91 protein-coding genes, 1 tRNA gene, 1 rRNA gene and 1 pseudogene are annotated in these 101,127 nt (G+C 65.3%); 69 read left to right on the top strand and 25 right to left on the bottom strand.

All coding sequences use genetic code 11. The features are described 5' to 3' along the window. The first annotated feature begins 9 nt into the window (after window positions 1-9). A 5S ribosomal RNA gene (rrf, locus tag LQ144_RS06390) occupies window positions 10-126 on the top strand. 818 nt (window positions 127-944) lie between these two features. On the opposite strand, the gene LQ144_RS06385 is transcribed toward rrf, so the two are convergent. Beyond that, a complete protein-coding gene (locus tag LQ144_RS06385) occupies window positions 945-1,685 on the bottom strand; it encodes a hypothetical protein (protein WP_230117729.1) in 741 nt (246 codons plus the stop codon). On the opposite strand from LQ144_RS06385, the gene LQ144_RS06380 reads away from it, so the two are divergent. The 12 genes from LQ144_RS06380 (at window position 1,674) to LQ144_RS06325 (ending at window position 13,805) form a co-directional block, all read left to right on the top strand. After that, window positions 1,674-2,618 (top strand): hypothetical protein, encoded by a 945-nt coding sequence (locus tag LQ144_RS06380; protein ID WP_230117728.1) that lies wholly within the window; start codon window positions 1,674-1,676, stop codon window positions 2,616-2,618. The two genes, LQ144_RS06385 and LQ144_RS06380, sit on opposite strands and share 12 nt — an antisense overlap. Window positions 2,619-2,624: 6 nt before the next feature. Then, the gene (locus LQ144_RS06375; protein ID WP_230117727.1) at window positions 2,625-3,614 is read left to right on the top strand and encodes an HAD-IIA family hydrolase; all 990 of its coding nucleotides are present in this window, start codon (window positions 2,625-2,627) and stop codon (window positions 3,612-3,614) included. Between the two features lie 9 nt (window positions 3,615-3,623). Next, complete coding sequence (locus LQ144_RS06370; protein WP_230117726.1) at window positions 3,624-3,881, top strand: hypothetical protein; 258 nt, start codon at window positions 3,624-3,626, stop codon at window positions 3,879-3,881. A 1-nt stretch (window position 3,882) separates the two neighbouring features. Further along, window positions 3,883-4,695, top strand: coding sequence for a TlyA family RNA methyltransferase (locus tag LQ144_RS06365; protein WP_230117725.1), 813 nt, complete (start codon window positions 3,883-3,885; stop codon window positions 4,693-4,695). Between the two features lie 12 nt (window positions 4,696-4,707). Continuing rightward, the gene (locus tag LQ144_RS06360; RefSeq protein ID WP_230117724.1) at window positions 4,708-5,763 is read left to right on the top strand and encodes an NAD kinase; all 1,056 of its coding nucleotides are present in this window, start codon (window positions 4,708-4,710) and stop codon (window positions 5,761-5,763) included. Between the two features lie 3 nt (window positions 5,764-5,766). After that, the gene (gene recN / locus LQ144_RS06355; RefSeq protein WP_230117723.1) at window positions 5,767-7,506 is read left to right on the top strand and encodes a DNA repair protein RecN; all 1,740 of its coding nucleotides are present in this window, start codon (window positions 5,767-5,769) and stop codon (window positions 7,504-7,506) included. 117 nt (window positions 7,507-7,623) lie between these two features. Continuing rightward, on the top strand, window positions 7,624-9,453 hold the full coding sequence (locus LQ144_RS06350) for a CTP synthase (RefSeq protein WP_230117722.1): 1,830 nt from the start codon (window positions 7,624-7,626) through the stop codon (window positions 9,451-9,453). A gap of 30 nt (window positions 9,454-9,483) precedes the next feature. Next, window positions 9,484-10,146 (top strand): NUDIX hydrolase, encoded by a 663-nt coding sequence (locus tag LQ144_RS06345; RefSeq protein ID WP_230117721.1) that lies wholly within the window; start codon window positions 9,484-9,486, stop codon window positions 10,144-10,146. Further along, on the top strand, window positions 10,146-11,147 hold the full coding sequence (gene xerD / locus LQ144_RS06340) for a site-specific tyrosine recombinase XerD (RefSeq protein ID WP_290369724.1): 1,002 nt from the start codon (window positions 10,146-10,148) through the stop codon (window positions 11,145-11,147). The genes LQ144_RS06345 and xerD overlap by 1 nt, the downstream gene beginning before the upstream one ends. Window positions 11,148-11,216: 69 nt before the next feature. Next, window positions 11,217-11,705: an 8-oxo-dGTP diphosphatase gene (locus LQ144_RS06335; protein WP_230117720.1), complete on the top strand. Its 489-nt coding sequence runs from the start codon at window positions 11,217-11,219 to the stop codon at window positions 11,703-11,705. 74 nt (window positions 11,706-11,779) lie between these two features. Next, a complete protein-coding gene (locus LQ144_RS06330) occupies window positions 11,780-12,289 on the top strand; it encodes a sigma-70 family RNA polymerase sigma factor (protein WP_230117719.1) in 510 nt (169 codons plus the stop codon). Window position 12,290: 1 nt separating this feature from the next. Further along, on the top strand, window positions 12,291-13,805 hold the full coding sequence (locus tag LQ144_RS06325) for a hypothetical protein (RefSeq protein WP_230117718.1): 1,515 nt from the start codon (window positions 12,291-12,293) through the stop codon (window positions 13,803-13,805). 79 nt (window positions 13,806-13,884) lie between these two features. Here the strand turns inward: LQ144_RS06325 and LQ144_RS06320 are convergent, their stop codons facing one another. The 4 genes from LQ144_RS06320 to LQ144_RS06305 all read right to left on the bottom strand — a co-directional run bounded on the left by LQ144_RS06320 (window position 13,885) and on the right by LQ144_RS06305 (window position 18,177). Next, on the bottom strand, window positions 13,885-15,024 hold the full coding sequence (locus LQ144_RS06320) for a bifunctional 2-methylcitrate synthase/citrate synthase (RefSeq protein ID WP_230117717.1): 1,140 nt from the start codon (window positions 15,022-15,024) through the stop codon (window positions 13,885-13,887). Between the two features lie 72 nt (window positions 15,025-15,096). Beyond that, the gene (gene prpB, locus LQ144_RS06315) at window positions 15,097-16,002 is read right to left on the bottom strand and encodes a methylisocitrate lyase (RefSeq protein WP_230117716.1); all 906 of its coding nucleotides are present in this window, start codon (window positions 16,000-16,002) and stop codon (window positions 15,097-15,099) included. Beyond that, entirely contained in the window at window positions 16,003-17,523 is a 1,521-nt protein-coding gene (locus tag LQ144_RS06310; protein ID WP_230117715.1) for an MmgE/PrpD family protein, read from the bottom strand. It abuts the gene before it with no gap. 12 nt (window positions 17,524-17,535) lie between these two features. Next, window positions 17,536-18,177, bottom strand: a complete 642-nt coding sequence (locus tag LQ144_RS06305) for a GntR family transcriptional regulator (protein ID WP_230117714.1) — start codon at window positions 18,175-18,177, stop codon at window positions 17,536-17,538. A 171-nt stretch (window positions 18,178-18,348) separates the two neighbouring features. On the opposite strand from LQ144_RS06305, the gene LQ144_RS06300 reads away from it, so the two are divergent. Next, window positions 18,349-20,256, top strand: coding sequence for an AMP-binding protein (locus LQ144_RS06300; protein WP_230117713.1), 1,908 nt, complete (start codon window positions 18,349-18,351; stop codon window positions 20,254-20,256). Between the two features lie 20 nt (window positions 20,257-20,276). Here LQ144_RS06300 and LQ144_RS06295 read toward each other — a convergent pair whose 3' ends face one another. After that, window positions 20,277-20,990 (bottom strand): response regulator, encoded by a 714-nt coding sequence (locus LQ144_RS06295; protein ID WP_230117712.1) that lies wholly within the window; start codon window positions 20,988-20,990, stop codon window positions 20,277-20,279. Further along, window positions 20,987-22,639 (bottom strand): sensor histidine kinase, encoded by a 1,653-nt coding sequence (locus tag LQ144_RS06290; RefSeq protein ID WP_230117711.1) that lies wholly within the window; start codon window positions 22,637-22,639, stop codon window positions 20,987-20,989. Before LQ144_RS06290 ends, LQ144_RS06295 begins: the two co-directional genes overlap by 4 nt. A gap of 139 nt (window positions 22,640-22,778) precedes the next feature. Here LQ144_RS06290 and LQ144_RS06285 point away from each other — a divergent pair, with 139 nt between their 5' ends. The 10 genes from LQ144_RS06285 to LQ144_RS06240 all read left to right on the top strand — a co-directional run bounded on the left by LQ144_RS06285 (window position 22,779) and on the right by LQ144_RS06240 (window position 32,504). Continuing rightward, window positions 22,779-24,119 (top strand): cation:dicarboxylase symporter family transporter, encoded by a 1,341-nt coding sequence (locus LQ144_RS06285; RefSeq protein ID WP_230117710.1) that lies wholly within the window; start codon window positions 22,779-22,781, stop codon window positions 24,117-24,119. Window positions 24,120-24,373: 254 nt separating this feature from the next. Then, window positions 24,374-25,273, top strand: coding sequence for an AAA family ATPase (locus tag LQ144_RS06280; RefSeq protein ID WP_230117709.1), 900 nt, complete (start codon window positions 24,374-24,376; stop codon window positions 25,271-25,273). A 5-nt stretch (window positions 25,274-25,278) separates the two neighbouring features. Further along, window positions 25,279-26,184 carry a ScpA family protein gene (locus tag LQ144_RS06275; protein ID WP_230117708.1) on the top strand — a complete coding sequence of 302 codons (906 nt, stop codon included), beginning with the start codon at window positions 25,279-25,281 and terminating at the stop codon, window positions 26,182-26,184. Beyond that, window positions 26,181-26,843 carry an SMC-Scp complex subunit ScpB gene (locus LQ144_RS06270; protein WP_290369723.1) on the top strand — a complete coding sequence of 221 codons (663 nt, stop codon included), beginning with the start codon at window positions 26,181-26,183 and terminating at the stop codon, window positions 26,841-26,843. Before LQ144_RS06275 ends, LQ144_RS06270 begins: the two co-directional genes overlap by 4 nt. Before the next feature lie 107 nt (window positions 26,844-26,950). Beyond that, a complete protein-coding gene (locus LQ144_RS06265; RefSeq protein WP_230117707.1) occupies window positions 26,951-28,177 on the top strand; it encodes a pseudouridine synthase in 1,227 nt (408 codons plus the stop codon). 3 nt (window positions 28,178-28,180) lie between these two features. Continuing rightward, a complete protein-coding gene (locus LQ144_RS06260) occupies window positions 28,181-29,290 on the top strand; it encodes a prephenate dehydrogenase (RefSeq protein ID WP_230117706.1) in 1,110 nt (369 codons plus the stop codon). After that, complete coding sequence (gene cmk, locus LQ144_RS06255; RefSeq protein WP_230117705.1) at window positions 29,290-30,003, top strand: (d)CMP kinase; 714 nt, start codon at window positions 29,290-29,292, stop codon at window positions 30,001-30,003. Before LQ144_RS06260 ends, cmk begins: the two co-directional genes overlap by 1 nt. Next, entirely contained in the window at window positions 29,996-30,727 is a 732-nt protein-coding gene (locus tag LQ144_RS06250; protein WP_230117704.1) for a lysophospholipid acyltransferase family protein, read from the top strand. Before cmk ends, LQ144_RS06250 begins: the two co-directional genes overlap by 8 nt. A 10-nt stretch (window positions 30,728-30,737) precedes the next feature. Then, window positions 30,738-32,288, top strand: coding sequence for a ribosome biogenesis GTPase Der (gene der, locus LQ144_RS06245; RefSeq protein ID WP_230117703.1), 1,551 nt, complete (start codon window positions 30,738-30,740; stop codon window positions 32,286-32,288). Window positions 32,289-32,427: 139 nt separating this feature from the next. Next, a tRNA-Pro gene (locus LQ144_RS06240) sits at window positions 32,428-32,504 on the top strand. 71 nt (window positions 32,505-32,575) lie between these two features. Here LQ144_RS06240 and LQ144_RS06235 read toward each other — a convergent pair. Continuing rightward, window positions 32,576-33,448 carry a DNA-formamidopyrimidine glycosylase family protein gene (locus LQ144_RS06235; RefSeq protein WP_230117702.1) on the bottom strand — a complete coding sequence of 291 codons (873 nt, stop codon included), beginning with the start codon at window positions 33,446-33,448 and terminating at the stop codon, window positions 32,576-32,578. 141 nt (window positions 33,449-33,589) lie between these two features. Between LQ144_RS06235 and gcvH the strand changes: the two genes are divergently transcribed. From gcvH to LQ144_RS06210, 5 genes are all read left to right on the top strand, one after another. Then, window positions 33,590-33,976: a glycine cleavage system protein GcvH gene (gcvH, locus tag LQ144_RS06230; protein ID WP_230117701.1), complete on the top strand. Its 387-nt coding sequence runs from the start codon at window positions 33,590-33,592 to the stop codon at window positions 33,974-33,976. A 133-nt stretch (window positions 33,977-34,109) separates the two neighbouring features. Next, complete coding sequence (locus LQ144_RS06225) at window positions 34,110-34,586, top strand: FHA domain-containing protein (RefSeq protein WP_230117700.1); 477 nt, start codon at window positions 34,110-34,112, stop codon at window positions 34,584-34,586. A 22-nt stretch (window positions 34,587-34,608) separates the two neighbouring features. Beyond that, window positions 34,609-35,325 (top strand): MerR family transcriptional regulator, encoded by a 717-nt coding sequence (locus LQ144_RS06220; protein WP_230117699.1) that lies wholly within the window; start codon window positions 34,609-34,611, stop codon window positions 35,323-35,325. Further along, window positions 35,325-35,828, top strand: a complete 504-nt coding sequence (locus LQ144_RS06215; RefSeq protein WP_230117698.1) for a bifunctional nuclease family protein — start codon at window positions 35,325-35,327, stop codon at window positions 35,826-35,828. The genes LQ144_RS06220 and LQ144_RS06215 overlap by 1 nt, the downstream gene beginning before the upstream one ends. A gap of 254 nt (window positions 35,829-36,082) precedes the next feature. After that, the gene (locus tag LQ144_RS06210) at window positions 36,083-36,679 is read left to right on the top strand and encodes a MerR family transcriptional regulator (RefSeq protein WP_230117697.1); all 597 of its coding nucleotides are present in this window, start codon (window positions 36,083-36,085) and stop codon (window positions 36,677-36,679) included. A 105-nt stretch (window positions 36,680-36,784) separates the two neighbouring features. Here LQ144_RS06210 and LQ144_RS06205 read toward each other — a convergent pair whose 3' ends face one another. Further along, window positions 36,785-37,606, bottom strand: a complete 822-nt coding sequence (locus LQ144_RS06205; RefSeq protein ID WP_230117696.1) for a ParA family protein — start codon at window positions 37,604-37,606, stop codon at window positions 36,785-36,787. 305 nt (window positions 37,607-37,911) lie between these two features. On the opposite strand from LQ144_RS06205, the gene LQ144_RS06200 reads away from it, so the two are divergent. After that, the gene (locus tag LQ144_RS06200; protein WP_230117695.1) at window positions 37,912-41,307 is read left to right on the top strand and encodes a pyruvate carboxylase; all 3,396 of its coding nucleotides are present in this window, start codon (window positions 37,912-37,914) and stop codon (window positions 41,305-41,307) included. A 158-nt stretch (window positions 41,308-41,465) separates the two neighbouring features. Beyond that, window positions 41,466-42,950 carry a MinD/ParA family protein gene (locus LQ144_RS06195; protein WP_230117694.1) on the top strand — a complete coding sequence of 495 codons (1,485 nt, stop codon included), beginning with the start codon at window positions 41,466-41,468 and terminating at the stop codon, window positions 42,948-42,950. A gap of 123 nt (window positions 42,951-43,073) precedes the next feature. Here the strand turns inward: LQ144_RS06195 and LQ144_RS06190 are convergent, their stop codons facing one another. Beyond that, entirely contained in the window at window positions 43,074-44,894 is a 1,821-nt protein-coding gene (locus LQ144_RS06190) for an AMP-dependent synthetase/ligase (protein ID WP_230117693.1), read from the bottom strand. A gap of 289 nt (window positions 44,895-45,183) precedes the next feature. Between LQ144_RS06190 and LQ144_RS06185 the strand changes: the two genes are divergently transcribed. Then, window positions 45,184-46,173: an ROK family glucokinase gene (locus LQ144_RS06185; protein WP_230117732.1), complete on the top strand. Its 990-nt coding sequence runs from the start codon at window positions 45,184-45,186 to the stop codon at window positions 46,171-46,173. Window positions 46,174-46,206: 33 nt separating this feature from the next. Here LQ144_RS06185 and LQ144_RS06180 read toward each other — a convergent pair whose 3' ends face one another. The 3 genes from LQ144_RS06180 to LQ144_RS06170 are packed head-to-tail and all read right to left on the bottom strand — an operon-like array spanning window position 46,207 to window position 48,426. Beyond that, window positions 46,207-46,836, bottom strand: a complete 630-nt coding sequence (locus LQ144_RS06180) for a hypothetical protein (RefSeq protein WP_230117692.1) — start codon at window positions 46,834-46,836, stop codon at window positions 46,207-46,209. After that, on the bottom strand, window positions 46,823-47,641 hold the full coding sequence (locus LQ144_RS06175) for an alpha/beta fold hydrolase (protein ID WP_230117691.1): 819 nt from the start codon (window positions 47,639-47,641) through the stop codon (window positions 46,823-46,825). The genes LQ144_RS06180 and LQ144_RS06175 overlap by 14 nt, the downstream gene beginning before the upstream one ends. Next, window positions 47,638-48,426 (bottom strand): alpha/beta fold hydrolase, encoded by a 789-nt coding sequence (locus LQ144_RS06170; RefSeq protein WP_230117690.1) that lies wholly within the window; start codon window positions 48,424-48,426, stop codon window positions 47,638-47,640. Before LQ144_RS06170 ends, LQ144_RS06175 begins: the two co-directional genes overlap by 4 nt. 112 nt (window positions 48,427-48,538) lie before the next feature. Between LQ144_RS06170 and LQ144_RS06165 the strand changes: the two genes are divergently transcribed. Continuing rightward, entirely contained in the window at window positions 48,539-49,510 is a 972-nt protein-coding gene (locus tag LQ144_RS06165) for a 1-acyl-sn-glycerol-3-phosphate acyltransferase (RefSeq protein ID WP_230117689.1), read from the top strand. Between the two features lie 97 nt (window positions 49,511-49,607). Beyond that, window positions 49,608-50,999 (top strand): class II 3-deoxy-7-phosphoheptulonate synthase, encoded by a 1,392-nt coding sequence (locus LQ144_RS06160; protein WP_230117688.1) that lies wholly within the window; start codon window positions 49,608-49,610, stop codon window positions 50,997-50,999. A 133-nt stretch (window positions 51,000-51,132) separates the two neighbouring features. Here LQ144_RS06160 and LQ144_RS06155 read toward each other — a convergent pair whose 3' ends face one another. Then, window positions 51,133-53,283: a PASTA domain-containing protein gene (locus LQ144_RS06155; RefSeq protein ID WP_230117687.1), complete on the bottom strand. Its 2,151-nt coding sequence runs from the start codon at window positions 53,281-53,283 to the stop codon at window positions 51,133-51,135. Between the two features lie 110 nt (window positions 53,284-53,393). Continuing rightward, window positions 53,394-54,716 (bottom strand): lytic transglycosylase domain-containing protein, encoded by a 1,323-nt coding sequence (locus LQ144_RS06150; protein ID WP_230117686.1) that lies wholly within the window; start codon window positions 54,714-54,716, stop codon window positions 53,394-53,396. Between LQ144_RS06150 and LQ144_RS06145 the strand changes: the two genes are divergently transcribed. Both LQ144_RS06145 and LQ144_RS06140 read left to right on the top strand, forming a co-directional pair. Further along, a complete protein-coding gene (locus LQ144_RS06145; RefSeq protein ID WP_230117735.1) occupies window positions 54,631-54,843 on the top strand; it encodes a hypothetical protein in 213 nt (70 codons plus the stop codon). The two genes, LQ144_RS06150 and LQ144_RS06145, sit on opposite strands and share 86 nt — an antisense overlap. Before the next feature lie 125 nt (window positions 54,844-54,968). After that, complete coding sequence (locus LQ144_RS06140) at window positions 54,969-55,322, top strand: Rv2175c family DNA-binding protein (RefSeq protein WP_230117685.1); 354 nt, start codon at window positions 54,969-54,971, stop codon at window positions 55,320-55,322. Window positions 55,323-55,432: 110 nt separating this feature from the next. On the opposite strand, the gene LQ144_RS06135 is transcribed toward LQ144_RS06140, so the two are convergent. Beyond that, window positions 55,433-56,524 (bottom strand): polyprenyl synthetase family protein, encoded by a 1,092-nt coding sequence (locus tag LQ144_RS06135; protein ID WP_230117731.1) that lies wholly within the window; start codon window positions 56,522-56,524, stop codon window positions 55,433-55,435. After that, a complete protein-coding gene (locus LQ144_RS06130) occupies window positions 56,524-57,057 on the bottom strand; it encodes a hypothetical protein (RefSeq protein ID WP_230117684.1) in 534 nt (177 codons plus the stop codon). The genes LQ144_RS06135 and LQ144_RS06130 overlap by 1 nt, the downstream gene beginning before the upstream one ends. 75 nt (window positions 57,058-57,132) lie before the next feature. Between LQ144_RS06130 and dinB the strand changes: the two genes are divergently transcribed. From dinB to dnaE, 23 genes are all read left to right on the top strand, one after another. Further along, on the top strand, window positions 57,133-58,380 hold the full coding sequence (gene dinB, locus LQ144_RS06125; protein WP_230117683.1) for a DNA polymerase IV: 1,248 nt from the start codon (window positions 57,133-57,135) through the stop codon (window positions 58,378-58,380). Between the two features lie 301 nt (window positions 58,381-58,681). Continuing rightward, a complete protein-coding gene (locus LQ144_RS06120) occupies window positions 58,682-59,053 on the top strand; it encodes a DUF3040 domain-containing protein (RefSeq protein WP_230117682.1) in 372 nt (123 codons plus the stop codon). Between the two features lie 461 nt (window positions 59,054-59,514). Continuing rightward, entirely contained in the window at window positions 59,515-59,943 is a 429-nt protein-coding gene (gene mraZ / locus LQ144_RS06115; protein ID WP_230117681.1) for a division/cell wall cluster transcriptional repressor MraZ, read from the top strand. Window positions 59,944-60,106: 163 nt separating this feature from the next. After that, the gene (gene rsmH, locus LQ144_RS06110) at window positions 60,107-61,102 is read left to right on the top strand and encodes a 16S rRNA (cytosine(1402)-N(4))-methyltransferase RsmH (protein ID WP_230117680.1); all 996 of its coding nucleotides are present in this window, start codon (window positions 60,107-60,109) and stop codon (window positions 61,100-61,102) included. Then, entirely contained in the window at window positions 61,099-61,743 is a 645-nt protein-coding gene (locus LQ144_RS06105; RefSeq protein ID WP_230117679.1) for a hypothetical protein, read from the top strand. The genes rsmH and LQ144_RS06105 overlap by 4 nt, the downstream gene beginning before the upstream one ends. Window positions 61,744-61,790: 47 nt before the next feature. Beyond that, window positions 61,791-63,593: a penicillin-binding protein 2 gene (locus LQ144_RS06100; RefSeq protein WP_230117678.1), complete on the top strand. Its 1,803-nt coding sequence runs from the start codon at window positions 61,791-61,793 to the stop codon at window positions 63,591-63,593. A gap of 84 nt (window positions 63,594-63,677) precedes the next feature. Then, window positions 63,678-65,345, top strand: a complete 1,668-nt coding sequence (locus tag LQ144_RS06095) for a UDP-N-acetylmuramoyl-L-alanyl-D-glutamate--2,6-diaminopimelate ligase (protein WP_230117677.1) — start codon at window positions 63,678-63,680, stop codon at window positions 65,343-65,345. A 6-nt stretch (window positions 65,346-65,351) separates the two neighbouring features. Beyond that, window positions 65,352-66,821: a UDP-N-acetylmuramoyl-tripeptide--D-alanyl-D-alanine ligase gene (gene murF, locus LQ144_RS06090; RefSeq protein ID WP_230117676.1), complete on the top strand. Its 1,470-nt coding sequence runs from the start codon at window positions 65,352-65,354 to the stop codon at window positions 66,819-66,821. Then, window positions 66,818-67,927, top strand: a complete 1,110-nt coding sequence (gene mraY, locus LQ144_RS06085) for a phospho-N-acetylmuramoyl-pentapeptide-transferase (protein ID WP_230117675.1) — start codon at window positions 66,818-66,820, stop codon at window positions 67,925-67,927. The genes murF and mraY overlap by 4 nt, the downstream gene beginning before the upstream one ends. Beyond that, complete coding sequence (murD, locus tag LQ144_RS06080) at window positions 67,909-69,498, top strand: UDP-N-acetylmuramoyl-L-alanine--D-glutamate ligase (RefSeq protein WP_230117674.1); 1,590 nt, start codon at window positions 67,909-67,911, stop codon at window positions 69,496-69,498. The genes mraY and murD overlap by 19 nt, the downstream gene beginning before the upstream one ends. A gap of 2 nt (window positions 69,499-69,500) precedes the next feature. Beyond that, window positions 69,501-70,928, top strand: a complete 1,428-nt coding sequence (ftsW, locus tag LQ144_RS06075) for a putative lipid II flippase FtsW (protein WP_230117673.1) — start codon at window positions 69,501-69,503, stop codon at window positions 70,926-70,928. A gap of 10 nt (window positions 70,929-70,938) precedes the next feature. After that, window positions 70,939-72,039, top strand: coding sequence for an undecaprenyldiphospho-muramoylpentapeptide beta-N-acetylglucosaminyltransferase (gene murG / locus LQ144_RS06070; protein ID WP_230117672.1), 1,101 nt, complete (start codon window positions 70,939-70,941; stop codon window positions 72,037-72,039). Next, window positions 72,036-73,415: a UDP-N-acetylmuramate--L-alanine ligase gene (gene murC, locus LQ144_RS06065; protein WP_230117671.1), complete on the top strand. Its 1,380-nt coding sequence runs from the start codon at window positions 72,036-72,038 to the stop codon at window positions 73,413-73,415. The genes murG and murC overlap by 4 nt, the downstream gene beginning before the upstream one ends. Continuing rightward, the gene (locus LQ144_RS06060; RefSeq protein ID WP_354962129.1) at window positions 73,408-74,484 is read left to right on the top strand and encodes an FtsQ-type POTRA domain-containing protein; all 1,077 of its coding nucleotides are present in this window, start codon (window positions 73,408-73,410) and stop codon (window positions 74,482-74,484) included. Before murC ends, LQ144_RS06060 begins: the two co-directional genes overlap by 8 nt. Before the next feature lie 189 nt (window positions 74,485-74,673). Beyond that, window positions 74,674-75,900 (top strand): cell division protein FtsZ, encoded by a 1,227-nt coding sequence (ftsZ, locus tag LQ144_RS06055; RefSeq protein WP_230117670.1) that lies wholly within the window; start codon window positions 74,674-74,676, stop codon window positions 75,898-75,900. An 88-nt stretch (window positions 75,901-75,988) separates the two neighbouring features. Beyond that, a complete protein-coding gene (locus tag LQ144_RS06050) occupies window positions 75,989-76,681 on the top strand; it encodes a polyphenol oxidase family protein (RefSeq protein ID WP_230117669.1) in 693 nt (230 codons plus the stop codon). Beyond that, window positions 76,674-77,411 (top strand): YggS family pyridoxal phosphate-dependent enzyme, encoded by a 738-nt coding sequence (locus tag LQ144_RS06045; protein ID WP_230117668.1) that lies wholly within the window; start codon window positions 76,674-76,676, stop codon window positions 77,409-77,411. Before LQ144_RS06050 ends, LQ144_RS06045 begins: the two co-directional genes overlap by 8 nt. An 89-nt stretch (window positions 77,412-77,500) precedes the next feature. Further along, window positions 77,501-78,031, top strand: a complete 531-nt coding sequence (sepF, locus tag LQ144_RS06040; protein ID WP_230117667.1) for a cell division protein SepF — start codon at window positions 77,501-77,503, stop codon at window positions 78,029-78,031. Window positions 78,032-78,176: 145 nt separating this feature from the next. Next, window positions 78,177-78,464, top strand: coding sequence for a YggT family protein (locus tag LQ144_RS06035; RefSeq protein ID WP_230117666.1), 288 nt, complete (start codon window positions 78,177-78,179; stop codon window positions 78,462-78,464). Window positions 78,465-78,635: 171 nt separating this feature from the next. Beyond that, window positions 78,636-79,325, top strand: coding sequence for a DivIVA domain-containing protein (locus LQ144_RS06030; RefSeq protein ID WP_230117665.1), 690 nt, complete (start codon window positions 78,636-78,638; stop codon window positions 79,323-79,325). A gap of 81 nt (window positions 79,326-79,406) precedes the next feature. Then, a complete protein-coding gene (lspA, locus tag LQ144_RS06025) occupies window positions 79,407-79,979 on the top strand; it encodes a signal peptidase II (RefSeq protein WP_230117664.1) in 573 nt (190 codons plus the stop codon). Further along, window positions 79,972-80,898, top strand: coding sequence for an RluA family pseudouridine synthase (locus LQ144_RS06020; protein ID WP_230117663.1), 927 nt, complete (start codon window positions 79,972-79,974; stop codon window positions 80,896-80,898). Before lspA ends, LQ144_RS06020 begins: the two co-directional genes overlap by 8 nt. A gap of 74 nt (window positions 80,899-80,972) precedes the next feature. Continuing rightward, window positions 80,973-84,530 carry a DNA polymerase III subunit alpha gene (dnaE, locus tag LQ144_RS06015; protein ID WP_230117662.1) on the top strand — a complete coding sequence of 1,186 codons (3,558 nt, stop codon included), beginning with the start codon at window positions 80,973-80,975 and terminating at the stop codon, window positions 84,528-84,530. 36 nt (window positions 84,531-84,566) lie between these two features. Here the strand turns inward: dnaE and LQ144_RS06010 are convergent, their stop codons facing one another. Beyond that, window positions 84,567-85,067: a flavin reductase family protein gene (locus tag LQ144_RS06010; protein ID WP_230117661.1), complete on the bottom strand. Its 501-nt coding sequence runs from the start codon at window positions 85,065-85,067 to the stop codon at window positions 84,567-84,569. A gap of 140 nt (window positions 85,068-85,207) precedes the next feature. Here LQ144_RS06010 and LQ144_RS06005 point away from each other — a divergent pair, with 140 nt between their 5' ends. The 3 genes from LQ144_RS06005 (at window position 85,208) to nrdR (ending at window position 87,748) form a co-directional block, all read left to right on the top strand. Beyond that, window positions 85,208-85,759, top strand: a complete 552-nt coding sequence (locus LQ144_RS06005; protein WP_230117660.1) for a hypothetical protein — start codon at window positions 85,208-85,210, stop codon at window positions 85,757-85,759. Beyond that, a complete protein-coding gene (gene hisD, locus LQ144_RS06000; protein WP_230117659.1) occupies window positions 85,756-87,132 on the top strand; it encodes a histidinol dehydrogenase in 1,377 nt (458 codons plus the stop codon). Before LQ144_RS06005 ends, hisD begins: the two co-directional genes overlap by 4 nt. Before the next feature lie 118 nt (window positions 87,133-87,250). Next, window positions 87,251-87,748 carry a transcriptional regulator NrdR gene (gene nrdR, locus LQ144_RS05995; protein WP_230117658.1) on the top strand — a complete coding sequence of 166 codons (498 nt, stop codon included), beginning with the start codon at window positions 87,251-87,253 and terminating at the stop codon, window positions 87,746-87,748. Window positions 87,749-87,877: 129 nt separating this feature from the next. Here the strand turns inward: nrdR and ppgK are convergent, their stop codons facing one another. After that, complete coding sequence (gene ppgK, locus LQ144_RS05990) at window positions 87,878-88,681, bottom strand: polyphosphate--glucose phosphotransferase (protein WP_230117657.1); 804 nt, start codon at window positions 88,679-88,681, stop codon at window positions 87,878-87,880. An 84-nt stretch (window positions 88,682-88,765) separates the two neighbouring features. Further along, window positions 88,766-89,644: a type I methionyl aminopeptidase gene (gene map, locus LQ144_RS05985; RefSeq protein ID WP_230117656.1), complete on the bottom strand. Its 879-nt coding sequence runs from the start codon at window positions 89,642-89,644 to the stop codon at window positions 88,766-88,768. 126 nt (window positions 89,645-89,770) lie between these two features. On the opposite strand from map, the gene LQ144_RS05980 reads away from it, so the two are divergent. After that, a complete protein-coding gene (locus tag LQ144_RS05980) occupies window positions 89,771-89,935 on the top strand; it encodes an SPOR domain-containing protein (protein WP_230117655.1) in 165 nt (54 codons plus the stop codon). A gap of 37 nt (window positions 89,936-89,972) precedes the next feature. Here the strand turns inward: LQ144_RS05980 and panB are convergent, their stop codons facing one another. Then, complete coding sequence (panB, locus tag LQ144_RS05975; RefSeq protein ID WP_230117654.1) at window positions 89,973-90,878, bottom strand: 3-methyl-2-oxobutanoate hydroxymethyltransferase; 906 nt, start codon at window positions 90,876-90,878, stop codon at window positions 89,973-89,975. Between the two features lie 262 nt (window positions 90,879-91,140). Between panB and glnA (LQ144_RS05970) the strand changes: the two genes are divergently transcribed. The 5 genes from glnA (LQ144_RS05970) to LQ144_RS05950 all read left to right on the top strand — a co-directional run bounded on the left by glnA (LQ144_RS05970) (window position 91,141) and on the right by LQ144_RS05950 (window position 97,359). Next, entirely contained in the window at window positions 91,141-92,481 is a 1,341-nt protein-coding gene (gene glnA / locus LQ144_RS05970; protein WP_230117653.1) for a type I glutamate--ammonia ligase, read from the top strand. A gap of 9 nt (window positions 92,482-92,490) precedes the next feature. Then, on the top strand, window positions 92,491-95,502 hold the full coding sequence (locus LQ144_RS05965; RefSeq protein WP_230117652.1) for a bifunctional [glutamine synthetase] adenylyltransferase/[glutamine synthetase]-adenylyl-L-tyrosine phosphorylase: 3,012 nt from the start codon (window positions 92,491-92,493) through the stop codon (window positions 95,500-95,502). Window positions 95,503-95,575: 73 nt separating this feature from the next. Further along, entirely contained in the window at window positions 95,576-96,007 is a 432-nt protein-coding gene (locus LQ144_RS05960) for a VOC family protein (RefSeq protein ID WP_230117651.1), read from the top strand. A 74-nt stretch (window positions 96,008-96,081) separates the two neighbouring features. Beyond that, on the top strand, window positions 96,082-96,597 hold the full coding sequence (locus LQ144_RS05955) for a GNAT family N-acetyltransferase (RefSeq protein ID WP_230117650.1): 516 nt from the start codon (window positions 96,082-96,084) through the stop codon (window positions 96,595-96,597). A gap of 126 nt (window positions 96,598-96,723) precedes the next feature. Continuing rightward, complete coding sequence (locus LQ144_RS05950) at window positions 96,724-97,359, top strand: hypothetical protein (protein ID WP_230117649.1); 636 nt, start codon at window positions 96,724-96,726, stop codon at window positions 97,357-97,359. A 144-nt stretch (window positions 97,360-97,503) separates the two neighbouring features. Here LQ144_RS05950 and glnA (LQ144_RS05945) read toward each other — a convergent pair whose 3' ends face one another. Next, a complete protein-coding gene (gene glnA / locus LQ144_RS05945; RefSeq protein ID WP_230117648.1) occupies window positions 97,504-98,928 on the bottom strand; it encodes a type I glutamate--ammonia ligase in 1,425 nt (474 codons plus the stop codon). A 290-nt stretch (window positions 98,929-99,218) separates the two neighbouring features. On the opposite strand from glnA (LQ144_RS05945), the gene LQ144_RS05940 reads away from it, so the two are divergent. Then, window positions 99,219-99,656 (top strand): RDD family protein, encoded by a 438-nt coding sequence (locus LQ144_RS05940; protein WP_230117647.1) that lies wholly within the window; start codon window positions 99,219-99,221, stop codon window positions 99,654-99,656. Between the two features lie 15 nt (window positions 99,657-99,671). Here LQ144_RS05940 and LQ144_RS05935 read toward each other — a convergent pair whose 3' ends face one another. From LQ144_RS05935 to LQ144_RS05925, 3 genes and pseudogenes are all read right to left on the bottom strand, one after another. Beyond that, on the bottom strand, window positions 99,672-100,052 hold the full coding sequence (locus tag LQ144_RS05935) for a DUF3817 domain-containing protein (protein WP_230117646.1): 381 nt from the start codon (window positions 100,050-100,052) through the stop codon (window positions 99,672-99,674). A gap of 99 nt (window positions 100,053-100,151) precedes the next feature. Continuing rightward, on the bottom strand, window positions 100,152-100,901 hold the full coding sequence (locus tag LQ144_RS05930) for a DUF4191 domain-containing protein (RefSeq protein ID WP_230117645.1): 750 nt from the start codon (window positions 100,899-100,901) through the stop codon (window positions 100,152-100,154). Window positions 100,902-100,989: 88 nt separating this feature from the next. After that, window positions 100,990-101,127, bottom strand: a pseudogene (locus LQ144_RS05925) (lipoyl synthase); the annotation flags it as partial.

Below are 101,127 nucleotides of genomic sequence, written 5' to 3'. Positions count from 1 at the left end.
TACAAGGGTTACGGCGGTCATAGCGTGGGGGAAACGCCCGGTCCCATTCCGAACCCGGAAGCTAAGACCCACAGCGCCGATGGTACTGCACCCGGGAGGGTGTGGGAGAGTAGGTCACCGCCGGACACTATTTACGGCCAAGGCCCCGACAGCAAATGTCGGGGCCTTCGCTCTTTAACCCGGAAACCAACCACACCACACCCACGCCCCTCACTTCCTGCGCCTTCCTGGGCAACGCCCTCTCACTTTCTGCACCGAAACCCGGCACGCCCTCTCACTTCCTGCAGCTTCCTGGGCAACGCTCTCTCACCCCACCAAGGTCGGCCCGGGCACCCAGGCAAGCACGCCGCCGTCGTACCCGCAGGAAGTGAGGGGAGCGTCGGTGACTTTCCCCCAGGAAGTGAGGGGAGCGTCCGTAATTCTCCCCGCAGGAAGTGAGAGAGCGTCGTTGACTTTACCGTGGGAAGTGAGAGAGCGTCCGTAATTCTCCCCGCAGGAAGTGAGAGAGCGTCGTTGACTTTACCGTGGGAAGTGAGAGAGCGTCGGTGGCTAGACGATGAACCGTCTCTCACTTCCTGCGCCGACGCCGTTGGGGTCCACCAGGAACCTGGTTGTGAGCATTCCCACGAAGCTCCTTCTGGCGGCTTTCCCGTTAGTCGTCCCGCGGGCTCTCGCCTAGAATTGCATGAGGTATGCGAGCTTCGTGGTGCTTTACCTCGGGTTGCGCACGGACAAGAAAACAAGGATAAGAGCGGCTGCGCATTGCGCCAGTGGTCGGCTCACTACAGGAGGAATCCACCATGGCTGAGCACAACGGCGGCAATCGCGGCGGACAAGACCGCCGACACTCCGGAGGTGACCGCGGCTCCAACGGCGGATCATTCCGTGGCACCAACAACTCCGGTGGAGATCCGCGCGGATTCCGCGCCCAGGACGGGCGGGGCTCAGATGGCCCCCGCCGTCCCGACGGCGATCGTGAGCGTAAGCCGTTCGGTGATCGTCCGCGCCGTGAAGGTGAGGGTGAGCGTAAGCCGTTCGGTGATCGTCCGCGCCGTGAGGGCGAGGGTGAGCGTAAGCCGTTTGGTGACCGTGACCGTAAGCCGTTTGGTGACCGTGACCGTAAGCCGTTCGGTGATCGTCCGCGCCGTGAAGGTGAGGGTGAGCGTAAGCCGTTTGGTGACCGTGACCGTAAGCCGTTCGGTGATCGTCCGCGCCGTGAAGGTGAGGGTGAGCGTAAGCCGTTCGGTGACCGTGAGCGTAAGCCGTTTGGTGACCGTGACCGTAAGCCGTTCGGTGACCGTCCGCGCCGTGAAGGCGAAGGCGACCGCCGCAGTTTCGGTGACCGTGACCGTAAGCCGTTCGGTGACCGTCCGCGCCGTGAAGGCGAAGGCGACCGCCGCAGCTTTGGCGGCGGCGACAACCGCAAGCCGTTCGGCGACAGGCAGGACAGGGCACCGCGCAGCTTTGACCGAGGCGACTCCGGCCCGCGCCAGTTCGGCCGCGACAGGGACGAAGATCGCCCGGTCCGTGTCCCCAACGCCCGGGACCTGCGCAGCGCCAACCGCCCGGACCGTGAGCGTTCTCCCGAGATCGACGAGGATGTCACGGGCAAGGAGCTGGACCGCGCCACACAGCACCAGATCAAGACCCTTGAAGCCAAGAGCGCTGAATGGGTGGCCCGCCACCTTGTGATGGCCGGTCGCCTCATCGACGAAGAGCCCGAGCTCGCCTTCCAGCACGCCTTGGCCGCCAGCCGGCGCGGCGGGCGCCTCGCGGCTGTCCGCGAAGCCGTGGGCCTGACGGCCTACGCCGCCGGACACTACGGCGAAGCTCTGCGTGAGTTCCGGACCTACCGCAGGATCAGCGGCTCCAACGTGCACCTGCCAGTCATGGCGGATTGCGAACGTGGCCTCGGGCGGCCCGACCGTGCCTTGGACGTTGTCCGCTCGGAGGAAGCCCAGGACCTGGACGCACCGGGCAAGGTGGAGCTGGCCATAGTCGCCTCCGGTGCCCGCTCGGACCTCGGACAGCTTGATGCTGCCGTCGCCGAGCTGGAGATCCCGCAACTGGACATCAATCGTGCCTTCTCCTACAGCCCGCGGCTGTTCCGGGCCTATGCAGATGCCCTGGGCGCCGCCGGACGTGGAGCCGAGGCCGGGAAGTGGCAACGCCAGGCCACGGTCGCCGAGGATGCCCTGGGCACCGGAATATCCGAGGAACCAGACATCATCGACCTCGGCTGGGACGAGGAAGAGGAGGCACGCGAGGAAGCCGAACGCCGGCGGCTGATAACCCAGGCGGCCGCAGACGCGGCTCCCGAGCAGGCACGCCCTTCTTCCGCGCAGCAGGCTGCCGAGGCCAGCCCGGAGGCCGGTGCCGCCGGCTCCGCGGCCGATCAGTCGTCAGCGATTGACAACGTTGACGACGCCGGCTCCGACTACTTTGAGTCCGATGACGCCGAGTCCGACGCCGACTCCGCTGAGACGGACGACGCCGAGGAAATGGAGTCAGAGAACGCCGGTGACGCCCACGCCGGTGACGCCCAGACCGGTGACATCCAGCCTGAAGAATACGAATCGGACCACGAGGACCGCAGGCCCGAAGGTTCGGAGGACTAGGCACGAATGGATGACACACACCTGATTTCGCGGTTCGACGCACTGCTCTCCGATCTGGACGGTGTGGTCTACGCAGGCCCCCATGCCATCCCGGGAGCGGTGGAATCGCTGCGGCGACTGGATGGCGTCGGCGTCGGCCTTGGTTACGTGACCAACAACGCCTCCCGGACGCCGGCGCAGGTCGCTGCCCACCTGCGTGAACTCGGCGCCCCCGCCGAAGACCACCAGGTGGTGAGTTCCTCGCAGGCTGCAGCCGAGCTGCTGGCATCATTGGTTCCGGCCGGATCCGCCATCCTGATCACCGGCAGCCCGGCCCTTGCCCACGAAATCGCGCTCGTGGGCCTCAAACCCGTGCATAGCGCCGAGGGCAACCCTGTGGCCGTGGTGCAGGGCTTCAACCCGGAAATCGGGTGGAAGGACTTGGCGGAAGCTGCGTACGTCGTGGCCGGCGGGGCATTGTGGGTGGCCACCAACACGGACATGTCCATTCCCCAGGCCCGCGGAATGGCGCCCGGTAACGGCACCCTCGTTGCCGCCGTCACGGCGGCAACGCGCCAGGCGCCGCGTGTCGCAGGCAAGCCCGAAGCTCCGCTGTTCCACGCTGCGGCCAAGCGCCTCGGGGCGGAGCGGCCGCTCGTGGTGGGCGACCGGCTGGATACCGACATCCTGGGCGGCAACAGAGCCGGCTTCGCCACAGTGGCCGTCCTGACCGGCGTCGACACCCGGGAATCGATCCTGGCGGCGCGCACGGACGAACGGCCCGCCTTCGTCATCCAGGACCTGACCGGGCTGTACCAGCCGTATCCCGCGGTGGAGAATGACGGCGGCGCGTTCCGCTGCGGTGATTCGACTGCCTCAGTAGTCGGAGAGAGTGTACGCATCAGCGGCAACAAGGAAAGCCTCGATTCGTGGCGTGCAGCCTGTGCCGCCTGGTGGGAGGCGCACCCGAACGCTGCAGAGGCCACAGCTCCCGTGCTTGAATGGCTCGGTCAATAGACTGGTGCCATGACAGAGCTGAATCCTGACTCGCACGTCGAGGCTGCCTCGTTGGTGTCCTGGCCTGAACCGCCGCCCGCCGATTCTGGCGCGGGTGGATCCGAGGGCATCTCTGTTGTCGACGGCACGGTCCACGAGATCCTGGACCAGGTGCGGGAGATCCCCGGATTGCCCGTTTCCGAGCATCCTGCGGCCTACACAGCGATGCACGACGCCTTGCTCGAAGCGCTGAACGATGACACTCCGTCCGGGGCCGGCGCCGCCTGACATGATCAGACTCGACCAGATGCTCGTCAGCCGCGGCCTTGCGCGGTCGCGCACGCATGCGGCGCGGCTCATCGCCGAGGGCAAGGTGTCTTCTGCCGGCGACGTGCTGGCGAAGGCGTCGCTCCAAGTGCCGGACGACCGTGAGCTCACGGTGGCGGAAGATGCCACCGACACCTACGTCAGCCGGGCCGGCCACAAGCTGGCCGGCGCGCTGGACGCGTTTCCCGCCGTCGTTGTCGGGGGCAAAAGGTGCCTTGACGCCGGTGCCTCCACGGGCGGCTTTACCGACGTCCTGCTGCGGCGGGGCGCCGCCCATGTGGTGGCGGTCGACGTCGGGCACGGCCAGTTGGTGCCTCAGCTCCGCAGCGATCCTCGGGTGAGCGTCTATGAGGGACTGAACGTCCGCTATATGGACCCGGACCACATCGGCGGCACCGTTGAGCTGACGGTGGCGGACCTGTCCTTCATTTCGCTGACACTGGTCCTGGCGCCGCTGGCGGCGTGCACCGGCCCGGGCGGTGACCTGGTGCTCATGGTCAAGCCTCAGTTCGAGATCGGCAAGGACCGGCTGGGACGCACCGGCGTGGTCACCTCAGAGCGCGAACGCCGGATGGCTGTCGGTAAAGTGGCGAGTGCTGCCATCGACGCAGGCCTGGAACTGCGCGGACTGGCCACGAGTCCGCTGCCCGGGCAGGACGGAAATGTCGAATACTTCCTGTGGATAAAACGAAGAATTGCCGAAGACTTGCCTAAGATCGAAGAGCGGGACGCAGCAGTGGCTGCGTTGCTCGGAAATATCTGGCCGAACCACTAGAGAGCGGAACCGATGAGCAGGCGTGTACTGGTACTTGCCCATACCGGCCGCGAAGAATCCCTGAAGGCTGCCTGGGAAGCGTGCGCCCAGCTGCACGCTTCCGGCATTGTCCCGGTGATGCAAAAGTCAGAACTGGGCGACATGGAGGGTTTCTTCGGGCGGCTGGAGCAGCCTGTCGAGGTCCTGCACGACCACGTCCAACTGCCCGACGTCGAGCTCGTCATGGTGCTCGGCGGTGACGGCACCATCCTTCGCGCCGCGGAACTGGTCCGCGAAGTGGACGTTCCCCTGCTCGGCGTGAACCTGGGCCACGTCGGCTTCCTGGCCGAAAGCGAGAGGGCGGACCTCACGCAGACCGTCGAATGGATCGCCAGCCGCGATTACACGGTGGAGGAGCGGATGACCATCGACGTCCAGGTCTGGGTGCGCGGTCAGAAAATCTGGCACACGTGGGCCCTCAACGAGGCGGCCATCGAAAAAGGGAACCGGGAACGGATGCTCGAGGTGGTCACCGAAGTGGACGAGCGTCCGCTGACGTCCTTTGGCTGCGACGGCGTGGTACTCGCCACGCCCACGGGGTCCACGGCCTACGCCTTTTCTGCCGGCGGCCCGGTCGTGTGGCCTGAAGTCGAAGCCCTGGTGATCGTCCCCATCAGCGCCCATGCATTGTTCGCCAAGCCACTGGTGGTCTCGCCCCGGTCACGGCTGGCTGTGGAGGTCCTGAACCGGACGGACGCCCAGGGCGTGCTGTGGTGCGACGGCCGCCGCTCGGTTGACCTTCCGCCCGGCGCCCGTGTTGAGGTCACCAAGTCAGCTACTCCCGTCCGCTTGGCGCGCACCCACCAGACGCCGTTTTCGGGGCGGCTCGTCCGCAAGTTCCAACTGCCGATTCACGGCTGGCGCGGCCCCGTGCCGCAGTCCGAGGAGGTGCACACCGGCCCGGTGCCGATCGTGCGCACGCCCCGGCCCATGGCGCCCCTGTCCGCGCCAAGCCTTGACGGCCTGCCTCGGGCCGCGCAGCCTTTCGCCGGGCCTGATGAAGATTCCGATCCTCCGACGGGGAAGTGATCCATGCTTGAAGAACTGAGAATCCGCGACCTGGGCGTCATCACCGACGCCACGCTGCCGCTGGGCCCCGGACTGAGCGTTGTCACCGGCGAGACCGGCGCCGGCAAGACCATGGTGGTTACCGCCGTCGGGCTGTTGCTCGGTGCCCGGTCCGACGCCGGTGCCGTCCGCAGCGGCGCCAAGAGCGCCTCCGCGGAAGCCGTGGTCAGGCTCGACACCGGGCATTTTGCCTTGGGACGCGCCCGGGACGCCGGCGCCGAGATCGAGGAGTTCGACGGCGGGGCGGAACTGCTGCTGTCACGGCGCCTGGGGGCGGACGGACGCAGCCGTGCGTTCCTTGGCGGTCGGTCTGCCCCCGTGGGCGTGCTCGCCGAAATCGGCGAATCGCTTGTGGTGGTGCACGGACAGTCCGACCAGATCAGGCTGAAGAGCGCGACCGCCCAGCGCGAAGCACTGGACAAGTTCGCGGGGGAGAACCTGGCCGCAACCCTGGGCGGCTTCCAGGAACTCTACGGCTCATGGAAGTCCAGCCAGGCCGAGCTGGAAGCGCTCCGCAGCGCAGCGCGGGACCGGCTCCGCGAGGCCGAGTCGCTCGAGATTTCGCTGGCGGAAATCGACGCCGTTGACCCCCAGCCGGGCGAAGACGACACCCTCAAGGCCGAGGCCGTGAAGCTGGCCAACGTCGAGGAACTCCGCATCGCGGCCACCACCGCACACCAGGCACTCATCGCCGAGGACTTCGGCGACACCGGCGACGCCACGACCCTCGTGGATGCGGCAAAGCGGACGCTGGAGAACGTATCGGAGCATGACGAAGAGCTTGGCGCGGCCGCCGCGCGCCTCGCGGAGGTGGGCTTCCTGCTCAACGACATCGCCACGGAGCTTGCCAGCTATCAGGCCGGCCTGGATTCGGAAGGCCCGGAGCGGCTGGCCGAGATCGAAGACCGCCGTGCCGCACTGGCAAAACTTGTCCGCAAGTACGCGCCGAGCATCGATGAAGTCCTCGTCTGGGCGGAAAACGCCCGCGTCCGCTTCGATGAACTGCAGGACGACTCCACCCGGATCGAGGCCCTTGACGCCGAAGTGGCACGGGCGGAGGCGGAACTCACAAAACGGGCCGCTGCGATCAGCAAAATTCGGGCCAAGGCGGCCAAGGAGCTCTCGGCCAGGGTCAGCGCTGAGCTGAAGGCCCTCGCCATGGCGGATGCCACCCTGGTCATCAACCTCGAGGCCGCTGGCCAGTTGGGCCCCTACGGCGCGGACGAGATTTCCTTCCTGCTGCGGCCGCACTCGGGGGCTCCCGCGCGGCCGCTGGGCAAGGGCGCCTCCGGCGGTGAGCTTTCCCGGGTCATGCTCGCCATCGAGGTGGTGCTGGCAGCCGTTGATCCTGTCCCCACCTTCGTGTTCGACGAAGTGGATGCGGGTGTGGGCGGCCGCGCCGCCGTCGAAATCGGGCGCCGGCTGGCCATGCTGGCCCGCCACGTCCAGGTGCTCGTGGTCACCCACCTGCCGCAGGTGGCCGCCTTCGCGGACCAGCACATCCGGGTCACCAAGACCTCCGTGCGGGGCTCCGACGGCGGCACCGCCACCGGGTTCACCTCCAGTGACGTCCAACTGCTGGACGAGCCCGAGCGGGTCAGGGAACTGGCACGGATGCTCGCCGGCCAGGAGGACTCCGAAACCGCGCAGGCGCATGCGCAGGAGCTGCTGGACGATGCCAAGCTGCTGCCCCAACGGGCCTGAGCCGCAGGTGCCCTTGCCCGGAGGGCCCTTGCCCACACTGCCCTTGCCCCCAGCGCCCGGACACGGAAGACTGAGGCATTTGGGGACGCGTTACCCGATCCGTGGAAGGCTCAATTGATGATAGGCTCGAATTCCGTGGTGCAGCGATCAAATTCCCGTGTAAATTCCCGGTTCCCGGGCTCGTCCAAGACGACCAAACACATCTTCGTCACCGGTGGTGTGGCGTCCTCGCTAGGCAAGGGACTGACGGCTTCGAGCCTCGGCCACCTGCTGCGGGCACGCGGTTTGTCTGTAACTATGCAGAAGCTCGATCCCTATCTGAACGTGGATCCGGGCACGATGAACCCCTTCCAGCACGGCGAGGTCTTCGTCACAGACGATGGCGCCGAAACCGACCTCGACGTCGGCCACTACGAGCGCTTCCTCGATGAAAACCTCGAAGGCTCGGCCAACGTCACCACCGGCCAGGTGTACTCCACGGTCATCGCCAAGGAACGCCGCGGCGAGTACCTGGGTGACACCGTCCAGGTCATCCCTCACATCACCGATGAAATCAAGCGCCGGATGCGCCTGCCGGCCGAGGGCAAGAACGCCCCCGACGTCATCATCACCGAGATCGGCGGCACGGTAGGCGACATCGAGTCGCAGCCTTTCCTTGAGTCCGCCCGCCAGGTCCGCCAGGACATCGGCCGCGGAAATGTCTTTTTCCTGCACGTTTCCCTCGTGCCGTACATCGGCCCGTCGCAGGAACTGAAGACCAAGCCAACGCAGCACTCCGTTGCGGCGCTGCGCTCCATCGGTATTCAGCCGGAGGCGATCGTGATCCGTTCGGACCGCGAAGTCCCGCAGCCGATGCGCGACAAGATCGGCCGCATGTGCGACGTCGACATCGACGCCGTCATCGGCTGCCCGGATGCCCCGAGCATCTACGACATCCCCAAGACGCTGCACTCCCAGGGACTGGACTCCTACATCGTCCGCGCCCTGGACCTGCCCTTCAAGGACGTGGACTGGACCAGCTGGGACAAGCTGCTGGAAGCCGTCCACAACCCCAAGCACGAGGTTGAAATTGCCCTCGTAGGTAAGTACATCGACCTGCCGGATGCCTACCTCTCCGTCACGGAGGCTTTGCGCGCCGGCGGCTTCGCCAATGACGCCAAGGTCAAGATCCGCTGGGTCCCGTCCGACGAATGCGAAACCCACGAAGGCGCCGTCAGGTCGCTGGACGGCGTGGACGCCATCTGCGTTCCCGGCGGCTTCGGCATCCGGGGCCTCGAGGGCAAGCTGGGCGCCCTGAAGTTCGCCCGGGAAACCCGGCTTCCGGTACTGGGCCTGTGCCTCGGCCTGCAGTGCATGGTCATCGAGTACGCCCGCAATGTGGTTGGCCTCGAAGGTGCTTCTTCGAGCGAATTCGAGCCGGACTCCAAGTACCCGGTGATCGCCACGATGGAAGAGCAGCTGGACATCGTCGAAGGCAAGGGAGACCTTGGCGGCACCATGCGCCTGGGCCTGTACGAAGCCAAGCTGGACGAAGGTTCGGTCATCGCGGAGACGTACGGCACCACAACCGTCAGCGAACGCCACCGCCACCGCTACGAGGTCAACAACAAGTACCGCGAGCAGATCGCCGCCCAGGGCCTCGTGTTCTCCGGAACATCCCCGGACGGGAAGCTCGTCGAGTACGTGGAACTGCCCCGCGAAGTACACCCGTACTATGTCGCCACGCAGGCCCACCCCGAACTGAGCTCGCGCCCCACCCGGCCGCACCCGCTCTTCGCCGGACTGGTCAAGGCTGCGCTGGAACACCAGAGCGGCAGCGCCGACAACGGCGCCCTGGCCTCTGCAGCTCGGATCTCCGAGACCCCTGCGGGCGTGACGGGCACGGACGTGACGGGGACGAAAGCAACGGGGACGGCAGCAACAGCCCGCAAAGTAACCGCAAAGTAGACCAGAGCACCAACGACGGAGGACGGCGCGATGCCCGGTAATTCTGAAAACACTCCTGCTGCACGGCAGGTTTCGGATGCGCCGAGCCCGCGCCGTCTGCTGTCCACCGAGAAGGTCTACGAGGGCCGGATCTGGGACGTCGTCAGCGACAGCTTCAAGCTCACCGACGAGGGCGACCCCCTGGTCCGCGATTACATCGACCACCCCGGGGCAGTGGCCGTGCTTCCCATGAATGACGCCGGCGAGGTGCTGCTGATCAAGCAGTACCGGCACCCGGTGGGAATGGACCTCTGGGAGATCCCGGCGGGCCTGCTGGACGTGGAGGGTGAGGACTTCGTGGTGGGAGCCGCCCGGGAGCTCGCCGAAGAGGCGGACCTCGTGGCCAGCACCTGGAACGTCCTGGTGGATTTCTTCAACTCACCCGGATCCTCTAGCGAGGCGATCCGCATCTACCTCGCCCGCGGGCTCACCGAAGTGCCGGACCACGAACTTCACGTGCGCACGGATGAAGAGGCAGAAATCGAACTGCACTGGATTCCGCTCGAGGAAGCGGTGGCAGCGGTGCTGGAAGGGCGCCTGCACAACCCGTCCGCCGTCGTCGGAATCCTTGCCGCCGCAACAGCGAAGGCAGACGGCTTCGGCGATCTGCGGCCGGCCAACGCGCCCTGGCCGGCCCATCCCAGCCAGCGCTGATGACAGCAGTCACGGCAGCAGCTGAGGCTTCGCCGGCCCCGGGCCGCCCGAGCCAGGATCGTCCGCGGACGGCGATCGACCGCGCCGTGACCGACTACCTCCAGCACATGGGTGTGGAGCGCGGCCTCGCTGCCAACACCCTGTCCGCCTACCGCCGCGATCTTGCCCGCTACTCCAACTTCTTGGCCGCAGAAGGCATTAACCGCCCCGGCGACGTCACTCGCCACCATGTGACGGGCTTCGCGCAGGCATTGTCTGACGGTTCCGACGGCGGGACGCCCCTGGGCGTACGCTCGGCGGCCCGCACCGTGGTCGCCGTCCGGGGACTGCACAAGTTCTGGGCGCTGGAAGGAACGACGACGGCGGATCCGGCCAGCGACGTCCACCCGCCAATGCCCGGGAAGAGGCTGCCCAAGGCCATCACCGTGGATGAAGTCACCAGGATTCTTGAAGCCGCCGGGACCGACACCGCCACCGGGCTGCGGGACCGGGCACTGCTTGAATTCCTCTATTCCACCGGTGCCCGCATCAGCGAGGCCGTGGGACTGGATGTGGACGACGTCTCCCTGCAGCCTGCCGAGGCCGGACCGGCGATCGTGCGGCTGTTCGGCAAGGGTTCCAAGGAGCGCCTGGTTCCGCTCGGATCGTATGGGGCCAGGGCACTCGACGCCTACCTTGTCCGGGGCCGCACCCTGCTGGCAGCGAAAGGCAAGGGCACGCCGGCGCTCTTCCTCAACGCCAGGGGTGGGCGCATCAGCAGGCAGAGCGCCTGGACCATCCTGAAGGCTGCCGCGGAGAAGGCGAACATCACCAAGGACGTCTCGCCGCACACCCTTCGCCACTCGTTCGCCACGCATCTGCTCGAAGGCGGAGCGGATGTCAGGGTGGTCCAGGAACTTCTGGGCCACGCGTCCGTGACCACCACACAGGTGTACACCCTCGTGACGGCAGACACGCTCCGCGAAATCTATGCCGCGGCCCACCCGAGGGCTTTGGGCTAGGCGTAGGGCCGCACGCAGCATCCCGACGTGACGCCCAGGACCGGACCGGGCGAGGGCTACTGTTTATCCATGACGTCGACACCCGTAACCCTCTGTTTCATGCTTCGCGACGGTGCGGCGGGCCCGGAGGTCCTGCTGGGTCTTAAGAAGACCGGGTTCGGGATAGGGAAGATCGTGGGCCTGGGCGGCCATGTGGAGGAGGGCGAAACCGACGCGCAGGCGGCCTGCCGTGAGGTCCACGAGGAAGCCGGAATGGTGGTCCTGGAGGAAGACCTTCGCGACGCCGGGCTGATCGAATTCGTCTTTCCCGCCCGGCCGGAATGGAACATGTCCACCCGCTTGTTTACCGCGCGCCGATGGATCGGCGACCCCGTGGAGAGTGAAGAAATTATTCCGGAATGGTTTCTTGTCTCCGCGCTTCCCCTGGAGCGCATGTGGCAGGACGCCGAGCACTGGCTCCCCGCCGCGCTGGGTGGCGAAGCGGTGGCTGCGGTCATCACCCTGAACGATGACAACCAGACTGTGGCCTCCGCTGAATATTCTTCGCGGGGTGTGTAACAGCCGGCCCCGGAGCGGAAACAATACGGTTAGCCTGCCAAGCAGGACACTACTTCATTCGTTTTGGGGGATGCGTGGAATCGGAACGCGAACTGGCGTTCGTCGCCGTTCACAGGGAAAGCTATCCGCGGGTTTACAGATTCGTCCGGCGGCGCGTGGAGTCGGCAGAGCTTGCTGAAGAGCTCGCAGCAGACGTCTTCCGTGTTGTCTGGCAGAAATGGGGTGACGAGCCCCGGACAGACATCGCGTGGCTGTTGACGGTGGCGCGGAATCTGATTGGAAACGCGTACCGCAGCCGTGACAGGCTGCTGGCGCTGCAGGAGAAGCTCCGGGCAGCGGCGGAGCTGCGCTCCGGCGGGGAGTCCGGGGACCTCGTGGTCCAGGACGCGATGGCCGCCCTGCGTGAGAGTGAGCGCGACATCCTCCAACTGGCCTACTGGGACGAGCTGAGCATGGCGGAGATTGCGGGCGTGCTTCAGTGCAGCGAATCCGCCGCGAGGGTACGTCTGCACCGCGCGCGGGCCGCCTTCCGCAAGCAAATGCCGGTGGCAGCCGGATCGATCACGCAGAAGATGGGGGCATGACATGGATCCGATCCAGAATCTGATTTCCGGGACCGACCCGCTCCGTCACGACCCGGCAGAGGTGCCCGACGCTGACGCGGCCCTGCGCAGAGTGCTTGCAGGGGCGCCCATGTTCAGCGACAGCCTGCCGGTCGACGTGGTGAGGTTCGAGGACCGGAAAAGGCGCCGGGCGCGCCTGGCCGGCGTGCTTACATTGACCGCTGCAGCGGTGACGGCCGGCATCCTGGTGGCAACGAACCTCGGGACCCTGACCTCGGCGCCCGCTCCCGCTGGCCCCGTTGCGCCCACCGTGTCTGAAACCACGGCAGCAGCAACAGCGAAGCCGACGGCAACACGGACCACCCCTGCAACTACGACGGCGACCGAGACGCCTCCGCCGAAGCCGGTCCCGGCGCCAGTTGCTTGGACCACCTTTACGGACGCCACCGGCCAGGCAACCTTCGAACACCCCGCCGGCTGGAGCGTGTCAGAGGCCCCGCACACAATCGACGGGGGTTCCTACAACACAGTCGAAGTGAAGAATGCCGCCGGCAAGACCAAGGCCACCCTGCGGTTGCTCTATGACTCAGCGGGTGGTCCAGCGTGCCCGGACCCGAAGCCATACCAGACCCTCGACTCGGTGGTCGTGGACATCCCGCAGAAAGCCGGGAAGCGCCAGGATTCCGCCCAAGGTCCGTCCGCCTTTGTCTTCCGCGTCATAGAGGGAGACAAGGTCTACGGCTCGCTGGCACTTGCCGACGAGGACCTGGCTCCGCAAACGACCACGTGTGGCTTGTACAACGGTATCCTGGGCCCGGAAAACGTTCCGATCCCGCAGTTTGGCGACACCACCTGGCTCATGGCCGACGGAAAAGACGCTCCGCTCACGTTTGATTCCCTTGCCGAGGCCAAGGCCTACATGGGGACGCAGGAGTACCAGGACGTCAAACGCATGCTGATCTCCCTTGCACTGCAGCCAGCCAAAACGGCCATCAGCCCACGCTTTGTCAGCCAGGACGGGAAGGCCAGCTTCGTTCTGCCGCAGGGCTGGACCGCGAAGGATGTCACTGTCGGAACGCCTGACTACCCGGGCTCGGGAATCCGGGTGACCGACGGGGCGGGCAAGACGGTGGCGGATTTCGTGCACGGTGCAGCCGGCGGCCTGGGCGGCGCCTGCACGGAGGGGACGCACAAGATAACTGAGCTTGATACGGCCTCGTCATCTCTGACAGCAGACTGGGCCGCACAGCGGGCAGTCCGGTTCTCCTACCGGGTGATGGACCAGACGTCCGACGGCAAGGGACTCAGCTACCAGGTGGGGCTGGTGGACAAGTCCAGCGGGCCAGTGCAGGACAACTGCCTGATGTACACAGTGGTCACGGGCACACCGCGGGGAATGTTGTCCTTCGCAGACCGGGCCGTCCAAAACGCCTCCGAACCACGGTTTGCCAGCGTGGCAGAGGCCAGGGCCTACATGGAGACACCCGAATACCTGAAACTGAAGGCAATGATCCGGAGCCTGCAGATCACGTCCTGAGGCCTGCTGAAACGACGCCGGGCCGGTCACCCGAAAAGGTGACCGGCCCGGCGTCGTACGCTCGGAAGGCGAATCGAAGCTACGGGACGTGCCGTTCCTCCGGGCCGTTGTAGGCGCTCAGGGGACGGATCAGCGAGTTGGAAGCGGCCTGTTCCATGATGTGGGCAGTCCAGCCGGTGATCCGGCTGGCAACGAACAGCGGCGTGAACATCTCTGTGTCGAAGCCCATCAGGTGGTAGGTGGGGCCGGCCGGGTAGTCCAGGTTCGGCTTGATGCCCTTGGCCTCATCCATCGCGGACTCGAGCCCGTTGTACAGCCCCAGCAGCTCGGGACGGCCGTAGTGCGCGATCATCTTGTCCAGGGCAGCCTTCATGGTGGGCACGCGGGAGTCGCCGTGCTTGTAGACGCGGTGCCCGAAGCCCATCACCTTCTTTTTCTGGGCCAGTGCGTCTTCCATCCAGGCCTTGGCCCTGGCCGCGGCCTCCTCAAGGGATTCCTCGGACCTGATGCCGATCTCGTCGAAGGTGTGCATGACGGCTTCGTTGGCACCGCCGTGCAGCGGACCTTTCAGTGCACCGATCGCGCCGGTCACCGCCGAGTGCAGATCAGCCAGGGTGGATGTAATGACGCGCGCCGTAAACGTGGAGGCGTTGAAGGAATGCTCGGCGTAGAGAATCATCGAGACGTTGAAGGCTTCAACGACCTCCGCCACGGCGTCCTCACCGAAGGCCATCCACAGGAAATTGGCGGAGTAGCCAAGGTCATCGCGGGGTTCCACGAGTTCCTGCCCGCGCCGGCGCCGCTGGTCATAGGCAACGACGGCGGGCATGGCCGCGAACAGGTCCACGGCCTTGGCCATGTTGGCCTCCCGGGAGGAGTCCTCGGCAAGTTCATGGCGCGCGCCCATCACGGAGGCAGCCGTCCGGCAAACATCCATGGGATGCGCCGTGACCGGCAAAGTGTCGACCACCTGCTTCACCACGGGATCCAAGGGGCGGCCGGCGCGCTCCCGGGCCGTGAACGCAGCCAGCTGCCCGGCATCCGGTAGCTCGCCGTTCCAGAGCAGGTACGCGACCTCCTCGAAGCTGCATCTTGCTGCGAGTTCCTGGACCGGATAGCCCCGGTACAGCAGCGAGTTCGTGTCCGAGTTGACCTTGGAGACGGCGGTGTAATCCACCACGACGCCGGCGAGGCCCTTTTTGATCTCTTCTTCAGCCATGCTGAACTCCTTCGTTCCTTGCGTCTGATTTACCGGCCGTCCGGGGCCGGTGGTCCGGGTGTGGGTTGCGCGTCAGTCGGTTCCGGGGATCCGGAAATTGAAGACGCCGGTGTCAAAGCGGTTGTAGGCCTCGTAGTCCACGAGGTCGTACAGCCGCGCGCGGGTCAGCATGCTTCCTACCTGTGCCTCCTGCGTTCCGTCGGCCCTGATCGATTCCAGCGTACGCTCCGCAGCGCCCATGGCACTACGGAGCAGGGTGACCGGATATATCACCATGTTCACGCCCACACCCTGCAGCTCGTCCACGGTGAACAGCGCGCTTTTCCCGAACTCGGTCATGTTGGCCAGGATCGGCACGTCCACGGCGTCGCGGATGGCACGGAATTCGCTCAGGTCCTTCATCGCTTCCGGGAAGATGGCGTCGGCGCCGGCCTCGACCAGGGCGCGGGCACGGTCCTTGGCGGCCTCCAGCCCGTCCACCGCCCGGATGTCCGTGCGGGCCATTATCAGGAAGTTCTCATCGCGCCGGGCGTCCGCAGCGGCCCGGATGCGCTTGGTGGCCGTATCCAGGTCCACCACGTTCTTGCCGTCCAGGTGGCCGCAGCGCTTGGGGTTGAACTGGTCCTCGATGTGGCAGCCGGCCAGGCCGGCGTTCTCCAGTTCCTGGACACTGCGGGCGACGTTCATGGGCTCACCGAACCCGGTGTCCGCGTCGACGATGGAGGGCAGGTCGGTCATGCGGGCGATCTGTCCCGCTCGGGTTGCCACTTCGGTGAGTGTGGTGAGGCCGATGTCGGGAAGTCCGAGGTCGTTGGCCAGGACGGCGCCGGAAATGTAGACGCCGGCGAAGCCTTTCTCCTCGATCAGCCGGGCGGAAAGGGGATTGAAGGCGCCTGGGAACTGCTGGACGGTCCCTGAAGCCAGCAGTTCACGGAAGCGGATCCGCTTCTGCTCCGGTGTGATCTTGGAGTACAGCATTTAGAACAGTCCCTTCGGTGCGGCCGAGAGGTCGATGACGCCGGGTGCGGCGGTAATGTTCAGCTGGTCAAGCTCGCCGGCGGCCAGCTGCGGAAGCCGGGCAGCGGCGTCGAGGAACCGCTCGATCTCCTCGTCCTCCACCAAACCGGCTGCGAGGGTGCGGAACTTGTTCACGTACTGCTTGCGGGCGAACGGCCGGGCGCCCAGTGGGTGCGCGTCCGCCACGGCGATCTCGTCGGTGATGACGGTGCCGTCGGCCAGCGTGATCTCCACGGAACCGCCGAATGCCTTCTCGTTGATGTCCAGGGAGTGGTACCGGCGGGTCCATTCGGGATCCTCCACCGTGGTGACCTTGTGCCACAGCTCCACGGTGTCGGGCCGGGCGGCGCGTTCGGGGGCGTAGGAGTCCACGTGGTGCCAGGCGCCGTCCTGCAGTGCAACGGTGAAGATGTAAGGAATGGAGTGGTCCAGCGTTTCGCGGCTGGCAGTGGGGCTGTACTTCTGCGGATCGTTCGCGCCGGAGCCGATCACGTAGTGCGTGTGGTGGCTGGTCTTGATCAGGACCGACTTCACGTTTGCGGGGTCGGTGACCTCGGGGTGTTCGCCGTGGAGTTTCCGGGCGAGGTCGATCCAGGCCTGGGCCTGGTATTCGGCGGAGTGCTCCTTGGTGTAGGTGTCCAGGATGGCCCGCTTGGCCTCACCGGCTTCGGGCAGCGGGACGCTGTAGGAGGCGTCCGGGCCGTCGAGCATCCAGGCGATGACGCCGTCTTCGCCTTCGTAGATCGGCACGGGGGAGGTCTGGCCACGCATGGCGCGGTCCGCGGATTCGACGGCCATCTTGCCGGCAAACGCGGGGGCGTGGGCCTTCCAGGTGGAGATCTCGCCCTTGCGCGACTGCCGCGTTGCCGTGGTGGTGTGCAGCGCCTGCCCCACTGACTGGAAGATGGTTTCGACGTCGAGCCCCAGCAACGTGCCGATGCCGGCAGCGGCGGACGGGCCGAGATGCGCCACGTGGTCGATCTTGTGCTTGTGCAGGCAGATGGCCTTGACCAGATTGACCTGGACCTCGTAGCCGGTCGCAATCCCGCGGATCAGGTCCGCTCCGTTGGAGCCCACGTGCTGGGCGACGGCGAGGATCGGCGGGATGTTGTCGCCGGGGTGGGAGTAGTCGGCAGCCAGGAAGGTGTCGTGGTAATCCAGCTCCCGGACAGCCACGCCGTTGGCCCACGCGGCCCATTCGGGGGAAACGCGCTCGCCGATGCCAAAGACCTTCGAGCCCTTGCCGTTGGTCGAGGGGCCATGGGTCAGGGCCTGTGCCCGCGCGGCGATGATCGGGGCGCGGTTCAGCGAGGCAATGGCTACAGAGGCGTTGTCGATGATGCGGTTGATCACCATGTCGGTGACGTCGTCCGTGACAGGCACGGGGTCGGCCGCCACCACGGCGATTTTATGGGCGAGCTGGTCTTCCCGGGGGAGGTTTTCCTCGCTTTTGTACACGCGGACGTGGTGTTCCTTGACCATGGGGGCTCCTTGTTATTGAGGTGTATGGGTGGCTTTGACGTGGGAGAGGCTGCGGTGCAGGTGCATGGTGGTGGCGGCCTGGGCAAGCCGCGGGTTGCCGGCTGCTATCGCCTCGGCGATGGCGGCGTGTTCGGCAGCGGCGGCTGTTAGCCGCGCGTAGTCGTCGGCGGCGAGCCGGCGGACCCGGACCAGGTGCACGCGCAGGCTCCGCATGGCCTGCGCCAGGTAGGAGTTGGAAATGGCGGCGTCGATCGCCGAATCGAGACGGGCCACGAGCTCGTAGTACTCGTGGCGGGCCGGATCAATGGCGCTAATGAGCGCGGGCGCTTCGAGAAGCTCGCGCTGCAGCTGCAGGAAAACGGCGGCATCACCTCGCTCTGCCGCCAGAGCGGCGGCCTTTCCTTCGAGCGTTTCGCGGAGTTCGAACAGTTCGTCGATGTCCTCCAGTGAGATGTCGGTGACGACGACGCCGCGGCCGCCGGCCGTCGTCGTGAGCCCTTCCGCGGTGAGGCGGCTCAGCGCTTCCCGCAGCGGTGTCCGCGAGACGCCGAGGCGTTCGGACTGCTCGACTTCAGGGAGGACGGTACCGGGGCGGAGGCGCCATTCGATGATGTCGTCGCGCAGTGCCGCATAGGCTCTGTCGCTGGCGCGCATCCGGCCTCCCTTCGTTGGTAGTCCTGTTGAGTGTATACATAAAACCCCATCCAGCCCAGTAATTTGGTGAAAATGGCAGAAGATCATCCGTTATGTATACACAGCCCTTGTTTGCGGACCTGTGTCGGGGATAGCATGGGCGCAACACAACGTAGTGGACAGGAACTCTTCATGGTCACCAACAGCTACCGCGACGCCTACGACCGCAGCCTCACCACGCCCGACAAATTCTGGCTGGAGGCCGCAGGGCGGGTGTCCTGGTCGCAGGCTCCGCACCAGGCCGTGGACAGCGCCCGTGCTCCGCTCTATAGCTGGTACCCGGACGGCGTCCTTAACACAGCCTTCAATGCGCTGGACCGGCACGTCCAGGCGGGCCGCGGAGACCAGGACGCACTGATCTACGACTCCGCCGTGCTTGGCGCCAAGCAACGGTACAGCTACGCGGAGCTCACCGATCTCGTGGCCAGGTTCGCCGGGGTCCTGAGGGCGCAGGGCGTGGGCAAGGGGGACCGGGTGGTGATCTACATGCCCATGATTCCCGAAGCAGCCATCGCCATGCTGGCAACCGCGCGTCTCGGTGCCATCCATTCCGTGGTGTTCGGCGGGTTCGCGCCCAAGGAACTGGCCGCGCGCATCTGCGACGCCGCCCCCATGGCCGTGGTAACCGCCTCCGGCGGAATCGAGCCGTCCCGCCGCGTGGAGTACCTGCCCGCAGTGGCGGAGGCCCTCGCGCTCGCAGGCGCGGAAGGCACCCGGGTCCTGGTCAAGGAACGGGACGGCTTCGCGGCTCAACGCGCCGACTTCGCTGGCTGGCTGGACTGGGACGAGCAAATGGCCGGGGCAGCAGCCGCTGCGCCGGTGGATGTCAGCGCCACGGATCCGCTCTACATCCTGTACACCTCAGGCACTACGGGAAGCCCCAAGGGAGTGGTCCGGGACAACGGCGGCCACGCAGTGGCCCTCGGCTGGACCATGGAAAACATTTACGACGTCGGGCCCGGTGACGTGATGTGGACGGCGTCCGACGTCGGCTGGGTCGTGGGACATTCCTACATTGTGTACGGCCCGCTCCTGGCCGGCGCCACAACCGTTCTGTACGAGGGCAAACCGGTGGGGACTCCCGATGCCGGCGCGTTCTGGCGGGTTATCGAGGACTACAAGGTCAATGTTCTCTTCACCGCGCCCACCGCCCTGCGTGCCATCCGCAAGGCGGATCCTGAGGCCGCGCTGCTGGCCCGCTACGACACCTCCAGCCTGAAGACCCTGTTCGCCGCCGGCGAGCGCCTGGACACCGACACCTATCACTGGGCTGCGCGTATCCTGGGGGTGCCTGTGGTGGACCACTGGTGGCAGACGGAAACGGGCTGGGCCATTTGCGCAAACCCGCGCGGACTGGACTCCCTCCCCATCAAGCCGGGCTCACCCACGGTGGCGATGCCAGGCTTCAACCTTGGCATCGTGGACAGTTCCGGCGCGGAAGTCGACGCCGGAACCGAAGGAAACATCGTGCTTAGGCTTCCGTTGCCCCCGGGCACCCTGACGACGCTGTGGGGCGACGACGACCGGTACATCTCGTCGTACCTCCAGGCATTCGAGGGCTGCTATGCCACCGGCGACTCGGGTTACCGCGACGGGGACGGGTATCTCTTCGTGATGGGGCGGACCGATGACGTCATCAACGTCGCCGGACACAGGCTGTCCACCGGCTCCATGGAGCAGGCCATCGGACAGCACCCTGCAGTGGCCGAATGCGCCGTCATCGGCGTCGCCGATCCGCTGAAGGGCCAGCGTGCCAGCGGATACGTGGTGCTGAAGTCGGGCGTGGACCTGTCGGTGCCGGTTCTCGAACGGGAGCTCATCGCGCTCGTCCGGCGGGAAATCGGGGCGGTGGCCGATTTCAAGAACGTCGCGGTGGTGGAGGCGCTGCCCAAGACCCGGTCGGGGAAGATCCTGCGCAAGACCATGCGGCAAATCGCCGACGGCGAGGAGTACGTTGTTCCCTCCACCATCGAGGACGCCGGGGTGCTGGACCAGCTGATGGCAGCCCTGCGGCCGGCGGACGCCAACGGCGCCGGTTGAGCTTGTCGGAACCTGCTCCGTCAGGCGCGGGACCAGCGGTACTCGTTTTCCGGGCGGCCAGGCGCCCCGTACCGGGCCGTCCGGGAGACCGCGCCGGCGTCGGCGAGGTACTCCAGGTAGCGCCGGGCGGTGACCCGCGACATGCCGAGCGCCGCCATGACTTCGGTGGCCGAGACCGCCCCCGGCTGCTGCTTCATGAAGTCGCGGACGGCATCAAGGGTGGAGTGGGCCAGGCCCTTCGGAAGCGGCAACTCTGACGGCGCCCTGAGGCTCGCGAAGGCCTGGTCCACGTCGCTCTGGGATGCGCCCACTTTGGCCGAGCCGGATTCGGGCGAGGCCAACTGCTCGCGGAATTGCCGGTAGCTGTCCAGCTTGTCCGCGAAGGTGGCAAACGTGAATGGCTTGATGAGGTACTGCACCACCCCGATTGAGACGGCGCTGCGCACGATCGCGAGCTCCCGGACCGCGGTGATGGCGATGATGTCTGCGAAGTGGCCCGCAGAGCGCATGCGCCGGGCAATATCCAGGCCGTGGAGGTCCGGCAGGTTCATATCCAGCAGGACCAGCTCCACTTGGCTGCCGGCGGCCGCGAATTCCGTGAGCATCCGCAGCGCGGACTGTCCGTCCGGTGCCGTGCCCGCAAGACTGAACCCGGCAAGCCTGCCCACGTAGGCGGCGTGCGCCGCCGCTGCTACGGGTTCGTCCTCGACGACGAGGACTCGGATGTCTGTCACTCTTGCTCCTCCGGGAGACGTGGCGGGACGGCTGCTGGGAGCACGATATGGAAGCATGCGCCGCCGTTGGTGCCGCCGGCGTTGGTGATGGTCATCGTACCTGCAAGGCGCTGGACAGCCTGCTTGACCAGCGCCAGCCCGAGGCCCCGCCCGAAAGGCCCGGCCTTCTTCGTGCTGAATCCGTAGCGGAACACGTCGTCCACGGACTTCGGGTCGATGCCCTTGCCGGAGTCCTGGACGGTGATATCCAGTCCGCCGCTGCCCGAATCGACGGTCAGTGTCACGCGTTTCGGTGCCGGGGCGTCGGCGGCAGCGTCAATGGCGTTGTCCAGCAGGTTGCCCAGGACTGTGACGAGGTCCTGGACCGCCAGTCCGCCGGTGAGGGCCGGACCTGAGGCATCCACCACGAGCTCGACCCCCCGTTCATGGGCTTCCGCAGCCTTGCCCATCACTAAGGCGCTCAGCACCGGCTCCTGGACCGAACTGACCATGTCATCCGTCAACTGCTGGCTCAGCTCCAGGTCCTTCGTCGCGAACTCCAGTGCCTCACCTGTTCTGCCCAGTTCCAGCAGGGAAACCATGGTGTGCAGTCTGTTCGCGTGCTCATGGGTCTGCGCACGGAGCGCACCCGAGAGAGTCCGCATGCTCTCAAGCTCAGTGCCCAGGGACTCGATTTCCGTGCGGTCACGGATCGTGGCCACTGTTCCGAAGACCGCAGGGCGTTGCCGTCCGGCAGGGGAGTCCGGTCCCACAGCCGGACCCTGGTTCACGACGAGAACGCCGGAGTCCGTCAGGTGGATCTCGTCGAGGGCCGTGCGTCCCGAATCGAACAGGTTTTTCAGGCTCGGTGCCAGCGGGAGGTCCGCGAGGAACGGCGCGTCCGCCTGGTCGCCGCCGGATCCCCGCGGCGCCAGTCCCAGCAGCTCAGCAGCCTGGTCGTTGTACATCACCACCCTTCCCCTGGGGTCGATCAGGATGACGCCTTCGCGGACCGAATGGAGTACTGATTCGTAATACGCAAAGAGTTGGGCAAGTTGCTCCGGGCCCCAGCCGCGCGTTACGCGTCGAAGATAACGTCCGAGCAGCCAGGACGTCAGCGATCCGCCCAGCAGGAGGCCGCCGGCGATGACCAGCAAGGCCGGAATTCTGCCCGCCACCGCGACGTCAATGTTCCTTACGGTCACGCCGGCGGCGACCAGCGCCTTCACCGAGCCGCTGGCGTCCTTGACTGGCGCGATGGTTCGCACGGAGGGGCCAAGGGTTCCGGCCGTGATTTCCGTGAACACGCGCCCGTCGAGGGCTTCGGAGATCGAGCCGATATAGGGCTGGCCCAGCTCCTCGTCCAGGGGGTGCGTCCACCGGGTCCGGTCCGGCGCCATGATGGTGATGAAATCGGCGCGCGCGTCACCCATCACCCGGCGTGCATACGGCTGAAGCGTGGCCGAGGGGTCACTGGAGGCAGCGGCCTGGAGCACCAGCGGGTTGTCGGCAATGGAGACAGCCACGGCCGTCATCCGGCGTCCGGCCTCGTCGTAGGTGCGGTCACGGGCGTCCACGAAGGCGGCCGTGCCCACGATTGCCGTAAGCGCCAGCACGAACAACAGATTCGCGACGAACAGCCGCCTTGCAATGCTCCAACGGTGGATCACAACACCTCCTATGACCAATATGAACGCAACGGTGAGCCAGGTCACGCCATGCCCAATGATGGAAATCACAAAGGACCGACGCGAAGAGCCCAGAGGCTGAGCCGAAGCGTCTTCCAGATTATCCATAAGGAGAGACACCATGGCTTCTCAACGAGGAGAGTCGGCTGCGCCGGCCAAAGCCGCGCGCAAGGGACTCGACAAGTCCCACTACCTCTACATCGCCGTCATCGCCGCCGTCATCCTGGGCGCAGTCGTCGGACTGCTGTTCCCGGAGGTCGGCAAATCCCTGAAGCCGCTGGGTGACGGCTTCATCAAGCTCATCAAAATGATGATCGCCCCCATCATCTTCTGCACCATCGTGCTGGGCATCGGCTCCATCGCCAAGGCAGCCACTGTCGGCAAGGTGGGCGGCCTGGCCCTCGGCTACTTCGTGGTGATGTCCACATTCGCCCTGGCGATCGGCCTCGTGGTGGGCAACATCATCCACCCCGGTGAGGGACTGGAACTTGCCCCCTACGATCCCAACAAGAAGGCCGCAACGGACAGCACCGTGGACTTCCTGCTGGGCATCATTCCCAGTGACGTCCCCGTGCTTCCCACGCTGCTCGCCGCGATCCTCGTGGGCTTCGCCCTCCAGAAGATGGGCCCGCAGGGCGCCCCGATCCTCAAGGCAATCGGTCTCGGCCAGGCAGTTGTCTTCCGGATCCTGATAATGATCATGTGGCTCGCCCCGGTCGGCGCGTTCGGTGCCATCGCCGCAGTCGTCGGCGCCACGGGCTTCCAGGCCATCGTGAGCATGTTCACCCTCATGGTCGCCTTCTACATCACCTGCGCACTCTTCATCGTCGTGATCCTCGGCGGCCTGCTGCAGGTGGTGGCCGGGGTGAGCATTTTCAAGCTCATGAAGTACCTTGCACGTGAATATCTGCTGATCTTCTCCACCTCGTCCTCCGAGGCCGCGCTGCCCCGCCTGATCGCCAAGATGGAGCACTTGGGTGTCTCCAAGCCGGTTGTCGGCGTCACCGTGCCCACGGGCTACTCGTTCAACCTGGACGGCACCGCCATTTACCTGACCATGGCGTCACTGTTCGTGGCCAACGCGATGGGAACTCCGCTGGACCTGGGGTCCCAGATCTCGCTGCTGATCTTCATGATCATCGCTTCCAAGGGCGCAGCCGGCGTTACCGGTGCCGGCCTTGCCACGCTGGCCGCTGGTCTCCAGGCTCACAGGCCGGAACTCCTCGGCGGCGTCGGCATGATCGTGGGCATCGACCGGTTCATGTCCGAGGCCCGTGCCCTGACGAACTTCACTGGCAACGCCGTGGCGACCGTCCTGATCGGCACCTGGGTCAAGGAAATTGACGGCGAACAGGTGGACCGCGTGCTCTCCGGCGAGGAGCCGTTCAACGAGCAGACCATGATGGCCGACCACCATGGCATGTTGGAAACCCCGGCACAGGCTGTTCCGGCCAAGGCCTGACACAAACAATCCCGGCGCCGATGCGCCGGACCGCCGCCCGCACAGGCGTAGCCTGTGCGGGCGGTTCTCATTTGCCCGGGAGGCCGGGGGCGGGGCAACCTTCTACCTCAGGTACAAGGTAAAGGCTCAAGCGCCATCAAAAGTCAAGTTCCACGGAATGCCGTGTCGGGCGCTGTAGCCTTGGGTGGAAGAAGCATGGGCGCTCGACAGTCAGGCGCAGAAACATCACCGTCATCGAAAGTGTGGATAGATACGTGAGCAGCGAACAGGGTTCAGCAACTCTGGAAGGCACGGAACTCGACCTGGAAGACGCCGTGATGGGTCCCACAGGACGTCCCTACCGCGAATTTCCGGAGCCCGCGCCGCTGTCCTCCCATGGACCGGCCCGCGTGATTGCCATGGTCAACCAGAAGGGCGGCGTGGGCAAAACCACGTCCACCATCAACCTTGCGGCCGCGCTGGCAGAGTACGGCCGCCGCGTGCTGCTGGTGGACTTCGACCCCCAGGGCGCACTGTCCGCCGGGCTCGGCGTCAACCCGCATGAACTGGACCTCACCGTCTACAACGTCCTGATGGACCGGAAGGTGGACATCCGCGATGCCATCCACCAGACCGGCGTCGAGAACGTTGACCTTCTCCCGGCCAACATCGATCTGTCCGCTGCGGAGGTCCAGCTGGTCAACGAGGTCGCCCGCGAACAGGTCCTGGACCGCGCGCTGAAAAAGGTCGAGGACGACTACGACATCGTCCTGATCGACTGCCAGCCTTCCCTCGGCCTGCTCACGGTCAACGCCCTCACCGCCGCCCACGGCGTCATCATTCCCCTGATCTGCGAATTTTTTGCCCTCAGGGCCGTGGCGCTGCTCGTGGAAACCATCGACAAGGTCCAGGACCGCCTCAACCCGCGGCTGCAGGTGGACGGCGTGCTCGCCACCATGTACGACGCCCGCACCCTGCACAGCCGCGAAGTCATCACCCGCCTCGTGGAGGCCTTCGGGGACAAAGTCTTCGAAACCGTCATCAAGCGTTCCATCAAGTTCGCCGACGCCACGGTGGCCGCCGAACCGATTACAAGCTACGCCGGCAACCACATCGGTGCCGACGCCTACCGCCGCCTCGCCAAGGAACTTATCTCGCGCGGCGGCGCGCCCTAGCCTGGATGACGGCTGAGTCGGCAACGCCGCTCGCGCAGGGCGGCCAGCAGGCGGACGCGGACGACGGCGGGACCCCGCCGGAAGTGCGGAAGTCCGGCTTTGAAGTGCGGAAGTCCGGCTTTGAAGTGCGGCTGGCGAACTTCACCGGCCCCTTCGACCTCCTGCTTGCCCTGATCTCCAAGCATCAGCTCGACATCACCGAGGTGGCGCTTGCCACTGTGACCGATGAGTTCATCAAGTACATCCGGAACCTGCAGCAACTGGAGGAGGAGTGGGCCCTCGACGAGGCCAGCGAGTTCCTCGTCATCGCCGCCACACTCCTGGACCTGAAGGCCGCCCGGCTGCTCCCCGCGGGCGAAGTCGAGGACGATGAGGACATAGCGCTCCTGGAGGCCCGGGACCTGCTTTTTGCCCGGCTGCTGCAATACAAGGCGTTCAAGCAGGTGGCTGCGCTAATGGACACCACACTTGAGCTGGAGTCGCGTCGGTACCCGCGTCAGGTGGCGCTGGAAGAGCACTTTGCCGCCATGCTTCCGGAGCTTGTCTGGAAGTACACGCCGCAGCAGTTCGCCGCGCTTGCCGAAGCAGCCGTGAAACCAAAAACTCCTGAGCCGACCGAAGTGGGGCTGGCGCACCTCCACGGCAGTCCTGTCAGTGTCAGGGAACAGGCGGAGCTGATCGGGCTTCGCCTGCAGCAGGGAAAACCCCTGTCCTTCCGGGCGCTGATCGCGGATGCCGAGTCCACCCTCATGGTGGTTGCGCGGTTCCTGGCCCTGTTGGAACTCTTCCGGGACCAGGTAGTGGCCTTCAACCAGCTTGCCCCGCTCGGTGACCTGACCGTCCGCTGGACTGCGCCGGGCGCCGGGTGGAGCAGCGATCATCTGAGCGAAGAATATGAGGAACAGCCGTGAGGAACACCCACCAGGAACCTTCTCCCGACGACGGCCTTGACGTCTCCGGGCTTCCCGGTGGTGCCCGGTCTGCCCTGGAGGCCGTGCTCATGGTGCTGGACCAGCCCGCCTCAGCCACGGACCTGGCAGCCGGGCTGAACCTGACGGTGGATGCCGTCGAGCTGCTGCTGCTGGAACTGCAGCGCGAGTATGACGGCTATACTGTTAAAGCCCCGGATATGGAAATCGCCAGAGAAGCTGGCTTTACCTCCAGCCCCCGGGGCTTTGAATTGCGGAATGTTGCCGGTGGCTGGCGCATCTACTCACGGGCCGAATTCGCCGACATTGTCGGTGCCTTCGTCCTTGAGGGCCAGACAGCCAGGCTGACCCAGGCCGCGCTTGAAACGCTCGCCGTCATCGCCTACAGGCAACCCGTTTCCAGGGCCAGGGTGTCTGCAATTCGGGGAGTTAACGTTGACTCTGTCGTGCGGACGCTGACCCAGCGCGGACTGATCGAGGATTCCGGAACAGATCCGGAGTCGGGCGCCGTCCTGTACCGCACGACGTCGTATTTCCTTGAACGCATGGGAATCGGCTCGGTGGCTGAGTTGCCTCAGATTTCGCCGCACCTTCCGGGGCTGGAAGGAATCGAAGAGTTCTACGACGCCGGAAGAATGTAGGCCATCGGGCCTGCGCGACAGTATTTATAGGGGCAGATTTAATCTGCACGGCTGGCTAGTGTTGTCCTTGGACAACCGTTGCCGGTCAACACAACGAAGGACGGGTCATGACACAGGCGGGACGCCAGGGTTCACCACGTAACAGTTCAGGACGTAAAGGTCCGGAACGCAATTCAGCGCGCGGCGCAGGGCAGGCCGGCCCTGCAGGCCAGCGCGGCGCAGGCTTCGGCTCAGGGCAGCGCGATTTTTCCAAGGGCGGAGACCGGCCGTTCGGCGACCGTCCGCACAAGGCGCCGAAGCCCCGCGAGGAGCGCTTCGTCGATCCAGACGAGGCACCCGCCGGTCAGGCTGCCCGGCCGGCCACCGGGGACTGGAAGTCCGGCGCCAAGTCATCGGCCCGCAAGCCCGGAGCTCGCAAGCCCGGGGCAGGAAAGACGCCCGGCACTCCCGGCGCGCTCAAGCCCAAGCCGCGGTCCGCTGCAGCCAAGACCTTCGGTACGCGGGCGTTCGGCGGCGAACGGTTCGGCCAGAACCTCGGCGCCGTCCGCAAACCTTCGCGCAAGCGCGGCCCCAGCGGCCCCGTGCCGCAGTCCGAACTGCACGACTCCGACGGCGTCCGCCTGCAGAAGGTCATGGCCCAGGCCGGGGTGGCTTCGCGGCGCGTGTGCGAAGAGATGATCGCCGAGGGCCGTGTCGAAGTCGACGGCCAGGTCGTCACTGAACTCGGTGTCCGCGTCGATCCGACGACCGCCGTGATCCACGTTGACGGCCTCCGCATCCAGCTGGACGAAGACATGGTCTACATGGTGTTCAACAAGCCCAAGGGTGTCGTCTCCACCATGGAGGATCCCGACGGCCGCCCGTGCATCAGCGACTTTGTCCGCAACACCCACGGCGAACGGCTCTTCCACGTTGGACGTCTCGACGTCGCCACCGAAGGGCTGCTGCTGCTGACAAACGACGGCGAACTCGCCAACCGCCTGACGCACCCGTCGTATGAGGTCCCCAAGACATACCTCGTCCAGGTCCGCGGCCCGTTCCCGCAGGGGATCGGCGCACAGCTGAAGGCCGGTGTGGAACTCGAAGACGGATTCGCCTCCGTTGATTCCTTCAAGCTGGTCGACTCCACTCCGGGCCACGTGCTGATCGAAGTGGTGCTGCACTCAGGCAAGAACCGGATTGTGCGCAGGCTTTTCGACGCCGTCGGATTCCCCGTGCTGCGCCTGGTGCGTGTCAAGGTTGGACCGATCGGGCTGGGCGACCAGCGCCAGGGAAGCATCCGCAACCTCGGCAAGCAGGAAGTCGGCCACCTGCTGGCATCCGTAGGGCTCTAGGGCATGTCGGCATTCCGTACTCACGGCCGAGGGCACCTGAACGGCCCGGTCGTTGTCATCGGCACGGGCCTGCTCGGCACGAGTATCGGCCTGGGCCTTCGTGGCCGCGGCGTGGCCGTTTACCTGTCTGACCCATCGCCCACCAACCAGGCCGTCGCCGTGGACATCGGCGCCGGGCTGCCCCTGGCAGCGCTGGGCGGGGAGCAGCCTGAGCTGGTTGTGGTGGCTTCCCCGCCGGACGTGACAGCGGACGTCGTGGAACGTGCGCTGTCCGACTACCCGGATGCCACCGTGCTGGACATTGCCAGCGTCAAGGCCGGCATCCAGGGCGAGTTGCGCCGCCGCGGCGTGGACCTGGGCCGCTATGTCGGCACCCATCCCATGGCCGGACGCGAAAAGTCCGGGCCAGTTGCTGCCCGCGGCGAGCTCTTCACGTCCATGCCGTGGGTGCTCTGCCCGGCTGAGGAAACGTCAGCCCCGGCGCTGCAGGCAGCACGGGCCCTGGCCGTTGACCTCGGCGCCGTCGTGTCCCAGTTCACGGCCGAGGAACACGACGAAGCCGTAGCACTGGTATCGCACCTGCCACAAGTGATGTCATCCCTGCTGGCCAGCAGGCTGCAGGGCACGCCGCTGCATGCGCTGTCGCTGGCCGGTAACGGCCTCCGCGATACGACCCGGATTGCTGCCAGCGACCCCACACTGTGGGTCCAGATTCTTGGGTTCAACGCGGGCAAGGTTGTGGAGATCCTGCACAGCGTCCGGGAAGACCTGAACAGGCTCATCGGCACGCTGGAGGATCCGGAAGCCCCGGGTGCCCGCCTCGACCTTGCCCAGCTGATCAGTGAAGGCAACGCCGGCCAGTCAAGGATCCCGGGCAAGCACGGCGGTCCGGCGCAGGCATACTCGTGGCTGACCGTGCTGGTGGATGACCGGCCCGGGCAGATCGCCCGGCTGCTGACAGAAATCGGAGAGATCGGCGTCAACGTCGAGGACCTCCGCCTGGACCACTCATCCGGACAGAATGTCGGCATGGTGGAGCTGTCCGTGCTGCCCAACAGGCACGACCTCCTCATTGAGGCCCTCAACGACCGTGGATGGCGGGTACTGCAGTGATGACACAGGAACTTATCGACACGTTGCCTGCCCTCCGGCTCGGTCGGCCGCTCGTGGTGGCCATCGACGGTCCTTCGGGCTCCGGGAAGTCCAGCGTCAGCAAGGAAGTGGCCCGCCGCCTCAGCCTCGCCTACCTCGACACTGGCGCCATGTACCGTGCCCTGACCTGGTTCTGCCTCGACCGCGGAACCGACCTTACTGACGCCTCTGCCGTGGAGCTTGCCGCCGAAGAGCTGCCGCTCGACATCAGCACCACACCGCATGAAGAGTATGTGCGGGTGGCCGGCACCGATGTCACCGAAGCAATCCGGGAACCTGCGATCTCGTCGGCTGTCAGCGCCGTGGCCACCACCCTCGGAGCCCGGACGGAACTGATCCGCCGGCAGCGTGCGCTGATCGAAAAGCACCACCGCCGCATGGTGGTGGAAGGCAGGGACATCACCACCGTCGTCGTGCCCGGCGCCCAGGTGCGCATGCTGCTCACCGCCAGTGAAGAGGCGCGCCTGCGGCGGCGGGGAATCCAGCTGGGCGGCACCCAAAGCGCGGAAGAACTGGCAGCACAGGTGACCCAACGGGACGCCAAGGATTCGACAGTGGTGAACTTCACCCAGGCGGCGGATGGCGTGGTCACTCTCGATTCGTCCGAGTTGGACTTCGAGGAGACCGTAACCGCGGCACTGCGGATCGTCACCAAGGTCATCAATCATGAGTAACGCCGCGCAGGGCGCCGTCAGCATTCCGGCCCGCTGGACCACAGGCTGGAGCCGCGCCGTGGGCTGGCTGCTGGACCACGCTGTCTACCGGACCACCGTCACCGGCCGCTCCAACGTTCCGGTCCAGGGCCCGGTGATATTCGCCGGCAACCACATCAGCTTCCTGGACGGCCCCGTCATGTTCGGAGCTTCTCCGCGCGCCATGCACATCCTCGTCAAACAGGAGATGTTCAAGGGATTCCTGGGACGGGTGCTGCGGGCTTCGGGCCAGCTTCCCGTGGACCGCTCCGGTGACCGGGCCGCACTGCAGCTCAGCAAGGCAGTGCTCGACGCCGGCCGTTGCGTCGGGATCCTGCCCGAAGGCACCCGGGGGAGCGGCAAGGCTACCGGCATCAGCAACGGAGTGGCCTGGCTCGCCCTGAACTCGGAGGCAACGGTGGTCCCGGTGGCCATCCTGGGCACGAGGCAGGGCGGCGAGCACCTGGATACCATTCCACGCCCCGGCCGCAGGCTGCACGTCAGCTTTGGTGCGGCCATCGCCGTCAGCCGGAACCCCGGCGAGACGGGCCGTGCTTCAATGGACAGGGCGGGAATGGAAATCCGCGCTGCGCTGGCGAAACACGTCCAAGACACCATACAGACAAGCGGGCAGGCTTTGCCCGACGCGGATTTCCCGCAAGAACGTTCCAACGCAGTAGCCGGGTTGCCGGCAGATCACCACTAAGGAAAGTGCAATGAGCGATACGACTCAAACTTCCGGCCGCTCCGGCGCCGGCGAAGACGAATACACGCCCACCGGCACCGACCAGGTGGCTGAGCATCTTGCCGCCCTGGACGATGATGAGGCAGAGCTCCGCGCGGCCTCGCTCCGTGCCGGGCTGGACGACTACGAACTCGACGAGGAAGACGCCGCCCTCCTGAGCGGACGCTATGACGACGAGGACCTTGAAGGTCCGGTCAAGCTGGATCCCGTTCTGGCGATCATTGGCCGCCCGAACGTGGGAAAGTCCACGCTCGTGAACCGTATCCTGGGCCGCCGCGAGGCCGTCGTGGAGGATACCCCTGGCGTGACCCGCGACCGCGTGATGTACGCCGCCCACTGGAACGGCCGTAACTTCACCGTGGTGGACACCGGCGGCTGGGAGCACGATGCCCGCGGCATCCACGCCCGGGTGGCGGAACAGGCCGAAATGGCCGTGGAGTTGGCCGACGCCGTGCTGTTCGTGGTTGACTCCGCCGTGGGCGCGACTGCCACGGATGAGGGCGTCATGAAGATGCTGCGCAGGAGCAAGAAGCCGGTCATCATGGTGGCCAACAAGGTTGATGACTTTGCCCAGGAGGCAGACTCAGCCACGCTGTGGGGGCTCGGCTTCGGCGAGCCGTACCCTGTCTCGGCCCTCCACGGCCGCGGCGTTGCTGACCTCCTTGACCACGTCATGGACACGCTTCCGGAATTCTCTACCATCGAGGGCCTGGAACGCTCCGGGGGCCCGCGCCGCGTGGCTTTGATCGGCCGGCCCAATGTTGGCAAGTCCTCCCTGCTCAACAAGCTCGCAGGATCCGAGCGCGTGGTGGTGGACAACACCGCCGGCACCACCCGTGACCCGGTGGATGAATTCATCGAACTGGGCGACCGGACGTGGCGTTTCGTCGATACCGCCGGTATCCGGCGGCGCCAGCACATGGCTCAGGGCGCCGACTTCTACGCCTCCCTGCGTACGCAGAGCGCGCTCGAAAAGGCGGAGGTCGCCGTCGTGCTTCTGGCCGTTGACGAGGTGCTGAGCGAGCAGGATGTGCGCATCCTCCAGCTGGCCATCGAATCCGGACGTGCGCTGGTGCTCGCGTTCAACAAGTGGGACCTGCTGGACGACGAACGGCGCCGCTACCTGGAGCGTGAAATCGAGCAGGACCTGGCCCATGTTGAGTGGGCTCCGCGCGTCAACATCTCGGCCAAGACCGGCTGGCACAAGGACCGCCTTGTGCCCGCGCTGGATCTGGCGCTCGAGAACTGGGACAAGCGGATCCCCACCGGGCGGCTCAATGCCTTCCTGGGCGAACTTGTGGCCGCGCACCCGCACCCCGTCCGCGGCGGCAAACAGCCAAGGATCCTCTTCGGCACCCAGGCCTCCAGCCGCCCGCCGAAGTTCGTCCTGTTCACCACAGGCTTCCTGGATCCGGGCTACCGCCGGTTCATCACCCGCCGGCTGCGCGAAACGTTCGGATTCGAGGGCACGCCCATCGAAGTGAACATGCGTGTTCGCGAAAAACGGGGCAAGAAGCGTTAATTAGGACACACCGGGCCCGTGGCGGGTGAAAATGTCACGGGCACCCTCCGGAATCGTGTAAGCTTTTGGAGGTGGTTCGGCCGGACTGCTTAGGTGAAATTCTTCTGAATATCACTGAAGCGGAGAACGGCAGGACTGACGGGCTGTAGCGCAGCTTGGTAGCGCACTTGACTGGGGGTCAAGGGGTCGCAGGTTCAAATCCTGTCAGCCCGACCAAAGCAAAACCCCGCCAACCTTCCGGGTGGCGGGGTTTTTCGTTGTCCGAAGATGGCCTACTTGAAAGCCCCCTATTTCAGCAAGCGGGACAGCCTGCGGTCGGCCAGGATCTTGCCGCTGGTCTGGCAGGTGGGACAGTACTGGAGCGCGGTATCCGCGAAGGAGACTTCACGCACGGTGTCGCCGCAGACGGGGCACGGGAGCCCGGTGCGCCCGTGTACGCGCATGGCGCCGCGCTTGGCATCCTTAAGGTCTGCCGGCGCCTTTCCCAGTGCCTCTTTCACGGCCGCCCCCAGGACGCTGTGGATGGAGTCATAGAGGATCCGGACGCTGTCCTGGTGCAGGGCGTTGGCCATGGCGAAAGGGGAGATCTTTGCAGCGTGGAGGATCTCGTCGCTGTAGGCGTTTCCGATTCCGGCCATCACGCTCTGGCTTCGGAGCACGCCCTTGATCTGGTGCGGACTGGACGCGAGTATCTCCGCGAACTGTCCGAGGCTGAACCCAGGGTCCAGCGGATCGGGTCCGAGTGCGGCGATGCCCGGAACATCGAGGGGATCCGCCACCACATAGACGGCAAGGCTCTTTTTGGTGCCCGCTTCCGTCAGATCGACTCCGATGTGCTGTTGGTCCGCTCCTTCGAAGCCCAGCCTGGCAGCAATGGGCCCCTTACCCGGACGGAGCGGCGCTGATGACGGTGATTCCGTATAGCGGACCCAGCCGGCCCGGGCGAGATGGAAAACGAGGTGCAGGCCCTCGGCGTCCAGGCTGATGAATTTTCCGAAGCGCCGGACTCCCGTCACGGTGCGGCCCTCGAGGGCGGTGTAGGGCGGATCAGCCGTCTTTAACACGGCCACGGAGAGGACTTGGAGCTTCATCAGCACTGTGCCGTGCAAATGTGTGCCGAGGAAACTGCTCAGGCCGGCCACTTCGGGTAGTTCTGGCATGCCCCCACTGTGGCACACCCGTGCGGCGCTGTCAGTGCCCCGGAGCCGTCTGCGGCCGGGCAGGTATGCCTATACTTTCAGCGGTGGCTTGTTCCTTACGCCTCCGTTGACATTGGTGATTGACCCGATGAAAGGCCCCTGATGAGCAACATTCCCTCTGATCTGTCCTACACCGCCGAACATGAGTGGGTGTCCGTGCCGAACGCCGATGGCGTGGTCCGGGTGGGGATCACTGACTTCGCCCAGGACGCGCTCGGGGACGTCGTCTACGCGCAGATGCCGGAGGTCGGAACCACCGTCACCGCGAACGACGTCGTGGGTGAGGTCGAGTCCACCAAGAGCGTCAGCGATATCTACGCCCCGGTGTCCGGTGAAATCGTGGCCCGCAACGAAGCCCTGGACACTGATTCAGCCCTCATTAACTCCGATCCCTACGGCGACGGCTGGCTCATCGAGGTCAAGCTGGCGGAAGCGGATGCAGTGGACTCCCTGCTCAGTGCATCGGAGTACGAACAACAGGTAGGCTAAAGCTAACCGTTCGCGCTGACGGGCCATTGGATTCCAGTGGCCCGGACAGCGGGCGGAAACCGGATCTGCCAGGCATTTCCGGACGGTATGCGTTGATTGCAGGGGGACATCTGCAACGAAGGAGGAGAAATCCATGGTTGGCGGCGAACAGAACCACACCAACGGTGATTACGGCACGGGCGTGGGCAGGGCTTCGGAGACAACCTCGATCAACCTCACTCCAGTTCACGATGAGCCGACCATCGTACCCAAGCTTTCGCCGGAGGAACGGGCTGCTGTTGAAGCGCTGCCCTCCGGTTCCGCACTGCTGGTCGCACACAGCGGGCCCAACTCGGGCGCCCGTTTCCTGCTTGACTCCGACGTCACCACAGCCGGGCGGCACCCGGACGCAGACATCTTCCTCGACGATGTCACTGTCTCCCGCCGCCACGTTGAATTCCGCCGCACGGCACGCAGCTTCGAAGTTGTGGACACCGGCAGCCTTAACGGCACGTACGTCAACCACGACCGCGTGGACAGCGTGGAACTGAAGTCCGGAAACGAAGTCCAGATCGGCAAATTCCGACTCACCTTCTACTTGAGCCCTGCCCGCGCAGCAGGACGCGTCTGATTCGGAGCGGCTGCCTGTGGCAATGGCACAACCGGAGCGCCGCGGACCCCTGGTCCTGAACATCGGGGAGGTCCTCGCTCAGCTGAGCGACGACTTCCCCAGCATGACGGCGTCGAAAATCAGGTTCCTTGAGGAAAAAGGACTCATCAATCCCCGGCGCACGCCGGCAGGCTACCGGCAGTACTCCGACGGCGACGTCGAGCGGCTGCGGTTCGTCCTGTCCCTCCAGCGTGACCAATACCTGCCGCTGAAGGTGATCAAGGACTACCTTGACGCCATTGACCGCGGGGAACGGCCGGAGAACCTCCCGCCAGGAGTGACTGTCTCTCCACGGATCGTCTCCGACGAGCTCGCGGCAGAGCTGCAAAACAGGGCCCGCAAGCTCAGCGAGGAACAACTGCGCGCCGAGTCCGGGGCAAGCGTCCCGCTGCTGCAGTCTCTGCTGAGTTACGGGCTGATCGGCCACACCAACGGCAAGTTTGACGAACACGCATTGCAGGTCGCGCGCGCCTGCGTCCAGCTCGAAGGTCACGGGCTTGAGCCCCGGCACCTGCGTCCCTTCCAGGCTGCGGCCGAGCGCGAATTCGGCCTGGTGGAACGGGCTGTTGCCACGCTGACGTCACGCAAGGACGCCGCCTCGCAGGCGCGGGCCGCAGAGGCGGCCCGTGAAATCAGCGACCTCTGCCTGACCCTGCACCGGGCTCTGGTCCAGGACCGTATTTCACGGATGGAGATCTGATGATCGAAGTCGAGATTGTGGGCGTCCGGATCGAGCTGCCCTCCAACCAGCCCCTTGTGCTTCTCCGGGAGATCCACGGGGAACGCCATGTACCCATCTGGATCGGGACACCGGAAGCCAGCGCGATCGCCCTGGCACAGCAGGGCGTGGTGCCGCCCCGGCCCATGACCCACGACCTCCTAGTGGACGTGGTGGAGACGCTCGGGCACTCCGTGGTCAGCGTCAATATCGTGGCGGTGGAAGACAACATCTTCTACGGGCAGCTCCAGTTTGAGAATGGCGCGACCGTCAGTTCACGGGCCTCGGATGCGCTGGCCATTGCGCTGCGCGCCAAATGCCGGATCTGGTGTGCGGATTCGGTGATGGACGAGGCCGGGGTGAGAATCACCGAACACGACGAAGGTGAGGACACCGAGCCCGGTCCCACCGTGGATGAAGAACGTGAACTGCGCAGGTTCAGGGAGTTCCTGGACGACGTGGAACCGGAAGACTTCGACGGCTAAGGTCACGTTAAGGTTAAAGTTGAGGGTGAAACTTTCGACACGCCCCGTGAATGACCCGAACGTCTTTGACCTTGGGCCGCGGCGGGCCTAACGTCGAAGGTACCAAGTTCCCATTGCATACAACAGCCGCGCAAGTCACACTGGAAAGTGCTACTCCGGCCAAATTACATGCGTGAGTTTTCATTCTGATCCTCATGCCTGTAGGAGCTGTTGCAGCAACTTCCTCAAGGGAGCTCATGACAAGGAGGATCCACGTGAGTCCGAAAGGCGAAGCAGGCGAGCTGAAGCAGCCCTCGACGGCCGGCGTAGCTGTGCCTGCAAGCGGTGCTCAGGGCCTTCTCTTCACTGAGGACCTCCCCGTCCTTGACGAGGACGCCGGCTATCGTGGCCCCACAGCCTGCAAGGCGGCAGGCATAACGTACCGGCAGTTGGACTACTGGGCCCGGACGGGCCTGGTCGAACCCGCTGTACGCGGCGCCGCGGGCTCAGGATCTCAGCGCTTGTACGGCTTCCGCGACATCCTTGTCCTGAAGGTGGTTAAGCGCCTCCTGGATACAGGTGTGTCGCTCCAGCAAATCCGCTCCGCAGTGGAGCACCTGCGGGAGCGCGGCGTCGAGGACCTGGCGCAGATCACCCTCATGAGCGACGGTGCCAGCGTTTATGAATGCACCTCCGCAGACGAGGTGATCGACCTCGTCCAGGGCGGTCAGGGCGTGTTTGGCATTGCCGTGGGGCGGGTCTGGCGTGAGGTTGAAGGCAGCCTGGCCTCCCTGCCCAGTGAGCACGCGAGCGACCAGACCTTTCCGGACGACGAACTGAGCAAGCGCCGCGCAGCCCGCAAGATCGGCTAGGGCCACACGGCGCAGCCGGCGCCCGCCCTTCAAAGCTTCAAATGAGCGAAGGCCGCCTCCCCGACGGGGAGGCGGCCTTCGCCCATTTTGCGTCGCTCGCGCTCCCTAGCGGCTGCTGCGGCTGCGGCTTCCCCTGCCGGCCGACATCAGGTTGCCGAGGAGCGCATCAAAAAGTCCCGCAGTGGATTTGGCGGAGTCGCCGGGCCAATGATGGACGGAATGCGCTGCGCCCTGGATCTGCTGCCAGTTGGCCTGTTCCGGAATGTGGGGTGTCAGCAGGAGGTCGCCGAACATCGACTGCATTTCGGCCAGGCGGAACGCGTGTTCGGACGATCCGGAGCGCACGCGGTTGGCGACGATCCCCGCGGGAGAAAGGTTGGGCGCGAATTCCTGCCGGAACAGCTGAATGGCGCGCATGGTGCGCTCGGTCCCTGCCACGGAGAACAGGCCCGGTTCGGCCACCAGGGCAACCTTGGTGCTCGCGGACCAGGCCATCCGCGTCAGACCGTTCAGGGACGGCGGGCAATCCACCAGAACCAGCTCGTATTTATCTGCGCCCGCCAGGACGGCGGACAGCCTGCGGAGATCCCTTTTGCCAAGGTCCGGACGGTCGTAGATCCCTGTGTAGGCGGACCCCACGGCCACGTCCAGGACGGCAGGGCCGGAACCGTTGCTTCCCGCCCGTCCGGTCCAGCCGCTGGCAACAACGTTGTCAGGAAGCTTGGCCTTCCGCGGATTCCTGAGCATCCTGCCGATGTCCAGCCTGTCGCTCGGCTGCACTCCCAGGGCGGTACTCGCGTCGGCATGGGGATCCAGGTCCACTACTAGTGTCGGAATTCCGGCGGCCAGTGCCGCAGACGCCAATCCGGTCGTGACGGATGTCTTGCCGACACCGCCTTTGAGGCTGCTGATGCTGACTACTTGCACTTGAAAAACCAATACCTAACGCCGGTTGCCGTGTTGGGGTAGTTTCCGCTCCGGCACTGCCGGAACCGGGGACAGGCTTCCGCCGCCCCATTCATCATATGTTGACCCGGCGCCTAAACCCTTCTTATCCGGCCCGGGCATGGCTCCGCGAAAGACGCTTTCGGGGCCATGCAGGGGACGGAGTGATTGTGGCACCGACATGACGGATAATTCTGTGATGGTAGACACAATGATTTGTGTTTCAATGCACGCGTCTTACACACTGTGACCACTTACCGATACACCCGCAATGATGCAGGAGAAGTATGTTTTCCAAGATTCTGGTGGCCAACCGCGGCGAAATCGCTATCCGCGCTTTCCGCGCCGGCTACGAGCTGGGCGCCAAGACCGTTGCCGTGTTCCCCAACGAGGACCGTAACTCGATTCACCGCCAGAAGGCCGATGAGGCATATCTGATCGGTGAAGAGGGCCACCCCGTCCGCGCGTACCTGGACGTTGATGAGGTGGTGCGGGTAGCCAAGGAGTCCGGAGCCGATGCCATCTACCCCGGCTATGGCTTCCTGTCCGAAAACCCCGACCTTGCCCGGGCCGCGAAAGCTGCCGGCATCACCTTCGTCGGCCCGCCGGCAGAGGTCCTGGAACTCGCCGGCAACAAGGTATCCGCGCTGGAAGCGGCCCGCAAGGCCGGTGTTCCGGTTCTCAACTCGAGCGCGCCGTCCAAGGACCTTGACGAACTGATCGCCGCCGCCGACGAAATCGGCTTCCCGATCTTCGCCAAGGCCGTGGCCGGAGGCGGCGGGCGCGGTATGCGCCGGGTGGACACCCGCGAGGCGCTCCCGGAGGCCCTGCAGGCCGCCATGCGCGAGGCCGATGCGGCCTTCGGCGATCCCACCATGTTCCTCGAGCAGGCGGTGCTCCGTCCGCGCCACATCGAAGTGCAGATCCTGGCCGACGCCGAGGGCAACGTCATGCACCTCTTTGAGCGTGACTGTTCCATCCAGCGGCGCCACCAGAAGGTCGTCGAGATCGCACCGGCCCCCAACCTCGATGAAGGCATCCGGCAGGCGCTCTACCGCGACGCGGTCAAGTTCGCCAAGGCGCTCAACTACGTCAACGCAGGAACCGTCGAGTTCCTGGTGGACACCGTCGGTGAGCGCGCCGGACAGCACGTGTTCATTGAAATGAACCCGCGGATCCAGGTGGAGCACACGGTCACCGAAGAGGTCACCGACGTCGACCTGGTCCAGGCCCAGCTCCGCATCGCGTCTGGAGAAACCCTGGCCGACCTGGGCCTGTCCCAGGAAACAGTGTTCCTCAAGGGCGCAGCACTCCAGTGCCGCATTACCACCGAGGACCCTGCCAACGGCTTTCGTCCCGACGTCGGAAAGATCACCGGCTACCGCTCCGCCGGCGGCGCCGGCGTACGGCTCGACGGCGGCACCGTCTACTCCGGTGCCGAAATCAGCCCCCACTTCGATTCGATGCTCGTTAAGCTCACCTGCCGCGGCAGGGACTACCCGGCAGCGGTCGCAAGGGCGCGCCGTGCCCTCGCGGAGTTCCGCATCCGTGGCGTATCCACGAACATCTCTTTCCTGCAGGCCGTGCTGGACGACGCCGACTTCATCGCCGGCAACGTGGCCACCTCATTCATTGACGAGCGTCCGGAGCTTCTAAAAGCCCGGGTCTCCGCCGACCGGGGCACCAAGCTGCTGACATGGCTGGCCGAGGTGACCGTCAACAAGCCCAACGGCGAGCTCAAGGTCCATTCCGATCCCGCCGACAAGCTGCCCGCCGTGGCCGGCCCCGATCTGCAGCCAGGTTCACGCCAGCGGTTGCAGGAGCTCGGCCCGGAAGGGTTCGCCCGGGCACTGCGTGAGCAAGCGGCCGTGGCAGTTACCGACACCACCTTCCGTGATGCCCACCAGTCGCTGTTGGCCACCCGCGTCCGCACGCGAGACCTTGTTGCCGCCGGACCTGCGGTGTCCGGACTGCTTCCCGGGCTGTTGTCCGTCGAAGCGTGGGGCGGCGCAACCTATGACGTGGCCCTGCGCTTCCTGGGTGAGGACCCCTGGGACCGTCTCGCCGCACTCCGGAAAGCCCTGCCGAACATCTGCCTGCAGATGCTGCTCCGCGGCCGGAACACCGTGGGATACACGCCGTACCCCGAAGAGGTCACGGAGGCCTTCGTCAACGAAGCTGCCGCCACCGGCATCGACATTTTCCGGATCTTCGACGCCCTCAACGACGTCAACCAGATGGCGCCGGCCATCCGCGCCGTCCGGGCCACCGGAACAGCGGTCGCCGAAGTCGCGCTTTGCTACACGGGCGACATGCTTGACCCGGAGGAAAAGCTCTACACGCTGGACTACTACCTGGAGCTGGCGCAGAAGATCGTGGACGCCGGCGCCCATATCCTCGCAATCAAGGACATGGCGGGACTGCTGCGTCCTGCTGCTGCAGCCAAGCTGGTCCGCGCCCTGCGTGAAAAGTTCGACCTCCCGGTCCACCTGCACACCCACGACACCGCCGGCGGACAGCTGGCCACCCTCCTCGCCGCCGTTGACGCAGGCGTCGATGCCGTGGACGTTGCGTCGGCTTCGCTCGCTGGGACAACCAGCCAGCCGTCAGCCTCCGCACTGGTCGCGGCACTGGCGCACACCGAGCGGGACACTGGCCTGAGCCTCGCCAATGTCAGTTCGCTGGAGCCCTACTGGGAAGCAGTACGCCGGGTCTACGCTCCCTTCGAGTCCGGACTCCCGGGCCCGACAGGCCGCGTGTACCAACACGAGATCCCGGGCGGGCAGCTCTCCAACCTGCGGCAGCAGGCCATGGCACTGGGCCTGGGCGAACGCTTCGAGGCGATCGAAGACATGTACACCGCTGCGGACCGCATTCTGGGGCGCCTCGTGAAGGTCACGCCGTCCTCCAAGGTGGTTGGCGACCTCGCCCTTCACCTCGTTGGGCTTAACGCCGACCCGGCAGACTTCAACGAGAACCCGCAGAACTACGACATCCCGGACTCGGTCATCGGCTTCCTCTCCGGCGAGCTGGGTGATCCTCCGGGAGGCTGGCCCGAACCGTTCCGCACCAAGGCACTGCAGGGCAGGAGCATCAAGGTCCGTGATGCCGAGCTCAGCGCCGAGGACAGCGCCGCGCTTCGCGGGGACTCGAAGACCCGGCAGCGAACCCTGAACCGGCTTCTCTTTGCCGGCCCCACCAAGGACTACGAGAAGAGCGTGGAAACGTACGGCAACGTTTCGGTCCTGGACACCCGCGACTACCTCTACGGCCTGCAGCGCGGCGCGGAGCACGTCATCGAGCTGGAGAAGGGCGTCCGCCTCATCGCTTCGCTGGAAGCCGTGTCGGAACCCGACGAGAAGGGCATGCGCTCGGTCATGTGCACGCTCAACGGCCAGTCCCGGCCCGTCCTGGTGCGCGACACGTCCGTGGTCAGCAACGTGAAGGCTGCGGAGAAGGCCGATCCTGCCCAGCCGGGGCACGTCGCCGCCCCGTTCGCGGGAGCCGTGACGGTCACCGTCAAGGCCGGCGACACCGTCAATGCCGGCGACACTGTTGCCACCATCGAGGCCATGAAGATGGAGGCGTCAATCACGACGCCGGTGGGCGGCAAAGTCACGCGGCTGGCGATTTCCGCTGTGGAACAGGTCCAGGGCGGAGACCTGCTGCTCGTCGTTGAGTAACTGCGGGCGGTAGCGCCGGGCACAGCCCGGCGCTACCGCTGCGCGGTACTCCCGGATGCTTGCCGGTAGGCTGGGAATCTGAATGAAGGCTGTGGGGACGGCGGACGCCGCCCCCACAGCCTTTGAATGACGACGATGAAAACACTGAGCGGGAGCCCATGACGCAGACGAACACGCCAAAGCCCGCGCCGAGGTCCGCCGGGGCTGCCGGCGCTGAAGATCCGGTTCGGGAGGAGACTGGCGCCGCGTCCACCGAGACCGCAGCCGTCCGTCACGATGAAGCGCCGCAGAGCGCGTCGTCCCAGGACACACCGCCGCGGGACACGGCGCCGGCTGCCCCGCCGTCCGTTCCACCCTCTGGCGACATCAGCGTTGTGACAGTCTCCGACGCCCAGGACAGGACGTCGGTTGGCTCGCTGTCCGCCGTCAACACCATGTCGCAGCCTGCCGCCGCGGCAGCGGCCATGCCCCTCGTGACGGCGGGGCCCGGGAACTTGGCGCCAAGCGGTGCTGCCGCCGGGCCAGGGACGCAGCCGGGCACAGAGTCTGAAGCGCACTCTGGCGCCGTCCGGCCGGACCCGAACCAGCCGGACCTCAACGACCCGGACCCCAACCACCCGGACGCCGGGCAGCACCAGGCGGGGGCTGAGGACACGGGCGAAGCTCCCGGCGAAGCGCCGGACCACATCAGTGAACGCCGGGAACGTGCGGAAGGGCCGGAACCCGCTGCCGCGCTGACGGCGGACCGCCTGCTGAACAAAGCCGCCGCTGCACCTGTGGCGGGCTGGCGGCGGTGGCTGTACCAGGCCACCCTGGGCTTCGTGAATCTGGGGGATCCGGACCGGGTCAGGATCCAGCGCGCCATGGAGCACCGAATCGCCACGCGGCTTGGGGAACGGACGCGCTATGTTCCCGTTCTGTCCCGCAAGGGCGGCGTGGGGAAGACCACCGTCACCACATTGCTGGGCATGGTGCTGGCAGACCTGCGCGAGGACCGGGTCATCGCCATGGACGCCAATCCGGACCGCGGAACGCTGTCAGACCGTTCTCCCGGCCGGGCGGACTTTACGGCACGCCAGCTGGTCAAGGACAGGTTTACCGTCAACTCCTTCGCTCAGCTGTCCAACTACACCGCCAGGGACGGTTCCCGGCTCGACGTCCTGGCCTCCGACACCGACCCCATGGTGGCCCATGCCTTCGACGACGCCGATTACCGGGCTGTGACCGACATCCTTGGCCGCTACTACTCGATCGTTTTGACGGACTCCGGGACCGGCATGGTGCACTCCGTCATGAAGGGCACGCTCGAAAAGGCCGATGCCGTGGTCCTCGTTTCCGGCGGAAGCGTGGACGAGGCCCGGCTGGCTTCTGAAACGCTGTCCTGGCTGGAAGCGCACGGTCGCCAGGATCTGGTAGCCAGAGCCACCGTTGTCATCAACATGGCTGCCGGTGACCGCACGCTGGTCAACATCGACGAAATCGAGCAGCATTTCCTGTCCCGGGTCAAGAACGTTGTCCGGATTCCCCACGACCGGCACCTCGCCGAGGGGTCCCGGATCCAGCTGAGCCAGCTGAAGCCTGCAACACGCAGTGCAGCGGTGGAGCTTGCGTCCCTCGTGATGGAGGAACTGCAACAGGCCTGAGCATGCCCTGACCTGTTCTAGATGCAGCAGTGAGCACAGAGCCCCGCCGGACGCTCCGGCGGGGCTCTGTGCTTTCCTGCGCGTAAGGGCCCTGTGCGTGAGGGCCCTGTGCGTGCGGACTTGTCAGGCGCGTGTCGGCTTAGGGGACTTGTACATCTCATCGATGAATAACTCGAAGTCCTTCATGACCTGCGCGCGCTTGACCTTCATAGATGGGGTCAGGTGGCCCGAGGCTTCGGTGAAGTCAGATGGAACGATCCTGAAGGACTTGATGGCCTCTGCCTGCGAAACGGACTGGTTCGCATGGTTGATCAGCTCCTGCACTGCCGCCTGGACGGCGCTGTGGTCCGCAGCCTCGGTCACGGTGGTTTCCGGCGGCAGGCCGTGGCGCTGCAGCCATCCCGGGAGGGCTTCCTCGTCGAGCGTGACCAGTGCACCGATGAAGGGGCGGTTGTCGCCCACCACGAGTACTTGGGAAACCAGCGCATCGGCCCGGATCTGGTCCTCGAGCAAGGCCGGAACCACGTTCTTGCCTCCGGCGGTCACAATGATTTCCTTTTTCCGGCCGGTGATGGTCAGGAAGCCGTCGGCATCGAGCTGGCCGATATCTCCGGTTCGGAACCAGCCATCCACAAACGCCTCGGCCGTGAGGTCATCGCGCTGGTAGTAGCCCCGCATGACGCAAACGCCTTTGGTGAGGATCTCGCCGTCGTCGGCAATCTTCACCGTGTTGCCGGCCAGCGGCGCACCGACCGTACCGATCTTGATCCTTTCGGGGGTGTTGACGCTGATCGGCGCCGTGGTCTCTGTCAGGCCATAGCCCTCCAGAATCTGCAGTCCGATGCCCTGGAAAAAGTGGCCGAGCCGCTCACCCAGCGGACCGCCGCCGGACACTGCGTGCGCCACCTGGCCCCCCAAGGCGGCACGGAGCTTTCCGTAGACGAGCTTGTCGAAGATTGCGTGCCGGATTTTCAGCCCGAACCCGACGCCGCCGTCCTGCCGGGCGCGGGAATAGGCAATGGCGGTGTCGGCGGCCTTGTGGAAAATCGCGCCCTTTCCGCTGTCCTCGGCCTTGGTGAGCGCCGAGTTGTACACCTTCTCGAACACGCGGGGCACTGCAAGGATGAACGTGGGCTTGTAGCTCTGCAGATCGGGCAGGAGGTGCTTGATGTCCGGCGTGTGGGCCACGGTGACGCCCGCTGCGACCGCGAGGACCGAGATGAAACGTGCGAAGACGTGGGCCAGCGGGAGGAACATGATGGTCCGGGCCTGCTCGTTGACGATCTGGCGCAGTGAGGTGGCCAGCGCGTTCTCCGACAGTTCCACGAAATTCCCGTGCGTCAGTTCGCAGCCCTTGGGCCGGCCCGTGGTTCCGGAGGTGTAGATGATGGTGGCGATGTCGCTGAGGTTGGCGGCCTGCCGGCGTTCCTCGAGTTCGTCGTCGCTGACGTTCGACCCGGCTTCGCGGAGGGCATCCAGGCCTCGTCCTTCAAGCTGCCAGACGTGTGTGAGGGCGGTGAGACCCTCGGAGACGGCAGCCTGCCTGATGATGTTTTCGTGGTGGTCGGACTCGCCGAAGGCGGCCACCGCTCCGGAATCGCCCAGGTTCCAGGCAACCTGGGACGGAGAGGATGTCTCATAGATGGGCACGGACACGCCGCCGGCGAACCAGATGGCAAAGTCGACGAGTGCCCATTCGTAGCGTGTGCGGGACATGATCCCCACGCGGTCTCCGGCGCCCACGCCGCTGGCAATGAGTCCCTTCGCGAGGGCGGAGACGTCTGCCAGGAAGTCCACGGCCGCGATGTCCTGCCATTGACCGGCAGCGTCCAGCCGGGAAAACAGGGCCGGATTTGTTGCCTTGGCCGCCTGGCGCACCACAAGGTCCGTGATATTGGTGTCCGGGGGGACGGTCACCAGGGGCGGAACACTGAATTCGCGCACGATAGCTCCTTTGATATCCGTAGGCCGCTGCGGTTAGTCCTAACCTTAGTACCCCGCCCATGCGGGCCAGGTGCCATTTAGCTACTCGCCAGTAACATTACGTCAATGCGCCGTTTCAGCCAATAAGTCACGGGCGGGCGTGCCCCGGCGCCGACACCTAGAATGGGGGATTATGCAGCAGCCCCCGCCCAGCGAACAGACCGGACCGCACAGCCCGACCCGTGAGACCGGACCGCGGGCATGGCGGCGACGCTCGCTCGGCAGCCAGGGCGGCAGCTCACCCCGCCAGATGTTCCGGCAGCACATGCGCCCAGCCGGCACGGGGCTGGCCATCGGCATCGACATCGGCGGCACCAAGGTTGCGGCCGGGGTAGTCGACGCGGAGGGACGGATCGTCAGCGAAGCCAGGCGGTCCACCCCAGGTAGTGACCCCCGTGCCGTCGAACAGGTAATAGTCGAACTCGTGGAGGAACTGGGCCGCGGAGCCCGGATCAGGTCCGTGGGCATCGGCGCGGCCGGTTGGATGGATCTCGACGGCGGCACCGTCCTCTTCAGCCCGCACCTTGCCTGGCGCAACGAACCGCTGAGGGACAACCTGCAGCGCCTGCTGCGCCGCCCCGTCATGCTGGTCAACGACGCCGACGCCGCCGCGTGGGCAGAATGGCGGTTTGGCGCCGGCCAGGGGCAGGACCGTCTGGTGTGCATCACCCTCGGGACCGGTATCGGCGGGGCCATGGTCATGGACGGCCGTGTCGAGCGGGGCCGATTCGGTGTCGCAGGGGAATTCGGGCACCAGATCATCATGCCCGGCGGCCACCGCTGCGAATGCGGTAACCGCGGCTGCTGGGAACAGTACGCTTCCGGCAATGCCCTCGGCCGGGAGGCCCGGGAGCTCGCCCTCGCTAACTCCCCGGTGGCGCAGGAGCTCCTCAAGGCCGTCGACGGACACGCAGACCGCATCACGGGAGCCACGGTGACCGAACTGGCCATCTCCGGAGACGCGGCGTCGCGGGAGCTGCTGGAAGATGTGGGGGACTGGCTGGGGCTCGGGCTGGCCAACCTGGCCGCGGCACTCGACCCGGGAAAATTCGTGATCGGCGGTGGACTTTGCGCGGCCGGCGAGCTGCTCGTGGCGCCGGCCAGGAAGGCCTTTGCCCGGAACCTCACCGGGCGCGGCTTCCGCCCTGCCGCGGAGATTGCCCTCGCGGCCCTCGGGCCGAACGCCGGACTCATCGGCGCCGCAGACCTGTCCCGCGTCAGCAGCCGAACGCACAACTGACCCGGGCGTCCCGCTTAGGCCCGGGCGCCGTGCTTAGACCCGGGCGCCGTCGTCGTTTTCGTCCTTGTCCTGGGGCAGCTTCATGATCAGGTAGACCACCGCGCCCACAAAGGTGACCACCATGCCGAGGATCGCCAGGAGCGGCGCTGAGCGCCAGAACATCGCCGACAATACCAATGCCACTGGAGCGCCCACTGCGCCGATCCACGCCAGCATGGTCAGGGGGTCGGTGGCCGAGAGGCTGGGCGGTTCCTCGGGCACAAATGCGCCATCGTCGTCTTCCATGCCGTAGTCGCGTGGGCCTTCGGATCCTGCAGATCCCGGCGCCCCGGACCCCGGCGGAGCGTTCTCGGCAGCGCGCTGGCGGGCGGCCGCCTCCTGCCGCTCTGCTGCCGACAACTCGGTGGGCGCGCCGGCACGCGGTGCGAGCCCCAGCGGATCAAAGTCGGTGAAGTGCTTGGCCGGGCTCTCCGCTGCGGAACCTGGCATCGTGCCGCCGGCGGCGCCGGTGCTGTCCGCGGCGGGAGTACTCCCGGCACCGTTTTGGTTGCGGGTTTCGGGATCAAAAGCAGTGTCCGCTTCCAGCCTGGCCACGAGATCCAGCCAGACGGCGTCGTCCTGGTTGGCGCTGGGATCGGACGAATTTGAATCAGGCCTGTTCATCGGGCTCGCCCTTCTGGCTTGCTGTCGCGGACTGCTTCAGACCCGGGCGGGTCTGCGCGAGAACGTCACGGATGAAGTCCACCGAGCCGCTGAAGATCTGCTCGGCGTCGTTATCGAGGGTCGCTACGTGATAGCTGTTCTCAAGTTTGGTCAACTGCAGGGGCGCGCGGGTCAGGCCGCGCCGAAGGGCTACGATGCTCGAGTCGGAAACGACGTGGTCCACCGTGGAGCGGAACACGTGCACCGGGGCTGTAATGCGCGGCAACAGCTTGCGGGTGTCCTTGAACATCTTGTTGAGTTCATGGGCCGCCGCCACGGGGGTTCTGGCGTAGGCGCCCTCGTCAATGCCCGGTTTGAGGATGTCGTTTCCTATGGACGGCGTGCTCTTGAGCACCAGCTTGAGGATTCCGGCCAGCGGGGCGCGGGGATCGTCGATGACAAGTGCGGGATTGACGAGGATGGTGCCGGCAACCGGCCGGGTGGCGGCGATACGAAGGGCCAGGGCGCCGCCCATTGAGATGCCCGCCGAGAAGACCTGGTCGCACTCGGCATCAAGTTCCAGGTACGCCGCATCCATGGCGTCATGCCACTCCGGCCAGCGGCTTCGCGCCAGTTCCTGCCAGGTGGTGCCATGACCGGGAAGCAGCGGCATGCGGACGGCGAAGCCGGCTAAGGCAAACGCCGCTGCCCAGGCCCGCACCGCGTGCGGACTGCCGGTGAACCCGTGCGAGAGTGCGACGCCGACACTCGGGCCCTCGCCGGAAAAGGGGCTGCTGAACGGACTGTGGTCCGGAACTATGCTCATGACTTCTCCGACGATACGTGGCTTCGTGCGTGCACCTGAAAGAACCGCGCGGACGCTTCGAAAATTTCCCGGGCGTCGACATCCAGCGTCGCAACGTGGCCGCTGTGTTGAAGCCAAACGACCTCAAGGCAGGTTGATCCGAGACCCTTCCTGACCATAGCCAGGGACGTGGGCGGCACCACGATGTCGTTCACTGACTTGAAAACCAGCACCGGCGCCTTGATCCTGGGGAGTCCGCGGACAGCGGCCGCGAAGAGCCTTTTCAGCTGATGGACCGCTGCCAGCGGCGTCCGTGAGTAGTCGCCGTCTTCGGTGCGGGACGCCGTCGGATTTTCCTCTTCAATGGGAACCGTGGTCCGCTGGAAGTACTTGAGCAGTCCGATGACCCGGACCCGGCGGTCATAGAAACTCAGTCCCGGGTTGACCACGGCCACGCCTGACACATCCCGGCGGGCGGCAGTCAGCAGTGCGATGGCGCCGCCCATGGACAAGCCGGCCACATAGCAGTCGTCGGTCTTGGCGGCAAGCTCCAGATACGCCTTGTCAAAGGCGCCGAACCAGTCGCCCCAGCCAGTGCGGGCCAGATCCTGCCACCGCGTCCCGTGGCCGGGCAACAGCGGTACAGAGACCGCGAAGCCCCGTTCTGCCAGGTATTCCGCCCAAGGAAGGATGCTCAAGGGGCTGCCGGTGAAGCCATGGCAGATGGCGATTCCGATGCGCGCATTCGGGCCATGGCCCGGGTAGCTGAAAGCGGCGGGCGTGGTCCGGTCGCTGCTTTCTGTCATGAGACCATCGTGTCACTGTTACGCCTAAATCTCACTAGAGTAGGGTTGCATTGCAGTGCTGGCCGGGTCCTTTGGAGCGCCTGCCAGTTGCCTTCCGGAGGGGTTTGGACACGTGTTCTATTGGGTCATGAAAAGGGTCTTCCTGGGTCCGGTGCTCCGCACCCTCTTCCGGCCTTGGGTCAAGGGACTGGACAACGTGCCGGCCGAGGGCGCGGCGATTATTGCCTCCAACCACCTGTCCTTTTCGGATTCCATCTTCATGCCGCTCATGGTGCCCCGGCCCGTGATTTTCCTGGCCAAATCGGAGTACTTCACCGGCACAGGGCTCAAGGGCCGGATGACGGCCCTGTTCTTCCGGCTCACCAACCAGCTCCCCATGGACCGCTCCGGTGGTGCTGCATCCGCGGCCTCGCTGGAGACAGGCATGGACGTGCTGACCAGCGGGGGACTGCTGGGGATCTATCCCGAGGGGACACGAAGCCCTGATGCCCGCCTGTACCGGGGCAAAGTGGGGGTGGCCCGGTTGGCACTCCAGGCCGGGGTGCCCGTGATTCCGGTGGCGATGATCGGTACGGACAAGGTCCAGCCGATCGGAAAACGGCTGCCCAACATCCGCCGCATTGGCATGATCTTCGGCGAACCTTTGGATTTCAGCCGGTATCAGGGCATGGCGGAAGACCGGCTGATCCAGCGATCGGTAACCGATGAAATCATGTATGAGCTCATGCGCCTCTCCGGGCAGGAATACGTGGATGAATATGCCGCCGTGGTCAAGCTGCGGCTGGCGGGGAAGGGCCCCTCCGCCGCGGCCCCGTCCGCTGAGACCCCGTCTGGCGGGATCCCGACCAACGCGACCCCGGCGGGTGACACCCCGCCGGGCGCCTCCGCTGCCCGTGACGCTCGCGGTGACATCCCGCCGGATGGATCCGCGCAGGTTGCCGGGGAGCTTAATGCCGGGGAGCCTAATGCAGGGGAACCGGCCCCTGCCGGCGGACCTGATGCCGCGCCCGGGGAAACTCCCGGACGAGGCTCCCGGCACGAGCCAAGTGGGGAGAACGACGCCGGATCCTCCCGCAGTGCCTAGGCGCCCCTTGCGCTCGGCATAGGTGTATGACGCCCAGCCTCCGGTCAATGACAGGTCGGGTGTCCGGATGCCCGCTCCGGCAACTAGTCTTAGTAGTGTGACTGAGCTATCTGCAAAACCGGCCTCTTCCCTGACCAGCACCGCACAGAGCGGTGCCGCTAATTATCCGGGACTGGACAACTGGCGGGACCTTCCCATCTCGCAGCAGCCCACGTGGCAGGACAGGGACGTCTTCGACGCATCCGTCGGTGAACTGTCGGTGCTCCCGCCCCTCGTTTTCGCCGGTGAAGTCGACGTTCTCCGCGAACGGCTCGCCGCCGCCGCGCAGGGCAAAGCTTTCCTGCTCCAGGGCGGAGACTGCGCCGAGACGTTCGGGGACGCTACGGCGGACAAGATCAGCGCCCGCGTGAAAACGATCCTGCAGATGGCAGTGGTCCTCACGTATGGTGCCGCAATGCCGGTAATCAAGATGGGCCGGATGGCGGGCCAGTTCGCCAAGCCGCGCTCCTCGAACGATGAAACCCGCGATGGCGTGACCCTTCCGGCCTACCGCGGGGACATCGTCAACGGGTACGACTTCACCCCCGAATCCCGGGGCCACGATGCCAGCCGGATGCTCAGGGCCTACCACACCTCCGCTTCCACGCTGAACCTGATCCGTGCCTTCACCCAGGGCGGCTTCGCGGACCTTCGCCTCGTGCACCAGTGGAACAAGGGCTTCACCGAGAACCCCGCCCACGCGCGTTACGAATCGCTGGCACGGGACATCGACCGTGCCATCAAGTTCATGGCGTCCTGTGGCGCAGACTTCGAGGCGCTGAAGCGTGTGGAGTTCTACGCCAGCCACGAGGCGCTGCTGCTCGACTACGAACGTGCCCTGACCCGCATCGATTCGCGCACCGGCTTCCCCTATGACACCTCCGCGCACTTCCTGTGGATCGGTGAGCGCACCCGCGAACTGGACCACGCGCACGTCGATTTCCTCTCGCGTGTGCGCAATCCGATCGGTGTAAAGCTCGGCCCGTCCACCAGCGGTGACGATGCCCTGCGGCTGATCGACAAGCTGGATCCGGACCGCGAACCCGGCCGTCTGACCTTCATCACCCGCATGGGTGCGGGCAACATCCGCGAAAAGCTTCCCGCGATCGTGGAAAGGGTCACGGCGTCCGGCGCGAAGGTCCTGTGGGTCACCGATCCGATGCACGGGAACACCGTCACGTCGCCGAACGGCTACAAGACCCGCAACTTCGACGACGTCATCGATGAGGTCCGCGGCTTCTTCGAAGTGCACCATGCCCTGGGCACGATTCCGGGCGGCCTGCACGTCGAAATGACTGGTGACGATGTTGCCGAATGCCTGGGCGGCGCCGACCCCATCGATCAGGAAGCCTTCCTGGACCGCTACGAGTCGGTGTGCGATCCGCGCCTGAATCACATGCAGTCCCTGGAGATGGCATTCCTCGTGGCCGGGGCCCTGTCCCGGCACTAAAGGGGAGGCCGGGCACCGTAGAAGCGTCCCGGCACTAACTCCAAGCGGTTCCCTGGCGGGCTCCGGGCATGTCCCGGGGCCCGCAGGCATGTCGTGGGCCAGACGCCGGGGACGGGCCAATGCTCTGGAACGGTTAGACGACCGTGAGCGTCACGACTGATCCCTCAGGTACCTCGGTGTCCACCGGATCCTGGTCCCGGACCGTGCCGAAGAACCCGCCCAGGATGTTGTTGACGCGGACTTCGAAGCCGCGCTTCTCCAGTGCTTCGCGGGCATCGCTGGCCTGCTTGCCGATGTAGTTCGGCACCTTCACGAGCTTCGGTCCGTCGGAGATGGTCAGAGTTATGGCCTGGCCCCGCGTCAGATTGCCAGACGCCGGCTCCTGGTTGACGACGGCGCCCTTCGGAACGTTCCGGTCATGCACGGTGTCCTTCGCGACTACCGCCTTCAGCCCGGCCGCCTCGATGGCCTGGACGGCAGATTCCTTCTCCTCGCCGCGCACATCCGGTACGGGTATGGGCTGCGGGCCTTTGGAAACTGTGAGGCTCACGGGCGTTCCGTGCCTGACTTGTGTTCCCGCCGCGGGGGACTGGCCGAGGACTGTGCCTGCCGCCGCTTCTTCATCGAACTTCTCGGTGATCTTTCCCAGGGCCATTTCAGAGCCGTTGAGGGCTGACTTGGCCGTTTCCAAGGACTTGCCTGACAGCACGGGAAGCGGGAAAAGCTGCGGGCCCTTGGAGACGAAGAGTGAGACCTGCTGGAATTTGCGGATCTCCGTTCCGGCATCTGGCTCCGACCCCACGACCAGCCCTGCACGGACGTCGTCGTCGAAAACATCCTGGGTGCTCGACTGAAAGCCGGCCGTGCGGAGGAGTTGCTGCGCCTCGGCCACGGTCCTGTTCGCTACTGAGGGCACGGTGCCGGGGGAACCCGGACCCATGCCGAAGAACCAGCCTGCGCCGGTGGCCAGGAGGGCCGCGATGACCAGAATCACGATCCAGAGAGCGCCACGGCGCCGTGAGTTGCCTTCGCGCAGCGTGCGCAGCGGGGTTGCGGCGGCCCGGGAGCGCGCCCTTTCGCCGACGCGGTCCTGTTTCCGCTGTTCCCTCTTGCTCAGTTCCCTGTCGCCGGCTTCCCTGGAACCCAGGGCAGCGGGCGCGGCGTCGTCGGTTTCGGGCGGCTCCAGCCCGAAGGCCGGGGGCAGCTGCCGGGCATGGGGGAAGACCGCTGTGGGGTTGCTCGTGTGCGAAATGATTTCCGTGGGCCGCTGTACCGGACTCAGCAGTTCGGTATGGTTCACGGCGGCCGGCCGCTGTGGCATCGGCGGCTGTGGCGGGACGGGTCCTGCTGCGCCGGTGCGTCCGCGCGCGCCCATCTCCGGCTCCGCGCCGGCTGCCTCCGCGGCATGGAGGGCTGCCGGGGGTTGCAGGTCAAGCTCCGTGTCGGTGAGGTTGGTGCGGATGTGCCGCAGTTCGGAGAGCAGTGCATTGCCGTCCACGGGACGTTTTTCGGGATCGTTCGCGGTGCACCACTGCACGAGCTCGTCGACTTCTTCAGCGAGCCCGGGGGCGAACCCGGAAGGTGGCCCAACCGTCGAATTCACGTGCTGGTAGGCCACCTGGATCGGGACTTCACCGTCGAAGGGCTGCCGGCCGGTGAGCATCTCGAAAAGCATGATTCCGGTGGAGTAAATGTCACTGCGTGCATCGGCCGGTTTGCCCAGCACCAACTCTGGTGACAGATAGGCCACCGTGCCGATCAGCGTCCCGGTACTCGTGGTGGCGGTGACTGCCCTCGCCAGTCCGAAGTCGCCGATTTTTATCCGGCCGTCTTCGGCTATCAGCACGTTCTCCGGTTTGACGTCCCGGTGAATGAGTCCCGCTGCATGGGCGGCGCCGAGGCCTTCCACGACAGGATCGATGAGGGCGAGGGCGAGCCGGGGCGAGAGGGCGCCCTTTGCGTTGATGACGTCCCGGAGGGTGTGGCCCTTGATGTACTCCATTACCAGGTAGGCCGTCCGGCCGTCGTGCCCCTGGTCGAGGACACCCACCACATGGGGGTGGGACAGCTTGGCGGCAGCCCGTGCTTCGCGGGCCAGGCGGTCAAGGAAATTACCGTCATTGACCAGGTGCGGGTGGAGGACCTTCAGTGCCACTTCGCGGTCGAGCCGTTGGTCCGTTGCCAGGTACACGGTGGACATTCCGCCCCTTGCCAGCCTGGAATTGACCCGGTAGCGATTATCCACCAGGGAACCAACAAGACTGTCCGACACGTTTTCCTGCACCCTACGATCCTAATTGCTGCACGGAAACGGGTCCGAATCAACATGCGATCCGGACCCGTATCGTTATCCGCAGCGGCCCCTGCACCACGCGGATGGGGGCGCCGGGGGGTTTAGCTGAAAGTCTTCCGGTGCGCCTTGATGGCCGCAACGTAGGCCTTGGTATCGGAGTACATGCCGTGCTTGCTGACTGAATACTGACCCTGGTAGTAGCCGGCGATTGCGTAGTCCGTGTTCTTGCTTGTGCGGATGAGCTGCCGGATGATGGCCACGCCGGCGGTCGCGTTATCGTACGGGTCAAGCAGGTTGAGCTTCCGCCCGACAAGATCGGATGCCCACTCGCCCGAGGAGGGTATGACCTGCATGGTGCCGATGGCATTGGCAGGGGACACGGCGCGCTGGTTGAACCCCGACTCCTGGTAGGCGAAGGCTTTGGCGAGGGCAGGGTCCACTCCCATGCGCCGGGCTGTATCGGCCACGATGGACTGCATCTGCGCCAATGTCGGCACCGGCGACGCGTTGAGCAGTGCCTTGTTCTTGTTGGCGGAGCTCACTACTGCCGCGGGGTAGGTGTAGCCAAGGAAGGAACTGGGCACCAACGGAGTGACGCTGGATGCCGGCTGGAGTGCGCCGGTGGACTTCCCCGGGATGACCAGCTTGTGACCGGGGTAGATGATGCTGGTTACCTTGAGCCGGTTCGCCGCCAGGATGTCGGCAAGCCGGACTCCGTGCCGTGCAGCAATTCCGGACAGCGTATCCCCGGACTTGATGGTGTAGGACCGGGATGAGGCCTGGGCAGCGGGAGCCGGGCTGGCCGAAGCGGGCGACACTGCCACCCCGGCGCCGATCTTGATTTTCTGTCCCGGGTAGATGACCGACGACAGGCTCAGGCGGTTCCATCCCAGTACCTGGGACAGCTTGACACCGTGCCGGGCAGCGATGCCGCCCAGGGTGTCGCCGGATTTAACGGTATACGTTCTGCCGCCGGTGCTGGCTGCGGCAACCGGTGCCTTCTTGGCGGCGGGTGCGGCGGCAGTCAACTTGATCCTCTGGCCGGGATAAATCACCGAGTTGAGTTTCAGCTTGTTCAGCTTGAGCACCCCCGATGTGCTCAGGCCGTAGCGGCCGGCGATGCCGCTGACCGTATCGCCTCGGACAACCGTATGGCTGCTAGGCGTTGCACGGGAAGGCTGCAAGCCGGCCGGAATGGTGGCCGGAACGGACGCGGCGGGAATGACGCCGGCTTTGGCCGCAGCTGCCTGGGCTTGCATGGCGGCAGCAAGCATTGCGGGAATCGCGCTGGGCTGTGCGTCCGCAGCGGCGGGCTGGGCGAGCGCCAGGGAGGACAGCATGACGGCAGGCAGCGTTGCTGTCGTCGCTGCAATCATGGGAAGGCTCGGCCTGGGGGGCTGCTTTGGCGAGCGGGTCGTCGTCATGGGAAAGATCCTCTTCTCAGCGGCGAATGCTGTCGGTCAGGCCAGTGTGACTAATGATACTAGTGTTACTCAAGTTATTTTTGTTGCAAATGTGGTCTATGAGAATCTCTCACGATTTTGCATTTAGCACAAGAATTGCCTGGCATGCGGAAAGTTAGGCTTTCTGGTGTGTCGCGCTGTGAAATCAACGAAAAACCGTGGCTGCACCCCGCCGACTAGGCGTGCATGCGCCGGTCATGGCAATCTTGACCCGTGAGTACTGTAGAAAGCCTTGTTGGCGACTGGTTGCCCCTGCCCGATGTAGCCCAGCTGCTGGACGTTTCCATCACCAAAGTCCACGGGCTGCTGGATGAACGCGCGCTGGCCGCGCTCCGCGTGGGCGATCGCCGCATCCGGTGCGTGCCTGCGGCCTTCCTGCAGGACGGACACGTGGTGGAAAGCCTCAAGGGCACGATTATTGTCTTGTCCGATGCCGGCTACTCAGACGAAGAACTCATCACCTGGCTCTTTACGCCCGACGATTCGCTGCGCGGCCGCCCCGTTGACGCGCTGCGGGAAGGGCGCAAAACCGAGATCCGCCGGCGCGCCCAGTCCCTGGCCTGGTAGACGCGTCCCTGGCCTGACAGGCAGGCACGCAGGCAGGCGGGGCGAGGCTCAGACCTCGGTTGTTCGCGCAGCGCAGGGACGGGCCAGGACGGCCCGTCCCTGCGTTCGTCTCAGGCGGTGCGGCTTACTGTGGCTTCAGCCAGCTTCCGCAAGGCGGTCTTCGGCAGGTCGTCCAACGGGAGCAACTCGAGTGCATCAAACGCCGCCGCCCCGAACTCGTCGATGAGGACTTCGGTTGCGTGCAGCGCACCGCAGTCCGCAATGATCCTGCGGATCTCCGCAACGTCTTCGTCGCTCAGATCCGGACTGCCGAGCTTCGCGTCGATATAGGCCGATTCCTCCGGTGTCGACAGATCCAGGGCAAAGGCCACCAATACAGTCCGCTTGCCTTCCCTCAGATCATCCCCCGCGGGCTTCCCGGTGGTGACCGGGTCCCCAAAGACGCCCAGGACGTCGTCGCGGAGCTGGAAGGCCTCGCCCAGCGGCAGTGCGAATGCAGAGTAGCCGCGAAGGAGCTCATCCGAGGCCCCTCCGAGCGCTCCGCCCAAAGCGAGCGGGTGCTCAGTTGAGTACTTGGCCGATTTGAAGCGGATGATCGACTGCGCCCGGCTCACGGCGCCGGCGCGGTCGCGCACAGGTCCGGCGACCTCTTCAAGAATGTCCAGGTATTGGCCGGCCATGACTTCGGCCCGCATGAGGTTAAAGATCAGCCTCGCCCGGCTCCCGGACGCCGCCTGCTCGCCGATCTCGGTGAATGCTTCTTCGCTGAACGACAGGCATAGGTCGCCGGCAAGGATGGCTGCCGCGTGGCCAAACCGTTCACTGTCGAGGGCCCAGCCCTGACTCTCGTGCAGCTGGCTGAACCGGCGGTGGACGCTGGGGCCGCCACGCCGCGTGTCTGAACGGTCGATGATGTCGTCATGGATCAGCGCCGCAGCCTGGAACAGCTCGAGAGCCGCGCCGGCGGTGATGACGTCCGCGGCGGATGCCGGTCCGCCGGCTCCGCGCCATCCCCAGTAACACATGAGTGCACGGAGCCGCTTGCCTCCGGTGACCAGGTTTGAGATGGAGCCCATGATGGGATCGATATCCGGCGAGATTGCGGTCATCACGGATTGTCTCGACGTCAGGAAGTCTGTGAGCTTGCCCGCGACAGCAGCCACGAAGGCTGTCTGTTCGACGCGCAGCTGTTCGGCCACCATCACTTGACGGACTCAGGTGCCACGTTGGCGCCGATGGTGAACGTGGATACGCCTGCATTCTCCGGGACCGCGATGTTGACGGTCTCATTGCCGGCCCGGACGAAGTCCTTGGAGGCAACGGTGCCGACGCTGTTGCCCGGAACGGCCTTGAATCCCTGAGCCTCGAGTGCTTTGGTGTAAAAAGCGACGACGGCGGCAGGCCTGGCGGCAGCGGATCCCACCAGGGCGACGGTGGCGGGGGAAGCCGACTTGTCGAAACTGCTCGCCACGACCTTGGCCCCGGGCATGAGCGGAAGAAGCTTTTGCGGGAACCCGGCGACGAGTGCCCCCACAGTGGCTGAGGTGCCGGGCGAAGCTGACGGGCTGGGCGGAGCCGTGGTGCTCGCCTGCGCCAGGGCCGAGGTCGAAACAGCAGCTTCAGTGGATGCGCCTGGTCCAGGGGCAGGCGCCGCGCAGGCCGACATCACTGCCATCACCGTGCCGGCCGCAAGCAGGACAAGTCCTGCAGGCATGTGCGTTCCAATGACCTTCACAGGTGCGTTCCTCCTGGGGTTTGATGCCGGATGCAGCCTCCAGTTTAGTCAGTCCCAGGGCATAGGATTGCAGGTGTGGGGCCGGACCAGGACAAAGAGCAACTCGAAGCGCGTCTTCGGGACCTCCGGCGCAGCAGCATTCTGCATGTGGATATGGACGCGTTCTTCGTCTCCGTGGAACTGCGCGGACGCCCGGAGCTGCGCGGCAGACCTGTCATCGTGGGGTTTCCCGCTGACCGCTCCGTGGTGCTCTCGGCCTCGTATGAAGCGCGGGCTTTCGGCATCAAGTCCGCAATGCCTATGGTCGTAGCGCACCGCATGTGCCCCCAGGCCATCATCATCGAACCCAGGCATAAGCTCTACTACGAAGTTTCCGGGCAGCTGATGTCCATTTTTGAATCCATCACCGAGCTTGTGGAGCCGCTGAGCGTGGACGAGGCCTTCCTCGACGTCGGGGGAGCGATCCGCCGGCTCGGCCCGCCGCAGGACATCGGAGAGCTGATCAGGCGCAGGGTCTCCAACGAATTAGGCATCACCGCCTCGGTGGGCATCGCCGCCAGCAAATTCGTGGCAAAGATCGCCTCGACGCGCTGCAAGCCCGATGGCCTGCTGCTGATCCGGCCCGAGCAGACGGTGCCGTACCTCCATAGTCTCCCGGTCAACGCTCTGTGGGGCGTCGGTGCCAAGACCGCGGACGTGCTTGCGCGGATGGGAATCCGGACTGTCGCTGACGTTGCCGCCACTCCTGTCGCGTCGCTCAAGAAAGCGCTGGGCGCCACGGGCGAACACGTCCACCGGCTGTCGTGGGGCATTGACCCGAGGGCCGTGACCCCCGTCCGGCTGGAGAAGAGCATTGGGGCAGAGGAAACATTTGCCGTGGACACCGCAGACGCCGCCCTGCTCCATAGGGAACTGCTGCGGCTCTCCCACCGGACCGCCGAACGCTTGCGGGCGTCCGGCATGGTTGCGCGGACAGTTGCGCTTAAGCTGCGGTACGCCGATTTCTCCACGGTGACCCGGAGCCGAACGGTGCATGCTCCGGTTGACAGCGCCCAGCTGATCTACGCCGTGGCAGTCCAGCTGCTGGAGTCCCTGGGAAACCGCCCCATGACGGTCCGGCTGGTGGGTGTGCGTGCCGAGCAACTGGAGGCCGCAGCACAGACGTCGCTGCAGCTGAGCTTCGACCGGCGTGATGACAACTGGCGGGCCGCAGAGCAGGCGCTGGACAGGGTGACGGAGAAATTCGGCAGCAAATCCGTGCTTCCGGCGAGGCTGCTGGACCCCGGGGGAGCCTCCGCCAAGATGCCTCCCGGCCGGCCCTGAACGCCGGCTGTACACAGCCGGACCGGGTCCGGAGATTTCGCCGGGTTTTCAGGGGTTATCAAGGTTGCGGTCCGTGAATAGCGTCTTTCACAACACCGCTCAACAAACTATCCTTAGAGATACAAAGATTTCGAACGTCTGGACATGTGTGGATCACCTGACCCGCCAGCGTCCGTATGCTTGGATCCTAGGACCTGCCAACGAAGGACGGCCGGGAACCTGTAAAGCATGCCGGTCGTTGACGTGGCAGGAACAGCTGGTCCCGACCAGTCCGGACGTTGGCCTACTTAAGGAGGTCGTGATGCCGCTCTCGGAGCACGAACAGAAGCTGCTCGAGCAACTCGAGAGGCAACTGCATGAGGACGATCCCAAGTTCGCCAATTCCATGGGCTCGGATGCTGGCCGCACATGGTCCACCCGGCACATCGTGATTGGCGTACTGGCGACCCTGGCAGGAGTCCTGCTCCTCTTGGTGGGGGTTTCCCTGCAGAACATCTTCGTTGGTGTCCTCGGATTTATCGTCATGGGCGCGGGGGTGTACTTCGCCACGATGCGCAGCGCCTCGGCCGGCAAAGCAAAAACCGGCGGGCGCGGAAAGAAGTCCAAAGGCAAAAGCTCATTCATGAACAGCCTTGAAGAGCGCTGGGACGAAAGGCGCCGCGGCGAGTCCTGACCTCCGCGTCCTCCACTTCGCACCACCCGAACTTCCAGCGACCTCCACTTCGCACCACACGACCTCCTCGGTGCACTTGAAACGATGACCCGCTCCGGCGGGTCATTGTTGTTTAATGCTCCCACCGCCTGGCCGGGAACTGCTGGGTGAGCGTTTTCCCCGGAAGACCGCGGATTGGCAGCCCTTCCGCCCACCTCGCTGGGCCCGGCACCGCGGTGGGGAAGCGACCCTCGGATTGTGCTTCCGCATTTCCCGGTGGGTGGCGTGTACCGCCCCCCGATTTCCCCTCCACTTCCCACCCCGGGCCAGACCCCTGAAAGACGCGGGAAATGTTTATCCAAGCGGCGGAGAATTCCCCGTGTTGCGTTGACTGTGGGGAGAAGTGGAGTAAAGTGGAGGACGTAAGAGGGTAGTGGCAGCGCGGGGTTGTTCGGCTTCTGACGGCAGACGGGCGGTGGGATGTGTTCCTGGGGACACACTCGCCTCGTCTGGACGAAAAGGGGCGGATCATTCTTCCCGCCAAGTTCCGTGAGGAGCTTGCCGGCGGACTTGTTCTCACGCGAGGCCAGGAGCGCTGCATCTATGTCTTTAGCGAGCAGGAATTCGCGAAGGTTCATGAGCAGATCCGGGAGGCTCCCATCTCCAACAAGCAGGCTCGTGACTACATTCGTGTTTTTCTCTCCGGAGCCTCGGACGAGGTACCTGACAAGCAAGGGCGGGTGACTATCCCTCCTGCCCTTCGGGAGTACGCAGGCCTTGGCAGGGAGTTGGCAGTGATTGGTGCCGGCACCCGCGCTGAGATTTGGGACGCCGAGGCCTGGAATGTGTACCTGGCGGAAAAGGAAACCTCCTTCTCCGAAACCGACAACCCCATCGCCGGAATTCTCTGAGTGCCGGCACGAAACATCTGACCTGTTTCTTGGACGAGATCTCCAGCCGCCCATCCAACCGTCCTCCTGGCTCACTTCCCCGGAGCCAGGCGGTCACCAGGATAGGCGCGGATGGGGATCTGGCTTAAGAAACAACCCGAGGCAAGCTAGGAAGGACGAAGGTATGAACGAACACGACCCCAAACCGACGTCCGAACGCCATGTGCCGGTCCTGAAGGACCGGTGCATCAATTTGTTGGCCCCGGGATTCGAGGCGGCACGCCTGCGCGGCGAGACTCCGGTGGCAATCGACGCCACTCTGGGAATGGGCGGCCATTCGGAAGCCATGCTCCAGCGCTTCCCCGACCTCCACCTGGTGGGGATCGACCGCGACGAAGAGGCTCTGGCCCTCGCCGGTGAGCGGCTGAAGCCGTTCGCCCAGCGCACCGACCTTGTCCACGCTGTCTACGACGAAATTGCCGAGGTCCTCGAAGACCTGGGCATTTCCGAGGTCCACGGCATCTTGATGGACCTGGGCGTATCTTCCCTGCAGCTGGACGAGCGGGAACGCGGGTTTGCCTACTCGTTTGATGCTCCGTTGGACATGCGGATGGACACCAGCCGCGGACAGACGGCGGCCGACGTCGTGAACAATTACAGCGAAGAAGACCTGGTGAGGATCATCCGCAAGTGGGGTGAGGAGAAGTTCGCGGGCCGCATCGCCAACCGGATTGTCGCGGCCCGCGCCATGAAGCCGTTTGCCACCACCGGCGAACTCGTGGAGCAGATCCGGGCTGTTGTCCCCTCCTCTGCCGCCAAGTCAGGGGGGCACCCGGCCAAGCGGACGTTCCAGGCCCTGCGGATAGAGGTCAATGAGGAACTGGACGTGCTCGAACGTGCCGTCCCCGCGGCGGTGGACGCCGTTGCCCTGGGCGGACGGATTGTCGTGATGTCCTACCACTCGCTTGAGGACAAGATCGTGAAAAGCGTCTTCCAAGCGGGTTCCAAGTCGTCGGCTCCGCTGGGATTCCCGGTTGAACTCGAAGAACACAAGGCCGAACTCAAGACCCTTACCAAAGGCACCGAGGTGCCTACCGCCGTCGAGATCGCGGAGAATCCGCGCGCAGCTTCTGCCCGGCTGCGCGCAGTGGAACGCATCAGAGCCAGGAGAGCCGCATGAGCGCCGCAGCTGTCAAGAACTTCACCGTCTCCTCCGGCCGGACCGCCGGGGACGTGGACACCGGGCTGTCCGGAGCCCGCAAGGCACGTACGCCGCTGTCGGTGGTCCGGTCCCTTCCCAGGAAACGCCGGGCCCCCTTCGTGGTTCTGTGCTTTGGCATGCTGGCCGTCGCCCTGATGGCCGTGCTCGTCCTCAATATCTCTGTGTCCACTGCCCAGTATCAGCTGGTGAAGCTCCGCAGTGAACAGACTGCGCTCACCAAGCAGAACCAGGATCTGACACAGCAGGTCCAAAACTTCGAAGCTCCGCAGAATCTGGCGGCCAAGGCCACACAATTGGGAATGGTTGCTTCCACCGGCAAGGGCCAGATTGATCTGTCCACGTTGACTGTCAGCGGAACGGCCAAGCCGGCCGTCAAGGGCGACTCCGCGGGAGCAGTCATTGCTGCACCTGCCGTCCCCGGCCAGCTCAACGTCGTGCCGCCGGCCAGCACCAACGAACCATTGGAAAGCCGGCGACCTGCAGCAGACGAGGGCGGCGCGGCACCGGCTGCAGCGGCACCCGTGGCCGCGGCGAAACCGGCGGCGGTCCTCAACGGAGGAACCATCCCGGCACCGGCACAAAAGGCGCCGGGGCAGTAACTGGCAGGGCGGACGTGGCTAGCAGCCAGCAAGGCAAGCAGTAAGGGATGATCGTGGCGCAAGGCAAGGCAAGCAGGCAGAAAGTCCCGAACGCTACCAAGCGGCTGCGCCTCGGACTCAGCATCATGCTGGCATTGCTCGTGGTGGTGGGCGGAAAACTCTTCCTGGTCCAGGGACTCGACGTCGGTGGCATGGCAGAGGCTGCACTGGACAACCGCCTGCGGCCGACGGTGCTGCCCGCGGAACGCGGCAGCATTGTGGACGCAAACGGCACGGTGCTGGCCAACAGCGTGATCCGCTACAACATCACGGTTGACCAAGCCGTCAATACCAAGACGGAATCCTTCAAACGGCTTGAGAATGTCAACGGTGAAGAGGAACTCGTCACGATTTCCCGCGACCAGGGGATCTCTGAGCTTGCCGCCGTCCTGGGCATGAATGCCGATGACGTGCGGAACGCCGTCACAGGCAAGAAGACGTACTACATCGTGGCCAAAGACCTTAAGCCCGACGTTGAAGACCGCGTATCCAAGCTGCAGATTCCGGGCATATTCTCGGAGGGAACCAGCAAACGCGTCTACCCGAACGGCTCGGTGGCCGGCGGCATCGTCGGCTTCCTGGAGAACGGCGATAAAGGGCAGGCCGGACTCGAGCAGACCCAGGACGGGATCCTCAGGGGGACTCCCGGCAAGCGCCTGTTCGAGATCGGCGCGGACGGCCTCCGGATCCCCGTGGGCGTGGACCAGCTGACGCCGGCGCAGGACGGCAAGGACGTCAAGCTCACCCTCAATTCCGACATCCAGTACTTCGCGCAGCAGGCCATCCAGAGCCAGGCTGACAAGCTGAGTGCCGAATGGGGCGTCATCATCGTCTCGGACATCAAGACCGGCAACCTCATTGCCATGGCAGACACCAACGCACCCGACCCCAACGATCCTGGCAAAGTGGCGGCCAAGGACCGCGGCGTCCGGGCCGTGACCGCAGCCTACGAGCCCGGATCCGTGGAGAAACCGCTGGTTGCCTCCGCGCTGATCCAGGAAGGCAAGTCCAGCCCGCTGGACACCTTCACGATCCCGCCCTCCCTGGTGATCGACGGCCAGCAGTTCGATGACGCGTTTTCCCATGGCACGGAGCGAAGGACTCTCGCCGGTATCATCGGCTACTCCATGAACACGGGAACCGTGATGGCGGGCAGCCGCATGACCAAGGATCAGCGGCACGACTGGCTGCAGAAGTTCGGCATCGGGGAGACGCCGGAGATCGGACTTCCAGCCGAAGCGAAAGGCATTTTGACTCCGGCGGCGCAATGGGACGATCGGCAGCAATACACTGTGCTATTCGGCCAGGGCGTGTCTCAGTCGACGCTGCAGACCGTGCGTGCCTACCAGACTATTGCAAATGACGGCGTCATGCTGCAGCCCCGGCTGATAGACAGCTACATCAGTCCCGACGGCAGCGAAGAGAAGGTGCCGGCCAAGCCCTCCCGCCAGGTCGTCTCCAAGAACACTGCCAAGCAGGTCCGGGACATGCTGGAAAGCGCCGTCACCGAGGGCGAAATCAAGGAAGCGGCCCTCGACGGTTACCGCGTCGGAGCCAAGACAGGAACATCCGAATCGCCGTGCGATGACGGAACGGCCGGGTTCTGCGGCTACACCGCTTCTATCCTGGGAATGGCGCCGATGGACGATCCGCGGTTTATTGTTGAGGTGGTCCTGCAGCGGCCCAAGGGTTCCATTTACGGCATCACCAACGGGCCTGTGTTCCGTTCGGTCATGAGCCAGGTATTGCGGACGTACAACGTTCCGCCGTCCAAGGGCGCACCGGTCAGACTGCCGCAGTACGCCAAGTAACACGCCGCTTAATCATGACCGCGGTACACGTGAACGCTTCGTTCTGCCGTGTCCGTTGGTCCACTAAAACCAACGGAGATCCACTTGTCAGAGCACAATGCCCCCGGCGCTGCCGATGCCACGGACGGGCAGACGGCCCGCAGCGGTTTCCGGCCCACGGCCGTCGCCGCAGTCGAGCTGGGTGTCATCGGCCAGTCGGTCGGCGTCACGGTGGCCGGAGCCTCGGCCTCCGTCCAGGTCACCGGGATCTCCCTCAATTCGCGTACGGTGGAGCGCGGCGATCTCTACGTGGCGCTGCCGGGTTCCACCCGGCACGGCGCGGACTTCGCCGCGACCGCCATTGAGTCAGGCGCGGTCGCCGTGCTGACGGACGACGCCGGAGCGCGGCTCCTTGCGCTGTCACCCGACGTTTCCGTACCGGTACTTGTGGTGGACGGGCCGCGCGCCGTGGTGGGCCTCCTGTCCGCGCTGATTTACCGGAGCCAGGCCGGGGACGGCTCTCGGCCGTCGCTTTTAGGCGTCACGGGCACCAACGGCAAGACCACCACTACATACTTCGTCAACTCGCTGCTGCAGGCCCTGGGTAAGAAGACCGGCCTGATCGGCACCATCGAGATCTTGGCCGGCGGCGAACCGATTCCCAGCCTTCTGACGACGCCGGAATCCACCGACGTCCATGCCCTGCTCGCACTGATGCGCGAACGGGGACTCGATGCGGCGTCTATGGAAGTGTCCTCACACGCGGTCGAGTTCCGCCGGGTTGATGGTGTGGTGTTCGACGTCGTCGGCTTCACGAACCTCACCCAGGACCACCTTGACCTGCACGGAACCATGGACGAGTACTTCCGCACAAAAGCGGAGCTTTTTACGCCGGAGCGCGCCCGCGCCGCCGTCGTAACGGTCGACGACGATTGGGGGCGCCGCCTCGCCGCGGAGACCAAGCTCCCGGTCACCACGCTTTCCACGCTGCCGCTAGTCGGAACGAAGGATTCCTCCCCTTCCGCTGAGCGCTCCGACTGGACCGTCACCGACCCGCGGCCCCGCGGCCTCGGGACCGAATTTACCCTTCGGGGCCGCACGGGCGTGGAGCTGAGGGTTCACACCGGGCTGCCCGGAAGCTTCAACGTCTCCAATGCCGCGCTTGCGTTGGCCATGGTCCTGTCGGCCGGAGCGGACGCGGCCGACGTGCAGGCTGCCCTCGACGCCGCCGACCCGTTCACCGTCGCGGTGCCCGGCAGGATGCAACTCGTTTCCGCCAAGCCTGCCGCCGTGGTTGACTTTGCGCACAATCCCGATGCGCTGGCCCGTGCGCTGGAGGCCGTCAGGTCAACCGAACCTTCGTCCCGGGTCATTGTCGTCTTCGGCGCCACCGGGCAGCGGGACCAGGGCAAACGGCCTGCCATGGGGGCCATCGCGGCGCGGCTTGCCGACGTTGTGATAATTAGCGACGACGACCCGCATGACGAGGACGCCGCTTCCATCCGGGCTGATGTGCTGGTCGGAGCCACGGACGCGAAGGAGATCGAACAGCTCGACTGCCGGATCCTGGAGGTCTTCCCCCGCGACGAGGCCATCCGCAAGGCTGTTGAACTGGCAGCCCCGGAGGACACAATCCTCGTTGCCGGGCGGGGACACGAAGTGTGGCAGGAGGTCAAGGGAGTGAACCTTGCCCTTGACGACAGGGTGGAGCTCCGGAAAGCCTTGACGGCACAAGGATTCACCGTTCTTGAAGACGACCGGATAGAGTCCTAGACCGACATGATTGCATTTACTGCGGCGGAAATCGCCGAAATCACCAGCGGCCGACTCCTCGCCGAACCCGGCATAACTCCTGGCTCGGTCGTCACCGACTCCCGCGAAGCCATTAACGGTTCGCTGTACGTGGCAAAGCCGGGCGAAAATGCCGACGGGCACAGTTTCATGGGAGCGGCCTTTGACCGCGGCGCCGTGCTGGCACTTGCCGAACGCGACGTCACCGACGCCGCCGGGCGAAGCTATCCGGCCGTGGTGGTCGAAGACGCCGTGCTGGCCATGGGTGCCCTCGCGGCCGAGAGCGTCCGCCGGATCAGGGCACGCCGCGAGGCTGCAGGCGAACAGCTCACGGTCATCGGCATTACAGGTTCGGCCGGCAAGACCACCACCAAGGACCTCCTGTCCGGCATCCTTTCCACCGAGGGCAACACCGTGGCGCCCCAGGGGTCCTACAACGGGGAAGTGGGCGTGCCCCTCACGGTATTCCAGGCCGGCTTTGACACCCGGTTCCTCGTCATCGAGATGGGTGCTACGAGCATCGGCCACATCACCTACCTGAGCCAGATGGTCCAACCGGAAATCGGCGTGGTCCTGGGTGTGGGAACGGCCCACGCCGGCGAATTCGGTGGGGTGGACAACATCGCGACCGCCAAGGGGGAACTCGTAGAAGCACTGCCTGCAGCCGGCACCGCCGTCCTGAACCTGGACGATCCCCGCGTGGCGCCCATGTCCGGACGCACACGAGCCGCGGTGTTCGGTTTCTCCTCCCGGAACGCCGCTGCAGACGGACCGGTCGCCAGGGCCCTGAACCTGGACACCAACGCCTCCGGCCATCCCGAGTTTGACCTTGAACTGCCGGGGGAGGAGCCCGTCGGCGTCACCAGCAGGCTCATCGGCGAGCACCATGTCGCCAACCTGCTCGCGGCGGCAGCTGCTGCCCACGCCGCCGGCATCCCCGCGGCCCGCATCGCGGCGTCCCTCAGCTCCCAGTCGGCCGCCAGCCGCTGGCGCATGGAACGGACCGAACGCGCCGACGGAGTGACCGTTATCAACGACGCCTACAACGCCAACCCGGAATCCATGCGGGCAGCACTGCGGACGCTGGCCGACCTTGGCCGCGGCCGCCGCACCTGGGCAGTACTCGGAGCCATGCTCGAACTGGGCGACGAGTCCATTCGTGAACACACCGTCGTCGGCACCCAAGTGGTGCGGCTGAACATCTCACGCCTGCTGGTGGTGGGACGGGAGGCACGGTCGCTGTACGTCTCCGCCATCCAGGAAGGCTCGTGGGGAGAGGAATGCATCTTCGCTGAGACCGTGGATGAGGCCTTTGACGTGCTGCAAGCGCAGCTGGAACCCGGCGACCTGGTGCTGTTCAAGTCCTCGAACAGCGTGGGACTCCGCCATTTGGGCGATCGGATAGCATTACCCCCACAAACCCGCGCAACCGCCAACGAAGGGAGCGAGCAGCTGTGATTGCACTATTGATCGGCGCTGGCCTGGCCCTGCTGATGGCATTGGTGGGAACACCGCTGTTCATCCGCCTGTTGGTCCACAAGAGCTATGGCCAGTTCATCCGGGACGACGGTCCAACCTCGCACCATACCAAGCGCGGCACGCCCACCATGGGCGGAACTGTGGTGGTGGCGGCGGTCCTGCTCAGCTACGGACTGACGCACCTCATCATGTGGATGCTGAATCCGCGGTCCGCGGGCCCATCTGCCTCGGCCCTGCTCCTGCTGTTCCTGATGGTGGGCATGGGCCTGGTGGGTTTCCTGGACGACTTCATCAAGATTTCGCGGCAGCGAAGCCTTGGCCTGGACGCCAAGGCCAAGCTGATTCTGCAGGGCGCAGTGGGCATTATCTTCGCCGTGATGGCACTAAACTTTCCCGACCCGGACGGACTTACCCCGGCGTCCACAAAGATTTCACTGGTCCGTGACATCCCGTGGCTTGACCTCGCCTTCGGCGGGACGGTGATCGGGGCGATTCTCTTCGTTCTCTGGTCAAACCTGATCGTCACTGCTGCCACCAACGGCGTCAACCTGACTGACGGGCTGGACGGCCTGGCGGCGGGTGCTGCGGTGATGGTCTTCGGCGCCTATACACTCATGGGCATCTGGCAGAGTAACCAGGCCTGCGGTTCGCCACGGCAAGCCGGAAGCGGCTGCTATTCCGTCAGGGATCCCCTTGACCTTGCTCTCCTGGCCGCCATCATGAGCGCGGCGCTCGTGGGCTTCCTCTGGTGGAACACCTCACCTGCCAAGATCTTCATGGGTGACACCGGATCCCTCGCGATCGGAGGCGCCATCGCCGGCTTTGCCATCCTGTCGCGGACCGAGCTGCTGCTCGCGTTCATCGGTGGTCTGTTCGTACTCATCACCCTTTCAGTCATTATCCAGGTGGGTTACTTCAAGGTGACCAAGGGAAAGCGGTTCTTCAAGATGGCTCCGCTTCAGCACCACTTCGAGCTGAAAGGCTGGGCCGAAGTCACCGTGGTCGTCCGCTTCTGGATCCTGGCCGGCTTGTTTGTCGCCGCGGGTCTGGGCATCTTCTACGCAGAATGGGTGGTCCTGCTGTGAGCGGCACCGCAACCGGAGCGGACAGGCTGAAGGACCTCGTCAGCTGGGACTCCGACTGGGCCGGGCTTCGCGTCGTGGTCACGGGCATCGGCGTTTCAGGCTTCTCGGCCGCCGACACGCTGATCGAATTGGGGGCCCGCGTTGTCGTGGTGGATGCTGCCACGTCCGAAACGGCCAGTGCAAAGGCGGACACCCTCAGGATCGTCGGGGCCGCCGACGTCCTCCTGGGGGATGACGCCGTCACGTCGGTACCGAAAATCGACGGCATGAAGCCGGACCTGATCGTGACGTCGCCAGGCTGGCGGCCGGACCAGGCCCTGCTCGCCGCTGCCGCCCGCGCGCACATTCCAGTGTGGGGCGACGTCGAACTCGCCTGGCGCCTGCGGATCCGCGAAGGGCGCAAGACGCCGGACTGGCTGACCATCACCGGAACAAACGGGAAGACGACGACGGTCGGCCTGACCGAGTCAATGCTGCGGGCAGCGGGACTCAAGGCAGTCGCTGTCGGCAATGTCGGCACACCAATCCTTGACGCCCTCCGGGATCCCGTGGAGTACGACGTTTTCGCGGTGGAGCTGTCCAGTTTCCAGCTGCACTGGTGCGAGTCAGTTTCGGCAGTCGCGAGCGTTTGCCTCAACGTGGCCGAGGACCACGTGGACTGGCACGGTTCCTACACGTCCTACCTTGCGGACAAAGCCAAGATCTACGAGCACACGCAGAAGGCCTGCATCTACAACGCCGAACAAATCGAAACCGAACGCATGGTGGAGGACGCGGACGTCGTGGAGGGCTGCCGGGCCGTCGGCTTCACCACCGTCACACCAGCCATCAGCATGGTGGGCGTCGTGGAGGGCCTGCTCGTGGACCGCGCGTTCATTGCTGAGCGCAGGGACAGCGCGGCCGAGCTTGCCTCGATGGCTGATCTCGGCCCCGTGGCCCCCCGGCACATGGTGGCCAATGCGCTGGCCGCGGCTGCCCTGGTGCGGGCGTACGGGCTCAGCCCCGAAAACGTGCGGCAGGGGCTGAAATCCTACATTCCCGGGAACCACCGCATCCAGCCCGTGGCCAAGCATAACGGTGTGCTCTGGATCAACGACTCCAAAGCCACCAACCCCCATGCTGCCGCCGCATCGCTGTCGGCCTTCGACCCCGTTGTCTGGATCGCCGGCGGCCTCTCCAAGGGCGTCAGCTACGACGAACTGGTCCGCGGCCACTCCCGCCGGCTCAAGGCCGTAGTGCTCATCGGCAGGGACACCGCGGCGCTCGAGGAGTCGCTGCAGCGACACGCTCCGGATGTACCGGTCATCCGGCCGGTCACGGGCGACACTGAAAATGTGCAGTCTGCCGGAACGGGCCATGACGCCGCGCAGCTTTCGTCAGAATCCGGCGAGGCGGTGATGGCACTGGCCGTCGCGTCGGCGGCACAGCTCGCCACCTCAGGCGACACTGTGCTCATGGCCCCGGCGGCTGCCTCCATGGATCAGTTCTCTTCCTACGCTCACCGTGGCGACGCCTTCATTGAAGCAGTCCGCGAGCTCGTGGAAGGGCAGGCTCAGACCGGCAAGGAGTAAGAATGGTCAGCACGCCCACACGTCCCGCGGCAGCCAAGCCGCGGACGGCGGATACAGTCCGCGGGGCTGCCCCCCAGCCCTCCCGCACACCGGCCGCCCGCACCAAACAGCGTTCCGGGCAGACCAAACCTGCCGGACGAAGCAGGCCTGCCGGACAATCGCGGCCCGCCGGCAGCACAGCGCTGCAGCGGCCGCCGGCACTGGCCAGGCTCCTGCGCTGGTACCGCCGCTTCTGGTCCGCCCTGGAGGGAACCGGGAAATCACGGAACGGCTCGACCTACTACCTCATCCTGGGGGCTACCCTCGCACTGACGGCGATCGGCATCATGATGGTGCTCTCCGCGTCCAGCGTGGAGGCCATCGCAGCAGGGGAGTCGCCCTACACGGCGGCCCTGAAGCAGGGGCTGTTCGCGGGGATCGGCATCTTCTTCATGTTCATGCTGTCGCGGATCAACGTGGTCTGGCTGAAGCGGCTGGCGTGGCCGGGCATCATCCTCGCCTACGGCCTCCTGGGGCTGGTGCTGCTAATCGGTACTACTGTTAACGGCAACAAGAACTGGATCGAAGTAGGCTCGTTCTTCACACTGCAGCCGTCCGAGGCGGCCAAGCTAGCCTTGGCCCTGTGGATGGCCACCGTGCTGGCCAAGAAATCCAAACTAATCCACCGCTGGCAGCATGCCGTGGTTCCGGTAGTGCCGCTGGCACTCGGCATCATCGGACTCGTCCTCGCCGGAAACGACCTCGGTACGGGCATGATCATCATGATGATCATGGCCGCAGCGCTGTTTTTCGCGGGGGTGCGCCTCTACCTCTTCGGCTTTGCAGCGGTCGCCGGCATACTGGCCACGGCCGTCATGGCCATGACGAGCTCAAACCGCATGTGCCGCATCACTTCGTGGTGGACGGGACAGTCCTGCGGAGACGGCACGGACGCCAACTACCAGTCAACCAACGGCCTGTACGGGCTGGCCTCCGGCGGCTGGTTCGGTGTCGGACTGGGCCAGAGCCGGCAAAAGTACAGCTGGATACCAGAAGCGCACAACGACTTCATTTTCGCCATCATCGGTGAGGAACTCGGGCTGGTGGGGACCGTCGTCGTACTGATCCTCTTTGCCATCCTCGGTGCCGCGATCTACCGTGTGGTGGTGGCCCAGGAGGACCTGTTCCACCGGGTCCTCGCGGGCACCATCATGGTCTGGCTTCTGGGCCAGGCCACGGTGAACATGGCAGTGGTCACCGGCCTCGTCCCGGTGATCGGCGTTCCGTTGCCTTTCATTTCCTACGGCGGGTCGGCCCTGCTCATGTCGCTCTGCGCAATCGGCGTAGTGTTGTCCCTGGCCCGGGTCCAGATGGCGCCCAACCTCCGGCCCAGGAAACTGCTGGGCCCGCTCCGCAAGCCCGGACGCAAGAAATCCCGTACGAAAGCGTAAACAGCATCTGATGAAAACCGAGTCTTTGTCCGTGGTCCTCGCCGGCGGTGGAACGGCGGGGCATGTCAATCCGCTGCTCGCCATCGCGTCCGCCATCCGTGAGGCGCGTCCGGACGCCCGGCTGCTCGCTGTCGGAACATCCGCGGGCATGGAGACCAGACTGGTTCCTGCCGCGGGGATCGAGCTTGCCACCATTGACCGCGTTCCGTTCCCGCGCCGCCCCTCTCCGGATTTGCTGCGTCTGCCTGCCCGCCTGGCCGGTGCCGTGAAGCAGGCCGGCCGCATCCTTGATGACGCCCGGGCTGATGTCCTGGTGGGGGTGGGCGGCTACGTCTGCACGCCCATGTACCTCGCGGCCTGGCGGCGCAGCATTCCGATTGTCATCCACGAAGCCAACGCCCGTCCCGGACTGGCAAACAGGGTGGGTGCGCGGCTGAGCAGGCACGTGGCCGTGGCCTTCGCCGGCACGCCGCTGCGGAATGCCCGTCATGTCGGCATGCCCATGCGCCGGGAAGTTTCTGCCCTGGTCAGGGAATCGGCCCGCGGTGCAGCCCTTGCCGCCCTTGGACTGCAGCCCGAAAAGCCCGTGCTCATCGTGACGGGCGGCTCGTCCGGCGCCCAGAGCATCAACCGGACGGTAGCCGCGTCGCTCGGTGCCCTGGCAGAGGCCGGGATCCAGACGCTCCACATCACCGGCCGGGGCAAGTCAATCGAGGACAGCGAAGGCAACGCCCTCCAGGCCGACGGCTACCGGCAGCTCGAATACGTTGACGGCATGGAGTCGGTCTACGCCGCAGCGGACCTTCTGCTGGCCCGTGCGGGTGCAGCCACGGTGAGCGAAGTCGCCGCCGTGGGGGTTCCCGCTGTGTTCGTTCCGCTGCCCATCGGCAACGGCGAGCAAGCCCTCAATGCTGACGGGCTGGTGCAGGCCGGGGGCGCACTGCTGGTGGCGGACCGTGACTTCACGCCGGAATGGGTCCGGAGCCGGCTCATTCCCCTCCTGACCGACCGGGCGAGGCTCGATTCCATGGCAGCGAACTCCGAAAACCTAGGCATCAGGGATGCCGACCGGCTCATGGCCGGTCTTGTACTGGAAGCGGTATCCAAATGACCAGCAACGGCACACTGAGCCAGGACTCGCTTGGCCGCGTGCACTTCATCGGCATCGGCGGCGTCGGCATGTCCGCCGTGGCCCGGATCATGGTGGCCAGAGGCGTGCCGGTGAGCGGTTCGGACGCGAAAGACCTGCCGGTCATGGCAGACCTTGCCGCGGCCGGAGCCAGGATTTCCGTGGGATACGCCGCCGCCAACCTCGGCGACGCCGAGACCGTGGTGGCGGGGTCGGCCATCCGGGCTGACAATCCCGAGCTGGCCGCCGCCCAAGCTGCCGGGTTGCCGGTCCTCCACCGTTCGGAGGCCCTGGCGGCCACGATGGCCGACGACCTCGTGGTCGCCGTGGCCGGCACGCACGGGAAGTCCACCACCACGTCCATGATCGCCGTTCTTCTCCAGGGTGCGGGCCTGGATCCGTCCTTCGCCATCGGGGCCAACGTCCCGTCGCTCGGAGTTAACGCGGCCCACGGCAGCACCAGTGTGTTCGTGGCCGAAGCGGACGAATCCGACGGGTCCTTTCTCAACTACCGCCCGCAGATCGCCGTGGTCACGAACGTCGAACCGGACCACCTGGACCATTACGGCACCGCCGAGGCGGTCTATGAATCGTTCGACCGTTTCACGGAGCTGCTGCCCGCTGACGGCGTGCTCGTGGCATGCGCGGACGACGCCGGGGCGCTGGCTCTGGCGCGGCGCACGAGACAGCGGGGCAACACCCGGGTGGTGCTGTACGGCACTTCCGACGACGCCGACTTGCGCCTCTTCGACGGTGGCCCCGGCAATGTCAGCATCGCGACGGCGGCAGGACAGGTTCCGCTTGCGCTCCAGGTCCCCGGACGCCACAACGCGCTCAATGCCGCCGCGGCAATGGCGGTGGCGCTCGAGCTGGGGGTAGGGGCGGCGAAGGCGGCCTCCGCCCTGGCAGGGTTCTCCGGCGCGTCACGCCGGTTCGAGTTCAAGGGTGAAGGCAGGGGAGTGCGGGTCTACGATGACTACGCCCACCATCCCACCGAGGTCCGCGCGGCCCTGGCCGCGGCGCGCTCCGTCGCCGGGGGCCACAAGGTGCACGTCCTCTTCCAGCCGCACCTGTTCTCCAGGACGAGGGAATTTGCCGAGGAGTTCGCCGATGCCCTCAACGCGGCTGACACCGCCCTGGTGCTGGACATCTATCCCGCGCGGGAGGATCCCATCCCCGGCGTGACCAGCGAACTCATCGCCACACACCTTGGGGCCGGAGGACGCCGGGTCGCAGGCGGTGCAGCAGCAGTCGAAGCCATGGACGCAGCCGCGCAGCCGGGCGACATCATCCTGACAGCGGGCGCCGGAGACGTGACCGCGTACGGGCCCCTCATCGTGGAGTCACTCAGTGGCTAGCACGCGCCGGCCCACCTACCGGCCCGTCAGCTCCGGAAACCGGGACAAAACGCCGGAAGCCAGTGGGGAGCAGCGGCCGGGCGTCATCTCCGCGTCCAAGAGCGCACCCGCTGACCCGTCGCATGACCACGGCCAGGAACGCCGCCCGGAGCCAGCGAAGCGGCAGCAGGGCACCAAAAAGCAGGGCACTAAACGGCAGGGCACCAAGCCCGGGCATGAGGCGTCCGGGAAGGGCACGGCAGCACCGCTGGCGGCTGCAAAGCGGCCGTGGGGAATGCGCACGCTTAGGCAGGCGGCTCCGGACGGCGCGGCGTCCGCGACAACCGGATCCGCCAGCGCCGAGGCTGACAACGTGCTTGCGTTCCCCGAGCCCAAGGGCAAACGGATCAGGCGGAACATCATTGTGGCCGCCTGCGTGGCGGCTGCACTTGTGGCGGGCCTGCTCCTGGCGGCCGTCTACTCCCCGGTGCTCGCGGTCAAGTCAGTGACGGTGAGCGGCACCAAGCTGCTCAAGGCCAAGCAGGTCCAGGCCGCCCTCAAGCCGCTTGAAGGCAAACCCCTGCCGCAAGTGAGCGATGAGGAAGTCAGCAGACTGCTGAAACCACTCGTCCAGATCAAGTCGGTAACCACGCAGGCGCACCCTCCTTCAGTCCTCGTGGTCCAGGTGCAGGAGCGCGTCCCCGTAGCGCTGGTGAAGCGGGGCCAGGAATACCTCCTGGTGGATGTGGACGGCGTGCGCCTCAGCACCACGGCCGATCCCGAAGCGGTGCAGCTGCCGGTGATTGACGGCGGAGCAGGCACCATCGGCAAGGACCTCTTCCAGGCCACCACAGCGGTCCTCGGTGCCCTGCCGCCAAGCGTGCTGGGCAGGCTGTCCAACGCTTCTGCAAAGTCCGTGGACGCGGTGGAGCTGAAGCTGGTAGACGGCCAGACGATCATCTGGGGCAACGCGGGGGAGCGGGAACTGAAGGCGCGGGTGCTGGAAGCCCTTCTCAAGGTTCCTGCAGACCCGGCCAATCCGGTCAATACTTACGACATCAGTGTGCCGCGGCACCCGGTGACGCGCTGATCCGCTCTATTTCGCGGTGATTAGTACGACACGCGGTGGTGGTCATTGAATGTACGAAGCATAGGAAATAGCGTCACAGACATGAGTTACTTGACATAACTATAACCTTCAACTCGAAGGTTAAGGTTCAAAGCTTCAAGCTCGACTCCATCAGTTTTCGCAATAGGACACGAACAAGGGACACGTAACGTGGCAGCTCCGCAGAATTACTTGGCCGTCATCAAGGTCGTCGGCATCGGCGGCGGTGGCGTGAACGCAGTCAACCGCATGATTGATGTGGGTCTCCGCGGTGTTGAATTCATCGCAATAAACACCGATGCCCAGGCCCTGCTGATGAGCGATGCCGACGTCAAACTCGACGTCGGACGCGAACTGACGCGCGGGCTTGGCGCAGGCGCCAACCCGGAGGTCGGCAAGCAGGCTGCCGAGGACCACGCCGACGAGATCGAGGAAGTGCTCCGTGGGGCCGACATGGTCTTCGTTACTGCGGGCGAAGGCGGCGGCACCGGAACGGGTGGCGCGCCCGTCGTGGCCCGTATCGCCCGCTCCCTCGGTGCACTGACCATCGGCGTCGTGACCCGTCCGTTCACATTTGAAGGCCGGCGCCGCGCGGGTTCCGCCGAGGCCGGCATTGACGCCCTGCGCGACGAAGTCGACACCTTGATCGTCATCCCGAACGACCGCCTGCTGTCCATCAGTGACCGCAACGTCTCGGTGCTGGATGCGTTCCGCTCCGCCGACCAGGTCCTGCTGTCCGGTGTCCAGGGCATCACCGACCTGATCACCACCCCCGGCCTGATCAACCTTGACTTCGCCGACGTGAAGTCTGTCATGCAGGGTGCCGGATCCGCCCTCATGGGTATCGGCTCGGCGCGCGGCGAGGACAGGGCCGTCAAGGCCGCCGAACTGGCCATTGCGTCGCCACTCCTTGAGGCCTCCATTGACGGCGCCCACGGCGTTCTGCTCTCGATCCAGGGCGGTTCGGACCTCGGCCTGTTCGAGATCAACGAGGCTGCCCGCCTGGTCCAGGAAGTGGCGCACCCCGAAGCCAACATCATCTTCGGCGCGGTGATCGACGACGCCCTCGGCGACGAAGCCCGCGTCACGGTGATTGCCGCCGGCTTCGACGACGTCAAGGCCACCTCTCCTTCCATGGACCAGCCGCAGTCCGCGCCCCAGCGCCCGGCGGTTCCGGCCACCGCGCCGTCGAACCAGGCGCCGTCGAACAACCATCAGGTCCACGTCCAGCCGGTGCACGCCGGAGTCGGAGCAGCAGGTCTGAGCAACTGGGGCCAGCAGCGTCCCTCTGCCGTTCCCGCTGACTCGGGGTTCGACGTCGACCTTCCGTCGGTTGTTGAGCCGGACCTCTCGGGCAGCCGCTCAGACGACCTGGATGTTCCGGACTTCCTGAAGTAGGCGCTGCCCGGACCGCAGTGCCGTCCGGGAGGTTCCTTGCTGTCGCTCTCCTGATTGTCGGTGTTTTTGATTGTTGTCGGTGTTCTGATTGTTTCTGTGGCGTGCTGAAGTCTTCCCCGGTGTGTCGGTGGCATTCACTGACACAGGTGCGGGCAACCTCGCACTGCATGTTGGCGATCATGGACCGTCGGTGATGCGGCGCCGGGAGGAACTGGATAAGGCGGCGGGCATCGCGCCCCGCCGGTTCCAGTACATGAACCAGGTTCATGGAAACGACGTGGCCGTCCTGGAGTCCGCCACCGCGGCACCCACGGCGGATGCCATGGTTTCCCGCAGGCTGCCGATGGCGGTCATGGTAGCCGACTGCATTCCCTTGGTGCTGGTTGGCGACTCCGGCGGCGCCGGCCCTGTGCTTGGCGTGGTTCACGCCGGGCGCCCGGGGCTGGCCTCGGGGGTCATTCCCGCTGCCGTGGACCAGCTTCGCGCCGCGGGGGCCAGGAACATCCGCGCCTGGCTCGGACCGTCAATCTGCGGGCGGTGCTACGAAGTGCCGGCCGAACTGCGCGAGGAGGTCGCCGCCGTCGCGCCTTCCGCCTGGTCGGCCACCACGTGGGGAACTCCCGCTCTGGATTTGCCCGCCGGCGCGGTGAGCCAACTCGAATCAGAGGGTGTGCTGGTTGAACACCGGGGACCCTGCACCTTGGAAACCGAAACGCTTTACTCCTATCGGAGGGACAGGAACTCGGGACGGTTCGCCGGCCTGGTGTGGACCCATGAGTGAGATGACGCCGGAAACGGACCCTCGGACAGCCCAGCTGGGGCAACGACTGACAGCCGTCAGGCAGCGGATCGCGGCGGCGGTGGCCGCCGCAGAGCGCACCGACGACCCGCCACGCCTCATTGTGGTCTCCAAATTCCACCCCGCCGAGGACATCGCCCGGCTGGCCGGGCTTGGCGTGGCGGACTTCGGGGAGAACCGCGACCAGGAAGCGTCGGAAAAGGCGGCGTTGCTGAGCGGACTCGATGTCAGGTGGCATTTCGTGGGCCAGCTCCAAAGCAAAAAAGCCAAAACCGTGGTCCGGTACGCGCACGCCGTGCATTCCGTGGACCGTTCCCAGCTGGTGGAAGCGCTTGGCCGTGCGATGGCCGTGGAACAGGAGCGTTCAGGCCGGGGCAGCCTTGACTGCTTCATCCAGGTCAGCCTCGACGACGACGCCGAGGCGCACAGGGGCGGCGCCGCCCCCGCCGACGTGCCCCTCCTGGCCGATCAGCTGGAGGGAGCCGCCGGACTCCGGCTGGCAGGTGTGATGGCCGTGGCGCCGCTGGGGGCCGACCCGGACCGGGCCTTCGCGAAACTGTCCGGGATTTCAGCCCGGCTGAGGGCCGACCACCCGCATGCCACCGGGGTTTCTGCAGGCATGAGCCAGGACCTCGAAGCCGCCATCAGGTGCGGAGCGACACACCTCAGAATTGGTTCGGATATTCTCGGTTCGCGCCCGGCGGTGCGGTAGCGTCTGAGTATTGGAAGTGAATGGCGGGGATTCCAATGCTGTCGAGACTTTTTGGGCGGCCCGCTTACGGACACGATTAGGAGTCGACCATGGCCGGCGCTCTGCGCAAGACAATGATCTATCTTGGGCTCGCCGATGGCGAAGAACACTACGAGTCTGAGCTTTCCACCCAGCAAAAGGATGAGGACCACTCAATGGAGCCTGACCGCGAGGAACGCCGTGCTCCGGCACCCGTCCGCGAGGTCGTCCGTGAGGCGCCACCCGCCGCCGAAGAGGAATACCGCGCACCCGTGACACCTATTAAACGTGCGGCGTCGAGCCGCGAAGAGACCACCGGACTGCGGCAGATCACCACGATCCACCCGCGGTCCTACAATGACGCCAAGCTGATTGGTGAAAGCTTCCGGGACGGCATCCCCGTCATCATGAATGTCACCGACATGGGTGAGGCCGACGCGAAGCGCCTGGTGGATTTCTCTGCAGGACTCGTGTTTGGCCTGCGCGGAAGCATTGAGCGGGTCACCAACAAGGTCTTCCTGCTCTCGCCGTCATACATTGAGGTCATCGGCGATGACAAGAAGGCCAGCGAGACCACCGCCAGCTTCTTCAACCAAAGCTAAGCAGGCTATCCGGATGCCAGGCAGGGACACCTGCCTGGCATCCGTGCTGAAGTAGTATTTGTGCTGGAATAGCGGACAGCATCAACAGCCAAGACCTACAGGACGCCACGGCATCCGGAACGAACATGGAGATATGGGTTAGCTCATGGGATTAGTTTTCGGGCTTGTCTATATTGTCCTGCTGTTCGTCTTCGTCGCCCTGATCGTGCGGCTGGTGTTTGACTGGGTCCAGATGTTCGCGCGGGACTGGCGCCCGCGGGGCATGGCCCTCGTGGCGGCCCACGCCGTGTACTCGGTCACGGACCCTCCGCTGAAAGTCCTCCGCCGCGTCATCCCGCCTCTGAGGCTCGGCGGAGTCTCGCTTGACCTTGGCTTTCTGGTTTTGTTCATTGCCCTCAGCGTGGCAATGGCGATCACCAGGGGCCTCGCATAATTTCACAATAGCTTGCAGCGCAGCGGCGGTTCCTGACCCGATCGCCGTCCGCGCGGAAGAATCTCCGGTTTGACATCACAGTGTTGAATTAGAGGAACCAGACCATATTTAGGTACCGTAGTTTTGACGGCCGGAAGGCCTACTGACTAACTAGACCAACGAGGTGACCAGATGGCTTTGACGCCAGAAGACGTTGTCAACAAGCGCTTTCAGCCGACCAAGTTCCGCGAAGGCTACGACCAGGATGAAGTTGATGACTTCCTGGACGAAATCGTCGTTGAACTGCGCCGCCTGAACCAGGAAAACGACGAACTTCGCAAGAAGCTGTCCGAGGGCGGCACTGGAACTCCTGCCGCTTCCGCAGCTGTGGCACCTGTCGTCGAAAAGGTTCCCGCCCCCGCGAAGTCCGACAAGGACGAATCGCGTGCGAAGGCCGAGGCGGAAGCCAAGGCTGCCGAAGCTGCCAAGAAGAAGGAAGCCGAGCAGCCTGCAACCGTTGCGGCACAGGCTCCGGCCGCTGGTGGCAACGTCTCCGAATCGGCCGCAGGCCTGCTCGCCATGGCGCAGCAGATGCACGACCGCCACATTGCTGACGGCCAGGACCAGCGCGACAAGATCATTGCCGAAGCGCAGATCGAGGCCAGCAGCCTCGTCAACGATGCCCAGGAGAAGTCCCGCAAGATTCTCGGTGCCCTGGAGCAGCAGCGGTCGGTCCTCGAGCGCAAGGTGGAGCAGCTCCGCGGCTTCGAGCGCGACTACCGCTCACGCCTGAAGTCCTACATCGAAGGCCAGCTTCGTGACCTGGATGCCCGCGGCTCGGTCGCTGCGCCTGAGGTCGGCGAAAGCAGCGCTGCCGTTTAGCACGTATTCTGAAAGCCGGTGGCTGAGGATTCCTCGGCCACCGGCTTTTGTGATTAACAACGGTTCCCGAATGAAAGCACCATGACTGACGAACTTGCCGCTGACGCAGCGCACCCAGCCTCATTGCCACCGCGGCCCCGGCGCGCCGTGCTGCTCGCCCTGTTCGCCGGGCTTGCCCTCTTCGCGTACTTCTTCGATCAGCTCACCAAGCTGTGGGTCACCAGCACCATGGTCGAAGGCGAACGGATCCCGGTGCTGCCTCCGTTGCTGCACTGGTACTACATCCGGAATTCCGGTGCCGCCTTCTCCATCGGGGAGAACGTGACGTGGGTCTTCACCATCGTCATGGTGAGCGTCGCCGTCGCCATTTTGGTCCAGCTGCGCAGGCTCGGTTCGGCGTGGTGGGCCGTGGCACTTGGCCTCCTGTTCGGCGGGGCCCTGGGCAACCTGACGGACCGTCTGTTCCGCGAGCCGTCCTTCGCCATGGGCCACGTGGTCGACTTCATCCAGCTGCCTAATTTCGCGATCTTCAACATTGCCGACTCGGCCGTTGTGTCGTCGGTGGTCATCATCTGCCTGCTCACGCTGCGGGGCATCGCCCTGGACGGATCGCGCCACACTGCCGCTAAGCGGGACGGGGGCGCGGATGTCTGAACGCGTGGTGGTGCCCGAAGAGCTTGACGGCAGCCGGGTGGACGCCGGACTGGCCAAGCTGATCGGTGTATCACGGTCGCTCGCGGCCACATTGATCGCCGAGGGCAACGTCCTCAGCGGCGGCAAACCGGTGGGAAAGTCCGCCAAACTCGCGTCCGGCACCGTGCTGCACGTGACGGTCCCGGAGCGGCGGGATCCCCTGGAAGTCGTGGAGGAAGTTGTGGAAGGCCTGAAGATTCTGCTGGACGACGACGACTTTGTGGTCGTCGACAAGCCGGTAGGGGTCGCGGCCCACCCGTCTCCCGGCTGGGTGGGACCGACCGTCGTCGGTGGCCTGGCCGGTGCCGGCTACCGCATCTCCACCTCCGGTTCCGCCGAACGGGCCGGCATCGTCCACCGTCTCGACGTCGGAACGTCCGGCGTGATGGTGGTGGCCAAGACGGAGCCCGCCTACACCGCCCTCAAACGGGCTTTTAAGGAACGCACGGTGGACAAGGTCTACCATGCCGTGGTCCAGGGCCTTCCGGACCCGCTGCAGGGCACCATCGACGCGCCGATCGGCCGCCACCCCGGCCATGACTGGCGGTTCGCCGTCATCGAGGACGGCAGGCCGTCTGTCACGCACTACGAGGTCCTTGAGGCCTACGGGAAAGCCACCCTCGTGGAGGTGCACCTGGAAACGGGCAGGACGCACCAGATCCGGGTCCATTTCGCCGCGCTTCGGCACCCGTGCGCGGGCGACCTCACCTACGGCGCAGACCCGCGGCTTGCCGCGACGCTTGGGCTGACCCGGCAGTGGCTCCACGCCCGGCAGCTTGGCTTCGACCACCCCCGGACCGGGGAGCGCGTGACCGTGACCAGCGAATACCCCGAAGACCTGACCTATGCACTGCAGGTGCTGGAGTCCGGCGACGCCTGAGCCTTACCTCACAGCCACCGGCCGGCGCGGCCGGTCCGCGCGATTGTGTCGCTGCTCGGCACTAGAATGGTCCGGTGACTTCCAGCAACGACTCGTTTGTCCATCTCCACAACCACACCGAGTACTCGATGCTGGACGGTGCCGCCCGGCTCGGAGAGCTCTTTGATGAAACCGAGCGGCTTGGCATGCCCGCCCTGGCCACCACTGACCATGGCTATCTCTTCGGCGCCTTCGATTTCTGGAAGAGGGCCACGGACAAGGGCATTAGGCCCATTATCGGTGTCGAAGCTTATGTGACGCCCGGGACCGCCCGCGGTGACAAGAGCCGGGTCCGCTGGGGCGAGGAAAGCCAGCGCAAGGACGACGTCTCCGGCGGTGGTTCCTACACCCACATGACCCTGCTGAGCTACAACAACGTGGGCATGCGGAACCTGTTCCGTGCCTCGTCGATCGCCTCATTGGACTCGGTCTTCGGCAAATGGCCCCGGCTCGACCGTGAGTTGCTGAACACCTACTCGGAAGGGCTCATCGCCACCACCGGCTGCCCGTCCGGTGAGGTCCAGACAAGGCTCCGGCTGGGCCAGTACCGTGAAGCGCTTGAGGCTGCTGCAGAGTTCCGCGACATCTTCGGCGCGGAGAATTACTTCTGCGAGCTCATGGACCACGGCCTGGACATCGAACGGCGCGTCACCGGAGACCTCCTGCGCCTGGCCAAGGACCTGAACCTTCCGCTGGTGGCCACCAACGATCTGCACTACACGCACGAACATGATGCCAAAGCGCACGAGGCCCTGCTGGCCATCCAGTCAGGTTCCACCCTCCTGGAGCCGACCTACGACAACGGTGGCTCGCGCTTCGCCTTCTCGGGCAGCGGCTACTACCTGAAGTCACCGCAGGAAATGCGCGAACTGTTCCGCGACCACCCCGACGCGTGCGACAACACGCTCCTGATCGCCGAGCGCTGCGAAGTCTCGTTCAACACCGGCGCCAACTACATGCCCCGGTTCCCCTGCCCGGAGGGTGAGGACGAAACGTCCTGGCTGGTCAAGGAAGTCGACAAGGGACTCCAATACCGTTACCCCCAGGGCATCCCGGACAAGGTCCGCAAGCAGGCCGACTATGAACTGGAGGTCATCACCTCCATGGGCTTCCCGGGCTACTTCCTGGTGGTGGCCGACTTCATCAACTGGGCCAAGAACAACGGCATCCGGGTCGGTCCGGGACGTGGTTCGGGTGCCGGCTCCATGGTGGCGTACGCCATGCGAATCACCGACCTTGATCCGCTGCACCACGGCCTGATCTTCGAGCGCTTCCTCAACCCGGACCGCGTCTCCATGCCTGACTTCGACGTCGACTTCGATGATCGGCGCCGCTCCGAGGTGATCGACTACGTCACGCGGAAATACGGCGACGAACGTGTGGCGATGATCGTCACCTACGGCACCATCAAGACCAAACAGGCCCTCAAGGACTCCTCGCGCGTGCTGGGCTACCCGTTCAGCATGGGCGAGCAGCTGACCAAGGCGCTGCCGCCGGCCGTGATGGCCAAGGATATTCCGCTGGCCGACATCCAAAACAAGGACGCCAAGCGCTACAGCGAAGCCGGTGACTTCCGCCAACTGATCAGCACCGACCCCGAGGCCGCCAAGGTCTTTGAGACGGCACTGGGCATCGAGGGCCTGAAACGGCAATGGGGCGTGCACGCCGCCGGCGTCATCATGTCCTCGGACCCCATCATCGACGTGATTCCGGTCATGCGCCGCTTCCAGGACGGCCAGGTCATCACACAGTTCGACTATCCGACGTCCGAGGGCCTGGGCCTGATCAAGATGGACTTCCTCGGGCTGCGAAACCTGACGATCATTTCGGATGCCCTAGAAAACATCAAGATGAACCGCGGCATCGATCTGGACCTCGAGACCCTGGAGCTTGACGACACCGAGTCCTACGAGCTGCTCGCCCGGGGTGACACGCTGGGCGTGTTCCAGCTCGATGGCGGCCCCATGCGGTCGCTGCTCAAGCTCATGAAGCCTGACAACTTCGAAGACATCTCCGCCGTGCTGGCCCTCTACCGGCCAGGCCCCATGGGCGCCAACGCGCACACCGACTACGCCCTGCGCAAGAACAAAATCCAGGAGGTCATCCCGATCCACCCGGAGCTCGAGGAACCGCTCTCCGAAATCCTCGGTGGCACGTACGGCCTGATCGTGTACCAGGAGCAGGTCATGGCCGTGGCGCAGAAGCTCGCGGGCTACACCCTGGGCCAGGCCGACATCCTGCGCCGCGCCATGGGCAAGAAGAAGAAATCGGAACTGGACAAGCAGTTCGCCGGCTTCTCGCAGGGCATGCAGGACAACGGCTACTCCATGGCCGCAGTAAAGACGCTTTGGGACATCCTGCTGCCGTTCTCCGATTACGCCTTCAACAAGGCCCACTCGGCCGCCTATGGCGTGATCTCCTACTGGACGGCGTACCTGAAGGCGCACTATGCGCCGGAGTACATGGCAGCCCTGCTGACCAGCGTCGGCGACGACAAGGACAAGTCGGCGATCTACCTCAACGAATGCCGGCGCATGGGCATCACCGTGCTGCCGCCCGACGTCAATGAGTCAGCGCTGAACTTCACCCCTGTGGGCAATGACATCCGCTTCGGCATGGGCGCCATCCGCAACGTCGGCGTGAACGCCGTCGAAGCCATGGTGGCGGCGCGCGAAAAGGAAGGCGCCTACACGTCCTTCAAGGACTACCTCATGAAGGTCCCCGCGGTGGTCTGCAACAAGCGCACCATTGAATCCCTGATCAAAGCAGGCGCGTTCGACTCGCTGAACCACCACCGGCGTGCCCTGGCCATGATCCATGAGGAGGCCATCGACTCCGTCATCACGCTCAAGCGCAACGAGGCGATCGGTCAGTTCGACCTCTTCGCTGGTTTTGACGAAGCCGAGTCCGAGGCGTCTCTGAGCATTGAGATCCCCGACCTTCCCGAGTGGGAAAAGAAGGACAAGCTCTCCTTCGAACGCGACATGCTCGGCCTGTACGTCTCCGACCACCCGCTGCAGGGCCTCGAAGGGCTCCTGAGCCAGCACGCCGACCAGTCCATCACCTCGATCATCGCCGAAGACGGGCCGCATGACGGCGCGATCGTCACCATTTCGGGCATGATCACCTCGCTCAGCCGCAGGATCGCCAAGGCCAGCGGCAACGCCTACGCCAGGGCGGAGATTGAGGACCTCGGCGGTTCCATCGAAGTGATGTTCTTCGGCCAGGTGTACGGGCCCATCGCGTCGGTCCTCGCCGAGGACCTGATCGTGGTGGTCAAGGGCCGACTTCAACGGCGCGACGACGGCGCCGTCACCTTGAACTGCATGGAACTTTCCGTGCCGGACCTCAGCGAGGGCACTAACGGGCCCGTCGTGATCACGATGCCCACGCACAAGGCCACGGAAGCCGTGGTCACCGAACTGGGGGACGTGCTGCGCAACCACCGGGGAAACTCCGAGGTGCGGATCAACCTGCAGGGCGACGCCCGCGTAGAAGTCATGGGCTTGCCCGTGCACCTGCGGGTCAACCCCAACCCGTCCCTCTTCGGAGACCTCAAAGTGCTGCTCGGTCCTGCCTGCCTGGACGCCTAGGAGCTGCGTCCGGTCTCCCGGGCCCGGCGGCCGGGGCTAGATCTCGTAGTCCAGCGGCACGGGCTGCCCGTACGTTCCGGAATGGTAGAGCAGGGGTGAGCCGTCTTCGCCCACCTGGCCTTCCACCACTTCCACCACGACCACCGCGTTGTTCTCGAAGGAGAGCCGCATCTGGATCTTCCCGATCAGCCAGCCGGCGACGTCCTTGAGGATGGGCACCTCGTGGGAGCCCAGTGCCCAGTGATCGCCGGCGAAGCGCTCTTTGGTGCGGGCAAAACGGTCAGCCAGTTCCTGGTTTTCCAAGCCAAGCATGTGCACGCCGATGTACGTGGTGTTGGCGACCGCCGGCCATGAACTCGAACTGCGTGCCATGTTGAACGTGAAGCGCGGCGGCTTGGCCGACAGCGACGCCACGGAGGTGGCGGTGAAGCCGTACGGTACGCCGTTGAAGTTCACCGTGATGATGGCCACGCCAGCTGCATGACGGCGGAACATTTCCTTGAACGTGCCCTCGAAGGCGGCGTCATCTGAGGCCACTGTTATCGATCTCCCTGCTGCTGATCTGTTGGTTGTTGGGTTCCCACTACAAGAGTATTGGGCTTCCGGCGGGTTGCGTGATCCGCGTGCAATGAGGGCCTCTTTCCGCAATGCGGGCGAACATTTGTTAACGTTTGTTCATGACCCAGCCAGCAGCCGCACCTCCGGCCCGCCACCAGGAACAGGCGGACCACGCCCAGGAAAGCAGCTTCAGGGGCCGGAAACGCAACCGACGCAGTTGGCCGTGGGCGGCGGGAATCGCAGCGTCGGGAATACCTGCCGGCATCCTGTGGTGGCTGCTGGCGCCCGGCGGCCTGAACCTCGTTTCCGGGAATGCCGCGCTGGCATCCGGAACCAACACCGAGGTTTGGCTCCCGCGGGACCTTGTGCTGGCTGGACTCTTTCTCTTCGCCGGCTGCCTCGTCGCCGTGCTGCTGACCGGCCGGAAGGATGCAGGATCGCGCCGCATGCTGGCGGCGTCGGTGGCTGCCAGCGGCGCGGCTGCCCTCCTCGCCTGGCAGAGCGGGGTGCTTGCCGGTCTCTGGTTCGGAGGACCACAGGACACGTCAGCCAGCGCAAGCGTTGCATTTTCCTTGAGGTCCTACCCGGTTCTGCTCCTTTGGCCGGCGGCCGTTGCCGCCGGCTACTTCGCCATCGGCCTGCTCGGTTTCCTGCGTAAAATGGACCGGTGACCACTTCTCCGGACAGCTCCGTACGCCCGAATTACCCCGCCGTCGATTTCCGCACCGTTGACCTGCGGGGCCGCCAGCTCAGCCTCGCGGAGCTGAGGGAGGCTGTGCCGCGTGCCCGGCACCAGACGGTGGCAGATGCCGAGCAGAAGGTAACGGACATCATTTCAGCGGTCCGGCAGCGCGGCTTCGCTGCCCTGGCAGACTTTGCCCGGCGCTTTGACGGCGTGGAGCAGGCGCACCCGCGTGTTCCGGCAGAGGCGCTGAAATCCGCGCTGGACGGCCTGGAGCCGGCTGTTCGCTCGGCGCTGGAGGAATCCATCAGCCGTGCCCGGCGCTTTGCCGACGGACAGCGACCTGCCGACGTCGACGTTGCCCTCGGGGATGGTGCCGTCGTGAGCCAGAAATGGGTGCCGGTAGCACGGGTGGGACTGTACGTTCCGGGCGGCCTGGCCGTTTATCCGTCATCGGTCATCATGAACGTGGTTCCCGCGCAGGCAGCTGGTGTGGAATCCATCGCACTGGCTTCCCCGCCCCAGAAGGACTTCGGCGGTCTTCCACACCCCACGATCCTGGCGGCCGCGGCGCTGCTGGGCATCAGCGAGGTGTACGCGATTGGCGGGGCCCAGGCCATCGCCGCTTTTGCCTACGGAGTCCCGGGCGCCGAGGGTGAAGCAGCCTTGGAACCGGTGGACGTCGTCACCGGACCGGGAAACATTTTCGTTGCCACGGCCAAGCGTCTGGTCAAGGGGGTCGTGGGGATCGATTCCGAGGCGGGCACCACGGAGATCGCCATCCTGGCCGATGCGACGGCCCGGCCGGCGTTCGTTGCCGCGGACCTGATCAGCCAGGCTGAACACGATCCGAAGGCGGCCTCGGTCCTAATTACGGACTCCGAGCAGCTCGCCGCCGACGTGCGGGAGGAGCTTGAGCTCCAGGCCGCCACCACCAAGCACGGCGAGCGGGTACGTGAAGCACTGTCCGGCCCGCAGTCCGGCGTCGTCCTGGTGGACGACCTCGACCAGGGGATCGCCGCGTGCGATGCATACGCGGCCGAGCACCTCGAAATCATGACGGCGGACGCTCCCGCCGTTGCCGCCCGGATCAGGAACGCCGGTGCCATTTTCGTTGGCGACTACAGTCCCGTGAGCCTCGGTGATTACTGCGCGGGGTCAAACCACGTCCTGCCCACCAGTGGAACGGCCGCTTTCTCATCGGGCCTGAACGTCACAACTTTCCTGCGCGCAATACAGGTCATCAATTACACCGAAGCCGCGCTGGAGCAGGTCAGCGGGCACATCGTCAGCCTGTCCGGGGCGGAGGACCTGCCTGCCCACGGCGACGCGGTCACCGCCCGGTTCAAATCAGGCAGCTGACCACTACATGTAGTAATTACAGGCTTGTTATTCAGCTGCATCTAGCCGTAAACTGGTTCGGGAGAAGCGTGGGGTGTCAGGCCCGGACCGCCACCGCGCGCCAGGGGAAGGAACGAACATGTACTGTCCGTTTTGCCGCAACCCCGATTCCCGCGTGGTGGACAGCCGCATGGCTGATGACGGTTCCGCGATCAGACGGCGGCGGCAATGCCCTGAGTGCGGCCGCCGGTTCACCACGGTCGAAACCACCAGCCTTTCCGTGATCAAGCGTTCCGGCGTCGGCGAACCCTTCAGCCGCAGCAAGGTTATTAACGGTGTCCGCAAAGCCTGCCAGGGCCGCCCCGTCAGCGAGGACGACCTCGCCTTGCTGGCGCAGGAGGTCGAGGAGAACATCAGGGCTTCCGGGGCCGCGGAAATCGATGCCCACGAGGTCGGCCTGATAATTCTTGGTCCGCTGCAGAAGCTGGACAAGGTGGCGTACCTTCGCTTCGCCAGCGTGTACCAGGCCTTTGAATCGCTGGAGGACTTCGAATCCGCCATCGCGCTGCTGCGCCACGAGGGCGAAGTCGAAGCCAAGCGCTCCGAAGGCAAGAGCTCCGAAAAGAGCCCGCTCTAGACTCCGGTGGCGGCAGCGGAGGGGAAGCCGCAGCCGCCACCGGCTCCAGTGAAACGCATAAGGCGGCAGACATTGTGTCTGCCGCCTTCTGCGTGCCTTGGCCGGAGTGGGTCCCTCCGCCACAGCTAATTATTTTGCCAGCTCGTGCTTCACTGCAATTTCAAGGGCCGCGCCCACAATGCCGGCCTCGTTCTTCAGCTCGGCGGGAACGATCGGGGTGCGCAGCCGCATGTGCGGCAGGTACTCGTCCGCGCGCTTGGAGATGCCGCCGCCGACGATAAACAGTTCGGGGGAGAAAAGGAACTCCACGTGCGAGAAATATCGCTGCAGGAGGACGCTGTACTCCTCCCAGCTGAGGCCGTCACGCTCACGCGCCACGGCTGACGCCTTGCTTTCGGCGTCATAGCCATCGATCTCCAGGTGGCCCAGTTCGGCGTTGGGAACCAGGTGTCCGTTGAAGATGAAGGCGGATCCGATGCCCGTACCGAGCGTGATCACGAGGACCGTGCCGCCGATTCCCGCACCGGCACCATAGCGGGCCTCCGCCAGGCCGGCGGCGTCGGCGTCGTTAATAACCTCCACCGGACGGCCAAGCCGCGCGGTGAGCAGCGCATCGATGTCGGTATTGATCCAGCTCTTGTCCACGTTGGCGGCGGAATGAACCACCCCGTGCTGGATGATGCCGGGGAAGGTCACTCCTACTGGGCTGTCTGCCTCCGGTGCGTCAGGGCGCGCGGACAATTCCTCGACCACCTGCGCCACCACCTCCACTACCGCTGCGGGCGTCGCCGGCTGGGGCGTTGCCAGGCGGAAGCGGTCGCCGATCAGCTTGCCCTTCTTCAGGTCGACGATGCCGCCCTTGATTCCGGTGCCGCCGATGTCGATGCCGATCAGCGGGGCGTGCTTGCGGGTCTTTTCGTCCTTCTTGGCCAATGGGATTCCGTTCGTGGCTGGGTTTGGGCTCGGGCAGGGCAAGGGTCGCTTGCCGGGAGAGTCAGGGGGACGCTACAGGCGGCGTCAGGGAAGGGTGAGGATTTCGGCGCCGGTTTCGGTGACAAGGAGCGTATGTTCGAATTGTGCGGTGCGCTTGTGGTCCCGCGTCACTACTGTCCAATCGTCGGGCCACATGTCCCATTCAATGGTGCCCAGCGTGAGCATGGGCTCAATGGTGAAGACCATGCCTGTTTCAATGACCGTGTTGTAGGCGGGCGCGGCGTCGTAGTGCGGAATGATCAGGCCGGTGTGGAAGGCCTCGCCCACGCCGTGGCCGGTGAAGTCACGGACCACACCATAGCCGAAGCGCTTGGCGTAAGACTCGATGGCGCGGCCGATCACATTGATCTGGCGCCCGGGAGCGACTGCCTTGATGGCGCGGTTCAGCGATTCCCTGGTCCGCTCCACGAGCAGGCGGGATTCCTCGTCCACGTCCCCGACGAGGAAGGTGTGGTTCGTGTCGCCGTGCACGCCGCCAATAAAGGCCGTGATGTCGATGTTGAGGATGTCGCCGTCCTGGACCACGGTGCTGTCCGGAATGCCGTGGCAGATCACTTCGTTCAGTGACGAGCAGAGGGATTTCGGGAAGCCGCGGTACCCGAGCGTGGACGGGTAGGCGTCATGGTCGAGCAGGAATTCGTGGCCGATGCGGTCCAGTTCATCCGTGGTGACGCCAGGCACGATGTGCTTTCCCACCTCCACGATGGCCTGCGCTGCTATCCTGCCCGCAACGCGGATCTTCTCGATGGTTTCAGCGGACTTCACTTCGGAGCCGGTGAATTTGGCCGGAGCGGGCTTGCCGACATACTCGGGCCGCGGGATGGACGCGGGGACTGGCCGCTGCGGGCTGATCGATCCCGGGGTGAGCGTGCCGGTGGGTGCGGTCGAGGCTAAGGAAGGCATAGATTGATCATATAAGGCAGCGCAGATTGCCATGTAAATTTTGTGCGGCCACCGGCCCCGGTTGCGGTTTACGTTACGTGGATCACGCCGGCGGGGCCGGCTGTCAACCGGAAGCGAGGAACGTCGATGCCCGAGTACTGGTACAACGTGAAGACCCATGAGGTGGAAGAGGACGCGATGTCGGACTGGACCCAGCTCATCGGCCCCTACAAGACCAGGGAAGAGGCCGAACACGCGATGGAGAAGGTCCACGCCCGCAACGAGGCCTGGGAAAAAGGCGACGAGGACTGATGCCCGCGAGGACTGAACCTCCGGAGGGACAGATCCTTTAGAACGAGTGCTCCGGGCCCGGGAAATGGCCTGACCGGACGTCGTCGCCGTAAGCCTTGGCCGCATCGCCGAGGGTGGTGCGCAGGTCGGCATACTGCTTGACGAACTTGGCCATTTTGCCGCCGCGGAGCCCTGCCATGTCCTGCCAGACGAGGACCTGGCCGGTGGTGACGTTCCCGGCGCCGATTCCGATTGTTGGCACCTGGACCGCCGCGTCCACTGCTGCCGCTGTCTCCGCCGGGACCATTTCCATGAGCACGCAGAACGCCCCGGCGTCGGCCAAGGCCACGGCATCGTCGATCAGCCGCTGCGCATCGTCGCCGCGGCCCTGCACGCGGTAGCCGCCCAGGGAGTGCTCACTCTGCGGCGTGAAGCCGATGTGGGCCATCACCGGGATGCCGGCCTGGACCATGGCCCGGACAGTTTCGGCGTAGAACTTGCCGCCTTCGATCTTGACGGCGTGCGCCAGGCCCTCCTTCAGAAACCGGACGCCGGTGGCCACTCCCTGCTGGGGGGAAACCTCATAACTGCCGAAAGGCAGGTCCGCCACCACCAGGGCCCGCTTTGCCGAACGCGCGACGGCGCGGCACAGCGGCAGCAGCTCATCAACGGTCACCGGGAGGCTGGTCTCGTTGCCGAAAACGTTGTTCGACGCTGAATCGCCCACGAGCAGGACCTCGATACCTGCCTGGTCGAAGATCTCCGCCGTGTACTGCTCGTAAGCCGTGAGCATTGCGAAGCGCTCCCCTTTAACCTTCGCCTGCTGAAGGTGGTGCGTGCGGATTCTTGGCACAGCCTTTTTGGTGGATTCCGACGACGGCGCTGCGGCCGCCGCGGGACCGTTGCCGTACGGGGCGGGTACTTCAGCGGACATGCTTGCGTCGGGACTGCTGCTTGGGGCCATATGCTAGAGCGTAAACCGAGACCCAACGTCCTAGCTACCGGGCAGCGACGGCCTCCGGGTGATTCCCGTCACAAGCTGTCGCTTGGCGGTGCCCGGCCGGCCCCTTTCAGGCGCTTCAGGCCACCCCTTGTGTTAACGCTGTGTTACGCGGAGCACCTGCGCCAACATCAGGCGTGAATGCTTAGTAAAGTGATTCGTGAGCTGCCGGCGGCTTGGTTAGTGATGGGCCGCGGCGTGAACGTTGACCCGGAGAAGAGGCCTCATGGACCGCCAGCAAGAGTTTGTCCTGCGCACGATCGAAGAGCGTGACGTGCGGTTCGTACGTCTCTGGTTCACCGACGTCGTGGGTTCACTCAAATCGGTGGCACTGGCGCCGGCCGAAGTTGAGGGTGCTTTCGAAGAGGGCCTGGGCTTCGACGGTTCGTCGATCGAAGGCCTGGCCCGGGTATTCGAATCCGACATGCTGGCCCAGCCGGACCCCGCCACCTTCCAGATCCTGCCGTGGCGCGGCGAAACCGAGCAGACGTCCAGGATGTTCTGCGACATCCTGACCCCTGACGGCGAACCCTCCGCTGCGGACCCCCGCAACGTCCTCAAGCGCACCCTGGCCAAGGCCGCCGATATGGGGTTCACGTGCTACACGCACCCGGAAATTGAGTTCTACCTCCTGAAGTCCCAGGAGCCGGGTCCGGACGGCTCCCCGGTGCCTGTGGATGAAGGCGGATACTTCGACCACGTGCCCGGGGGCGTGGCACAGGACTTCCGGCGCACGGCCGTGACCATGCTCGAATCGGTGGGCATCTCCGTGGAGTTCAGCCATCACGAGGCCGGACCGGGACAGAACGAAATCGATCTCCGTTACGCGGATGCCCTCCAGACGGCGGACAACATCATGACGTTCCGCACCGTCATCAAGGAAGTGGCGCTCCAGCAGGGCACCTACGCCACGTTCATGCCCAAGCCGTTCACGGCGCACCCGGGCTCGGGCATGCACACTCACTTTTCGCTGTTTGAGGGTGACGCGAACGCCTTCTACGAGGCGGGCTCCGAGTTCCAGCTCTCCGAAACGGCCCGCCAGTTCATCGCCGGCATCCTCAAGCACGCCCCGGAACTCACGGCGGTAACCAATCAGTTCGTGAACTCCTACAAGCGTCTTTGGGGCGGGGGAGAGGCGCCCAGCTACTTGAGCTGGGGCCACAACAACCGCTCCGCCCTGGTGCGTGTTCCCCTGTACAAGCCGGGCAAGGGCCAGTCGGCCAGGATCGAATACCGCGGCATCGACTCGGCGGCCAACCCGTACCTCGCGTACGCGGTCCTGCTGGGCGCTGGGCTTAAGGGAATCGAGGAGGGCTACCAGCTCCCCGCGGCGGCCGAAGACGACATCTGGTCGCTGAGTTCGGCCGAGCGCCGGGCCATGGGCCACGACCCCCTGCCTGCCAGCCTGCACGACGCCATCCGTACCATGGAAGACTCCGAACTCATGCCCCTGATCCTTGGCGAGCAGGTGTTCGAGCACTTCCTGCGCAACAAGCGGGCCGAATGGCAGGACTACCGGCTGCAGGTGACGCCCTATGAGCTGCAGCGCAACCTGGGCATCCTTTAGGACTGCGCGGTGAGCCTGGCCCGCCGCCTCATTTCGGCCGGCTTCAGCGACCTGGAGAAGGGCGAGAGGTTCCTCGCTGCCCCTGAACTGGAGGGCATCGACCAGGACGTGCTGTTCGCCGGCCTGCAGCTGGCCGCGAGTCCGGACGCCGCGCTGCAGTCGCTGGTCCGGCTGATCGAAAAACACCCAGACCTGAAGAAGCTGGCAGCGGCGGACACCGACACGAGCGAGCCGCTGTACCGCGTCCTGGGTGCCAGCGAGGCGCTCGGTGAGTTCCTCATCCGCCATCCCGAACATCTCGATGCCTTCAATGTGACTGCGAGCCCCGAGCCGGTCCAGGCGGAGCCAGCCGAATTGCGCAACCACTTGCTGAGGTCGGTGCGCGCCGACCCGAAGGCCGCCCGTCCGGTCGCGGGAATCACTGGCCCGGAGGCCTACGAGGCCCTGCGAGCCGCATACCGGCGGGGCGTGGTTGACCTGGCAGTCAAAGACCTCTGCGCCGCTGATCCGCTCGACTTCATGCCGGCCGTGGGCGCCGAACTTGCCGATCTGGCCGGCGCCGCCATCGAAGCGGCCCTGGCTGTCGCCAGGGCTGAAGCGGCGTCGCAGTTCGATCCTGAGGAGGTCGCCGACGTCGCCCTTGCCGTGATCGGCATGGGCAAGTGCGGCGCCCGCGAACTGAACTACATCTCCGACGTCGATGTCATCTACGTGGTCGAGGCCGGGCAACCGGATGACGCCAGGGCCAACACCATCGGCACGGCACTGGCCGCTGGCATCTCCCGCGCCATTTCGTCTCCCGCGCGCGAGCCCGGCCTGTGGGAAGTGGACGCCAACCTCCGCCCCGAGGGCAAGTCGGGACCCCTGGTCCGCACGCTTGACTCGCACCGGAGCTACTACGCGCGGTGGGCCGAGAGCTGGGAATTCCAGGCGCTCCTCAAGGCCCGGACGATCGCCGGTGACGCCGATCTGGGCACGCGGTACGAAGACGCAGTTTCACCCCTCGTGTGGACCTCCGCGAACCGGGAAGGGTTCGTCGAATCGGTGCAGGCCATGCGGCGCCGGGTGACGGAGCATATTCCCGCGGCGGAGGAGCAGCGCCAGATCAAGCTCGGCAGGGGCGGGCTGAGGGACGTCGAATTCACGGTGCAGCTCCTGCAGCTCGTGCACGGCAAAGCCGATGAAACGCTGCGGCGCCGCGACACGACGTCGGCAATCGCGGCCTTGTCCGCGGGCGGCTATATCGGCCGGGCTGACGCGGCCGCGTTTGACCACGCCTACCGCTACCTGCGGCTGCTCGAACACCGCATCCAGCTGTTCCAGCTCCGCCGGACGCATCTGATGCCCGTCAAGGAATCCTCGCAGCGCGCCCTCGCCAAGGCTGTGCTGGGCCCGTTCTCCACCGACCGGCCGCACCCGGACGCGCTCATGGCGGCCTGGCAGAAGACCAAACGCTCCGTCCGGGAGCTTCACGACCGGATCTTCTACCGCCCGCTGCTGAACACGGCAGCCAAGTTGAGCAGTGAAGATGCCCGCCTGACCCCGGAAGCAGCACAGGGCCGGCTCGCGGCGCTCGGCTACCGCGATCCGCAGGGCGCCATGCGGCATATTGAGGCCCTGACGGCGGGCGTCAGCCGGCGGGCCGCCCTGCAGCGGCAGCTGCTCCCCATCCTTTTGGGCTGGCTCGCGGAAGGCGTGGATCCCGACGCCGGACTGCTCGCCTTCCGCAGGGTCAGCGAGGCCCTTGGCACCACTCACTGGTATCTCGGCATGTTGCGGGACTCCGCCGCGGCAGCCGAACGGCTCTGCCACATGCTGTCCAACTCGCGGCTCATCGCCGACCTGCTGGAAGTGTCACCGGAGTCCGTTGCCTGGCTGGGGACGGACAAGGAGCTGGCACCGCTCAGCTTTGAGGCCCAGTGGCAGGAAATCACGTCCAAAATGTCCCGGCACGCGGAGCCGGAGAGCGCCATGCGGCTCATCCGGCTGATCCGCCGCCGGGAGATACTGCGCATCGCGGTGGCCGACAGCTCCGGGCTGCTCGCACAGGACCAGGTGGGTGAAGCCCTCGCCGAAACGGACAGGGCGGCCATCCTCGGGGCCCTGCGGGTGGCCGAAAACATCGTGTCCGCGTCCGGTCCCCTGAAGACCTCGGTCCTGGTGGTAGCCATGGGCAGACAGGGCGGCCGGGAGATCGGCTACGGCTCCGACGCGGATGTCATGTATGTGCACCGGGCGCTGCCTGGGGCCGCGGATGATGAAGCGCAGCAGCAGGCAGCGAAGATTGTGGGCCACCTCTCGAGCCTGCTGACGCAGCCCCTCAGACCCGCCATCATGGCTGAACGTGTACTGGCGGTCGACGCCGACCTGCGCCCGGAGGGCAAAAGCGGCGCGATGGTGAGGTCGCTGGACTCTTACGCCGAGTACTACCGCAGATGGTCCCTGGTCTGGGAAGCCCAGGCCCTCCTGCGCGCCCGGCCCATCGCGGGGGACGACCAGCTCGCGGATGATTTCCTTAAGCTGATCAATCCGATCCGGTACCCGGCGGCGCTGTCCGAGGCCGACGTCCGGGAGATCAGGCGGGTCAAGGCCAGGGTGGAATCAGAGCGGCTGCCGCGTGGCGCCGACCCTGCCCGTCACCTCAAGCTCGGCAGGGGCGGACTCAGCGACGTCGAATGGCTGGTGCAACTGCTCCAGCTCGAGCATGCCGGCCGGCATCCCGAGCTGCGCACCACGTCCACGCTCAGGGCGCTGGAGGTAGCGGCTTCGCTGGAACTCCTCGACGCCGAAGACGCCGGGCTGCTCGCGGAGGCTTGGCGGCTTGCCAGCCGAATCCGCTCCGCCAACGTGATCTGGACCGGCCGTGCTTCGGACCTTTTGCCCTCGTCCCGGCGTGACTTGGAAGCGGTGGCCCGCTGGTGCGGTTATGAGGAGGGGATGGCCACCGCCTTTGAGGAGGACTACCTTCGGGTCAGCCGGCGCGCGAGGGGCGTCTTCGAGAAGGTCTTCTACGGTCAATAGGACGCCAAAGGACGCCGGGAGCCCGAGCCGGCCAAGGGCTGACACGGAGGGGGCCAACTGCTAGCTTGGGCCCATGGCTACCCAAATCTATGTAAATCTTCCCGTCAAAAATCTCGATAAAGCGGTGGAGTTTTTTACGGCGCTCGGGTTCTCCTTCAACCCGGACTTCACCGACGAGAACGCCACGTGCATGATCATCAACGACGACGCCTACGTCATGCTCCTCGTGGAGGGTTTCTTCAAGACCTTCACCTCCAAGGACATCGTGGACTCGACCGGCAGCACCGAAGCGATCATGGCCTTCTCTGTCGACAGCCGCGAGGGCGTGGATGACATGTACCGGAAGGCAATCGCCGCCGGCGGCAAGGAGTCCCAGCCGGTCCAGGACTACGGCTTCATGTACAGCCACAGCTTCCAGGACCTCGACGGCCACCTGTGGGAGGTCATGTGGATGGACCCCGCGGGCCCGCCCGCCGACTCCGGCGAGACTGCCGCGCCGCAATAAGGGCAGCAGGCCGACGACGGCGGCGGTTCCGTCGCGCGTCCCGCCTGCCGTCAGTTCGTGGGTAGGCTCGGACTATGCTTCCCGACGTTTGGCTGATATCCCTCAGGGACCTTGATGAAGATGCCCGTTCCATCCACCTTGGCGAAGTGGCCGGGATGGAACTGGGCCCCGGCCAGGATGACTTTGTCGGCGATCCGCTGCGGATGATGCTCGTTGGCCTGGAGGAAGACTCGCGCCGTCCCTATGTCATCGAAGCAGGCGGCGAGGCTGTGGGCGTGCTGACACTCCAGTCCGGTGCCGCGCGGCTGGCGGGGTGGCCGGACGACGAGTCCGTGTGGCTGCTCCGGGGATTCCTGATAGACCGGCGACGGCAGGGCGGGGGACTGGGCCCGTCAGCCGCTGCCGCAGCCGTGGCGGCTGCCGCTAAACTGACGGCCAGGCTGGGGGGCGGCCAGACCGGCGTCGTGCTTTCAGTCAATGAGCGCAACGGTGCAGGCCTCGCCGCCTATCTGAAGGCAGGCTTCGAGGACCGGGGCCGTTACCTGGGCGGCGAGGCCGGTCCGCAGCGGACCATGTTCGCGGCCTTCTGATTCAGCACCCGGCTTTGAGTCTCGTCGGGCCGTTGCGCTGGCCCGAGTGCGTGCTTACGCTGTGTCTTGGCAGCGCTCTTCAACCTTGTTGGGGGGAAGGCAGTGTGACCATCACGGAGTGCGGAAATGGAACTCGGCGACCCGGAAGGCGAACCAGGCAGGCAGGGCCCGGCCGCATCCCCGGAAGAACCGGGCAGCGGCTTGCGAACCACGGTGGGCCAGGACACGGAGCATGCCCGGGCGCAGGTGAAAAGCAGCCGCGCCAGGAAGCACAGAAGGGTCGAGCTGCTGCTCATCGGGGCCGGTGTGGCTGCCACCCTCATCGCAGCGGCGTACCAGTACTTCGGCATCAGGAGCACACTGGAAAGCAGTACGGCCGCGTCTTTGTATGCCCAGCAGCAGGAGATCGACAAGATTTTCGTGGAGAATGTGGACCTTCAGCCGTACTTTTGGCGCCGCCAGGAACTGCCTGATCCTGCGGCCACCCAGGATCCTGCGGCCAGGCGGGAGGCACAGCAACTGGCCGCCAGGTCTGAAGCCACGGCCCACCGGATACTGGATCACTTTGCCCACTTGAAGTACCAGATGGGCACGCAGGCCTTCACCTCTGAAAGGGCAGACTGGGAGGCTTATATCAGGCGAAGTTTCGCGGAATCGCTCATCCTGTGCCGCGCCCTGTCCGCAGACAAGGAGGCGTTCGGGGGTGCCGGACCCGATTCACTCTGGGGACTTTACGCGGAGGAGCCCTGCCGGGGACTGTGATACTCGGGGGCCCGAACACACCGCGGGAGTACAGCCGGCAACGGCAAGGGCGGCCACCGGTTTCGTAACCGATGGCCGCCCCTGCGGTGCCAGGAGTCCCGTGGACTCACTGCTCACTGCACCCGGTATGTCCCGGGGGTGGGATTAGACGCCGTAGTAGAGCTCGAACTCGTAGGGGTTCGGGCGCAGCGACAGCGGGCGGATCTCGTTCTCGTACTTGTACTCGATCCAGGTGTCGATCAGGTCCTGGGTGAACACGCCGCCGGCCTGCAGGAACTCGTTGTCCTCGGCCAGTGCGTCCAGGGCCTCTTCAAGCGTGCCCGGAGCCTTGGGGATGTCCTTGGCCTCCTCGGCGGGGAGCTCGTAGAGGTCCTTGTCGATCGGAGCCGGGGGCTCGATGCGGTTGCGGATGCCGTCAATGCCGGCCATCAGCTGGGCAGCGAAGGCCAGGTACGGGTTGGAGGAGGGGTCCGGAGCGCGGAACTCGATGCGCTTGGCCTTCGGGTTGGAGCCCGTGATCGGGATACGGATACCTGCGGAGCGGTTGCCCTGCGAGTAAACCATGTTGACCGGAGCCTCGAAGCCCTTGACCAGGCGGCGGTAGGAGTTGACCGTCGGGTTGGTGAATGCCAGGACAGCCGAGGAGTGCTTCAGCAGGCCGCCGATGTACCAGCGGGCCATGTCAGACAGGCCGGCGTAGCCCTTTTCGTCGTAGAAGAGCGGCTCGCTGCCGTTCCACAGCGACTGGTGGCAGTGCATGCCCGAGCCGTTGTCACCGAAGACGGGCTTCGGCATGAAGGTGACCGACTTGCCCCAGGCATCGGCGGTGTTCTTGATGACGTACTTGAACTTCTGCAGGTCATCAGCCGCGTGGGTCAGCGTGGTGAACTTGTAGTTGATTTCAGCCTGGCCGGCGGAACCCACCTCGTGGTGGCTGCGCTCGACCTCAAGGCCGGCTTCGTCCAGGGCAACGCACATGGCGTCGCGCAGGTCGGCCTGCTTGTCGGTGGGGGAAACCGGGAAGTAGCCGCCCTTGACGGGGGTCTTGTAGCCGAGGTTTCCGCCTTCTTCTTCGCGGCCGGTGTTCCAGTGCGCTTCTTCGGAGTCGATCTTGTAGAAGCTGCCCTGCGGGGAGGACTGGTACTGGACGTTGTCGAAGACGAAGAACTCGGCTTCGGGGGCGAAGAACGCGGTGTCTGCAATGCCGGTAGACGCGAGGTAGGCCTCAGCCTTCTCGGCTACGCCACGGGGGTCGCGGTGGTATGGGTCACCGGTGCGGGGGTTCACGATGGAGAAGTTCAGCGCCAGGGTCTTCTCCATGCGGAACGTGTCCAGGAACGCAGTGGTGACATCCGGGATGAGCTGCATGTCGGACTCTGCAATGCCCTGGAAACCGCGGATGGAGGATCCGTCGAAGAGCTGGCCGTTGACGAAGAAATCAGCGTCCACGCTCTTGGCCGGCACGTTGAAGTGCTGCTGTACGCCAGGAAGATCGGTGAAGCGGATATCGACGAATTTAATATCTTCGTCCTTGATGAACTTGAGGACTTCGTCCGCAGTCTTGAACATCTATGCTCCTTACGCATATTTAATAACTGGCTGGAAATCCAAAGTGGTCCAGCGCAATCGTGGTCCAGCGCAGTCCGACAGCGCGAAAACACAAAAGTGCCCCCGCTCCCAGATCGCTAGCAACTGTTACCACCCTAGGGACACGGGATTTCCCGGCCGTGTCCGCTTTGTTTCCGGCACGTTACAGAACCGCTTGATATGTAAACGCTATACGGTGTCCACACTGTGGTCTATCCGCATCCACACTCTGGGCGGTTATTGGCCGGGCGACACCCCGGTAAACTTGGACAGTGGTAGATCGAAGAGACATTGGCTCCTGGCTCAGCGGGCCGGACACATCCGGCATTTCCCAGTACCCGGGGGAGCGCCTCGGGCTGCCGGAGTCGGGTCCGGGGTCCGTCGCGCGGGCCGGGCGGAGAATCCTGGCAATCACCATTGACTGGACCATCGCGCTGCTGATCAGCAACTTCTTTTTTGCCGGCAACTCATGGGCCACACTGGCCGTCTTTGCCGCGGAACAGATCCTGCTGATCGGAACCCTTGGCTACAGCATTGGCCACCGCGCACTGGGAATCCAGGTGGTACGGCTCGGCGGCTCGCCCGCAGGACCGCTGGCGGCCCTTGTCCGTACCTTGCTGCTTTGCCTGGTGGTTCCCGCGGTCATCTTCGATCCGGACCAGCGCGGCCTCCACGACAAGGCCATGGGGACTGTGCTCCTCCGCATGTAGACGGTCCGAAGCCAGCTAGACGTCCGCGGTTTCTTCTGCAGCCGGCTCCCGGAGCCGGCTGCCCTGGGCCGTCGCCCTCGCGGCCGTCGCAAGGTAACCTCGGCGACCCGCCCATTGTTCAAAAAGAACCGTGGTGAAAGGCAAGACGGCCGAAAAGCCGGCGAAAAGCGCTACGAAGAATGGCCAGCGCTGCATGCGCCACAGGAAGAGGGCGCAAACGCCGTAGGCGATAAAAAGTCCGCCGTGAACCGGCCCGGCAATTTCCACGCCCAGTTCGCTGCTTTTGGCGATCCACTTGAGGTACATGCCTGTCAGCAGGGCCGCCCAGCTGAATGCCTCGGCGACGGCCAGTATCCGAAAGATGCGGATGACGGTGTTTCTTGACGGTGGATTCACAAGCTCTCCGGCCTCACGTGGTATCTCGGTATTTCGGACAAATGAAAACGCCCCGGCTGCCGGAGGGAAGTCCGGCCGCCGGGGCGGATCAGGAAAATGCTAGCGGCCGCGCTGGGGGCGGGCCTTGTAGGGATCGATGCCCTTGGGAATGGGGAGCCTCGTGCCCAGGGACGAGATGCGCTTTGAAACGGCGCTGACCTCGATCTTGGTCAGTTCGTTGTTCAGTTTGTTCATCTTCTTCGCGACCTGGCTGATGGGGACCTGGCCCTCGCCGCGGCCGCTCTCGATCACATGGATGGTGACGTTGGGCAGAATCCGGGCCAGCTTCTTGCGCTCCGCATCCAGGAGTGGCTTCACCCGGTGGGTCGGGCCTTCGCTGACGAGCACGACGCCGGGTCGGCCGATGGCGCGGAAGACGGCGTCCTGGGTCCGCGGGTTAACGGCCACGGGCTGCTCCTCGGTGATCCAGCCGCGCTTCAGCGTGCTGAGTGCAGCGCCGGATGCACCGGGCTGATTCTCGATCTGGGCGAAAGCCGCACGTTCGGCGCGCCGCGACAGGATGAAGGTAGCCGCGAGCAGACCCAGCGGGATGCCGATAATCAGGCCGGTAACCCAGTTTTCCAGCACCAGGCCAATGATGAGGCTGATGGCGACAACGCCCAGGAACGCCAGCAGCATGAGCCACGGAACCATCGGATCGTGGCGGCGGGTCATGTTGAAGACTTCGCTTATCTGCTTGAGCCGGTTGGGCTTCTGGGCCTTCGCCTCTTTCGGCTTGCGCGCGAAGAGGGCACGCTTGCGGGCAACAGGAGCCGGAGTGTCGTTACTGGAATCAGGGGATTTCGCCATAGTGCCTTAATTCTACGTGATTTACGACAAAGGGCCGGACGCCGGAAGCTCCGGTGTCCGGCCCTTTGCCGCAGGGAGACGGCTGGTGCTAGGAGTGCGCTGCGAGCAGCGAGCTGGCTTCCTGGCGGGTGCTGCCGGAGCTTTCGATGTGTGCCAGTTCGGCGGGGATTTCCCAGCCTTTCTTGCGCATCGCGGTGGCCCAGAGCCGGCCGGCACGGTAGGAGGA

The sequence above is a fragment of the Arthrobacter sp. Bi83 genome (assembly GCF_918698095.1).
In the GTDB taxonomy this organism is placed as follows: domain Bacteria; phylum Actinomycetota; class Actinomycetes; order Actinomycetales; family Micrococcaceae; genus Arthrobacter.
This window is presented reverse-complemented; position numbering and strand designations above follow the sequence as displayed.

What these genes read in the sequence shown, in the direction of transcription:
- LQ144_RS05930 (WP_230117645.1), bottom strand. Translation starts at nt 100,901, where the DNA reads ATGGCGAAATCCCCTGATTCCAGTAACGACACTCCGGCTCCTGTTGCC.
- map (WP_230117656.1), bottom strand. Translation starts at nt 89,644, where the DNA reads ATGCCTTCCTTAGCCTCGACCGCACCCACCGGCACGCTCACCCCGGGA.
- LQ144_RS06235 (WP_230117702.1), bottom strand. Translation starts at nt 33,448, where the DNA reads ATGCCAGAACTACCCGAAGTGGCCGGCCTGAGCAGTTTCCTCGGCACA.
- LQ144_RS06285 (WP_230117710.1), top strand. Translation starts at nt 22,779, where the DNA reads ATGGCTTCTCAACGAGGAGAGTCGGCTGCGCCGGCCAAAGCCGCGCGC.
- LQ144_RS06030 (WP_230117665.1), top strand. Translation starts at nt 78,636, where the DNA reads ATGGCTTTGACGCCAGAAGACGTTGTCAACAAGCGCTTTCAGCCGACC.
- LQ144_RS06375 (WP_230117727.1), top strand. Translation starts at nt 2,625, where the DNA reads ATGGATGACACACACCTGATTTCGCGGTTCGACGCACTGCTCTCCGAT.
- LQ144_RS06360 (WP_230117724.1), top strand. Translation starts at nt 4,708, where the DNA reads ATGAGCAGGCGTGTACTGGTACTTGCCCATACCGGCCGCGAAGAATCC.
- LQ144_RS06350 (WP_230117722.1), top strand. Translation starts at nt 7,624, where the DNA reads ATGATAGGCTCGAATTCCGTGGTGCAGCGATCAAATTCCCGTGTAAAT.
- rsmH (WP_230117680.1), top strand. Translation starts at nt 60,107, where the DNA reads ATGAACGAACACGACCCCAAACCGACGTCCGAACGCCATGTGCCGGTC.
- LQ144_RS06250 (WP_230117704.1), top strand. Translation starts at nt 29,996, where the DNA reads ATGAGTAACGCCGCGCAGGGCGCCGTCAGCATTCCGGCCCGCTGGACC.
- LQ144_RS06045 (WP_230117668.1), top strand. Translation starts at nt 76,674, where the DNA reads ATGAGTGAGATGACGCCGGAAACGGACCCTCGGACAGCCCAGCTGGGG.
- panB (WP_230117654.1), bottom strand. Translation starts at nt 90,878, where the DNA reads ATGGCCCCAAGCAGCAGTCCCGACGCAAGCATGTCCGCTGAAGTACCC.
- LQ144_RS06180 (WP_230117692.1), bottom strand. Translation starts at nt 46,836, where the DNA reads ATGAACAGGCCTGATTCAAATTCGTCCGATCCCAGCGCCAACCAGGAC.
- LQ144_RS06150 (WP_230117686.1), bottom strand. Translation starts at nt 54,716, where the DNA reads ATGACGACGACCCGCTCGCCAAAGCAGCCCCCCAGGCCGAGCCTTCCC.
- LQ144_RS06195 (WP_230117694.1), top strand. Translation starts at nt 41,466, where the DNA reads ATGACGCAGACGAACACGCCAAAGCCCGCGCCGAGGTCCGCCGGGGCT.
- LQ144_RS06120 (WP_230117682.1), top strand. Translation starts at nt 58,682, where the DNA reads ATGCCGCTCTCGGAGCACGAACAGAAGCTGCTCGAGCAACTCGAGAGG.
- LQ144_RS06105 (WP_230117679.1), top strand. Translation starts at nt 61,099, where the DNA reads ATGAGCGCCGCAGCTGTCAAGAACTTCACCGTCTCCTCCGGCCGGACC.
- LQ144_RS06200 (WP_230117695.1), top strand. Translation starts at nt 37,912, where the DNA reads ATGTTTTCCAAGATTCTGGTGGCCAACCGCGGCGAAATCGCTATCCGC.
- LQ144_RS06345 (WP_230117721.1), top strand. Translation starts at nt 9,484, where the DNA reads ATGCCCGGTAATTCTGAAAACACTCCTGCTGCACGGCAGGTTTCGGAT.
- xerD (WP_290369724.1), top strand. Translation starts at nt 10,146, where the DNA reads ATGACAGCAGTCACGGCAGCAGCTGAGGCTTCGCCGGCCCCGGGCCGC.
- murC (WP_230117671.1), top strand. Translation starts at nt 72,036, where the DNA reads ATGACCAGCAACGGCACACTGAGCCAGGACTCGCTTGGCCGCGTGCAC.
- der (WP_230117703.1), top strand. Translation starts at nt 30,738, where the DNA reads ATGAGCGATACGACTCAAACTTCCGGCCGCTCCGGCGCCGGCGAAGAC.
- LQ144_RS06265 (WP_230117707.1), top strand. Translation starts at nt 26,951, where the DNA reads ATGACACAGGCGGGACGCCAGGGTTCACCACGTAACAGTTCAGGACGT.
- LQ144_RS06310 (WP_230117715.1), bottom strand. Translation starts at nt 17,523, where the DNA reads ATGGTCAAGGAACACCACGTCCGCGTGTACAAAAGCGAGGAAAACCTC.
- LQ144_RS06135 (WP_230117731.1), bottom strand. Translation starts at nt 56,524, where the DNA reads ATGGTGGCCGAACAGCTGCGCGTCGAACAGACAGCCTTCGTGGCTGCT.
- lspA (WP_230117664.1), top strand. Translation starts at nt 79,407, where the DNA reads ATGACTGACGAACTTGCCGCTGACGCAGCGCACCCAGCCTCATTGCCA.
- LQ144_RS06175 (WP_230117691.1), bottom strand. Translation starts at nt 47,641, where the DNA reads ATGAGCATAGTTCCGGACCACAGTCCGTTCAGCAGCCCCTTTTCCGGC.
- LQ144_RS06305 (WP_230117714.1), bottom strand. Translation starts at nt 18,177, where the DNA reads ATGCGCGCCAGCGACAGAGCCTATGCGGCACTGCGCGACGACATCATC.
- LQ144_RS05980 (WP_230117655.1), top strand. Translation starts at nt 89,771, where the DNA reads ATGCCCGAGTACTGGTACAACGTGAAGACCCATGAGGTGGAAGAGGAC.
- ftsW (WP_230117673.1), top strand. Translation starts at nt 69,501, where the DNA reads ATGGTCAGCACGCCCACACGTCCCGCGGCAGCCAAGCCGCGGACGGCG.
- LQ144_RS06220 (WP_230117699.1), top strand. Translation starts at nt 34,609, where the DNA reads ATGGCACAACCGGAGCGCCGCGGACCCCTGGTCCTGAACATCGGGGAG.
- LQ144_RS06145 (WP_230117735.1), top strand. Translation starts at nt 54,631, where the DNA reads ATGACGGCAGGCAGCGTTGCTGTCGTCGCTGCAATCATGGGAAGGCTC.
- LQ144_RS05950 (WP_230117649.1), top strand. Translation starts at nt 96,724, where the DNA reads ATGGAACTCGGCGACCCGGAAGGCGAACCAGGCAGGCAGGGCCCGGCC.
- LQ144_RS06370 (WP_230117726.1), top strand. Translation starts at nt 3,624, where the DNA reads ATGACAGAGCTGAATCCTGACTCGCACGTCGAGGCTGCCTCGTTGGTG.
- murD (WP_230117674.1), top strand. Translation starts at nt 67,909, where the DNA reads ATGGGTGGTCCTGCTGTGAGCGGCACCGCAACCGGAGCGGACAGGCTG.
- prpB (WP_230117716.1), bottom strand. Translation starts at nt 16,002, where the DNA reads ATGCTGTACTCCAAGATCACACCGGAGCAGAAGCGGATCCGCTTCCGT.
- glnA (WP_230117653.1), top strand. Translation starts at nt 91,141, where the DNA reads ATGGACCGCCAGCAAGAGTTTGTCCTGCGCACGATCGAAGAGCGTGAC.
- LQ144_RS05955 (WP_230117650.1), top strand. Translation starts at nt 96,082, where the DNA reads ATGCTTCCCGACGTTTGGCTGATATCCCTCAGGGACCTTGATGAAGAT.
- LQ144_RS06185 (WP_230117732.1), top strand. Translation starts at nt 45,184, where the DNA reads ATGTTCCGGCAGCACATGCGCCCAGCCGGCACGGGGCTGGCCATCGGC.
- recN (WP_230117723.1), top strand. Translation starts at nt 5,767, where the DNA reads ATGCTTGAAGAACTGAGAATCCGCGACCTGGGCGTCATCACCGACGCC.
- LQ144_RS06365 (WP_230117725.1), top strand. Translation starts at nt 3,883, where the DNA reads ATGATCAGACTCGACCAGATGCTCGTCAGCCGCGGCCTTGCGCGGTCG.
- LQ144_RS06335 (WP_230117720.1), top strand. Translation starts at nt 11,217, where the DNA reads ATGACGTCGACACCCGTAACCCTCTGTTTCATGCTTCGCGACGGTGCG.
- murF (WP_230117676.1), top strand. Translation starts at nt 65,352, where the DNA reads ATGATTGCATTTACTGCGGCGGAAATCGCCGAAATCACCAGCGGCCGA.
- nrdR (WP_230117658.1), top strand. Translation starts at nt 87,251, where the DNA reads ATGTACTGTCCGTTTTGCCGCAACCCCGATTCCCGCGTGGTGGACAGC.
- LQ144_RS05960 (WP_230117651.1), top strand. Translation starts at nt 95,576, where the DNA reads ATGGCTACCCAAATCTATGTAAATCTTCCCGTCAAAAATCTCGATAAA.
- LQ144_RS06020 (WP_230117663.1), top strand. Translation starts at nt 79,972, where the DNA reads ATGTCTGAACGCGTGGTGGTGCCCGAAGAGCTTGACGGCAGCCGGGTG.
- glnA (WP_230117648.1), bottom strand. Translation starts at nt 98,928, where the DNA reads ATGTTCAAGACTGCGGACGAAGTCCTCAAGTTCATCAAGGACGAAGAT.
- cmk (WP_230117705.1), top strand. Translation starts at nt 29,290, where the DNA reads ATGACACAGGAACTTATCGACACGTTGCCTGCCCTCCGGCTCGGTCGG.
- LQ144_RS06035 (WP_230117666.1), top strand. Translation starts at nt 78,177, where the DNA reads ATGGGATTAGTTTTCGGGCTTGTCTATATTGTCCTGCTGTTCGTCTTC.
- LQ144_RS06170 (WP_230117690.1), bottom strand. Translation starts at nt 48,426, where the DNA reads ATGACAGAAAGCAGCGACCGGACCACGCCCGCCGCTTTCAGCTACCCG.
- LQ144_RS06005 (WP_230117660.1), top strand. Translation starts at nt 85,208, where the DNA reads ATGACCCAGCCAGCAGCCGCACCTCCGGCCCGCCACCAGGAACAGGCG.
- sepF (WP_230117667.1), top strand. Translation starts at nt 77,501, where the DNA reads ATGGCCGGCGCTCTGCGCAAGACAATGATCTATCTTGGGCTCGCCGAT.
- murG (WP_230117672.1), top strand. Translation starts at nt 70,939, where the DNA reads ATGAAAACCGAGTCTTTGTCCGTGGTCCTCGCCGGCGGTGGAACGGCG.
- LQ144_RS06215 (WP_230117698.1), top strand. Translation starts at nt 35,325, where the DNA reads ATGATCGAAGTCGAGATTGTGGGCGTCCGGATCGAGCTGCCCTCCAAC.
- gcvH (WP_230117701.1), top strand. Translation starts at nt 33,590, where the DNA reads ATGAGCAACATTCCCTCTGATCTGTCCTACACCGCCGAACATGAGTGG.
- LQ144_RS06275 (WP_230117708.1), top strand. Translation starts at nt 25,279, where the DNA reads ATGACGGCTGAGTCGGCAACGCCGCTCGCGCAGGGCGGCCAGCAGGCG.
- LQ144_RS06320 (WP_230117717.1), bottom strand. Translation starts at nt 15,024, where the DNA reads ATGGCTGAAGAAGAGATCAAAAAGGGCCTCGCCGGCGTCGTGGTGGAT.
- LQ144_RS06300 (WP_230117713.1), top strand. Translation starts at nt 18,349, where the DNA reads ATGGTCACCAACAGCTACCGCGACGCCTACGACCGCAGCCTCACCACG.
- LQ144_RS06325 (WP_230117718.1), top strand. Translation starts at nt 12,291, where the DNA reads ATGGATCCGATCCAGAATCTGATTTCCGGGACCGACCCGCTCCGTCAC.
- LQ144_RS06100 (WP_230117678.1), top strand. Translation starts at nt 61,791, where the DNA reads ATGATCGTGGCGCAAGGCAAGGCAAGCAGGCAGAAAGTCCCGAACGCT.
- LQ144_RS06225 (WP_230117700.1), top strand. Translation starts at nt 34,110, where the DNA reads ATGGTTGGCGGCGAACAGAACCACACCAACGGTGATTACGGCACGGGC.
- LQ144_RS06260 (WP_230117706.1), top strand. Translation starts at nt 28,181, where the DNA reads ATGTCGGCATTCCGTACTCACGGCCGAGGGCACCTGAACGGCCCGGTC.